This is a genomic window from Alphaproteobacteria bacterium, from assembly GCA_024244705.1.
In the GTDB taxonomy this organism is placed as follows: Bacteria; Pseudomonadota; Alphaproteobacteria; order JAAEOK01; family JAAEOK01; genus JAAEOK01.
This window is the reverse complement of sequence record JAAEOK010000064.1, coordinates 1-114454: the sequence shown is the minus strand read 5'-3', so window position 1 is coordinate 114454 and position 114454 is coordinate 1. Positions and strand designations below refer to the sequence as shown.

The following is a 114454-nucleotide window of genomic DNA, read 5'->3' as shown; positions in this document are numbered from 1 at the left end:
CTTCCGGCCGGGAGTGTATCGATTGGCAATGGCGGAATCCATCCCACGTCTCCGCGGCGCGAACATCAGGATCGCCCGGCCGCCGGGCCGGTTCGGTCGTGGTGATGAACGCTGTTGTTTCAGGGTTCCTCGTGGCGGCCGTGGCCGGGTTTCACCGTCCACCGTCAAAAGTCGCCGGGCGCCACCTGTAGGCATTTGATGCCGCTGTCGCGCCACATCTTGACCACCCGGCTGCGGTCTTCGAACACCATGTAGGGTTCGCCATGACGCTGCCGGATCGCCCGCAGGATCCCCGCCTTGACGACGGAATCCTCGCGATGATCGTCATGCCGTCGAAAGTAGATGTCGTGGTACCTGATCTCGTGCCGCTCGAGCCAGGCGATCGTGCCCGATCTTTGATCGTCGGCGCGGCCGGTAACGATGACGATATGGTTGCCGCCGTCGTCCCATAGCAGCCGGTTGAGATAGACGATTTCGTCATGCGGCAGGTCCTTCGACGATTCGGCGAAGAAGGCATCCCAGTTCTTTTTTCGCTGCTCGAGGTGATGCAGGCGGTGGTCGACATTGGCGAGCGTGCCGTCGATGTCGAAGATGATCACGCGTGGCGATGAATTCTTATGGTCGCGCATGGCTGGTTTCCGAAAATCGTTGGCTGGCCGGGCTGCTGGTCTTGCGCCTGCGACACTCTCAATCACCGCCGAAGCGAGGTCCGCGCAGGGAAACACAGACCTCGGAACGGGGACAAGCCCGATATTTGTCACCGGAGCGTGAGGAAGGGCCGGCTATGATCGAGCCCGGTTGGATGCGTCCCTGGAGGACGTGCGATGAGCGTGACGTTGACCATCGAGTATGGCAATGGGGCTCAGAAAATCTTTGCCGAACTGCCTTTCAAAGTGACCACCCTGCCGCCGCAGCCCAATGGCGCGGTTCATGTCCACGATGCCCTCCACCATGCGGCGGCCGTCGCGCCGGGCCTCGATTTCTCGATCGAGGAGCAGTGGCTCGGCGGTAACGAGGGGTCGACGAATCGCGCCGGCCTGGTGCCGCTGGCGATCACCGAGATCGATGGTGTCGGCGGACCGTGGCAGGTCACGATCAACGCGCAGCCGGTCACCCTTCAGAAGCAAATGACCGGCCTCGGCATATTTCCCGAAGACGCCGGCGCCCTCGCCGATGGCGATCGAATTACGGTCGCCGTGCACAAGTCATAAAGCGAGGCCCTCTAGAACCGTCCCACCTCCGTGCCCGCAAGATCATAACCCGCATCGCGGCCGGCGATCAGGTCGGCGGTGATCCGCGCCGAACCGCAGGCCATGGTCCAGCCGATATGACCGTGGCCGGTGTTGTACCAAAGATTGTCGTGCCGGCCGCGGCCGAGCACCGGCGGCCCGTCGGGCGTCATCGGTCGCAGGCAGGCCCAATAGTCCGGCCGCTCGTAGTCGCCCGCTTCCGGAAACAAATTCTGCGCGACGCGGCGCATGGGCGCGAAATCTCGCGGCTGGAAGCTCTGGTCATAACCGCTGAACTCGGCGGTCGCGGTGGCCCGAAAACGATCGCCGAATCGGCTGAAGGCAATCAGGCTGTGCTCGTCCAGGACCGGCACCGCGGGCGCGCCGTTGCGGCCGGCGACCGGGATCGTCATTGAATAGCCCTTGGCCGGATAGATCGGCAGCTTGACGCCAACCGTCCCGGAGACGAACGGGCTGTAGCTGCCGAGCGCCAGGACGAAGGCGTCGGCGGTCACCGGACCGGCGCTGGTCTCGGCGGCGGTCACGCGGTCGCCCTCGGCGCGGAGGCCGCTGATATCGGTATCCGCCTGAAACACCGCGCCCAGCGCCTGCGCCTGCTCCATCATCCGTTCGGTAAACAGCCGGCAGTCGCCGCTTTCATCGCTGGGACAGAAAATGGCGCCGGCGAAGCGGTCCTGGCTCGACGCCAGGACGGGTTCGATCTCGGCACATTTGGCCGGCTCGATGGTCTCCATGGCGAGCCCGTTGTCGCGCAGCAACGCCGCGTTGGCGGCCGCCGTTTCGAGGTGGGCGGCATCGCGATAGAGGTAGAGTACGCCGCGCACCGTTTCGTCGTAGGAGATGCCAAGCTCTTCGCGCAGCGCCTTCAGTTCGTGTTGGCTGTGGAGGCAAAGCCGCAACTTGACCAACGTGTTGGTCCGGTTCCTGGCGGCGGTGCAATTGGCCAGGAAGCGCAAACCCCAGGCCCACATCCGCGGATCCGCCTTGAGCCGCCAGCGTATTGCCGCGTCGTCCCGGGTCAGGGATTGCAGCAGGATTATCGGCGCCCGCGGCGATGCCCAGGCATAACAGTGGCCCGGGGCGATATAACCGGCATTGGCGAAGCTGGTCTCTTGCGCGACCGAGCCGTGGCGGTCGAGGACGACGACTTCGTGGCCGTCCTTGGCCAGGTACCAGGCGGTGGTCACGCCCATGACCCCGCCGCCGAGTATGGCGACCTTCATGGTCGTTCTACCGGCCGGCGACGACGGTGATTTCGACGAGGAACTGGGGAGCGGCGAGGAGTGTCTCGACGCAGGTCCGAGCCGGGGCATGTCCGTCCGGCACCCAGGCGTCCCAGACCTCGTTCATCGGCGCGTAATAGCGAATATCCGACAGCCAGATCGTGGCCGACAGGATCTTGGTCTTATCGGTGCCGGCCTCGCCGAGATAGGCATCGATCTTGTCGAGAATTTGCTGGGTCTGGCCGGCGGCGTCGGCCGAGGCGTCGTCGCCGACCTGCCCGGCCAGAAACACCAGATCGCCGTATTCGACGATCTGACTCATTCGCGTGGCAACCCGTTGGCGTTTGATCTCCGGCATCGGATCCTCCCGTTAGTCGTGTGGCGCCGAGCCTTTATCGCGGCTCGTCGCGTGCACCTTTGGGCGGGGTGAGCGTGATGTCAATACGGCAGGCGCGGGATCAGATTTCGTTGCGGGCGCGGATCAGGGTCCAATAACCGAACAGATTGACGGGCTGGGTTTCGATGACGTCGAGGCCGGTCTCGGCAACGAAGTCGGCGAGCGGGAAATCGGGCCGGAAGCCGAGAAATTTCGACAGCGGCGCGAGCAATGTCTCGAAACCCCGCACCAGCCAAAACTCGTTTTCGAAATGGTTGACGATAAATATGTCACCGCCCGGTTTGCAGACCCGGCGCATTTCTTCCACCATCTTCTTCGGATCCGGCACCACGGACGCGACATACATGGCGACGATCTTGTCGAAGCTGGCGTCGGGGAACGTCATCGATTGCGCGTCCATGACCGTCAGGTCGACATTGTCGATATCCTTCCGTTCGGCCCTCTTCTTCGCCTTTTCCAACATGCTGGGCGTGAGGTCGATGCCGACGACCTCGGTTTCACGCGGATAGAAGGAAAGCGAAAGTCCGGTTCCCACGCCGACCTCGAGGACGCGGTCTCCGGGCCGGCATTTCATCAATTCGACCGCCAGTTTGCGCCCGTTCTGGACGATGCCGGAAAAGACTACGTCGTAACCGGGCGCCCAGCGGTTGTACGATTTGATGATACTGGCGTTGTCCATCGCGGCGATCTCGGGGAAACATTGCGCGCTGCGCGCCGACGGCCTCCTAGAATGGGGCCGATACGGCTTGGTTGCAAGGGGGCGTCTTCGTATGGCGCACATTTTCTGGATGTGGGCAGGTGCCGGCCCGCGGTTTTTTGGCGCTCGCCAGACGGCGCAATGAACGCCACGCCACGCGTCTTCACGGCCTCTTGATCGGCCGCCGAAAAAAAATCGAAGATTCCAGTTGACGTTTTTTTTGCTTCGACTTACTTAGGGTGGCGTAGCGCCGATTTGATTGTCAGATTGCTGGGCGCTTTACAAATGCAGCTAAAGAGGCCCTCGGATTCCGCCCAGCCTCTGCTGCGGCGGATTTTTTTTGGCCTGGTCCTCCCTGACGGACCCGCGGGATTTGATAGGGCAGCTTGCACCGCGACATCAAAGCTAAAGCGCCACGGGGAGTGCTCCGTGGGCCCTTTGTTGAGTGGCAAGGAGCGTACCCGGTGCAATATTTCCCTCTCTTTCTCTCTCTCCAGGCGCGTCCGGTGGTGGTTGTCGGCGGCGGCGAACCGGCCGCCCGCAAGATCCGGCTGCTGCGTAAGGCGGACGCCTTGGTCACGGTCGTCGCCTTCGATGTCGTTGCCGAAATCGACGCGCTGGTGAATGACGGTACGGTTGCTTGGGTGCGCCGCGGCTTCGTCGCCGGTGACCTGCGGGACAAGGTTCTTGCCATCGCCGCCACCGGCCGGGAGGCGGTCGATGCGCGGGTCGGCGAAGCGGCGCAAGACGCAGGCATTCCGGTAAATGTCGTCGATCGCGCCGACCTCTCCACTTTCGTCACGCCGGCGGTCGTCGATCGCGACCCGGTCGTGGTCGCCATCGGTTCCGGTGGCGCGGCGCCGGTGCTGGCCCGTCGCCTGCGCGCCGCTATCGAGCGCCTGCTGCCGCAGCGGTTGGGCGCGCTGGCGCGTTTCGCCGAATCCTTTCGTACCGCGGTCAAGGCGACGACGACCAGCGATACCGAGCGGCGACGGTTCTGGGAATCGTTTTTCGACGGGCCGGTCGCGGCGCGGGTCCTCGACGGCGATATCGCCGGTGCCCGCGAGCAGATGCTATCGCTGATCAATCGGCCACAATCGGATAGCGGAGACGCCGGATCGGTTCACATCGTCGGCGCCGGTCCCGGCGACCCTGAGCTGCTGACGCTCAAGGCGCTGCGGTTGCTCGAAAATGCCGACGTGGTCATTTACGACAAACTCGTCGGTGCCGGCATTCTCGACCTTGTTCGGCGTGATGCGGAGCGGATCTTTGTCGGCAAGAGCAAGTCCCGCCACACCAAAACCCAGGCCGAGATCAACGACTCGATCCTGGCCCACGCCCGCGCCGGGCGCCGGGTCGTCCGGCTCAAGGGCGGCGACCCCTTCGTCTTCGGACGCGGGGGTGAGGAAGTCGCGTATTTGCACCGCCACGGCGTCACCGCCGAAGTCGTGCCCGGTATCACCGCGGCCAGCGGTTGCGCGGCGGCGACCGGTATTCCGCTCACCCATCGCGATCACGCCCAGGCTGTCACCTTGCTGACCGGTCACGTCAAGGACGGTGCGTCGGACCTCGATTGGTCGACGCTCGCCGGGCGCGGCCGGACATTGGTGATTTACATGGGCGTTTCGGCGGCGGCCCGGATTGCCGCGCGGCTGATCGAAAGCGGATTGGACGCGGCGACGCCGGTCGCCGTGATCGAGAACGGCACCTTGCCCAGTCAAAAGGTCGCCATCGGCAGGGTCAGCGAGACCGCGCGCTTGATCGTCGCCGGCGATATCACGGGACCGGCGGTGATCGTCATCGGCGACGTCGTCACCGCGGCTACTGTCGAGACGTTGCCTGAATTCGCGCGCGCCGTCGGCGCCAACTGAGGAGTTTGCCATGAGCCAACAGGTCGTTACTGCCAACCGCTTGCGCGACGGAGCGGTTGTCTATCTCGCCGAGGACGGCACCTGGACCGAAAGGATCGACGAGGCCCGCATCGCCGAGGACGCGGAGTTTGCCCAGGAGTTGCTGGCCACCGGGGAGGCCGCCCAGCGCGACGGTATCGTCGTCGAGTCCTACCTGATCAAGCTCGGCGACGGATGGCACCCGCAGGGGTGCCGCGAAACGATACGCAGCAAGGGCCCGTCGGTGCGGTTGGACCTCGGCAAGCAGGCCTACGGGAGCTAATCGCGCGATGTACCAGTACGACCGATATGACACCACCCTGGTGCGCGAACGCGTGGCCCAGTTCCGCGGCCAGGTCGCGCGCCGCCTGTGCGGCGAGCTGACGGAGGAAGAATTCCGGCCGCTCAGGCTGATGAACGGTCTTTACCTCCAACTCCACGCTTACATGCTGCGCGTCGCGATCCCCTATGGCACGCTGTCGTCCCGCCAGTTGCGGCAGTTGGCCCACATCGCGCGCAAGTACGACCGCGGGTACGGTCACTTCACCACCCGTCAGAACATCCAGTACAACTGGCCGCGGCTGGTCGACGTTCCCGACATCCTCGACGATCTCGCCGAGGTCGAGATGCACGCCATCCAGACCAGCGGCAATTGCATCCGCAACGTGACCGCCGACCAATATGCCGGCGCCGCGGCGGATGAGATCGAGGACCCGCGGGTTTATAGCGAGATCATCCGGCAGTGGTCGACCCTGCATCCGGAATTCTCGTTCCTGCCGCGCAAATTCAAGATCGCCATAACCGGCTCGCCGAACGACCGCGCCGCCGTGCGCGTTCATGACATCGGCCTCCGCATGCACCGCAACGCCGATGGCGAGGTCGGGTTCGAGGTCATCGTCGGCGGCGGCCTCGGCCGCACCCCGATGGTCGGCCCGACGATCCGCGAGTTCCTGCCCAAGCGCTACCTGCTCAGTTACCTCGAGGCGATCCTGCGCACCTATAACCAGCTCGGCCGCCGCGACAACATGTTCAAGGCACGGATCAAGATCCTGGTCGCCAGCGTCGGTGCCGAGGAATTCGCCCGCCTGGTCGAGGAGGAATGGCAGCACATGAAGGACGGTGCGCTGGCGCTGCCGGCCGACGAAATCGCCCGCATCGAGACCTTCTTCGCGCCGCCGCCGTTCGAGACGCTGGCGGCCGCGGATGCCGCGCTTGCCGCGGCGCGTCGCGCCGACGAGGCGTTCGATGATTGGAACCAGACCAATGTCGTCGCCCACCGCCAGCCCGGCTACGCCATCGTCAATCTGTCATTGAAGCCGATCGGCGGCGTGCCGGGCGATGCCAGCGACCGTCAAATGGATGCCGTCGCCGACCTCGCCGACCGTTACAGTTTCGGCGAGATTCGCGTCACCCATGAGCAAAACCTGGTGCTGGCCCATGTGCGCCAGAAGGATCTCGCCGAACTCTGGCGCGAGCTGTCGGCGATCGAGCTGGCGACCCCCAACATCGGCCAGGTCAGCGATATCATCGCCTGTCCGGGCCTCGACTATTGCAATCTTGCCAATGCCCGCTCGATTCCGGTGGCACAGGAGATCAGCGAGCGGTTTTCCGATCTCAGCCGGCAGCACGGCATCGGCGAACTCAAGATCAAGATCTCGGGTTGCATCAACGCCTGCGGCCACCATCACGTCGGCCATATCGGCATCCTCGGCGTCGATAAGAAAGGCGAGGAATTCTATCAGATCACGCTTGGCGGCAGCGCCGACCAGAATGCCTCGCTGGGGGCAATCGTGGGTCCCGCCTTTGCCGCCGATCAAGTCGGCGATGCGGTCGAAACCATCGTCGAAACCTATGTCGGCCTTCGACACAACGGCGAGCGCTTTCTCGACACCTACCGTCGGATTGGCGCGGAACCCTTCAAGGAGAAGCTCTATGCCCCTCATTAAAGGTGGAAATACTGTCGTCGATCAGTGGCGATATGTGGACGACGCCGATGACATCATTCCGCACGGCCCGGTCATCGTGTCGCTGACCCGGTGGCGGGAACAGAAGGAATCCCTGCGTGCCCGGAGCGGACCGCTCGGCATCCGGCTGGCCGCCGATGAACCGCCGGTGGAGATCGCCGACGAGCTCGATCGTTTCGATTTGGTGGCGCTCGAGTTCCCGGTTTTCCGCGACGGCCGCGCCTATTCCTACGCACGGCTGCTGCGCGAGCGCCTCGGGTTCGACGGCGAGCTGCGCGCCGTCGGCAACGTGTTGCGCGACCAGTTCCTGTTCCTCCACCGCTGTGGTTTCGATGCCTTCGAGGTGGCCGACGATCGCCACGCCGGGGCGTGGCTGCAGAGCATCTCGGAGTTTAGCGTGTGGTATCAACCGGCGACCGATTCGCGGACCCCAGTGTTGGCCCTGCGGCAGGCTCACCAAGCGGCGGCGGAATAGGAGGTCGACGCGCGATGACGGCGTTGCCAAAACCGGTCGGGTACAGCACTCCGTGTAAGGAATCATTGTCGGACCGCGCGGCAATGCTCGATGGCGACTATACCGCGATCGACGCCGGTGACGTCGTCGAGCGTGCGATCCGCCGGGACTTCGCCGGGCGGATCGCGGTCGTATCGTCATTCGGCGCCGATTCCGCCGTCCTCCTCGACCTCGTGGCACAGGTCGATCCGACGACGCCGGTCATCTTCCTCGATACCGGAAAGCTGTTCTGGGAAACCCGGAACTATCGCGACATCCTGGTTGCCCGCCTCGGTCTGACCGACGTCCGATCGGTCGAGCCGTCGTGGTATCATCTCGCCAAATACGATCCCGACGGTACCCTGCATCGCTCCGATCCGGATCTGTGCTGTCAAATCCGCAAGGTTCTGCCGCTCGACGATGCGCTGGCCGGATTCGACGCCTGGATCACCGGGCGCAAGCGGTTCCAAGGCTTTGATCGCGACCGGCTGACCATGGTCGAAGTCGAAGAGGGGCGTTTCAAGATCAACCCCCTGGCCGGATCGAGCCGGGTCGAAATCACCGCCCGCTTCGTCGAACGCGACCTTCCCTATCACCCCCTGGTCGGTCACGGCTATGCCTCGATCGGGTGCCAGCCGTGCACCGGCAGAGTGCAGGATGGCGACCCGGCGCGGTCGGGACGATGGGCGGGCAGCGCCAAGACGGAATGTGGCATCCATTGCGCGCGGTGGTTCGAACCGGCGGAGGACATCGTATGACGGCCGCCGGATATGCCGGCGACATCACGTCGCGCGAGGCTTGGGATTTGCTCGTTGCCGATGCCGATGCGGTGTTGGTCGATGTGCGTTCGGACGCCGAATGGAGTTTCGTCGGGCTGCCCAATCTCGAGCAGCTTGGCCGGTCGCCGGTCTGTGTCTCGTGGCAGACCTACCCCGACATGGCGCTGAATTCCGGCTTTACCGAAGAGTTGTCCGCCCACGGCGTATCGCCGGACAAGTCCGTGCTCCTGCTGTGTCGTTCCGGCCAGCGCTCTCGGTCGGCCGCGCAGCTGCTGACGGCGCACGGCTATGAGAAATGCTTTAATATCGCCGACGGGTTCGAGGGCCCGCCAGACGACACCTATCATCGCGGCACGATTACCGGCTGGAAGGCCTTGGGCTTGCCGTGGGTGCAAGGATGACAAAGCCATGAGCAAGAGCAGTATCCATCGTCAACGCCGCCGACGGCGGGCGACAAATCTCGTGCGTGGCGGCCTGACCCGCAGCGAATTCGGCGAGACCAGCGAGGCGCTGTTTCTTAACTCCGGTTTCGTCTACGACAGCGCGGCCGAAGCCGAGGCCCGTTTCAAGGGCGAGGCCGAGGGCTACGTCTATACCCGCTACGGGAACCCGACGGTGACCATGTTCGAGCAGCGCATGGCGTTGCTCGAAGGGGCCGAGGCCTGTTTTGGAACCGCCAGCGGGATGGCCGCGGTCTTCGCCGCGCTGATGTGCCAACTCAAAGCGGGCGATCATGTGGTCTCGTCGCGGGCCTTGTTCGGCTCCTGCTTTTTCATCGTCACCGAGCTGTTGCCGCGCTACGGCATCGAAACCACCCTTGTCGACGGGCCCGACCTCGGCCAGTGGCGCGCGGCCATGCGCCCCGGCACCAAGGCGGTGTTTTTCGAGACGCCGTCGAATCCGACCCTGGAAATCATCGACATGGGCGCGGTCATCGACCTTGCCCATGCGGTCGGCGCCTCGGTCATCGTCGACAATGTCTTCTCGACGCCGCTGCAGCAGCAGCCGCTCGAATATGGCGCCGACATCGTGGTCTATTCGGGCACCAAGCATATCGACGGCCAGGGGCGATGCCTCGGCGGCGCCATTCTTTCGACCGCCGAGTTCCGCCAGGAGACATTGTTGCCGTTCGTGCGCCATACCGGCCCGGCGCTCAGCCCGTTCAATGCGTGGGTCATGCTCAAGGGCTTGGAAACGCTCGAGCTCAGGCTCGACCGCATGTGCCGCAACGCGGCCCACCTCGCTGCCTTGCTCGAGGCCCATCCGTTCGTCTCGCGGGTCTATTATCCGGAACTTGCCAGCCACCCGCAGCACGAGTTGGCGATGGCCCAGATGGCGGCTGGCGGGTCGGTGGTCAGCTTCGACGTCAGCGGCGGTAAGGAGGAGGCGTTCGCGGTCCTCGACAGCCTCGAAATCATCGATATTTCCAACAATCTCGGCGACACCAAGAGCCTGATCACGCACCCGGCAACGACGACCCATCGGGCCATGGGCGAAGAGGGCAGGGCGCGGATCGGTGTCGGTGACGGACTGGTCCGGGTTTCGGCCGGGCTCGAGGACATCGACGATTTGGCGGAAGACCTATTGCTGGCACTCGACGCCGCCGCCAAACGTCACGCCGCCTGATCGGCCTCGTCAATCGGTTTTGTCGGCGTCAGTGCACCCGCTGTTCGGGCGCCGATTCCAGGACCGCATCGGCAAAGCCGATCTTGGCGTCCCAGTCCGCCGACTCGACGGCATCGATCAGCAATTTGCAGACATTGTGCATCAAGCGGTTGTCGAGCCGCAGTGTCGCCTCGCCGCGTTTGCGGAATTTGAACTTGAGGACAAACAGGTCGTCATCTTTGCGCGTCGCCTCAAGGCCCGTCACGAGAACCGGTTCGTCACCCAACGGCGACTCTTTACCCTCGACATGGAATTCTTTGGTGAACGACTTCTCGTCGACCATGCCTTCGTGCTGGAACGACATCATTGCCTTTTTGTGCTCCTCGTCCTCGACCTTTCGCACCTCGGGATTGGTCATCAACAATTTTTCGATCGCCGGCCACATCCCCTGCAACACGAACCGTCGCGTCAAGTGGAATTGATAGACTTTGTCATCGCGCGTACTGAAGCGAAACAGTATGCGGTCTTCGGCGGTGACGAAGGCGACGGAGATTTGGCTCAATCCGTTGGACATGATGGGCAGCAATCCTCGTGCTGTCGGTCGGGCCGACCATACGTCAATTCGCGAGGATTGAGTATCGAAGCTTCGACCGGGGCGGACGAAAAAAGGGGCCGGGCAATGCCCGGCCCCAAGTCCCTGCGTTTGGAGGGGAGGCTCCCAAGGGGACGAAGGAGCCTTCCTGGCACGGGGTCCGACCAGGGGAGAAGCCGTAACCCCGTCTATGTCGGCCAAGGGGATGAGCCGACATATCACTTATATAGGTTCGCACGCCGAACCTTAAAGTGATTGATATCACATTTCACATGATATCGTCCTCTATTATGCCAGACTATTAGGCAATTTTGTGGCAAAAATCGTCGCCGCGTTCACATCATTCGTGTTTGAAATGCTCGACCAGGCTTTCCAGGCGCTCGACGTCATGCACGATGAGTGCGCTTTTCTCTCGTGATACCAAGCCATTACGGGAAAGATCGCCAAGCACGCGGGCGACCGTTTCGCGGGTTGTGCTGACCCGGCTGGCGATATCGGCATGAATCGGCGCCGGATCGATCACGGCCTTGTTGTCGTCGTGCTTGCCATGGCGCGACAAACGGAGCAATTCGGCGTGGACCCGGTTATGCGCGCCCAGGGTGCTAAGGTCCATGATTCGGTCCGTCGCTTGCCGAATTACCTCGGCCAGCCGCTCCACGATGGCCAGCGACACGTCCGGATTGTCTTTCAGTATCTGCTTGAAAACATTGGGTGAAAGCGCCGCCACGACGGTGTCCGACAGGGCCACGACCGAGGCCGATCGCGGTTGTCCGTCGACCGCCGACAATTCGCCGAAAAAACCGCCGGCATCGAGATCATCGAAACTGACCTCGCGGCCCGAGAGGGAGAAATTCACCACCCGGACCCGCCCCTTGGTGACGAAATAGATGTCACGCGAATCGCTGTCACGGTCGATAATCTGTTCGTGCGCGGCGAAGCGGCGCCAAGTGCATTGCTTGGTGAGCTTGTCGCGGGTGACTTGGGGCAAATTTGCCAGCAGCTTGATGCCGTCCAAGTTTTCTGTGTTGTTTTTGGCCACGATATTCTTCCCATTGGCGCCACAACAGCGGCGTCACGCGTGAGCGGATTTCCAATTATCACACGATTCCTTGAAATTATCATTCTTTGGCGGTGCAACTGAGAGAATTTTGTGTCTTGCGGCGCCAAATACCGTCAACTATAGTGCGCTGCAACAATCTTGTGCGGCGCAAAATAATGGGGGATGCATCGACCATGGCACCGGAAGGCACCAGCGCAGCTAAATCGCAGCCGATTGATGACCTCCATGGTTGTTATCTCGAGGATCTTGCGGTCGGCATGACCTCGACCTTCGCGAAAACGGTGACCGAATCGGATATCATCCTGTTCGCCGGGATATCCGGTGACATCAATCCGCTGCACCTCAACCATGAATTCGCCAGCGAAACGATGTTCAAGGGCCGGATCGCCCACGGCATGCTGACCGCGAGTTTCATTTCCACGGTCCTCGGCACCAAGCTGCCCGGGCCCGGCTGCATTTACGTGCGCCAGGACCTGAACTTCAAGGCGCCGGTGCGGGCCGGCGACACGGTAACCGCCCGCGGCACCGTTACCGCCATCGATGTCAAGCGCAACCGGGTCACCCTGTGGACCGAGTGCCGCGTCGCCGATCGGGTCGTGCTCGACGGGGAATGCGTGGCGATCGTGCCATCGCGCGCCGCCTGACCGGCGCGGACGAATCGCAATTCGACGCTGAAATCCTGATCAATCCCAGGTAAATGTGTGGTCCGGCAGCGGCCGGCAGCGCTCGACTTGGGGGAACGCATCCATGCGCGTATTGCGTCACTACGAAAATGTGCCCGATTCCGCTCGCGGCAGCGTGGCGGCGATCGGCAATTTCGATGGCCTTCACCTTGGCCACCAAGCGGTGTTCGGCGCGGCGCGGAGCGTAGCGCAGGAAACCGGATCGTCGTGGTCGGTGATCAGCTTCGAGCCGCACCCCTACGACGTGTTCCATCCCGGGACCGCGACGTTTCGCCTGACTCCGTTTCGGATCAAGGTGTCGCTGCTCGACGAGCTCGGCTTGGACACCGCCTTCGTGCTGCCGTTCGACGCCGCGCTCTACCGCAAGTCGGCGACCGATTTCGTGACCGAGGTTCTGGTCGCCGGTCTCGGTATTTCGCATCTCGTCATCGGCGCGGATTTCGTCTTTGGACGCCATCGTGGCGGCGACGCCGATTTGATGGCCAAACTGGCCAGGCAAACGGGATTCGGCCTGTCCATCCTCGAAAAAATCACCGACGCCGATGCGCTGCCCTATTCCTCGACCAAGGTTCGCCAGTACCTGACCGCAGGCCAGCCGCGTCTGGCGGCGACCCAGTTGGGGCGCGCCTGGGCGATCGAGGGCCGTGTCGAGGCCGGCGACAAACGCGGCCGCACGATCGGCTTTCCGACCGCCAATATCGCGCTCGGCGAGTTTCTCGTTCCGGCCGAGGGGGTCTATGCGGTGCGGGTCGGAATCGTGGGCGAGACGGGGGTCGCCTGGCGCGATGGAGTCGCCAATGCGGGTCGCCGCCCGACGGTCGGTGGCGATGGCGTTCTGCTCGAGGTTCATCTCTTCGATTTCGACGACGATCTCTACGGCAAGTATCTGCGGGTCGCCGTCATAGATCACCTCAGGGCGGAAAAGAAATTTGACGGCATCGATCAATTGAGGGCACAAATCGCTCGCGACGCCGACCGGGCGCGCACGATATTGGCGACGGACAAGACCGCGCTCGAGATCGGTGTCACCCGGCCGCCGTCGGTCGCCGCCAAACGGATCGCCTTATGAGCACCGACTATAAATCGACGGTCTTCCTGCCGAAGACAGATTTTCCGATGCGGGCGGGGTTGCCCGAGCAGGAACCGCGTCATCTCGAGCGGTGGGCCGAGATCGACCTCTTCGGTCGCTTGCGGGCGCGATCGAAAGGGCGCGAGAAATTCATCCTCCACGACGGGCCGCCCTACGCGAACGGCCATCTGCATATCGGCCACGCGCTCAACAAGATTTTGAAGGACGTCGTAAACCGCGGACAGCAGATGCTCGGCAAGGACGCCCATTATGTCCCCGGCTGGGATTGCCATGGGCTGCCCATCGAGTGGAAGATCGAAGAGCAATACCGCGCCGACGGCAAGGACAAGGACGCCGTGCCGATTGTCGAATTTCGCCGCGAATGCCGCGACTTTGCGGAAAAGTGGATCGATATTCAACGGATCGAGTTTCAGCGCCTCGGCGTCGTCGGTGATTGGGAATCGCCGTACACGACGATGTCCTATGCGGCCGAGGCGCAGATCGTGCGCGAGATCGGCAAATTCCTGATGAACGGGAGTCTCTATCGCGGCGCCAAGCCGGTGATGTGGTCGGTGGTCGAGAAGACGGCGCTCGCCGAAGCCGAGATCGAGTATCACGATCACAAGTCGAATGCCGTCTACGCGCTGTTCCCGGTCGTCGAAGCGTCGTTCCAGGAACTCGACGGGGCGGCGATTGCGATCTGGACGACGACGCCGTGGACCATCCCGGGCAACCGGGCGATCTGCTACAACCCCGAGCTCGATTATGTCGTGATCGAGGCCACCGAGATCGCCGACGAGGGCCTGGATATGGCGGGCGACCGCTTCGCCGTCGCGACCGACCTGCTCGACGAGGTTTTGGCGGCGGGCAAGATCACTGGGCATCGTGTGCTGCGCGCCTTCAAGGGCGACGCGATCGCCGGGACCAAGTGCTGGCACCCGCTCCACGGCCAGGGCTATGAATTCGAGGTCCCGCTTCTACCGGGTGATCACGTCACCGTGGACCAGGGGACAGGGTTCGTCCACACCGCGCCCGGGCACGGTGCCGAAGACTACGAGATCGGCGTCCGTTACGGGCTCGAGATACCCTACACAGTCGGCGATGACGGCACGTTCTACGATCATGTGCCGCTGTTCGCCGGCAAGCACGTCTACAAAGTCGATGGCGACATTGCGGCCGCGTTGCGCGATACCGGGGCGCTGCTTGCATCCGGGACACTGGTCCATTCCTATCCCCATTCCTGGCGCTCGAAGGCGCCGCTTATTTTCCGCAATACGCCGCAATGGTTCATCTCGATGGAGACCAATGAGTTGCGGCGGACCGCGCTCGATGCGATCAAGCAGACGCGATGGGTGCCGGCGGCCGGCGAAAATCGCATCGCGGCGATGATCGAAACCCGCCCCGACTGGTGCATTTCCCGACAGCGTGCGTGGGGCGTTCCGATCGCGGTCTTCTTCGACAAAGAGAGCGGTGAGCCGCTGCGCGACCAGAACGTGGTCGATCGGGTGGCGGCCGCCTTCGAGGACGAAGGCGCCGATGCGTGGTTCCGTGGCGATCCTGAGCGCTTCCTCGGCAACGACTACCCGGCCGACCGCTTCGAACAGGTCATGGACATCGTCGACGTCTGGTTCGACAGCGGCTCGACCCATGCCTTCGTGCTCGAGAACAAGACTCTGCCGTCATGGGAGAACCTCGAATGGCCGGCCTCGTTGTACCTCGAGGGGTCGGACCAACATCGCGGCTGGTTCCACTCGTCCTTGCTCGAATCGTGCGGGACCCGGGGACGCGCGCCCTATGATGCCGTGCTGACCCATGGCTTCGTCCTCGACGAGCAGGGGCGAAAGATGTCCAAGTCGCTCGGCAACGTGGTCGCGCCGCAGAAGGTGGTCGACCAAAGCGGTGCCGACATCCTGCGGCTGTGGGTGGTGGCGTCGGACTATTCGGAGGATCTCCGCATCGGTCCTGAGATTCTCAAGCATCAGGTCGACATGTATCGGCGGCTGCGCAACACGTTGCGCTACATCCTCGGCAATCTGGCGGGGTTTTCGCCCAGCGAACGGCTGCCCCACTCGGAACTCCCGGAGCTTGAGCGCTACGTTCTGCACCGCATTTTCGAGCTCGATGCCGCGTTGCGGCGGAGCTGCGATGGATTCGAGTTTCACGGCTTCTATACCGCGCTGCACAACTTTTGCGCGGTCGGACTGTCCGCTTTCTATTTCGATATCCGCAAGGATTCGCTCTATTGCGATCGGCCCGACGACCCGCGGCGGCGGGCGGCGCGGACGATCCTCGATATCCTGTTCGACCACCTAACCGCTTGGCTCGCGCCGGTTCTTTGTTTCACCGCCGAAGAGGCGTGGTTGAAACGGTTTGGCGACGACGCCGAAGCGGCGGACAGCGTCCATTTGCGCGTCTTTCCCGATGTCCCGGATTCGTGGCGGGACGACGCGCTGGCGGCGAAATGGAACAAGATTCGGGCGTTGCGCCGCGTCGTCACCGGTGCGTTGGAGGTCGAGCGCGCGGAAAAGCGTATCGGCTCCAGCCTGCAAGCGGCGCCACTGGTCTATGCGCCGGCCGACCATATCGACGCGCTTGCCGGTGTCGACCTGGCGGAAATCGCGATCACCTCGGCGGCCCACCTTGAGAGCGGCGCCGGTCCCGACGATGCGTTCCGCCTCGACGACGTTCCGGGCGTGGCGGTCGTACCGGCGCGTGCCGAGGGCGACCGTTGCGGTCGTTGCTGGCGGGTGTTGCCGGAAGTCGGCAACGGAACCCGTGCCGACGACTTGTGCCATCGTTGCGACGACGCGGTTCGCGTGATCGACGCCCGGCAGGCGTCGTAGGGCCGCCGATGTATCGTACCGCTCTCGCCGCTGCCGGCCTGATCGCGGTTTTGGATCAGCTCAGCAAATGGTGGATCCTTGCGGAATTGATGGATCCGCCGCGGGTCATATCCGTCACCAGCTTTTTTGCGCTGGTTCTGGCGTGGAACCGGGGGGTCAGTTTCAGCCTGTTCAGCGGCCAGGCGTCACCCTATATTTTCGCCGGAGTGGCGGTCGCGATCGTCGTCGGTCTGCTGTTTTGGCTGCGCCGCGTCGACAATCGATGGGTGGCTGTCGGCATTGGTCTTATCATCGGCGGCGCCATCGGTAACGTCATCGATCGATTGCGATTTGGCGCGGTGGTCGATTTCCTGTATCTTCATGCTGGAAATTTTTACTGGCCGGCCTTTAACTTAGCAGATTCCGCGATTACAATCGGCGTCGGCATTCTGATCATCGATTCCTTTCTTGACCGGGGGCGGCGCAAGGGGAATCCCACAGGTGACGGACGGGAAGCATGAAGAATTTGCGATATGTCCATTCTGGTTGGGTCGTACTCATCGGCCTCGTATTGGCCGGCTGCGGCGATCTCACCAAGGCCATCGGGAGTCTCGAAGGCAACAGCGATCTTACCGGCATCAAATCGCCGCCATTGTCGTTGCCGCCGGATTACAACCTGCGGCCGCCGGATCCGGGCGGGCGCGGTTCGCCCAATCGGCAGAATGTCGATCAGGCCCGGCAATCGGTTTTCGGTATCAACGAGCCTGGCGTGGTCAATTCGGGCGCCGGCGCCGGGACCGCCCTCAACACTAACCAGCGGAGTGCGGGTGAATCGGCGCTGCTGAGCAAAGCCAACGCTTCGACCAAAGCGGACCAAGGCATTCGGAGCGAGGTCGACGAAGAAACCGAAGAGATCAAGGAATCGGAAGCCGGCTTCGTCGACAAGATCCTGAAATGGGAAGAAGACGGCGGCGAAGGTGAGAACCCGCAAGAGGAAGACGGCCTCAAATCGATCATTGCCGGCGAACAAAAGCCCGTGATCAAACGTAAAGGCGGCCTTTTCGATTAGAGCTCGCCCCGAAATCGCCTGATTCCCGAGACAAAAGAACAACCATCGACGCGTCGGCCGAGACCGGCACGGACAACCTGTCGAACGCGGCGGCCGCGGGCGGAATGTTCCGGGGCACGGCGACGTACAACGATACGAGGGACGCTCATGGTGAAGCTACTTTCGGGTGAAGGCCTGCGCGGCCGGGCGCTCGGCCTGGCGACGGCGGTGGCCGTGGCGGTCGGGTTTTCGGCTTCGGCTCAATCGGGGGTCTTCAACCCCGAGACATTCACCCTCGACAACGGCATGGAGGTGGTGGTCATACCCAACCATCGGGCTCCGGTCGTCTCGCATATGGTGTACTACCGCGTCGGTGCGGCGGATGAGCCGCCTGGAAAGTCCGGCATCGCCCATTTCCTGGAACACTTGATGTTCAAGGGAACCGACACCATACCGCCGGGCGAATTCTCCAAAATCGTCGCCCGCAACGGCGGCCGCGATAATGCCTTCACGTCGTGGGACTACACCGGCTACTTCCAGAACGTGGCCCGCGACAAGCTCGAACTGGTCATGGAAATGGAAGCCGACCGGATGACCGGTCTGATTCTGACCGAAGACGTCGTCCTGCCCGAACGCGACGTCATCCTCGAGGAACGCCATCAGGTCATCGACAACCGTCCGGCCGCGGTCCTCGGCGAACAGATGCGGGCGGCGATGTACCAGAACCATCCCTATGGCATTCCCATCATCGGATGGGAGCACGAAATTGCCGCCCTGAGCCGTGAAGATGCACTCGAATTCTATGACCGGTTCTACCGCCCGGCCAACGCGATCCTCCTGGTCGCGGGCGACATTACGGCAGCCGAGCTGAAGCCGATGGCGGAAAAATACTACGGCGCCATCCCGGCCGGGGTGGCGAACAACCGGGTACGACCGCAGGAACCGGATCATGGCGGGGCGCGGACCGTCGTGTTGGAGGACGAACGCGTTGGGCAGCCGCGGTGGACGCGTGAGTATTTGGCGCCGAGCTACGTGGTCGGCGACACGGAGCACGCCTACGCGCTTCAAGTGCTCGCCGAGGTGTTGGGGGGCGGCCCAACGAGTCGACTGTATCAGAAGCTCGTCGTCGAAAACCAATTGGTGACATCGGTCGGGGTCAGCTACGACGCGCTCAACCTTGGGCCCAGCGAATTCAACCTGTTCGCGCTGCCGCGTGAAACGGTCACATTGGACGAGGCTGCCGCTGGCTTCATGGCAGAGATCGACCGCGTTGTTGCCGAAGGCGTCGGCGCGGAAGAAGTCGAGCGCGCCAAGGATCGCCTGCAGGCGGCCGCAATTTATGCTCGCGACAGTCTGTCGGCCGGGGTTCGCGTCATCGGCACCGCCTTGACCTCGGGGCAAACGGTCGACGACGTCGAGGCGTGGCCCGATCGAATCGGCGAGGTGACGAAGGCGCAGGTCGACGCGGCGGCGCGGGCCGTCTTCGTCGATGACAATTCGGTCACCGGCATCCTCCTGCCCGCCGATGATGAAAAGGAGAGCTAGACGATGAAGATCGAACGGCTTCTCATAGGCGCACTATTCCTGTTCACCGTCGGCGTCGCCATTCCGCTGAAGGCATTGGAAGTCGAGCGCGTGGTCAGCCCCGGCGGCATCGAGGCGTGGCTGGTCAGCGATTCGTCGGTGCCGGTCATATCGATGGATGTGGCCTGGCGCGGTGGCTCGATCACCGATCCTGTGGGCAAAGAAGGCCTCGCCAAACTGGTCTCGGGGCTGTTGGACGAGGGTGCGGGTGACCTCGATTCCCAGGCTTTCCAGCGCCAGCTCGAGGATCATGCCATTTCCCTCAGTTTCGGCGTCGGTTACGACAATTTTGTTGGCGACGTGAAAACCTTGAGCGCGAACCGGGATTTGGCCTTCGACCTGTTTTCGATGGCGATCTCCGCGCCCCGCTTCGACGACGAGCCGGTCGAGCGGATCCGGCAGCAGATTCTGGTTTCACTGGCAATCGAACAGGAAAACCCGGGCCGCGTGGCGCGCAAGCGGTGGCGTGAACTGGTCTACGGCGAGCACCCCTATTCGCGCCCGGTGAACGGCACGGCCGGATCTATCGTCGCGCTGGCCAAGGACGATCTGCGCCATTTCGTCGCCGACCGCCTCGGCCGTGACAATATGCTCGTCGCGGTCGCCGGCGACATCACGGCGGAGCAGCTTGCACCGCTCCTCGATCGGACCTTTGGCGCGTTGCCGGCGCGCTCGGGCACGGTCGACATTACCTCTGCACCGGCCGGCGGCAGCGGTGACGTCGTCGTCATCCGGCGCGAGATTCCGCAAAGCGTGGCGGTCTTCGGCCACGACGCGATCGACCGCAAAGACCCCGACTATTATGCCGCCTATCTGATGGCCTATGTCCTCGGCGGCGGCGGCTTCAACGCGCGTCTCACCGAGGAGGTTCGCGAAAAACGCGGGCTTGCCTATTCGGTGGGCGCCTACCTCGACCCGAGTCGCTACGGATCGCTGGTCATGGGATCGGTCGGTACGGCGAACCAGAGACTGGCCGAATCGCTCGAATTGATACGTGCCGAATGGCGACGCATGGCTGATGGGGGCGTCACCGAACAAGAGCTCGAGGGCGCCAAGAATGCGGTTATCGGCTCATATCCGCTGCGGCTGACCAGCACCGGCGGGATTTCCGGCACCCTGATCGGAATACAGCTCGGCGAGCTCGGCATTGATTATGTCGACCGGCGCGAGTCGCTGTTGCGCGCGGTTACGGTCGCCGATATCCAACGTGTCGCCCAACGTTTTCTCGATGACGGCAAGCTGGCGGTGGTTGTCATCGGCGATCCCGCGGGCCTCCAAGGCACCATCGAGGAACAGGGGTGAAGACCGGGGGCGGCGGCCTTGCTATAACCCCCGCATGGTGTATCGACAGACCATTCAGAGCTGCTTTTCGCCAAGCTCCGGCGGCCTTTCGGACGCCTCTTACGCGCCCTTCCTCGATGCCGCCGAGATCGCCGTAGGAGATCTCCGGGCGGCGGCCGTGGCGGGGCGGATCGGTTTCCTGTCACATCTTTCGGACCAAGACGATCTGAGCGCCATCGCGGCCGTAGCCGGCGATTTGCGCGCACGCTTTCGCGAAGTCGTCATATTGGGGACCGGCGGATCGTGCCTCGGCGGCCAGGCGCTGGTGCGGTTGGCCCAGGCAGCCGACGATGTGCACGCGTCCGTCCCGCGGCTGGTCTTTGTCGATACGGTCGATCCGGATCGGCTGGTCTCGTTGCTCGCCGGGGCGGGGCTGTCGGATCGGGCGTTCGTCGCGATTTCCAAATCAGGCGCGACGACGGAGACCGTCGCGCAGTTGCTGTTGGTGATCGACGCGTTTCGCGACGACGATGCGGCGGCGGCCGGGAACCTGCCGCTCACGATCGTCACCGCGCCGGGCGATAATCCGCTGCGTCGCATCGCGGCCAGTTTCGGACTGGTCGTCCTCGATCATCCGCCCGACGTCGGCGGTCGCTTTTCCGCATTGACCGTGAGCGGCCTGTTGCCGGCCCTGATCGCCGGGCTCGACGGCGGGGCGCTGCGGCGCGGTGCGGCGCATGTGACGGACGCGCTGATGACCGATCCGCCGCGGGAATTTGCGCCTGCGCTCGGCGCCGCCGTTTCCGTGGCACTGCTCCGCCACCGGGGTTGCACACAGACCGTGCTGATGCCCTATGCCGACCGGCTGCGCCCGCTGGCCGCGTGGTGGCGGCAATTGTGGGCGGAAAGCGTAGGCAAGGACGGGCAGGGGTCGACCCCGATCGATGCCCTCGGCCCGGCCGATCAGCACAGCCAATTGCAGCTCTATCTCGACGGCCCGGCGGACAAGATGTTCACCCTATTGTCGGTCGAGGATCGGGATGCGGACCTGACGGTGCCCGAGGACCTTACCAACCAGCCGGATCTCGGTTATCTTTCCGGACGCAGCTTGAGCGACATCCTATCGGCTATGTGCCGCGCGACGACGGAAACGTTGTGCGCCCACGACCGGCCGGTGCGCGAGATTCGTATGACCCGCCTCGACGAGGCGACGATGGGTGCGCTGATGATGCATTTTATGATAGAAACCGTGATCGCCGCACATCTTTTGAATGTGGATCCCTTCGACCAACCGGCGGTCGAAGACGGCAAGCTTCGGGCACGAGCCCAATTGGCCGCAGGAGCGGGACAATGACGATACGTCTGTTGCCGTCGAATCTGGTCAACCGGATCGCCGCCGGCGAAGTCATCGAACGACCATCTTCGGTGGTCAAGGAATTGGTCGAGAACGCGATCGACGCCGGCGCCAGGCACGTCGACGTCATGATGCGCGACGGCGGCCGCAGCGAGATCGTGGTCAGCGACGACGGTGTCGGCATGGCGCCCGAGGAGCTCGAGCTCGCTGTTGAACGGCATGCGACGTCCAAGCTCCCCGATGACGATCTCGCTCATATCGCGACGCTGGGGTTCCGCGGCGAGGCGCTGCCGTCGATCGCCGCCGTCAGCCGGATGACCCTGACCAGCCGGGCGGCGGGGGCGGAATCGGCATGGCGGGTGGCGATTGAAGGCGGGGTCAAGGGGCGCGCCGAACCGGCGGCGCTGACGGTGGGCACGCGGATCGAGGTCCGCGACCTGTTCTATGCCACGCCGGCGCGGCTCAAATTCCTCAAGACCGAGCGCACCGAACTGTTTCAGGCCGTGGACGCGGTCAACCGGCTGGCCATGGCCCACCCGGATATCGCCCTCACGCTAAAGGACGGCGACACGGCGAAGATCAAGCTGCCGGTGGCGACGGGAGACCTGTTCGCCGCCCGCCTCGATCGCCTGTCGGCGGTGATGGGCCGTGATTTTCGTGACAACGCCCTGCCCATCGAGGCCGAGCGGGAAGGGTTGCGGCTCTCGGGCTTCGCCGCCGTGCCGACACTCAATCGCGGCAACGCCAGCCAGCAATATTTGTTCGTCAACGGGCGCCCGGTGCGCGACAAGCTGCTCTATGGCGCGATTCGCGGCGCCTATCAGGATTTTCTCGCCCGCGACCGCCACCCGCTGGTCGCGCTGTTCCTCGAATGCCCGCCCGACGCCGTCGACATCAACGTCCATCCGGCCAAGGCCGAGGTCCGTTTCCGCGATCCGGGGATGGTGCGCGGCTTGATCGTCGGCGCCTTGAAGCACGCCCTGGCTGCCGCCGGGCACCGTGCCTCGACGACGGTGGCCACGGCGGCGCTCGGCGCCATGCGGCCCCATGGCGGGGGCGGTCCGCTGCCGCCCATCGGCGCGGGGCGGATGCCGGCGCGCGGGCTTGCCGAAACGGCGGCGGCATTTCAGGCGGCGCCGGCCGGCCAAGGCATGCTGGCGGCGGTCGATCGCCCGACCGCCCCGCCGGGCGCCGAAACGGATCCCAACGAAGGCACCGTCGACCATCCGCTGGGCGCGGCGCGGGCGCAGATCCACGACACCTATATCGTCGCCCAGACCCGCGCCGGGATCGTCATCGTCGACCAGCATGCCGCCCATGAGCGGCTCGTCTACGAGCGCATGAAGGAAGCCTTGGCTGAAAGCGGGGTCCGGCGGCAGGGTCTGTTGATACCCGAGGTCGTCGATCTCGACGAAGCCACGGTCGATCGCTTGGTGGCGCGCGCCGAGGAATTGGCCGAGCTCGGCCTGGTGCTCGAGCGGTTCGGTCCCGGGGCCGTCGTCGTCCGCGAGGTTCCGGCCTTGCTGGGACCGACCAACGTGCCCGGCCTGGTCCGCGATCTCGCCGACGAACTGTCCGAACTCGGCGACGCCTTCAAGCTCAGGGAACGCCTCGAAGAGGTCTGCGGCACCCTGGCCTGCCACGGCTCGGTCCGCGCCGGCCGCCGCCTCAACGGCCAGGAAATGGACGCCCTGCTGCGGCAGATGGAGGCGACGCCCCATTCCGGTCAATGCAACCACGGCCGCCCGACCTACGTCGAACTCCGCCTCGACGACATCGAGAAACTGTTCGGCCGACGGTAGGTGCCCACGCGCCGGCAAGGACAATGGCGAATGCGGCACGCGGCAACCAATGATCGTTGTGGGTCGGGATGCGGATGACTCGATCCCTCCTGCGCGTCGTGACGAACGCTCTTCTCGTGGTTTGCAGCTTGATTGTCGCCCTCATCGCTATCGATCAGGCCTTGCGGGCCATCGGCTATTCGCCGCACCTCACAAGCGAGTGGCTGTTGCGTAGCCCGGCGCGGGTGCTCGACGACGAGGTCGTCGTGATCCGGTCGAATTTGCTGGACGCCGACCATTACCGTGTCACACCGGGGTCGGAAATCATCGTGACGCTGGGCGATTCATTCACCGAGGCGCCATACGTCCAACGCCGATTTCAATACCCGGAAGCGATGGTGAGTCGATTGCAGGACGCCGGTTTAGCCGTCGACGTCGTCAATATGGGTCTGTCCGATAGCGGCCCGGATCAGCATCTCAGAGTGTTTGAGAGCCGCGTGCTGCCGCAATTGCGACCCTCCATCGTCGTCTGGACCCTCTACGTCAACGATATCGGCGACAACCAGCGTTGGGCCGTCTACGACGTGGAAAACGACACCTTGGTTCCGCTGAATGGCGACGAGCATTGGATTGCCAAACGCGGACGGCTGTTCAAGTCCCTGCCGTTCGGAGGATCGGTGAAATTGAGGAGCCCGGTCATGAGACTGATCCTCAAGGCAGCGGAGACGGTTTGGCGGGAAGACCACGAGGGCGACCCCACAGGCGGCACGTTGCGGACGGCACGAAAGATCGAATTGGCAATCGCAAGACTTGAGCAATTGGCCGAACAACACGGATTCGAGACCTACTATGTCTTGATCCCGCCCCAGGCCTTCTATGTCGCATCGTCGGACCGGAACATGTGCGACTGGATGGTTCGTGACTATGCCGCACTTCGCCGTGCCATCGGTCGTCGTCCCGATCTTATCGACGCCTGGTTCGGCGGGTCGGGGTTACCGCCGGTCGACGGTTGCGGATCCGCGGACTCACGCTCCGAGGCGGTCGCGGACGATATCTTTTTCGACGACGCTGTCGATCGCAACGCGCTCGGCGACCGACACTTCAACGAGAGCGGCAACAGACTGCTGGCTGATCTGGTCGCGGCGCGAATTCTCGCCGATCGACGAGATGCACTCCTCTCACGCGGCTGTCAGGAAGATGAGCCGCGCAGCGCCGTAACGCCGGGAGTCGATGACGGTAAAGCCTGCGGGCGGGTCGAAGGCTTGCTTGGCCGCCACCTCGAGCGCAGCGATGGCGCCGGGCGCGACCCAGCCGCGATGCCTTAGGGCGATCAGGGCCGCTGCCGCGAGGTCGGTGCCATAGGGCGGGTCCATCAGGATGAGGCCGCAGGCGACCGGCGCCGGTGGCGGTTCCAAAACGTCGGCGTTAACGATCCGGGCTTGCCGTTCCGCATTCATTCCCTTGAGGTTGCGCGCGACAATCGCCCGCGCCGCCGGATCGTTGTCGATGAAGGCGATATCGGCGGCGCCTCGCGACAGCGCTTCGATGCCGAGCGCGCCGGTGCCGGCGAAGGCGTCGAGTACATGGGCGCCGGGCACTACGCCGCCGTTGTCGTCTCCCCAGCCGGCGTGGGCCAGCCGGTTGAACAGGGCTTCGCGCACGCGGTCGGCGGTCGGCCTCAACGCGCGGCCCTTGGGGGCGAGCAGGACACGGCCCCGGAAGCGGCCGGCGACGACCCTCATGTCGGCGTGAGGAACTGCTTTGCCGCCGAACCGAGCTGGTCGCGGAGGGCGCGGGGGCGCACCTCGGCGATATCACCGGGCTTCAGATTGCCAAGCTGGAACGGTCCGTAGGCGGTTCGAATGAGCCGGTTGACCGGCCAGCCGAATTGCTCGAGGACGCGGCGCACCTCGCGGTTCTTGCCTTCGCGCAGCGACAGCGTGAGCCAGGCGTTGGCGCCCTGTTGACGGTCGAGCGCGGCGGCGATGGGACCGTAGCGAACCCCGTCAATGGTCACCCCGCGGCCGAGTTTGGCCAATTGCGCCGGGTCGACCCGCCCATGGACGCGCACGCGATAGCGCCGGGTCCAGCCGGTCGACGGCAGTTCGAGATAGCGGGCCAGGGCGCCGTCGTTGGTGAGCAGGAGCACGCCCTCGGAGGTGAGATCGAGACGGCCGATCGAGACGACGCGCGGCATCGATGGCGGAAGCGCCTCGAAAACGGTCTTGCGGCCTTCGGGGTCGCGGTTGGTGGTGACCAGTCCGGCCGGCTTGTGGTAGCGCCACAGCCGCGTCGGTTCCGGCGCCGGCAGTGGTTTGCCATCGACCTCGATCCGGTTTTCCGGTCCGACGCCAAAGGCCGGCGTGGTCACGAGCACGTCGTCCACGCGGACCCGCCCGGCCGTGATCCAGGTCTCCGCTTCGCGGCGCGAGCACAAGCCGGCGCGGGCCATCGCCTTGGCCAAACGGTCGCGTTTTGGCTCGGTCATCGATCGGCGCGTCGTCGGCGCTGCGGGGAATCGCTGTGGTGCCTGATCATGGCGCGCAGTCTACGCCTGGTCCCGGCCAAGGAAAGCGGTTTCGGTTGTTCCCCGCCAATCGCCGCCGCTGCTCTTGACATGAATTATATATGTGTATATACACTAACTTATGAACACGTCGAAATCCACTCAATCTGGCCGTGAGGCTGTGAGGTGCGCCAACTTCAACCTGCGCAAGGCGAGCCGCGCCGTGACCCAGTACTACGATTCGGTGCTGCGCCCGGCCGGGCTGAAGGCGACGCAGTTCAGCTTGTTGACGGTATTGGTGGTCGAAGGTCCGCTGCCGCTGTCGGCGTTCGCCGACGCCTTGGTCATGGATCGGACGACGCTGACCCGCAACCTGCGGCCGCTGATCGACCGCGGCCTGGTTCGGGAAGTGGGTGGCACGGACCGCCGCCAGCGTATCCTCGACCTGACCGAGTCCGGGCGTCGGACGCAGGCCGAGGCACTGCCGTTGTGGCGATCGGCTCAGAAGAAGGTCGAAACCAAACTCGGCAGTGCGAGATTGGACCGTTTGATTGCAGACTTGAACGCCGCGGTCGATGTTACCCGGCGTGGCTGAGGTCCCTTTTTTTGGAAATATAAGTGTAATTACACATTCTTGAGGAGTATCGACTATGACCACCACATCACAAGATTTCGCCGCCGCGGCACCGGCAGTTCCCATCGCCGCTACCGCACCAGGTCCGATCACCTTCGTCGTGCTGACGCTGTGGCTTGCCGCCGTGTTGGTCGCGGTCGCGGCGGGCGCCTTCGCCGATGACCCCGGCGAGCTGCCGCTCGGCTTGATCGCCGGCGTCGCCCTGCCGGTCGGCGTCTTCGGCGCCGCCTACCGTTTTTCGTCCCGCTTCCGTGCCTTCGTCCTCGGACTCGACCTCGGCCTGATCACCGCGTTTCAGGCCTGGCGCGTGGTCGGCACCGGGTTTCTGTTCCTCTATGCGTGGGACGTGCTGCCCGGATTCTTCGCTTTTCCGGCCGGATTGGGCGACCTCGCGGTCGGCCTCGCGGCGCCCTTCTTCGTCGCCGCGCTTTACAATGGCGGTGCCTCACGACGGTCGTTCGTCCTGTGGAACTGGCTTGGATTGGCCGATTTCGTCGTCGCCTTCGCGACCGGGTTGTTGGTGTCGGGATCCGCGGCCGGTGTCCTCGCCGGTGAGGTTACGACCGCGCCGTTGAACCTCTTGCCCCTGGTGTTGATCCCGGGATTAGCGGTCCCGGTCTTCATCCTGATGCACGCCGTCGCGCTGCTTCAGTTGCGGCAACCGTCGGCGGCGGCGGATCCGGTGGTTGTGGCGCGTCGCGGTTAGCGCCGGTTACGCCCCACCGTCTTGACCGCATCGCGGGCTCGGGTCAGGGTGAAGAGCATGAGTGGCAGTCCCACCACCTTCATGGATCTCGCCCTGGCCGCCGCCCGCGCCGCCGCCGAACGCGGCGAAGTTCCCGTCGGCGCGGTCATCGTCGAGGCCGAGACCGGGACCATCCTCGCCCGCGACGGCAACCGCACCGAGGAGATGGGAGACCCGACGGCGCACGCCGAGATGCTGGCGATTCGCGCCGCCGCCGCCGCCGAGGGGGCGGCCCGTCTGCCCGAATGCGATCTTTATGTGACCCTCGAACCCTGCGCCATGTGCGCCGCGGCGATTTCCTTCGCCCGCCTACGCCGCCTCCATTTCGGCGCCTACGATCCCAAGGGCGGCGCGGTCGACCACGGCCCGCGGTTCTTTACCCAGCCGACCTGCCACCACAGTCCGGAAGTGGTCGGCGGCATCGACGAGACCCGCTGCGGCGACCTGCTGCGCGATTTCTTCGCGCTACGGCGCGAACTGCCGCGGTGACCGTTCCGAGCGGCAAATAGGTCGTTCCTCGGTCGCCGGTTCGCGGCGGTCACATCTCCGTGTAGCCGAGTTTGAGGCCTGGCGTTTTGCAATTGCCGGCGCCAGATAAAGGCGATGAGCCGGTTGCTAGTCTCGCTTTTCGTCATCTGCGTTGTCGCCGCGCCCGCGCGCTCCGGCGAAAGCGTGGATCTCGACGCCATGCTCAAGAAACATGTCGTCGAACGGCCTCTTATCCAGGGTCCCGCGGTCAACCGGGACCGCCTCGACGGCACCGTCGTCGTGGTCAGCTTCTTCGCCTCCTGGTGCCCGCCATGCGTGATCGAGTTCGCCCACCTGAATGAGCTGCGCGCGGACTACGACGCCGACGATGTGACCATTATCGCGATCAATTTGTTCGAGGATTGGAGCAGCTTCAAGGACGACGGCGGCCGGCTCGACCGTTTCCTCGCGCGCACCGGGCCGACATTCTCGATCGTCGCCTCGGACGACGAAACCGAGCACATTTTCGGCGGCATCGACCGCATTCCGACCGTCTTCGTGTTCGACCGCGCCGGCCGGGCGGCGCTGCACTTCATCCACGCCGCGGGGGCAACGGTGACCAATCCGGATATGACCGATCTGCGCGCCGCCATCGAGGCCGCGCTGTGATCGGTCACGGCGTCTGCCGCCCGATCGCGCGCCAGCCGATGTCGCGGCGGCAGAAACCTTGCGGCCAGTCGATCATGTCGATTGCGGCATAGGCCTGTCGCTGCGCTTCGGCGACGTCGGCGCCGAGCGCGGTGACACCGAGGACGCGGCCGCCGGCGGCCAAGATGCGGCCGTCCTTCGCCGTGGTGCCGGCGTGGAAGACGGCGACGTCGTCGCGCCCGGAAAGCCGGTCGAGGCCCCTGATCTCGCTGCCTTTGTCGTAAGCCCCCGGATAGCCCCTGGTCGCCATCACGACGCACAGCGCCGCATCCGGATACCAGCGCAGATCGAAACGATCCAAGACGCCCTCCGCGGACGCCACCAGCGCCGGCAACAGGTCGGACATCATCCGCATCATCAGCGGCTGGCATTCGGGGTCGCCGAAGCGGACGTTGAACTCCAGCACCCGGGGACCGTCGGCGGTAATCATCAGCCCGGCATAGAGCACGCCCTTGAACCGCCGCCCTTCGGCCTTCATGGCTTCGACGGTGGGGCGCATGACGCGGGCCATGATCTCGTCGGCGAGGGCATCGTCGACCACGGGCGCCGGCGAATAGGCGCCCATGCCGCCGGTATTGCGTCCGGTGTCGCCGTCGCCGACCGCCTTGTGGTCTTGCGACGACGCCAGCGGCAAGACGGTTTCGCCGTCGACCAGGGCGATAAAGCTCACCTCTTCGCCGACCAGCAATTCCTCGATGACGACTTCGTCGCCGGCGGCGCCGAACATGCGCTCGCCCATCATCTGATCGATCGCGGTCTCCGCCTCGTCGATGCTGTCGCACAGGATCACGCCCTTGCCGGTGGCGAGGCCGTCGGCCTTGACCACGATCGGTGCGCCGCGCTGGCGGACGAATGCCTTGGCCGCGCCGGCATCGGTGAATCGGCCGTAATCCGCCGTCGGGATGCCGTAATTGGCGCAGAGGTCCTTCATGAACCCCTTCGAGCCTTCGAGAATGGCGGCGTCGGCGGTCGGTCCGAAGGCGAGGATTCCCTCCGCATCGAGGCGGTCGACCAAGCCCCCGACCAACGGCGCTTCGGGACCGACGACGACGAGGTCGATGGTATTGGCCTTGGCGAAATCGACCAGCGCGTCGACATCCGCGGCGCCGATGGCGACGCATTCGGCCTCATCGGCGATGCCGGCATTGCCGGGGGCGCAATAGAGTTTGGTGCACAGCGGCGAAGCCGCCAATTTCCAGCACAACGCGTGCTCCCGTCCGCCCGAGCCGACGACCAGAACTTCCATTCCCCCACCTTATCCCCTAGCATTCGCCGAGGTCTGTTTTGTACCATAATTGGCACCGCCGATGGCCGAAAACCCGATCGATTCCGTCGCCGCCCACAATCTGCCCGAATACACGGTCAGCGAGATTTCGCGCGCCATCAAGCGCACGCTCGAGGACAGCTACGGCAATGTTCGAATCCGCGGTGAAATCTCCGGCTTCAAGCGTGCCGCCTCCGGTCACATGTATTTCGCGCTCAAGGACGAACAGGCGGTGCTCGACGCCGTCTGCTGGCGCGGCACCGCCGGACGCCTGTCCGTCACGCCCGAGGACGGGCTCGAGGTTATCGCCACCGGGCGGATATCGTCCTATCCGGGACGTTCGCGCTATCAGGTCATCGTCGAAGCGCTCGAGGTGGCGGGCGAGGGGGCGCTGCTCAAGCTGTTGGAGGACCGGCGCAAGAAGCTCGCCGCCGAAGGGCTGTTCGATGAGGCGCGCAAACAGTCGCTCCCGTTTCTGCCCGAAATCGTGGGTGTCGTCACGTCGCCGACCGGTGCCGTCATTCGTGACATCCTGCATCGTCTGGCCGACCGGTTCCCGCGCCACGTCCTGCTCTGGCCGGTGCTGGTCCAAGGCGACGGCGCGGCCGAACAGATCGCCGCTGCCATCAGCGGCTTCAACGCGCTTCCCGATGACGGTGCGGTTCGGCGGCCCGACGTGCTGATCGTCGCCCGCGGCGGCGGCAGCCTCGAGGATTTGTGGGCGTTCAACGAGGAAGTCGTGGTTCGCGCCGCCGCGGCCTCCACGATCCCATTGATCTCCGCGGTCGGCCACGAGACCGATACCACGCTGATCGATTTCGCCGCCGACCGGCGGGCGCCGACGCCGACCGCGGCGGCGGAAATTGCGGTTCCGGTGCGTGCCGAACTGAGCGCCCAAGTACTCGACGACGCCCGCCGCATGGTCGGCGCCGTGGCGCGCCTGCTCGAGGATCGCCGTCTGCGGGTCGCCGGATTGGCGCGCGGGCTGCCGCGACCCGACGTTCTGCTCGACACCGCGCGGCAAGGCCTCGACGACCGTGGCGAACGCCTCGGCCGCGCCCTATCCGGCGTGCTCGCCGACCGCGGCCATCGTCTCGAGCGCCTGCCCCAACTTGGGCACACCCTCGGCGTTCTGGTCGCGGCCAAGCGTGCCGCATTCGGCGCCGCCGCCGGGCGCCATCGCGACGGACCGTTGCGCCAGGAGATAAACCGTGGCGGGGTCCGCTTGAGCGAGCTGTCGGCGCGCGCCGATCGCGGCGCCAAGGCGGCGGTCGATGCGGGTCGCAACCGCCTCGCGGCGGCGACCGAATTGCTCAACAGCTATTCCTACCAGCGGGTGCTCGAGCGCGGCTTTGTTCTGGTCCGCGACGATACCGGCCGGCCCGTGCTGTCGGCCGCGAGCGCCAGACCGGGAATGGCGGTCGACCTCCGCTTCCACGACGGCGCCGCGCCCGCCGTGATCGCCGGCGGCCCGACCAAGCCGAGCCGCAAACGCTCGCCACGCAAAGCCGACCAGGGCTCCCTGCTGTGAAACGCCTATTTCTGATCGTCCTCGCCCTGTGGGTCGCGGTGGGCATCGCCAGGGCCGAGACGCCGCTCGGGTTGAGCGGAGCGTTCATCCAGGGCGGGCTGGTGCAGGGACAGACGGTTCCGGGAGCCCAAGTTCGGCTCGACGACGAGGCGACGGCGGTCGCCGCCGATGGCCGCTTCCTGCTCGGTTTCAGCCGCACCGCCGCGCCCGCCGCGACGCTCGAGGTTCGTCTGCCGGACGGAACCGTAATGTCGCGGTCCCTCTCGATCGCCCAACGCACCTATGGCGAGCAGCGCATCAACGGGCTGCCGAGCCGCAAGGTAACGCCCAACGACGACGATCTCAGGCGCATCCGCGACGAGCAAAAGATCATCAGCGCGGCGCGCGCGGTCTATTCGGCGACGCCGCTGTTCGACAGCGGGTTCGTGTGGCCGACGAGCGGCGTGATCACCGGGGTTTACGGCACCGCGCGCTTTCTCAACGGCGAGCCGCGCCAGCCCCATTACGGGATCGACATCGCGGCGCCCGCGGGAACACCGGTCGTGGCGCCGGCCGCCGGTATCGTCACCATGGTTCACCCGGACATGTTCTTCACCGGTAAGACGATCATCGTCGACCACGGCCGCGGGCTCAATTCGACGTTCCTCCATCTCAGCTCCATCGCCGTCGCCGAGGGCCAGGCGGTGACTCAGGGCGAACTCATCGGAGCGGTCGGCTCGACCGGCCGGTCGACCGGCCCCCATCTCGATTGGCGGGTCAATTTGTTGTCGGCGCGGCTCGATCCCGAACTCCTCGCCGGGCCAATGCCGGAGGCCGAAGCGAAAGCCGACTAGCCGGACCCCGCATGGCGGGCGCGGTCCAACAGCGCGTCGAGGCGCGCGGGGCTGTCGAAGACCAGGGAAACGGCGACCGCGCGGACCATCGGCCGCATCGCGGCGTCGAGGCGGGCATAGTCCTTTTCGGTGGTGACCGGTTCGGCGCCCAGCGCGGCGGCCTCCTCGCAAATCGCCATGATGTCCTCGGCGCTGTAGCGGTAGTGATCCGAAAACGCGCGGCGCACCGCGACATCGACGCCGATCGCGTCGAGGGTGTCGAAAAACTTGGCCGGGCGCGCGATGCCGGCGAACGCGGCCACCCGTTGGCGGCGTAGCTGGAGCGCACTTTCGTGAGGGACGATGCGCGCGCGCAGCACCGGCAGTCCGGCGCCTGAAACCGTCGCCGATGCCGTGGCGTCGCCGCCGATCAAGACCAAGGCGTCGGCTCGGGAGAGCGCTTGGGCCAACGGTTCGCGCAGGGGACCGGCGGGAAAAACCCGCCGGTTGCCGAACCCTTGATCGAGATCGATGACGACCAATGACAGGTCCTTGACCAGGGATGGGTTTTGAAAGCCGTCGTCCATGACCAAGATCTCGGCGCCGCTTTCGGCGGCGCGGGCGGCGCTGCGCCGCCTGTCCGCGCCGACCCAGGTCGGCGCCAGGCGCGCCAGCAGCAAGGCTTCATCGCCGACCGTGCGCGCGTCGTGGAGGTCGAGGTCGACCCGCAGCGGCCCCCGCGTCCGGCCGCCATAGCCGCGGATCAGAAAATGGACGCGATGGCCGCGTTCGATCAGCCGCGCGCCGACGGCCAGCGCGGTCGGCGTCTTGCCGGCGCCGCCAAGGTTGACGTTTCCGATACAGATGACCGGAATCGGTGCCCGCCAGGGCGTGGTCATCGCTCGTTTGACCGCCTCGATACCCTGGTAGAGCCATGACGCGGGCGTCGCCAGCAGGGGCACCAATCCGTCTTGCTGCCAAAACTCAGGCGCGCGCATGCCGGTCACTTTCATCGACCGCGCGGTCGAGGAGGGGGCTCAGCGCCGCGAACGTCGCCTCGAGGATTCCGGCCTCGTTTGCCGCGACATGCCTGGCGGCGGAAGCCAGGCGCCGGCGCTCCGCCGCGTCGGTCAGTAGTTCTTCGACCGCGACCGACAGCGCGTCCGCGTCCGCGACCTCGATGGCGGCCACTTCCCGGCGAAACTCTTCGGCCATGTCGTGGAAATTCGTCATCAGCGGACCATGCAGGATTGCGCAATCGAGCCGCGCCGCCTCGAGCAGGTTGTGGCCGCCTTGCGGGACCAGCGAGCCGCCAATGAAGGCGATCTCGGTCAGCCGGTAGAAAAGACCGAGTTCGCCCAGGGTGTCGGCGAGATAGATATCCGTCGCCGCGCCGATCGGCGCCGATTGCGAGCGCCTGGCCGTCCGCCAGCCGCGGCCCTCCAGCGATTGCGCGATTTCGCTGCCGCGCTCCGGATGACGCGGGACGATGACGGTCAGAAGGTCGGGTCGCGCGGGTTTGAGCCGCGCATGAACCTCGGCCACGGCCTCCTCCTCGCCGGCGTGGGTGCTGGCGGCGAGCCACAGCGGACGCGCGCCGATCCAGCCCCGCATCGTGGCGGCCGCGGCGTCGTCGACGGGCAGCGGCGGGGCCGCGGATTTGAGGTCGCCGACGCAACGCACGTCGGCCGCGCCGAGGTCGGTGAACCTATCGGCGTCGGTTATGCTGCGCGCCAGCACGAGGTCGAACGTCGCCAATGTCGGCGCGATCAGACGCGGCATCCGCTGCCATCGGCGCCATGTTCGCTCCGACATGCGGCCGCCGACCAGCGCCAGCGGCACATCGCGGGCGGCGGCGCCGAGCAGCAGATTGGGCCACAGTTCGGATTCGACGAACAGGCCGAGATCGGGGCGCCAGTGGTCGAGAAACCGGCGCACCGCGCCGGGCAGGTCGATCGGCACGAATTGGTGCCGGCAGCGGGGCGGCAAGAGGTCGGCGGCGAGACTCGCCGAGGTCGTCGTGCCGGTGGTCAATAAGACGGATATGCGCGGGTAAGTATCAATCAGCTTGGCGATCAGCGGCAAGACGTTGATGGTCTCACCGACGCTGATCGCGTGAACCCAGACCAGCGATCCGTCGGGCCGCGCCAAGCTGGCGGTGCCGAGCCTCTCTTCGAGCCGACCGGCGTCTTCCTTGCCGATGGCCGCGCGGCGGCGCAACTTGGCCTTGAACAATGGCGCGGCGGCGGCGCTAAGGCAGCGGTAGATCGATGGGGTCATCACGGCGGCGGTTCGCGACGGTGCTCGACCGCGCTCAGGCGCGGGCACGCCTTTCGAGCGGCTCCTTCGTCTCGGACACGGATTGCGCGGCTTGAAGCCGGGCATAGAGGTTGCCGCGGGCAAGCAGCTCATGATGGCTTCCGGATTCGATAATACGGCCGCCGTCGATGACATAGATGATGTCGGCGTGGATGATGGTCGACAGGCGATGGGCGACGACCAGGGTGGTGCGGCCGCGCATCAACTCAGCCAGAGCTGCCTGGATCTGGCGCTCCGACGTGGTGTCGAGGGACGAGGTTGCCTCGTCGAGCAGCAAGATGGGCGCGTTCTTGATCATGGCGCGGGCGATCGCGATCCGCTGGCGTTGTCCGCCCGAGAGCCGCTCGCCGCGGCCGCCGACCACCGTATCGTATTGATCGGGCAGGGCCGAGATGAACTCGTGGGCGCCGGCGCGCCGCGCCGCCGCGACGATCTCGGCGTCGCTCGCATCGGGGCGGCCATAGGCAATGTTGGCCCGCACCGTATCGTCGAACAGGGTGACCTCCTGGCTGACCAGCCCGATGGCGGCGCGCAGCGATTTCATAGTTACCCCGCGGACGTCCTGACCGTCGATCGTGACGGCGCCGGCGTCGATATCGTAGAACCTCGGAATGACATTGAGGACGGTCGATTTGCCGGCACCCGAGGGTCCGACCAGGGCGGCCGTCTTGCCGGCCGGGACGGTCAGCGACACGCCTTCGAGCGCGGCCTGCTCGTTGACGTAGGAGAACCTGACGTTGTCCAGTTTGATCTCACCGTGATCGACGCGTAGCGGCACCGCTCCCGGTCGGTCGACGATCGTCGGCTCGACATCCATCAGGTCGAAAACGCGTTGCGTGGCGGCCAACCCGTTCTGCAGCAGGAGATTGACCTGCGTCAGCCGCCGGCTCGGGCCAAGGCACAGCATCAAGGCGGCCAGGAATGAAAAGAACTCGCCACCGGTCATGGCGCCGGCGATGACCTGATAGCCGCCATACGTGACGACGCAGGCGATGGCGACGCCGAAGATCAGTTCGATAAACGGATTGATGATCGCCCGGGTTTTTTCCTGTTTCATTTGGAGGCGATAGATTTCGCCGATATCGGCGGCCGCGCGCCGCGTCTCGATTTCTTCCATGGCATAGGATTTTACGTTGCGGGCGCCGCGAAACGCCTCGTCGAAAAGAGTCATCAGGGCAGCCCGCTTTTCGTGGGTCGCGCGCGACAATCGGCGCATGCGCTGGCCCAATCGGACGACCACGTAGATCACGATGGGGATGCCGACGACCGCGAACAAGGCCAGCTGCCAATCCTGATAGAACATCAAGACGACCAGGCCGAATGCAGTGAAGAAGTCCCTGCCGGCAGCGACGAAGGTCCCCGCCAGCGCCGCCTTGATGGCGTCGGTATCGCCGGAAATGCGTGACATCAGATGGCCGGTCGACACGCTCTGAAAGAGCGCCAGGTCGGCGCGCATGAGGTGTCCGAAAAGCTTGGATCGGATGTCCCGAATGATCGCATTCGAGACCTGGGCCATTAGCATCGTTTGGCCATAGACGCCGATTCCGCGCATGATCCCGATCGCGATCAAGGCGCCGGCGATCGGCAGGACGAAGGTGCTGTCCTGGCGATCGAAGATGCGATCGAGCATCGGCTCGATCATCTTGGCCAGGAGGATCGTCGCGCCGGAGGCCATCAGCATGCATACGATGGCGACCAGGATCGGCCGCAAGCGGCGGCGTATGTAATCGCGGTAGAGCCGCGATAGCAGCACTCGGGTCGGCGCATCGAGCGCCACCGGACTGAGATAGTCGATTTGCAAGCTCTGCGGAGTCCTCTAAAACCCAGGATTAAGCCCGGTGACCGCCGGAATCCGTGATGCCGGAAAATATCACGCGTTCGGGTGGGGGGCCAGAACCGACATCGAAGGCCGGCGCCAGGAGTTTGTTGTCAAAGATCGGCGGCACGACGGCGCAAGGCCTCGACCAGCGCGCTGCCGCCGGCGATGATGCCCGGGTGGCGCGCGCCCACGCTATTGTAGTGGAGGGGCGCGCCGTCCGGCTCGATCACGCTGCCGCCGCCTTCGCGGACCAATACGTCGCCCGCGGCGATATCCCAATCGCGCTTCGGCCACCGGCTGATCGTGGCGTCGACGAGGCCGGCGGCGACTCGCGCCAGCTTGAGCGCCACCGAGCTGATGGCGCTGACCTCGCACTCGGCGAGGGCAATATCCCAGCGCCGCTTTTTCGTTTCGCTGCGGCTGGTGAGGATGCGCGCGCCGCCAATCTGTGTCTGCGCGGACACCGAAATCGGGCTACCGTTAAGACGGGCGCCGCCGTCCTCGATCGCCTCGTAGAATTCGTCGGTCGATGGGCTGTAGACGATTCCAATGACCGGCCTGTTTCCCGCCAACAGCGCTGCGGATACGGAAAATTCGCGACGTCCGCCAAGAAAGGCGCGGGTGCCGTCGATCGGGTCGATGACCCAGACGCGGTCTGCGTCCAGCCGTCCCGCCTCGTCGGCGCTCTCCTCCGACAGCCAGCCATAGGCCGGACGCGCGGCGCGGAGCACGGCTTCGAGGTGATCGTTGACTTCGATGTCGGCTTCGCTGACCGGGTCGTTCGGACCCTTCTCCCAACTTCGAATATTGCCGCCGAAATGGCCCATGGCGATGGCACCCGCCGCGCGCACGGCCGCCGTGAGCAGATCCAAATCGTCTTGGTAGGGGTGGGGTCCCGACATGAGCGGAGAATAGGTGTCGAGTGGCGGATATGCCAGCGGGCTAAGCCATCGGCACCAGATTGCGGAGAAATTGGTCGCTCGATGCGGTTCCCGAGTGGCGCCACGTAGAATAGTCGAATGGTTATTGTTGGTGCCCTAAGAACGTCCTCTTTATCCTTGCGCGGATCATGGAAGCATCGTCGCCACTCGGACCAGTACACGTGAAACCGCGACGCGATCTCTGCATCATCCACAATCCGACCGCGGGACGGCGGCGGACACGATTCTATGATGCCGTCGCCGCCGCGCTCGAGGAGCGTGGATGCCGCCTCACGGTGCGCGAGACCAGCGGGCCGGAGAGCGCCACGGAATTGGCGCGTGCCGCCGCCGCCGAGCCCTTCGAGGCGGTCGTCGCCGCCGGCGGGGACGGGACCATCAACGAGGTGGTCAATGGGCTCGCCGGCGCCCCGATGCCGCTTGGCCTGATTCCGCTCGGTACCGCGAACGTCTTGGCCGCCGAGATCGGACTACCCCGTCGGCCCGAATCGGTGGCGGCGGCGCTCATCGAGGGCGCGTTGCGTTCTGCCTATATCGGGCGCGCCAACGGCCGCGCCTTCGCCATGATGGCCGAAGTGGGTTTCAACGCCCATGTCGTCCACGGCATCGACCTCGGCCTGAAGCGGTGGATCGGCAAGGCCGCCTATGGTTGGAGCGCGATCACGGTCTTCGTCCGCGGTGGCGGCGGTCTCTATGAGATCGACATCGACGGCCGGCCGTTCCGGGCGGCCGCCGTGGTCATCGCCAACGGGCGCTACTACGGCGGGCGCTTCGTCTTCGCCCCCGACGCGCGCCTCGGTAATGCCAGTTTCGAGGTCTGCCTGGTCGAGCGGCCGGGGCGCTGGAACATGCTGCGCTACGGCGCCGGGCTGCTGCTCGGGTTCTTACCCAGGCTCGCCGGCTATCGCATCGTGACCGGCAGGCGTGTCGTCGTGCGCGGCCCGGCCGGCGATCCGGTCCAGTGCGACGGCGACGATGCGACCACCCTGCCGCTGACGGTGACCCTGGACCCGACGCCGTTGTCGCTGATCGTGCCGAAGGGTTGAGGATTCACGCGCCGGCGACGGTCATGCCGTCGACGCGCACGGTCGGCGCGTTGGTGCCGCGGCGGAACTCGAGGTCGCTGGCCGGGGCCATGTTGAAGAACATGTCCTTGAGGTTGCCGGCGATGGTGACCTCGCTGACCGGATAGGCGATCTCGCCGTTCTCGACCCAGTGGCCGGACGCGCCGCGGCTGTAATCGCCGGTCACCATGTTGATGCCGAAACCGATCAGCTCGCGGACCAGGAACCCGGTCCCCATCGCCCGGATCAGCTCTTCGGGGCCGGTCTCCCCGGCCTCCAGATAAAGGTTGGTCGACGCCGGGCCCGGCGGTGCCGAGGTGCCGCGCGCGGCATGACCCGTGGTTTCCAGGCCGAGCTGCCGTGCCGAGCGCAGATCGAGCACCCAGGTGGTGAGGTGCCCGTCGGCGACGATTTCGCGCCGGCGGTTGGCCACCCCTTCGCCGTCGAAGGGCTTGGAGGCCAAGCCGCGCCGGCGGTGCGGATCGTCGATCACCATGAGCCCCGCACCGAGAACCTGCTCGCCGAGCCGGTCCTTGAGGAAACTGGTCCCGCGCGCCACCGCGGCGCCGTTGATCGCACTGCCGAGGTGGCCGATCAGACTGCCGGCGACGCGTTGCTCGAACACGATCGGCACGCGCGCGGTCGATGGCTTGCGCGCGCCAAGCCGGGCCAGGGTGCGCTCGGCGGCACGGCGGCCGATCTCCGCCGCATCGTCCAAATCGTCGGCGTAGACCGCGGTGTCGTAGTCGTAGTCGCGTTCCATCGCCGTGCCTTGGCCGGCCAGCGGCACGACGCTGACGCTGTGGCGCGAGACGTCGTAACCGTCCATGAAGCCGTTGCTCGCCGCCAGCAGCACCGACGTCCGGCTCCAGTCCGATTCGGCGCCTTCGGAATTGGTAATGCCGGGCACCGCCAACGCCGCCTCCTCGGCCGCCCTGGCGCGCTCGATCAAAGCTTCGGGCGTCGGCTCGTCATCGGCGGAGAGGTCGAGGTCGGGGAGGTCCGTCGCCAGCTGGTCTGGATCGGCGATCCCGGCGAATTCGTCCTCTGGCACCGCGCGCGCCATCGCCAGCGCGCGTTCGGTCAACTCATCGAGGCTGTCCGCCGATAGGTCGGTCGTCGATACGATGGCCTGGCGATGGCCGACGAAAACGCGGAGCCCCAAATCCTGGCCCTCCGACCGTTCGAGCTTGTCGATCTTGCCCATCCGCTGGGCATGGGAAATCGCCACACCGTCGACCAGCAACGCGTCGGCGGCGTCGGCGCCGAGCGTCCGCGCCTTGGTCAGCAGGTCGTCGAGGAGTCCACGTTTGATGTCTGGGCTGGCGGCGGATGTCGGCATGTCGGTGAGGCTCCCTGATACGGTGGGCCGCGACGCGATTTCTCGTAGTGACCCGTCGTTGCCGGCTCAGATGTCGGGGCTTCCCGCCGCTCCGTCAACCCTTTTGTCGCCGGCGGGCGCGCCGCGATTCTCCGCTCGTCAAACCGCGCCGCTGGTCTAAACTGGGGCATGGTCCCTGTCGTGGGGCGGGTCGGCCATTCACGCGACCCGCGCCGTCGACAGGTGAATCGGCGCGGCGGGTAATCGCCGTGCGCATTTGGCTCGCGCGTCTCGATCGGTTCGGCGTGGGCCGCCGCGAAGGAGGTCGAGCATGTTCCGGAAGATTCTGGTCGGCGTCGACGGTTCCGATTCCGCTTTGAAGGCGGTTTCGATCGCTGCCGGCCTAAGCAAGGATCACGATGCCGAATTGGTTCTCGTGCACGTCGTACAGCTTTCGGCCATCGCCGATCAGGTCCTGAAGATTAGTGCAACCGAGCATCTGAAAGAGAACCCGAAGAGCATCATGGAAAAACTGAGCCAAACGGTCCTCGATCAAGCCCGGAACCAGGCCCTCGAGGCGGGCGCGCAGGAAGGCAAGATGACGACGCTGACGACCGATGGCGACCAGGCAAGGCAACTGATCCAAACCGCCAAGCGCCAGAAGGCCGACCTGATCGTCCTGGGCACGCGTGGCCGGGGGCGGCTGGAAGGCCTGCTCCTCGGTAGCGTGTCGCAAAAGGTCATTGCCCTCGCCCCGTGTCCTTGCCTGGTCACGCAGTGAGTCCGTCTGCCGATGAGACTCTAGGACCGGGCAACGCGCTCGAGGTAGCGGTCGGGGAACTCGATCCGCAACTGCACCCACAACGGCAAGTGATCCGACATCTCGTTGCGGCGGAAGGTGGTCCGGTAGTAGCGGCGCGGATCGGCGCGCGTGGCGATGCCGCGCTCGCCTTCATAGGTTTCCTGCTGATCGTCGCGATAGACCGTGTCGTAGATCTTTAGGACGCCGGCCTCCGGCGTGGCGATGTGAGCCTCCGGCGCGAACAGATACCCGATATGGTCGTAGAACCGGTCTTCCACGCCGGCGCCGGTATCGGGCAGGCCCCGATCTTCGTGGGGAAAGCTGAAGCCGTGGTCGATCAGCGCGCGGTAGACCGCGCTGTCGGTGTCGAAGATATTGAAATCGCCGAGCAGGATGAGGTGCGGCGCCCACGTCTTACCGCTCTCGAGGCGCTCCTTGAGGAAGCGGCCGAGGGCGTCGGCCTCTTGCACTCGCCGCGGGTTCTCGCGGTCGCCGGGCCCCCAGTGCAGATGGACGGTCGCGACCATGAACTCGAACCAACTGCATTTGAAACCGGTCACGAACGGCGTGCGGTCGAACTGCCAGTTGGGCGTGTCGTCGCCGTTCTCGCCCTCGATCGGCGGCAGCACCAACTCGCCGGCGAGACCGCCGAAACGGACCTTGCGCGAATCATAAAGAAAGGCGAGCCGCTCGTCGTTCCCCGAATCGCCTTCGGTGACGTCGGACAGGATATAGTGCCACCACGGGCCGAGCAGCTCGACGATGCGCTTGAAGTCGGTCAGGTCGGCGCGCACCTCCTGGATTGCGACGACGTCGAACCGCGACAGGATCTCGGCGATGTACCACAGGCTCTCGTCGAGCCGGTCGTAATGGCCCAGCCACTTGATGTTCCACGTCGCCACCAGCAGCGATTCGAAAACCGTCTTGGGCGGCACCTCTTCGTCGAGGCGGGCGCGGAGCCGGATCAGATTGTCGGCGACCCGCGCCTTGTTAGCGCGGACCTGCTCGGGTGCATTTTCGAAGTCGTACCAAAAGGCCATGGGTTTGCTCCCGACCCGCGTGCGGATCGTTGGTTCGGAGACCCCAACCCCGGCCGGCGCGCAGTCCGCGCCGACATCGCTGTTCCAATCCTACCACAGGCCGGCCGCCTTGTGCGTCGCCGATCAAGTGACCCGACGTCGCGCTAACTCCAGATCCGCTTGCCGCTGCCGGGCAGGCCGAGGTCGGTCCACATGGCATCGACCTTGTCGATGATGTCGTCCGACATGCGGATCCGCGTGCCCCAGTCGCGCTTGGTCTCGGGCGGCCACTTGTCGGTGGCGTCGAGGCCGATCTTGGAGCCGAGCCCCGATTCGGGCGCGGCGAAGTCGAGGTAGTCGATCGGCGTGTTCTCGACCAATGTGATGTCGCGTGCCGGGTCCATCCGCGTCGTGATCGCCCATATCACGTCCTTCCAGTCGCGCGCGTCGATGTCGTCATCGACCACGATCACCCACTTGGTGTACATGAACTGGCGCAGGTACGACCACACCCCCATCATCACCCGCTTGGCGTGGCCCGGGTAAGCCTTCTTCATCGACACCACGGCGATGCGGTAGGAACAGCCCTCGGGCGGCAGCCAAAAGTCGACGATTTCGGGGAATTGCTGGCGCAGCAGCGGGACGAACACTTCGTTGAGCGCCTCGCCCAGCACCGACGGCTCGTCGGGCGGCCGCCCGGTGAAGGTCGAGAGGTAGATCGGCTCGCGCCGCCGGGTGATCGCGCTGATCGTGAACACGGGAAAACGCTCGACCGCGTTGTAGTAGCCGGTGTGGTCGCCGTAGGGCCCCTCGTCGCCGTACTCGGTCAGCGAGACATGGCCTTCGAGGACGATTTCGGCCTGCGCCGGCACCTTGAGCGGCACCGTCTTGCAGTCGACCAAGTCGACCTTACGCCCGCGCAGCAGGCCGGCGAACTGGTACTCGGAAAGGGTGTCGGGGACCGGCGTGACGGCGGCCAGGATGGTTCCCGGGTCGGCGCCGATGACGACGGCGGCGGGCAGCGGTTCGGGTTTCTCCGCCTTCCACCGGGCGTGGTGCTGGGCACCGCCGCGATGGCGCAGCCAGCGCATCAGCGTCGTGTTCCGTCCCGTCACCTGCATGCGATAGATGCCGAGGTTGAAATCGTCCTCGCGCCGATCGCCCGGGCCCTTGGTGACGACCAGCGGCCAGGTGATCAACGGCGCCGGCTCGCCCGGCCAGCAGGTCTGCACCGGCAATTGGGCGAGATCGACGTCGTCGCCGGTCAGCACCACCTCGTGGCAGGGGGCGTCGCCCGTGGTCTTGGGCTTCATCGTCATCACGGTCTTCAACAGCGGCAGCATCTCGACCGCCTCGCGCCAGCCGCCGGGCGGCTCGGGCTGGCGCAGGAAGGCGAGGGTCTCGCCGACCTCGCGCAATTGGCCGGGCACGCGGTCCATGCCCCAGGCGACCCGCTCGACGGTGCCGAACAGATTGACCAGCACCGGCATTTGCGCCGGCGCGCCGTCGCCATCGACCGGGTTTTCGAACAGCACCGCCGGCCCGCCCTCGGCGAGCAGCCGGGTCTGGATCTCGGTCATTTCGAGCACGGTCGACACCGGGTGGGCGACTCGGACCAGGCGTCCCTCGCGGTCGAGCCGGTCGATGAAATCTCTGAGCGATGCGTACGGCATGGCGGCACATTAGCGATGGGTCGCGGTCCGGCCAACGGCAAATGAAGTAAAGAAAATCGCAAATGTGCGGCCGGTTCGGCCGAACGCGGCGGGAACGATTCGGCGTCAGCCGGTCAACCGCGCCGCCAGCCAGCGGCGAAAACGCCGCCACGGTCCGACCCGGACCGGCGGCAGTCGCTCACCGATGTCCCGCCGAGATGCGTTTTCTTCGAGTTCGTGCTGGGTGACCACCATCTCGGCGCAGCGGCAGCCTTCGCCAAGCGCGGCCTTTTCGAGGTAGAATTTTTCGAAGCTGTTTCGGGGCATGGCTTTTTTCGTCCCACTCGATCGGCAAGGCGGCTGTTCAGCGACTGTGCCGCCGCATGCGCTGACGCCTTCGCCGACCCTCGTCGCAGCCGGCCAGCGTCACAGAGGCAGCCCGCCGTCGATCTTCGGCACCTTGCCGCCGGCCTCCTTGACCGCGCGACGATAGGCCTTCTCCGAGGTGAACGGCCAGTGCTTGCCGAGATGCTTTTTCTTCGCCTTCTTGATGCCGCCGCCATGGGGCAGCACGCGCACCCAGCCGCCGTCGCGGGCGATCACCGGTATCGGCCGGTCCCAGCGCGAGAACACGCGGCGCATGGTCGCGGTCCAGTCGCGCATGACGTCGAATTCTTCCGGGTCCTTGCGGAACACCGCCTCGTAGGCGGCGACGAACTCGTCGACGAATTTGCGGTCGACCTTGGCCAGGTTCGAAATCACCCAGCAGCGGTCCTCGAAGGTCCAATAGACCGCCAGGCCGACGAATTCCCGTTCCTTGGTGATGTACGGGAAAAACGGAAAGGTGCGGCACGACAGGCTGCGATTCTCGCGTTCGCAACTGCGCGCGCCCTTGCATTCGATAGCCAGGCAGCTCTTGGCGAGACCGTCGACGATCTCGCGGCCGGCGGCGTCAGTGGGCACGAAGCGGTGCCACAGATCGGTGCGCTTCTTGAGCAGCTTCCATTCCGCCTTGTTGACCACCGGCACCGCATTGTCGGCGGTACAGCAGACCGGTTCGCCGTCGTTCAAAGGGGCGCACATCCGGCCACAGTCGAAGCGCAACACGGGCGCTTCGAAATTGCGGTAGATCTTGGCGTAGTCGGCTTTTTTAACGGCCATCGCACCGGTCTCTCTGGTCGGGTGCCATAACGACGCGGTGAACGGCTATCCGTCAAGCTCCGATTTGGCGATGCGCGTTCGCAATGCGTGTCGGGGTGGGCGGCCGCAACCGCGACTTCACGAAGCGCGCTTGCGGGTGACGGTGCCGGCGCGGGCATGCAGCGCCGTCACCAAGCGGGATTCAGGGCCGCCGTCGTCCGATAGCGCACTGGCGGCGTCATAGAGAGCGCGGCAAAATTCCGGCGAATCCCAGCGGTTGTTCTCGGGCACCTCGGGTCCGATGACCGCCCGGGTGAGACGCGTACCGAGGCGCAGACGCAGCCAGGGCAGACGCGCCCGCCGCCACGGTTCCGCCTGGTCGGGGAGAACCGCGAAATAGGAAGTGAACAGGGCATCGATAACGCCGCTCTCATACGGCTTGCCGGTCATCAGGAGCCCGCACAGGGCGTTCCAGATTTGGGCGACGCGAATCGTATCGAGGTCAATCCAAATCGGTTTTCGGTCGATTCGGGCAATGAAATTTCGTGCCGTCGGATCGGTCTGGCAGAGCGCCCACGGGCCAGCAATCTCGGCGTCCCGGAACACCGCGATGTCGGCGCGCATCCGATCCCTGAGATCGTCAGGAAATTCCGCAACCTGCGCCAGTTTCTGTTCGAGGATGTCTTGAACCGGGGGATGGGCGACCAGGGAGGATCCGTTGAACGACGAAACCGGCGACCGATGCAGGTGTGCCATTTCCGTGCCGATGGTCGCCGCCAGCGCCTTACTTCCGGCGCGGTCCCGCCACAAGGTGCCGGCGCAGGCCTTGTCCGCGATGATAAAATAGGTTTGGCCGTGATGGCGCAGGAAGCCGCAGCCGAGGCGCTCGGCGACGCCGATGCCGGTCGCCTGCAAGACGTTGTGGGCATGGAGATTGGCCCGCGCGAGATAGAACCGTGACGGCACATAGACCCGGAAGAAGAAGCCGTCGCCGTTATCGAGCCGGGCCTCCATCGCCCGGTAGCGCGGCTTGAGGACACGCCCAACCAACGCCTCCTCGATGCCCCGCCTGGCACGCCGCGGCATGCCATAGCGGGCGATCGCCGACGCCATCATTGGCAACGGCACCGCCGTATGCGCGAGCGAATGCAACACCCTCATGCGGAGTTCCCCAACCCCATTGCCGTTTTTTCGGCTTGCCCGAGTGTAGCCGAATCGTATCGGAAGGGCACCCTTCGCGCGCCGGTGGCGGCGGCGCTGGTTGTCTCCGTCCGGGGGTGACGCTAAATGAATGCCGGTAACAATCAGCCGAGGCGGCGAGATGGGCCGAACAGGCGCGCGATCGGGGAACGGTTTCCCGGAGATCGAAAGGCGATGACCATGGTTCCGCCGGACCGGGCCGGCCGGCTGGCGCGGGCGATGGCCTATCCCTTTGCGATCCCGCCCGGATCCTTCGTTTTCCGCGATGGCGCGGCGACATCCTTGGATTTCGCGGACCTGCCGTCGCTGACCCGCGGCCGCATGCCCGTGATCGCCTGCGGATCCAACCAGTCGCCGGATCAATTGGCCCGCAAATATGCGGGCCGTGGCGACGTGTTTCCCGTATTGCGGGCCCGGCTGCGCGATTTCGACGCCGTCTATTCGGCCCATATCACCACCTACGGCTCGGTCGCCTCGACCCTGCAACATATTCCGGGGACGACCGTTGCCCTATCGGTGCTGTGGCTCGACGGCGACCAACTGGCGCTGATGCACACCACCGAGGCGCCGGGCGAGAACTATGCCTATACGCGGTTGGAAGGGGTGCGGATCGAGGTCGACGGCGGCGGCGTTCTTGAAACCGCCTGGGCCTATACCAGCCTGCACGGCTGCCTCAACCACGACGGCGATATGGTGCCGCTCGCCGCCATGCCGGCCGAGAACAGGTCGCGACCGGCGCTCGAGCAGCAAGAAATGCTTGGCGCGGTGCACCGGCGATTGGCGCCGGAGATCGCGTTCGAGGACTTCGTCCTCGAAAATATCGGCGATCGCCATATCCGGCGTCGGCGCATCGGCGCGTTGCGGGCCGACGCGGCGCCCTTCGGCTGGGCCCGGGCCTTCCACGAGATCTGATCTCGCGCCTTTGTTCGCGGCGCCGACGGGGATAGAATAGCGGCGGAGGTCTAGCCCCATGCTGCCGCCCTTTGGTTCCGCTAAAGCAACTCGCAACAGCGCGCCGGACGACCGGCGCCGCGTGATGGATGCGGCGGAGATCCTGTGCGTGCGCGAGGTCGACCTGTTCCGGCTCGCCTGGTTCAAATGGCACGGCGCGCGTGGCGACGACCGGGCCATCGAGCGCGCCTTCGTCCGCTACATGTTCCATGGCGTGGTGCCGCCATGGGTGCGCCATTTCGCTCGCGCGGTCGTCGCCGACGCCGAACGCGGACGCCTGCAACCGCAGCCCCACGGCGTCATCCAGCGCCGGCCCGAGCCGGCCACGCCGTGGCCGGGCGCGGTCTATGTCGCCATCGTCATGGCGGTGACGGTGCTGTTCGTCCTGGTGCTGAGCGTGACACCGGGAAGTGGCGACGACGCGCAATCGATGGTGTGCGGCGGCGGCGAGGGGCTGCGCTTCTATGCCCAATTCGCCTATGCCTTTTCCGGCCGCCCGCCGCCCGATTGCGTTTGACCGGGTAAGGTCCTAATACCAAGGCTCGATGATAGGAACCCATCTCACCGCGGGGATTTTGTCCGCTCACCAGGCGCGGGTCGCGCCGTGGTGCCGATCCACCACAAGCGGCCCGCAACGCCGTGAGCGGACCAAAGGCCGCGGCCTTCGGTGGGGCAAATCGGCCCCCCGGGTGCGTTGCGGCGCTCGCCCGATGTCTCGGCATCGCGCTTCGCACCGCGCCTGCCCGGATGACCCGATTTGCACCCATGAGATGTGTCCCTATCATCGAGCCTTGGTATAGCTATCGGCGGCCATGGCCAAGCTGCCCGACATCCCGTCGCCTTGTATCGCGGTCTGTACCCTCGACCCGGTGACCGGGTATTGCCGCGGTTGCATGCGGACGGCCCACGAGATCGGCCGCTGGCCGGTCGCCGAAAACGAAGAACGCCTGGCGATCGTCGAGCAGCTCAAGGCACGCCGCCGCGCTGCCGGCCGGACCAGCGCCGCGGACAGCCGACCGCGCCGCCGCCGCCGCGATCACATTGTCAGCTGACCGGCGATAATGGCGGCGAGGACGATCAGCCCGGCGTCGCGATTGCTGCGGAACGTGGCGAGGCAGACGGCCGGATCGTCGATGTCGACAGACGCCGCCTGCCGCATCATGTGAAGCGCCGCCGCCAGCCATAAAGGCCAGAACGCCCAGCCCAGTCCCGCCAACACGGCGGCCGCCGCGATCAAGGCGGCGGCGGCGATGTAAAAGCCGAACAACCACGGACGTGTCGCCGCGCCGAGCTTCAGCGCCGTCGATTTGACGCCGATCAGGGCGTCGTCATCCTTGTCCTGGTGGGCATAGATGGTGTCGTAGCCGAGGGTCCAGAAAATGCCGGCGACATAGAGCACCACCGGCGCCGCGCCGAGACCGCCCTGAACCGCCGCCCAGCCCATGAGGGCGCCCCAGTTGAAGGCCAGGCCGAGGAATATCTGGGGCCAGTAGGTGACCCGCTTCATCAGCGGATAGGTGAAGACCAGCACCAGCGACGCGATGCCCAGCCCGATCGCATAGCCGTCGAGCTGCAGCAGGATGATCAGGCCGGCCACCAGTTGCGCGCCGAGGAACAACACCGCGCGGCGGACGCTGACATCTCCACTTGGAATCGGCCGGGTTCGGGTGCGCGCCACGCGGCCGTCGAAATCGCGGTCGACGATGTCGTTGAAGGTGCAACCGGCGCCGCGCATGATCACCGCGCCAATGCCGAACAAAAGGATCAGCCAAAAGTCCGGCCATGTGCCGGTGCGCGCCAGTGAAATTCCCCACCAGCACGGCAGCAGCAACAGCCAGGTGCCGATCGGCCGGTCGAGCCGCATCAGGCGCAGATAAGGACGGGCCGGGCGCGGGACCCAGCGGTCGATCCAGCCGTCTTCGGCGATGTCGGTCTGTGCTCGTGGAGTCGATTGCGCCATCGTCGCCGGTAATTTCTTGGTCGGCCCGGCCGCTGCGTGCTTGACCCGGCAACGACGCGAGGCAAGATCGGTCTCGGAAAGACTGCGCCACGCGACGGCGCTTGGCAAGGGCGAGCGGAGGGACCATGGCCGGCGACAATCGATATCAAAGGCTCCATGTCGACGACGACCTCGGCGATGGTGCCGCCATCGTCCTCGATGCCGGCCAGACCCACTATTTGAAAGACGTCATGCGGCAACAGGCGGGCGATTCGGTTCACCTGTTCAACGGCCGCGACGGCGAGTGGCGCGCGCGGATCGAGGGACACGGCAAGCGCGGCACGACGGCGACCGTCGAACGCCGCGTCCGCACCCAGGAAAGTGAGCCCGATTTGTGGCTGGTGTTCGCGCCGGTCAAAGGCGGGCGTGTCGAAAACATGGTGGAAAAGGCGACCGAGCTTGGCGTCTCCCGGCTGCTGCCGGTGGTCACACAACGCACGGTCGTGACCCGGATCAACCAGCGCCGGCTGCGGGTGCGGACGATCGAAGCGGCCGAGCAATGCGGTCGGCTGACGGTTCCGGTGATTTCGGCCCTACAACCGCTCGTCGATGTAGTGCGGGATTGGCCCGATGGACGGCGGTTGCTGTGGTGCGACGAGAGCGGTGGCGGCGATCCCATCGCCGCCGCTCTGGCCGCCGCCGGTCCGGGCCCGTGGGCGGTCATGACCGGGCCGGAGGGCGGCTATGCGTCGTCGGAGCTTGACGCCTTGCGAAAACTGCCGTTTGTTACGGCGGTCAGCTTAGGGGGACGCATCTTGAGGGCCGATACGGCGGCGATCGCGGCGCTGGCTTGCCTGCAGGCGGTGGCGGGAGATTGGCGCCAAACCTCGCCGTCTTTCGTCAGCTGAACCGCGCCATCCACATCAACGAACTCTGCCCATGTCCGGTCCTCCACAATTCAAAGGCGAGCCGATCGGCGGCAAGGCCGATCTCGTCGAATACCTCGAACAGGGGCGCAAGACGCCGGACCAATGGCGCATCGGCACCGAACACGAGAAATTCGCCTTCCGCTGGTCCGACTATCGTCCGCTGCCCTATGACGGGCCCGACGGCATCTGCGCGGTTCTTCAGGGGCTCGAACAATTCGGCTGGGACGGGGTCTATGAAGGCGAGACGCTGATCGGATTGACCAAGGGCGGCGCCTCGGTCAGCCTCGAGCCGGGCGGTCAACTCGAATTGTCCGGCGCACCGGTCGAGACCATTCATCAGACCTGCGACGAGGTCAACGTCCACCTCACCGAGGTCAAGGCGGTGACCGAGGAACTCGGTGTCGGTTTGATCGGGCTCGGCTTCAATCCGAAATGGCGGCGCGAGGACATCCCGTGGATGCCGAAAGGGCGCTACAAGATCATGCGCGCCTACATGCCGACGCGCGGCTCGCTCGGCCTCGACATGATGCTGCGGACCTGCACCGTCCAGGTCAATCTCGACTTCTCGTCGGAAGCCGACATGGTCAAGAAGTTCCGCGTCAGCCTGGCGCTGCAACCGGTGGCGACGGCGCTGTTCGCCAACTCCCCTTTCACCGAGGGCAAGCCCAACGGCTTCGTCAGCTATCGCAGCCATATCTGGACCGATACCGATCCCGACCGTTCCGGCATCCTGCCTTGGGTGTTCGAGGACGGCATGGGCTTCGAACGCTATGTCGATTATGCCCTCGACGTGCCGATGTATTTCGTCTACCGCGACGGCACCTATATCGACGCCAGCGGCCAGTCGTTCCGTGATTTTATGGCCGGTAAACTGGCCGCCTGCCCAGGCGAGGTTCCGAGCGCCGGCGATTGGAACGACCACCTGACCACGATCTTCCCCGAGGTCCGGCTCAAGCGGTTCCTCGAAATGCGCGGTACCGACGGCGGTCCGTGGCGTAGCCTGTGCGCCTTGCCCGCGCTGTGGGTCGGGCTGCTCTACGACCAGGGGGCGCTGGACGCCGCCTGGGATTTGGTCAAGGACTGGTCGATGGAGGAATACGCCGCGCTCCGCGACGACGTGCCGAAGAGCGGTTTCGCGACGCCGTTCCGCGACGGCACGGTGCGCGACCTGTCGCTCGAAGTGCTTGCCATCGCCCGCCAAGGCCTGCGCCACCGTGCGGTGCCAGACCGTATCGGCCACAACGAGGAGGGCTTCCTCGCCACGCTGCAGGAAAACGCGGACAGCGGAATGACGCCCGCCGACTACCTGCTCGACGACTACCACCAGCGCTGGAACGGCGACATCGACCGCATCTATGCCGAATGCGCGTATTAGACGGTTGGCGTTCTGACCCCCGAGCTCAGAATCCGATCGCGTCGAGCAGTAGAGCCGACTGGCGCTGCCAGGATAATTCGGCCAATGTCGCGGCACCACGCCCGGCGCGGCGCCGGGCCTCGTCACGGTCGCTGTAGATAGCGTCGAGCGCTTCCACAATCTGATCGACCGAAGATTCGCCCCAGTGTTCGACATTGCCTTGCGAGGGGCACCACGGCACCGAGCCCTTGTCGGTCAACACATAACAATTGTCGTCGCCGATCAGATCCAGATGCCCGGTGTTCGCCGACAGGATCGTCGGCACGCCGCAGGCCATCGCTTCCATGGCGACAAGGTTGGTACCGCCTTCGCAGCGGTTGGGAAAGACGGCCGCGTCCATGCCCTGCAGAATCTGGGGCATTTCCTTGTTGGCGACCATGCCGATATTGTCGAAGGATCCCGAGGGCAGGCCATTATCGACCAGCCACCGCGCGATCTCGTCCTTGGTGTTGCTGTTGATTTCCGGCGGCCGCGTCACCAGCCCGCCGTGTTCGATCAGTGCGCTCCAGCGCGGGTAGAGATTGTCCCAGCAGAAGCAGAGCTTCGCATCTGGGTGCCGCGCATGGAAGGCGCGGAAGGCGGCGATGACGATGTCCTGCCCCTTGCGGTATTCCAGCTTGCCGCCGGAGAACACCCGGAACGGACCGGGCTCGTTGCTCATTTCGGGCCGCGGTCGAAAGCGCGCGTGGTCGATCCCTTGCAATATGACCCGGACGTTATCCAGACCTTCCGCGCGCAGCCAGTCACCGACCCAGGTCGATCCCGCGACGATGGTATCGAAAGACCGCGCACGCACGCGCCCTTCGTCGCTCAGAATGTTGTGTTCCTGGAATGTGACTGCGTGGTTGGCCGTGGTCGAGCGAGGCGTGAGGGAGACGAAATCATGGTTGGCTGCGGCGATGATGGGGAAGCTGACCTTGGCGGTCTCGGAATGGCCCCTGATATTGGTAAGAACCTGACCGGTGGCCGCGTGAATCGTGGCGAGTACCTGGCGTTGCTCATCGGCCAGATCGTTGATGGAGCGGCTCGGTTGTACCAGAAAACACGGCATCGCCCGGCCCGCCTTGAACGCTTCGTAGGCGAAATTGACGCCGAAGATCCCCCACCCGGATACCGTCGACGGCTGCCATCCGATGCCGAGAAGTTCCACGCTCAGCAATCCATCGGTTGGGTGGAGAGAGCTACGCTGCTTCGGTGCCGCCGACGGTCATTGCGTCGAGCAACAGGGTCGGCTGGCCGACGCCCACCGGGACGCCTTGGCCATCCTTGCCGCAGGTGCCGACGCCCGGATCGAGAGCCATGTCGTTGCCGACCATGCTGATCTTGGTCAAGGCGTCGGGCCCATTGCCGACCAGCGTCGCGCCCTTGACCGGCGCGCCGATCCGCCCATCCTCGATGAGATAGGCCTCGGCCGCCGAGAACACGAATTTGCCCGATGTGATATCGACCGAGCCGCCGCCGAAATTGACCGCATAGAGGCCGCGGTCGACGGCGCCGATGATCTCGTCCGGCGCATGATTGCCGGCCAGCATATAGGTATTGGTCATACGCGGCATCGGGTGGTGGGCGTGGCTCTCGCGGCGGCCGTTGCCGGTCGGCGCCATGCCCATTAGCCGCGCGTTCTGCCGGTCCTGCATGAATCCGACGAGGATGCCGTCCTCGATCAATGTCGTATTCTGCGTTGGCGTGCCTTCGTCGTCGACGGTGAGCGAGCCGCGCCGGTCGGCGAGGGTGCCGTCATCGACCACGGTCACCCCGGGCGACGCGATACGCTCGCCGAGCAGCCCGGCGAAGGCCGAAGTCTTCTTGCGGTTGAAATCGCCCTCGAGGCCGTGGCCGATCGCCTCGTGCAACAGGATGCCGGGCCAGCCGGGGCCGAGCACGACCGGCATTTCGCCGGCCGGCGCCGCAACCGATTCGAGGTTGACCAACGCCCGCCGCAACGCCTCGTCGGCCTGCTCCCGCCAGTTCTCCGGCTGCAGCCATTCGTCGTAAAGCGCGCGGCCGCCGGCGCCATGGCTGCCCGATTCCATGCGCCCGTCATTCTCGGCGATAACGGTCACGTTGAGCCGCACCAGCGGGCGGATGTCGCCGACGCCGGCGCCGTCGGCGCGGAGGATTCGGACCGCCTGCCACTGGCCCGACAGCGAGACCGAAACCTGACGCACCCGCTGGTCCCGGTCACGGAGGTGGCGGTCGATATCGGCCAACAGCTTGACCTTGTCTTCGAACGGCACCCCTTCCAACGGGTTGGCGTCGATGTAGAGGGTCTGGTTGGTCCCCGGCGGTGGTGCCGCCATCGCCCCCGAACGGCCGCTGCGCACCGCACGCACGGTGTCGGCGGCGCGTCGGATCGCCGCCTCCGACAGCTCCGAGGCGTGGGCATAGCCGATGGCTTCGCCGTCGACGGCACGCAAACCGAAGCCCTGGCTGGTGTCGAAGCCGGCGGATTTCAGCTTGCCGTCGTCGAAAACCAGGCTCTCCGACTGGCAGTATTCGAGGAACAATTCGCCGTCGTCGCATCCGGTCAGCGCATCGTCGACGATCCTCTCGACGCGATCGGGGTCGAGATCGGTGCGCTCGAAGAACAGGGCGTCGGTTGCGGTCATGGCATCACTCTCTTCTCGACTGGTTCGAATCTTGGCGTCGCGGATAGGGATCAAATATGGCATCGCCGCGGCCGAAACGCCACGGCCGCGCCCGGTTTTCTGCGACATCGTGTCGCACGGCCCACGGATCGATTTTTTTTCGTTTGGAATCAAAGGAATAGGGTGGCGGAATTGGGTCGCGCCTACAGCCGCCGCGGGGTGCGGGCGCCATGGCGTTGAGGGTCAATGAATTGGTGGTGTAAGGTCCGCCCGCTGCGGCACTGACGCCTGTCGATGCCGCCGTTTCGACATCCAAGCCGACAATTGGGGCAAACGATATGGCATTCAGCAAGATCGGCGTCGTTCTCAAGGGGATGGCGGTAGCCGTTGCGGCGCTCGTTCTCGGCGCCGCCGGGGGGGAACCGGTACCGTGGCAAATCAACCTTCAACCGGCGGCGACGCCGGTCATGGAGGACATCCGCAGCTTCAATTTCCTGATATCAATCATCATCGTATTGATTTCGGCGTTCGTGTTGGCGCTGCTGGCGTGGACGGTTTACAGCTTCCATCACAAACGCAACCCGATCCCGTCGAAGACCACCCACAACGCGCTGGTCGAGGTCATCTGGACGGTGGTGCCGATCTTGATCCTGGTGCTGATCGTCGTTCCCTCGTTCAAGCTCCTATACAAAGAGGACGTGATCCCGGATCCGGAGATGACGATCAAGGCGATCGGCCACCAATGGTACTGGACCTACGAATATCCGGACCACGGGGGCATCGAATTCGATTCGTTCATGGTCCCCGACGACGAGTTGCTGCCGGACCAACCGCGGCTGTTGGCCACCGACACCAATATCGTCTTGCCCGTCGATACGATCGTCCGGATTCTCGTGACCGCCGACGATGTCATTCACTCCTGGACCATTCCGGCCTTCGGTTCGAAGATCGACGCGGTTCCGGGCCGGATCAACGAGACCTGGGTCAATATCCAGCGCGAGGGCCTCTACTACGGCCAGTGCTCGGAGCTGTGCGGGGTCAATCACGGCTTCATGCCGATCGCCGTCGAAGCGGTATCGAAAGACGCGTTCGAGAAATGGGTCGCCGAGCAACAGGCGGCCGCGGCGCCACCGGCCGGCGCCAACCAAATCGCCGGCGCGACAGCGCCGAGCATCGACTGAGTTAGGAGAATACGCGATGAGCGACGGCGACACGGCAGCGGTCCACGACCATCACGAGCACCCCGACCATCCGACGGGATGGCGTAGGTTCGTCTATTCGACGAACCACAAGGACATCGGCACGATGTATTTGGTCTTCGCCGTCGTCTTCGGCATCGTCGGTGCGCTCATGTCGATCATCATGCGCATCGAGCTGGCCGCGCCCGGCGATGGCATCCTCGGCGACGACTATCACTTTTTCAACGTTCTGGTCACCGGCCACGGCCTGATCATGGTGTTCTTCATGATCATGCCGGCGATGATCGGCGGTTTCGGCAACTGGATCGTGCCGATCATGATCGGCGCTCCGGACATGGCCTTCCCGCGCATGAACAACATCAGTTTCTGGCTGCTGATTCCGTCCGCCCTGTTGCTCGTCGGTTCGTTCACGGTAGCCAGCGGCGCCGGTACCGGGTGGACGGTCTATCCGCCGCTATCGGCTCAGATCGGTCATCCCGATGCCGCGGTCGACATGGCGATCCTCAGCCTTCACCTGGCCGGCGCGTCGTCGATCCTGGGCGCGATCAATTTCATCACGACGATCTTCAACATGCGCGCGCCCGGCATGACCTTGTTCAAGATGCCGCTGTTCGTGTGGTCGATCCTGATCACCGCGTGGCTGCTGCTGTTGTCGCTGCCGGTCCTCGCCGGCGGCATCACCATGCTGTTGACCGACCGCAATTTTGGCACCGCATTCTTCGAGCCCGCAGGCGGCGGCGATCCGCTCCTGTTCCAGCACCTGTTCTGGTTCTTCGGCCATCCGGAAGTCTACATCCTGATCCTGCCCGGCTTCGGCATCATCTCGCAGGTCGTGTCGACCTTCGCGCGCAAGCCCGTGTTCGGCTATCTCGGCATGGTCTACGCGATGATCGCGATCGGTTTCATCGGTTTCATCGTCTGGGCCCACCACATGTATACGGCCGGCCTCGACGTCGATACCAAGGCCTATTTCACCGCGGCGACGATGATCATCGCGGTGCCGACGGGAATCAAGATCTTCAGCTGGATCGCCACTATGTGGGGCGGCTCGCTTCATTTCCGGGTGCCGATGATGTGGGCGATCGGCTTCATCTTTGTGTTCACGGCCGGCGGCGTGACCGGGGTCGTGCTGTCCAATGCGGGGCTCGATACCGCGCTCCACGACACCTATTTCGTGGTCGCCCATTTCCACTATGTGCTGTCGATCGGTGCGGTGTTCGCCATCTTTGCCGGCTTCTATTACTGGCTGCCCAAGATGTGCGGCCGAATGTATCCGAGCGCGATCGCCCGACTCCACTTCTGGGTCACCTTCATCGGCGTCAATGTGACCTTCTTCCCGATGCATTTCGTCGGCGTCGCCGGGATGCCGCGTCGCGTTCCCGACTACCCCGACGCTTACGCCGGGTGGAACATGATCGCGTCGCTCGGATCCTACCTCACGGGCGTCGGGATGCTGATCTTCGTCTATCTGTTGTGGCGGACCTTCACCGCCGGCGAACGGGTCGGCGCCAATCCGTGGGGTGAGGGCGCGACCACACTCGAATGGACGGTGAGCTCGCCGCCGCCGTTCCATACCTTCGAGGAACTGCCGCAGATCAAGTAGGCGGCGGATGGCGGATCGACAGCGGAACGGCCGATGACGATGAGCGGTACATCGCTAGAAACGCGCATCCCGGCACCGGTGTATGACACTGCGGCGCCGGCATCGGCGCGCGACTTCGTCGAACTGATGAAACCGCGGGTGATGTCGCTGGTGGTGTTTACCGCATTCTGCGGCATGATGCTGGCGCCGGGGACGCTCCACCCGGTGCTGGCGCTGGTCGCGATCCTGTGCATCGCCGCCGCGGCGGGCGCGTCCGGGGCGATCAACATGTGGTACGACCGCGACATCGACGCGCTGATGGAGCGCACTCGCGGGCGGCCGATTCCGACCGCCCGGGTGGCGCCGACGACGGCGTTGGAGTTCGGCTGTTTCCTGGCCCTCGGCGCGGTCGCCATCATGGGGCTCGCGGTCAATTGGACGGCGGCCGCCCTGTTGGCGCTGACCATCGCCTTCTATGTCTTCGTTTATACGATTTGGTTGAAACGCCGGACGCCGCACAACATCGTCATCGGCGGCGCGGCGGGCGCGTTTCCGCCAATGGTCGGGTGGGCCGCCGTCGGCGGCGACGTCACCTTGGCGAGCATCGCGCTGTTCGCCATCATATTCATGTGGACACCGCCCCACTTCTGGGCGCTGTCGCTCTATCGGCGCGGCGACTACGAGCGGGCCGGGGTGCCGATGTTGCCGGTCGTCGCCGGCGAGGCCGAGACCCGGCGCCAGATCCTGATCTATACCATCTGCCTGGTGCCGGTGACGCTTGCGCCGACCCTGCTGGGCGCGACCGGCTGGACCTATTTCGCCGGCGCGGCGGTGCTCGGCGCCCTGTTCATGGTCTGCGCCATCCGGGTTTGGCGCGATCCGGTCGAACGCACGGCGCGACTGATGTTCGGTTATTCGATCCTGTATCTCTTCCTGTTGTTCCTGTTGATGCTGGCCGACCGAGCGCCGGCTTCGGGAGCGTGATGTGGCGGGCCGCCAACTCAGCGCGCAGCACCGTCGCAACCGTGGCCGCAACCTGGCTTTGCTCGCCGTCCTCGGCGGGCTCGTCGTGCTGTTCTACGTCGTCACCCTGGTTCGGATGGGGGGCGGTTGAGATGAACGCGGCGGCGAACCCGAGACGACGCCACGCGATCACGGTGGCGGGCCTGGCGATGGTGATCATGGCGATGGGCGGGTTGGTCTACGCCTCGGTACCGCTCTACCAATGGTTCTGCCAGGCCACCGGCTATGGCGGCACGACCAATACGGCGGTGGAAGCACCGGCGGTAATCGGCGAGCGCGAGATGATTGTGCGCTTCAACGCCGACGTCAATTCCCGCTTGCCGTGGGAGTTCGAGCCCAGCCAGCGCGAGGTCGTGGTGCGTCTCGGCGAGCAGACATTGGCCTTTTATCAGGCCCGGAACACCGGCGAAGAGGCGATCGTCGGCACCGCGACATTCAATGTGACGCCCCAGAAGGCGGGCTATTATTTCACCAAGATCGAGTGCTTTTGCTTCACCGAGCAGCGCTTGGCGCCGGGCGAAAGCCTGGAAATGCCGGTCTCGTTCTTTATCGATCCCGATCTGGCGGCCGACCCCAATCTCGATGACGTGACCTCGATTACGCTCTCTTATACCTTTTTCCGCGATCTCGAAGACAAGCCCGATGCGACGGCGGAGCAGGCCGCGTGGACGACGGCTGAGGAACGCCTCGCGGCGGCGCAATGAGCATGACAATGGACCGGGCCGCAAACCGCCCAAACCAGGGGAAAGTACGATGACTGACAGCCACGCCCACGAGCAAAAGCACCCCTACCACCTGGTCGATCCGAGCCCGTGGCCGGCGGTCGGCGCGGTCGCCGCCTTCATCCTCGCCGTCGGCGCCATCTGGTATATGCATGGCGGCCATTGGTCGGTCATGGCGATCGGCTTGCTCATGATCCTGGCGACGATGTGGATGTGGTGGCGCGACGTGATTCGCGAGGCCATGGTCGAGGGCCACCATACGCCGGTCGTTCAGCTCGGCTTGCGCTATGGCATGGCGTTGTTCATCGCCTCCGAGGTGATGTTCTTTGTCGCCTTCTTCTGGGCCTTCTTCAACGCCAGCCTGTTCCCGACCGAGGCGACCGGCGGTGTGTGGCCGCCGGAAAGCATCGAGGCGGTATTCAATCCGTGGGATCTGCCGTTCATGAACACCTTGATCCTGCTGACCTCGGGCTGCACCGTGACCTGGGCTCACCATGCGCTGCGCGAGGGCAATCGCCAGGGCCTGATCTACGGCCTCGGTCTGACGGTCGTGCTCGGTATCCTGTTCACCTGTGTCCAGGCCTACGAATACACCCACGCGCCGTTCGGCTTCACCGAGGGCATCTATCCGTCGGCGTTCTTCATGGCGACCGGCTTTCACGGCTTCCACGTCATCATCGGCACGACCTTCTTGATCGTCTGTTTCTTCCGCGCCGTGAAGGGCCATTTCAAGCCCGATCACCATTTCGGCTTCGAGGCGGCGGCCTGGTACTGGCATTTCGTCGACGTGGTGTGGATCTTCCTGTTCGTCTGCGTCTATGTCTGGGGCAGCGGCGACACCCCGTTCCACAATTGACCGGGCACGGATGACAGAGCCGTACTATCCGGCCATTTCCCCGCTCACCGCCGGTCTCGGCTGCCGCTGCCCGCGCTGCGGCCGCGGGCGGCTCTATAGCGGTTATCTGACCGTCGCCGAGACCTGCGCGGAATGCGGGCTCGACCTTCGCGCCCATGACAGCGGTGACGGCCCGGCGGTCTTTATCATCCTCATCCTCGGCTTTGTCGTGGTTTTCCTGGCGATCATGGTCGAAGTATTCTTCACACCGCCCTATTGGGTCCACGTCGTTTTGTGGCCGCCAATCGTGATCGGCCTGTCGCTGCTCATGCTGCGGCCGCTCAAGGCGATGCTGATCGCCCTGCAATTCAAGCACGATCTGCTCGCGTCGCATGACTGACACAGGATCGGGCGAACGGACGTTTCGCTGCGGCCGTTGGCGGCTGCCGCTGTGGGCGACGGTGTTCGCCGGCGGCGCGATCGTCGCCATGCTCGCCCTCTCACTGTGGCAGGTCGAGCGGCTTGAATGGAAGGATTCGGTGATCGCGGAGCGCAAGGCCGCATTGAAGGCGCGGCCAATACCGCTGCCGAGTGTGATCGAGGCCGCCGAGGATTGGGATTTCCGGCGGGTAACGGCAACCGGTGTCTTCGACCATGACCGGGAAACCTATCTCGGCGCCCGCTCGCTGAACGGCAATCTGGGCTACCACGTGCTGACGCCGCTGCGCCGTTCCGACGGCACCGACGTCATCGTCGACCGCGGCTGGATACCGCTCCGTTCGCATGACCGCGCCAACCGGCCCGGGTCCCTGACCGCCGGCGAGATTACGGTGGCAGGGGTCGCCCGCACGACCGGAAAACGCGGCTGGCTGACGCCGGAAGACAGCCCTGAAGAGGAATTCTGGTTCGTCGTCGATATCGACGCCATTGGCCGCCACCTCGAACTCAAAAATGTCGTCCCGGTTTATATCGAAGCCGGCAGGTCCCAGAGCGTCGAACTACCGATCGGCGGCCAGACGAGGTGGGAACTGCCCAACGACCATCTGCAATACGCCATCACCTGGTTCTGTCTGGCGGTTGCGTTGGCTGTCATTTACGTCGTCTATGTCCGCCGGCTCAACGCTCCATGACTGCATACGAGGGGCTCGAGACGCGGTTTCGCCGGCTCGCGATCCTCGGTGACGCGATCGGCGTCCTGCACTGGGACGCATCGGTCATCATGCCGCCCGGGGGCGCCGAAACCCGCGGCGAGCAGATGGCGACCCTGCGCGTGATCCATCACGAACTGATGACCGATCCGGCGCTCGCCGACCTGCTTGATGCCGCCGAATCCGAGGCCGCGGGTCTCGATCCCTGGCAGGCCGCCAATCTGCGCGAGATGCGGCGCCAGTGGATCCACGCCAATGCGCTCGATGCGGACCTGGTGGCGGCGTTCAGCAAGATCTGCTCGACCGGTGACATGGTGTGGCGCGAGGCCCGGCCCAAGGCCGATTTCGCCACCGTGCGGCCGTACCTGGAAGAGATGCTGGCGCGGGTGCGCGAAATCGCTGCCCGCAAGGCGGAGGCGCTCGGCACCACCCCCTACGATGCGCTTCTCGACGAATTCGAGCCCGCCGGCCGGGCCGTCGAGATCGATCGCGTGTTCGAGGATGTCGCCGCCTTCCTGCCCGATTTGATCGATCGCGTGCTGGTCCGCCAAACCGCGCAGCCAGCGGTCGCCGCCTTTGCCGCCGGTATCGCCGAAGATCGCCAGCGCGAGCTCGGCCACAGCATAATGGCGGTTCTTGGCTTCGATTTCGAACACGGGCGGCTCGATACCAGCGCCCATCCCTTTTCCGGCGGTGCGCCCGACGACCTCCGCATCACCACCCGTTACAGCGACCGCGACTTCACCGAAACGCTGATGGCGGTCATTCACGAGACCGGGCATGCACTCTACGAATATCAGTTGCCGCAAGAATGGCGCTATCAGCCGGTCGGCCAGTCGCGGGGCATGGCGCTGCACGAAAGCCAGTCGCTGCTGATGGAAATGCAAGCCTGCCGGTCGCGCGAGTTCGTCACCTTCGCCGCGCCGCTGATGCGGGAAAAGCTGGGCGGCAACGGCGGCGATTGGTCGGAGGACAACATCTACCGGCACTACACCCGGGTCGAACGCAGTTTTATCCGCGTCGAGGCCGACGAGGTGACCTATCCGGCCCATGTCATCCTGCGCTATCGCCTCGAGCGGGCGATGATCGCCGACGAGCTGGCCGTCGCCGACCTTCCGGCAGCCTGGAACGACGGCATGGAATCGTTACTCGGCATTCGCCCCGCCAATGACCGTGACGGGTGCCTTCAGGATCTGCACTGGTACGACGGCGCGTGGGGCTATTTCCCGACCTACACGCTCGGCGCGATGATCGCGGCCCAGCTCTTCGCTGCCGCCGAAGCGGCCGACCCGGACATTCGTCCCGGCATCGCCAAGGGCGATTTCCGTCCGCTGTTGTCGTGGTTGCGCACCAACGTGCACGGACATGGGTCGCGCCTGTCGACCGCAGAAGTCGTCGTCGCGGCCACCGGGCGGCCGCTCGATCCGGCCTGTTTTCGCCGCCACCTCGAGACCCGGTACCTCGACGCATAGTGCTTTGGATGGGGCGCGGCATTCGATGATCACGTGCGGTCGATGCGATTGGCCAATCGTGCACCATCCCGTCCCGGCGGGCCCGATACCGACGCGCGTCTTGCGGTTTCGGGGGGCGAAGTTTTAGTCTGAGCGGCGCAAAAAGAGAGTGTCCGGTTTTGCACTATGTAAGCACCCGCGGGGCGGCCGCGGCCCTCGAATTCGACGATGTGTTGCTCGCCGGCTTGGCGTCCGACGGCGGCCTCTATGTACCAGCGGAATGGCCGCGGCTTTCCGCCGACGCGTTCCGCGCGCTCGACGGCCTGCCCTACGCCGAGGCGGCGGTCCGCGTGATGACGCCCTTTGTCGGCGGGCGTATCCCGCCGCGCAGTTTCCATGACATGGTCGCCGAGACCTATGCCCGGTTCGACTCCCCCGAGGTCGCGCCGCTTCGCCGGGTCGACGACGATCTGTGGATGCTGGAGCTGTTCCAGGGCCCGACCCTGGCATTCAAGGATTATGCGCTGCAATTGGTCGGACGGTTGTTCGACCATGTGCTCGAGGTTCATGGCGAGCGTGTAACGGTTGTCGGCGCGACCTCCGGCGATACCGGTTCGGCGGCCATAGAGGCGTGCCGCGACCGCGATCGGATCGAGATTTTCATGCTCCACCCCAAGGGTCGCGTGTCCGAGGTGCAGCGCCGGCAGATGACCACGGTGGCGTCGGCCAATGTGCACAATATCGAAATCGAGGGGACGTTCGACGACTGCCAGGACTTGGTCAAGGCGATGTTCAACGACACCGCCTTTCGCCGCGACGTCCGCATCACCGCGGTGAACTCGATAAACTGGGCGCGGGTGATGGCGCAGATCGTCTATTACGTCTATGCGGCGCTCCGGGTCGGCGGTCCCGACCGGCCGGTATCCTTCGCCGTGCCGACCGGCAACTTTGGCAACGTCTTCGCCGGCTATGCGGCCGCCCGCATGGGTTTGCCGATCGGCCGCCTTGCCATCGGATCGAATCGCAACGATATACTAACCCGCTATTTCAATAGCGGCCGAATGGAGATGCGGGAAGTTGTGCCGACTCTGAGCCCGAGCATGGACATTCAGGTGTCGAGCAATTTCGAGCGCCTGGTTTTCGAGCTCTACGGCCGCGACGGCGCTGCGGTGGCCGAGGCAATGACCGCGATGCGCGCAACCGGGGTTCTCGACATGGGCGATGCGCGGTGGCGGGCCGCGCGCGAGCTTTTTGTTGCCCATCGGCTCGACGACGACGAAACCAAATCGGTGATGCGAGGCCATTACGAGGAGACCGGACAATTGATCGACCCACATACCGCCGTCGGTTTGGCTGCGGCGCGCGCCATCCGCGACCAAGGCGATGTCCCGGTCGTTGCCCTGGCGACCGCGCACCCGGCCAAATTTCCCGATGCCGTCGAGGCGGCGACGGGTATACGTCCGGCTTTGCCGGCCCATCTCAGCGATCTCCTTGAACGGCAGGAGCGGGTCACGTCGCTGGCCAACGACCTCGCCGCCGTCGAGGGCTATGTCCGCGGCCATACCATGCTCGACGGTGCCGCATGACGATCCGTATCACCACGCTCGACAATGGCCTGCGTGTCGTCAGCGACACCGCTGATCACGTTGAAACCGCATCCGTCGGATTGTGGCTCGGCGCCGGCGCCCGGCAAGAGGAGCCCGCGAATAACGGTGTCGCCCACCTCATCGAACACATGCTGTTCAAAGGCACGGCGCGGCGGTCGGCGCTCGACATCGCGGAGGAAATCGAGGCCGTCGGCGGCCATATCAATGCCTACACGACGCGCGAGAACACGGCCTACCACGCCAAAGTTCTGAAAGCCGACCTCTCGTTGGCGGTGGATATCCTCGCCGACATGGTGATGAACCCAGCTCTCGACTTTGATGAGTTGGAGCGCGAGCGCGCGGTGGTCCTGCAGGAGATCGGTCAGGCCCAGGACACACCCGACGACATTATCTTCGACCATATGCAGGGCGCGGCGTTTCCCGGACAAGCGTTGGGGCGGCCTGTTCTCGGCGATACCGAGACCGTGTGCACCATGGCCCGCGAGAACTTGTTCGATTTCATGGCCGACCATTACCACACCGGGCGGGCGGTATTTTCCGCCGCCGGCAAGGTCGATCACGATCGCGTCGTCGAATTGGTCGCCGAGGGTTTTGGCGACATGCCGCGGGGGACGGCGGCGACGCCATCGGCGGGGCGGTATGGCGGTGGCGAATCCCGGACCGACCAGGATCTCGAGCAGGCCCATGTGCTGTTCGGCTTTGGCGCGTTGTCGCTCCACGACGAGGACCTGCCGGCGTTGTCGTTGTTCTCGACGATGCTCGGCGGCGGCATGTCGTCGCGCCTGTTTCAGGAGGTGCGGGAGAAGCGAGGTTTGGCCTATTCGATCTTTTCGATGACGGCGGCATACGCCGATACCGGCCTGTTTCGGATCTATGCCGGCACCGGCGGGCACCAGATCGAAGAGTTGGTGCCGGTTATCTGCGATCAGGTCGCCGGTCTGGCCGGCGACCTGCGCGAGGCCGAACTCGATCGCGCCAAGGCCCAGCTCAAGGCCCAGTTGCTGATGGGGCTCGAAAGCATGGATGCCCGCGGCGAAATACACGCGCTCCATCTGTTGCGCTATGGCCGCGTTCTGACCGAAGAGGAACTGGTCGCCCGCATCGAAGCGGTCGACGAGACGGCCATAGAGCGCGTGGCGGCACGCTTGCTCGAAAGCCCGCCGTCGGTTGCCGCGCTGGGTCCAATAGGTGGGCTCCAATCCTATGAGAATATTCGCGCGAGGCTGGCGGCGTGATTGGTTTCCTGCGCAGCGCCACCGGCCTTTCGGGTGGCGTGCACCTCGACGGCGATGGGGTCTATCTGCGCCATCCGCGCGATTCCGATTGGTCCGCCTGGGCCGAGGTTCGCGCCGAATCGCGGGATTTCTTGCAGCCGTGGGAGCCGACCTGGCCGCGCGATGCACTGACCCGCAGCGCCTATCGGCTGAGGCTGCGTCAGTTCGAGGCGGAACGACGCGAGGGAACCGGCCATGCGTTCTTCATCTTTCGGCGCGATGACGAGGCGCTGGTCGGCGGCATCACCCTATCCAATATTCGCCGCGGCGTGGCTCAGGCGGGCACCATCGGTTACTGGATCAGCCGCCGCCACGCGCGCCGGGGGTATATGACGGCGGCGCTGCATTGCCTCGCGAAATACGCCTTCGGACAGCTCAACCTGCACCGGATCGAGGCCGCCTGTCAGCCCGACAACGGGGCGAGCCGCGAGTTGCTGCGGAAATTCGATTTCGACGAGGAGGGTCGGGCGCGCCTCTATTTGTTGATCAACGGGAGTTGGAGCGATCACCTGTTGTTCGGTCTGGTGCGCGAAGACTATCTCGCCCGCCGGCGTTAGCCGGGGTTCTTTTCTTAACTCGTATGGCCTGTGAAACCGTCTTCCTGGGCCGCAAAAAAGAGCGGCCATGCCGAAACATGACCGCTCTGCGTTGGCTTCGACTGGAATGCAGTGGACTGGATATGCATCCCAGCGAGGGTTGGAAGATTCTTTGTGATGGCTTTTGAATCTGCCGGTTGAAAGTCTATCGCCGTTGCCAACCGGATACAGCTGTTCAAATGGATAGGTTACCTACCTAAACGGATAGGTTGTGCGGCCGGATTGCTCGGATCGCGTGTTCAATCGCTCGACCGCGCCTACCGGGTGTCGGCGACGGTCGCCGGCGCGGTCATCGCACGGAACCACCAGGCCGCGACCAGGCCCCACACCGCGTTGAAGAAAAATACGAAAACCGGCGTCAGGGCGCCGAGGCCGAAGCCGCCGACACCCGCCTGCGTCTTGATCGGCAAGACGATCAACAAGAGCGCCAATGAGGGCGCGATGCTGAACACGAGCCCGCGCAACGGCCAATTCGCGCGGAGAAACGGCAGCACGAGAAGGAACCCCCAAATTCCGCCCCAAACCAGTCGCTGGTAGAACCATTGCGGCGACAGGGTCGGCGAAATCCGTACCCCGAGAGCGCCGGTAATGCCGAGCTCGCCAAAGGCCCAAGCCGTCAGCGAATTGGCCAGCGCTCCAAGCGCGCCGGCGGCGAAAGCGATCGTCAGATCGCGGGGCAATCTGTCCATGACGACGAGGTCCGTAAATTTGAGGTCGATCGGGGCTCAGGCGTGGCCCGGCTCGCCGGCCAGCATCGAGGGGTCGATGCCGAGGGCGGCGACCGCACGCAGCCACTTGGCCTCGAGATCGGTGGCGAAGACCAGTTCCGGGTCGGCGCTCGAGTGCAGCCAGCCATTGGCCTGTATCTCCGTTTCCAGCTGGCCGGGCCCCCATCCGGCATAGCCGAGTGCCAACAGGCTCCGATCCGGACCGTTGCCGAGGGCGATATCGCGCAGGATATCGATCGATGCCGTCACCGCGAAAGTGTCGTCGACGGTGAGCGTCCCGCCCTGATCGTAGTCCGCCGAATGGAGAACGAAACCGCGGCCGGTCTCGACAGGGCCGCCGAAATGGACCCGGATCTCCTTGTCGGCCGGCGGCGGATCGACCCCGACTTGCTTGAGCAATTCGGAAAAACTTAAGGAATCCAGCTCCTTGTTAACGACAAGCCCCATCGCGCCTTCGGCGTTGTGGGCGCACATATAGATCACCGCGCGGGAAAACCGAGGATCTTCCATCGTCGGCATGGCAATCAGCAAATGCCCTGGCAGGTACCCGCCGCTATCGGATTCTGGTATCATCGGATTTGTGCTTCGCGCCTTATCCAATTCCGTCGCTTACACGTTAAATTGACTTTTAAAGTCATACAATCGACCTAATTGGATATTTTGTTGATTTCGTGACGACGTTATTCGGCCGGACGATGTGGGTTGCGGTAAATCTTGTGCGAGTGCCCTTGCTCGCGGCGCTGGCGGTGGTTGGCGCGGCGGCGGTGGCGCATGGCCAAAGCTCGTCCATGGCCGCGGCCTCGCCCTGGGTCACGACGGATCAGACGGAGGTCCGGCTGGTCGCGGCGACGACGGCCACCGGAGAGACGGACACCGTTCAACTCGGACTTCAATTCAAGCTCATTCCCAACTGGAAGGTGTATTGGCGTAATCCGGGCGCGGCCGGGTTCCCACCGTCTATCGACTGGGCCGGTTCCGACAACCTTGCCGATTCGGTGATGCGGTGGCCGGCGCCGAAGCGGTTCAGCGTCCTCGGCCTCGATACCCTCGGTTACAAGGACGAGGTGGTGTTCCCGATCTCGGTGGCGCTGCAGCGGCCGGGCGACCCGCTGACCATCGCCGCACGGGTCAATTACCTGACCTGCGACGAGATCTGCGTGCCCTACGAGGCCGATCTCGCGCTGAGCCTGCCCTCCGGTTCCGCGTTCCCGACCCCCTACGCCCAGCTTCTCGATCGTTTCGCGGCGCAGGTCCCGGGCGATGGCGCGGCGGTCGGCATGGCGGTCAATGAAGCCACCATCGTCGGGCACGGTGGCGCGCAGTTGCTGCGAGTTGCCGCCAGCGCCGACCCGCCGTTCTCGGAACCCGACCTCTATGTCGAGGCGCCCGATCGCTTCGAATTCGGCGCTCCGACGTTGACCTTTGCGGACGACCGGCGGGAGGCGGTCTTCGAGATCGATGTCAGCACCATTGGCAAGGACAGCGCCGATCTGGCCGGTAAGGACATCACCCTGACCGTGGTCGACGGGTCTCGCGCCATGGAGGTGCCGGTTCCGGCCGTTACCGGCACCGACGGCGGACCGACGCTGGGGACCCTGTTGGGTATTCTCGGTCTCGCTTTGGCCGGTGGCCTGATTCTCAATCTGATGCCCTGCGTCCTGCCGGTGCTGTCGCTCAAGCTTCTGTCGGTGGTCAAGCACGGCGGTGGCGCCCCCGGCGACGTGCGTGCCGGGTTCCTGGCGACGGCTGCCGGGATCGTGTTCTCGTTCCTGGTCATCGGGGTCGCGCTGATCGTGGTCAAATCGGCCGGCATGGCGGTCGGCTGGGGAATTCAATTCCAGCAACCGGTGTTCCTCGCCGTGATGACTTTGATCCTGACCCTGTTCGCGGCCAATCTGTGGGGCCTATTCGAAATCCGCCTTCCTGGCGGCATTTCCGATCGATTCAGCACCCCCGGCCACGACACCTCGCTGCGCGGCCACTTCCTCACCGGCGCGTTCGCCACTCTGCTCGCGACCCCGTGTTCGGCGCCGTTCCTCGGCTCCGCCGTGGGCTTCGCCCTGTCGCGCGGGGCCATTGAAATCATTGCCGTCTTCCTCGTTCTCGGCCTCGGCCTGGCTATTCCCTACCTGGCGGTAGCGACGTTCCCGGCCCTGGCAACACGACTGCCGCGGCCGGGACCGTGGATGGCTGTGCTTCGCCGCATCCTCGGTGCGGCGCTGGCCGGGACCGGGCTGTGGTTGCTCTCGGTGCTGGCGGCGCAAGTCGGCGCGTCGGCGGCCGTCGCCACCCTGGCCGCCATGGTTGCGATCGTCGCCCTGCTGTGGCTTGGCCGTCGCCTCGTGCCGCCGGCCGGCGCCGTGGCCTGGGTCTTGGCACTGGTGGTTGCCGGTCTAGCGGTTGCCGGCCCGGCGATCATCCGCGACCGGCCAATCCCGGCCACCGCCGCCAGCGGCGAGCCGTCGGCATGGACGCCGTTTGCCGCCGGCCGGATCAGCGATCTGGTGCGCGACGGCAAGGTGGTGTTCGTCGATGTCACCGCGGATTGGTGTCTGACCTGCAAGGTAAACAAGAGCTTCGTTCTCGACACCGAACCGGTGGCCGGCGAACTCGGCTCCGCCGATGTCGTCGCCATGCTCGCCGATTGGACCCGCCCGGACGACGCCATCGCCGACTATCTCGCCCGCTTCGGCCGTTACGGTATTCCGTTCAACGCGGTCTATGGACCGGGCGCGCCGCGCGGCCTGCCGCTGCCGGAATTGCTGACCTCCGACGCGGTCATGAACGCACTGCGCCGGGCCCGCGCCGGCGGCTAGACTCGTCGCACCGGAAAGCCTATCTATGCGGTTTACCGGCGGGCCGCGGGCGATGTGGCGGCCTCTTCACAACCCGGCAGATTTCTTGCCTGTGGAGGACACGAACTATGACGATTCAAGTTGGCGATAGGATTCCAGAGGCGACGTTGCGGATGATGACCGATGACGGCATCGTCGAGATGTCGACCGGCGACGTCTTCGGCGGCAAGAAGGTCGCATTCTTTGGCGTTCCGGGCGCGTTCACGCCGACCTGCTCGGCCAAGCATCTTCCCGGCTTCGTCCGGCAGGCCGACGCGCTCAAGGGCAAGGGCGTCGACGCGATTGCCTGCCTGGCGTGGAACGATCCTTTCGTCATGGGCGCCTGGGGCACGGCGCAAAGCGTCGGCGACAAGGTCATGATGCTGGCCGACGGCAACGGCGAACTGACCACCGCGATGGGGCTCGCGTTCGATGCCAGCGGCCACGGCCTTGGCAAGCGCAACCGGCGTTTCTCGATGGTTGTCGACGACGGCGTCGTCTCCGCTTTGAACTTGGAGGATGGCGGCGCGTTCGAGGTCAGCAGCGCCGAGCACCTTCTCAAGCAGCTCTAATCGGCATCGCCTGAACGTTTCTCGATGGCCGCTCGGGCGAGCGTGTCGGCGCGCTCGTTCTCCGGGTGGCCGTCATGGCCGCGGACCCAGTGCCATTGCACCTTGTGGCGGCCGAGCGCGGCCAGCAGGCGTTCCCATAATTCGCGGTTCTTGACCGGTTTCTTGGCCGCCGTCTTCCAACCGCGCGCCTGCCAGTCCTTGATCCACACCGTGATGCCGTCTTTGACATAGGTGCTATCGGTGTGGACCCGTACCGTCATCGGCCGTTTCAGCGCCTCGAGGGCGGCGATCGCGGCCATCAACTCCATGCGGTTGTTCGTGGTATCGGGCGACGAACCGGATAGTTCGCGGCGATGGCCACGATAGTCGAGAACCGCCGCCCAGCCGCCGGGGCCAGGATTGCCGCTGCAGGCGCCATCCGTATAGATGTCGACGATTGTGTCTTCAGGCGAGGCCATAAGCGCCGGGGCCGGTGATGCCTTGGTGGAAGTGGAGTATCTTGAGGTATTCGCGCGGATCCTTGGGCCGTACGAACGCCCCTTCCGGGTGGTGCAGCCAGTCATAGAGGCGGGTCAGCAGGAATCGCATCGCGCTGCCCTGCGCCAGCAGCGGCAGGGCCGATAGCTCGGCCTCGGCCAGGGGCCGGGTCCGTCGGTAGGCCGACAGCATCTGGCGCGCCTTGGTGATGTTGAAACTGCCGTCGGTCTCGAAACACCAGGCATTGAGGCAGGTCGCCAGGTCATAGGCGAAGAAGTCGTTGCAGGCGAAGTAGAAATCGATCAGCCCCGATAAATTGTCTTCGAGGAAGAAGACGTTGTCGGGGAACAGGTCGGCGTGGATGACGCCGGCCGGCAGATCGGTGGGCCAGTTCGTTTCGAGCTTCACCAGCTCGGCGGCAAGGAATTCGCGTAGTCCGGGTTCGACCTCGTCGGCGCGCGCCGCGCATTGGTCATAGATCGGCCGCCAGCCCGAGACCGAAAGGTTGTTGGCGCGCCGCACCGGATAGGATTGTCCGGCGAGATGGAACGCCGCCAGCGCATCTCCCAGCAGCTGGCAATGCCGCGGCATGATGCGCCGCGGCCACATGCCGTGGAGAAAGGAAATTATCGCCGCCGGGCGATCGCAGAGCTCTCTCAGCGCCTCGCCGTCGCGGCCATGTATCGGGGTCGGACAGGCGATGCCCTGATCCGCCAAATGTTCCATCAGGCCGAGAAAGAAGGGCAAATCGCAACGGGCGACGCGTTTCTCGTAGAGGGTCAGGATATAGGTGCCGACATCGGTCTGGAGCAGATAGTTCGTGTTCTCGACGCCTTCCGCGATTCCCTTGTAGGAAATCACCCGCCCGACATCGTACTGGGCGATGAATGATTCCAGGTCCTCATCGGAGACTTCGGTGTAGACGGCCATCGAAACGCGGCATCCAGCGGCTGCGGTGGGCAGCACTTAACAGATCGCGCATGCCTCTGACAACTCTGGCCATTCTATGATTCAACGCCGACCCCGAGCCCTTGTGCATAATGCGACCGTCACCTAGAGTGCGGCCGACCCCGGAACCGCGGTTGCGGCCGATTTGACGAGGCAAAGAGGCGATCGATGACGGAACCCGTTTCCCCCCAGAAGGAGCCTTATCCCGCCACGGTCGAGGCCGGCAAGAAATACGCCTGGTGCGCCTGCGGCCTCAGCAGCACCCAGCCGTTCTGCGATGGTTCGCACAAGGTCACCGACCTGACGCCGGTCGTCTTTACCGCGGAAAAGGATGGCGAGGTGTATCTGTGCGGCTGCAAGCATACGGCCAACAAGCCCTTCTGCGACGGAACCCACGGCAGGCTGTAGTTCGATCGATGAATTGTTCTGGATATAAGGCGTCGGTGAAACGGTGGCGGATGCCCGCCGCGCTGCTGGCGACGGCCCTGGTGTTGGCGTCCTGCATCGAACCCACCAGTACCTGTCCGCGTCCCCTGGTCCTCGACCGGACCGGCGAATTGGTGCGCTTCGCGCCGGGCGGGCCGGCCAACGTCAGCAATCTCGACTACCAGGCCAAGATGAAAGTCACCGGTCTTCAGTGCGGCTATGTCGACGACCTGCTGACCGAACTCGAGGTCAACATGGACCTCGATATTACGGCGCGGCGCGGCGCGGCGAACAAGACCGGTGTGGCGGAGTTCGCGTATTTCATCGCCATCACCGATGTCCGCGGAACCGTGCTCAGCAAGGAAGTCTTCGAGGTCGAAATGGATCTCGGGTCGGTCGGCGAGCCGGTTACCGAGAGCGAAGGCATCTGGCAGAAATATCAGTTCCTCAAGGGCCAGAGCGGCGGCGCCTATCGCATCTGGGCCGGGTTTCAGATGAGCGAGCACGACCTCGCCGTCAGCCGGGACCTGCGGCCGGACTAGCCTGCCTGCCGGTGATCACGGCGGCATCCGTGCCGCGGCGCTTCTTCGACGATCGTGAGGCGGTGGCAGCGCATCATGCGCGCCAGCGCTCGGCGCCGGCCCACAAGCCCAGCCCGGCGGCGACAACGAGGGCCAGGGCCGCGGCGATGATCGGGCTCGCGCCGAGGTAGCCGGTGGTCAGGACAAGCAGGGCGAGGCCGCCGGCAAGCACGGCGATTGTGCCGTATCTCGACAGCGGCAATCGGCGGCCGGCAAGCGCGACGATGCCAATCCACAGCATGATCACGCCGACGGCGCTCAGCGCGATGGCGACCTTGTTGGTATTCTCGGAAACATAGCGAATCGAGAACGCCGCCGGCTCGGGCGACTGGCTGGCATAAAGCTTCTCGAAGGCAAACTGGATGCCGCGGGTCGGCACCGTGATCCTGAGCGGTTGCCCCATCTCCGTCTGATAGGCGTCGGCCGCCCGCGCCAAGATGACGCCGCCGGCGGCGCTCGGGTTGACCGGTACGCCGCCGACGACCAGATCCATCGTGCTGTCGGGGGTCAGATAGGCGGGACCGTCGGGGAGGAAGACGTCCCAGCGGCTATGGGTGACGACCATGTCGGGCCGCGGCAGCACGCTCGAGACTGTGCCGATATGGCGAATCGGATCGGCCGGGGTCGCGTAGACGAGGTCGATTGGAAATCCCTTGGCGGAGTTGATCAGTTTGACGAGGACGGCCGACCCGTCGCCGTTGGTGCCGCCGCCGGCATAGGCCGGCTTCTCGGCTTTGTCGTCGACGAAGACCGACCAGATTTCGGAATTCGGCGGCAGGTCGAGACGCAGAAACTGGCGCCGGCTGTTGCGCACGATGAGCCGCGCCGTCGTCACCGCCAGCCCGTCGCGGGTCAAGAGGGATCGGTAGTCGGCCCGCTCTATGGCGGCGACCTGCACATCGATTTCATTGTGCCGGGTGATCCTCAGCGCGAGGCGGAATGGCGGCCTGGCGTTGACGTAGCGAAAGGCGAGCAGGATCGGATTGGTCGTCTTGAGCACCAATTGCTGCGGCAATTCGTTGATGTCCAGGTTCGACAGCCGTTCGACCGCGGCGGTGCTGACCTCGACCGCGGTCAGCGCCTCGACGGCGATGCGGCCGTGCTCGACTTCGGCGCCGACGACCGAAATGGTCGGGACGGTCGATTCGCCGGCGCCGGCATCCATGATTTTCTCGTAGGCCACCTCGACGCGGAACTGCCCCTCCATTTCGCGGGTGAACTCCAACTCGATGGCCTGGCCGCCATCGACCTCGCGGACCAGGTGCGTCCTGAGCGATGGGCCGGACACCGCCAGCACATTGACGCTCTGCGGCGCGCTCAGGCGGAGATCGACGATGGTGCCGGATTTGATGTCGATCTCGACCGTCGCTGAGCCCTTCATGGTGACGTCGCCCAGCGAGATCAGGGTGTCGACCTGGGCGTTGAACCTGCCTTGCTTGCGCTCCGGCGCCGCCGCGGCGACGACCAGCGTGGGCGTCGGATCGATATATTTGAACGTATGGGCGACTGTCATCGCGATCTGGTTGCGGATGAAGGCCGGCAACTGGTTCTCGCCGACCTTCGACAGCCCGTCGTCGGATTCCGGCCGCAGCGTGAGTTCGGGCCCGGACAGCAGCGCGACCATGCCGCGTTGGCGCTGGACGCTGTCGGCGCTGAGCAAGGGAACAACGATGGAGGCGAGCGCCTCCGCATCCGAACCGAGCAGGCGCTCATAGGCAATCGCAAGCACGTATTCGCCGCTTACCGGGCGTTCGAGGAAGACGCTGACCTTCTTGCGGCCCGCTTCCTCCCCCAGCGCCACCGCCCAGTCCGAGACCCCGCCCGATGGCGAGGCGATGCGGTTGACCTGGGCATCGTTCGGGATTTCCAGTTCGAGCCGATTGGTCTCGCCATGGGTGATTTCGTAGACGATCGTGCCCGCGGCGTGCAGGACGCCCTCTTCGGCGTGGATGGCGTGATAGATGCTGGCATTCGCCCGCACCTGGCCGCGCAGGTTTTGCGGCACCGCCTCGGTCCAGGTGAAGACCACGCTGTCGCTCATCGGGATGAATGCCGTCGCGGTCGTCGTGTCTTCGCCTTCGACCGTCACCACGTCGGCACCCGGGGCCACGCGCACCTCTTTCCGTCCCGGCAGCACGAGCTCGAACCGGGAAACCGGAATACGAGGAATTCGTAAGCGGGCCTGCGGCGGGCCGGTGTCGCCGACGACGGGCACCTGAAACGCGACCTCGACTTGATGCTTCCCCGGTCCCTCGACCAGGGTCGCGAAGTTTCCGTCCTCATCGAGCACGGTCGCGGTCTCGCCGTCGATCCGCAGGTCGTTGATGGTAACGCTGTTCGGAATGACCGGCAGGGTGATCCGTTCGTCGCCGAAGATTTCGACCTCGAACCGGCCGCTCCAGACCACGGCCATATCGCGCAGCACGCCGCTGTAATCGGCACGGCTGATGGCGAACGCACGGCCGCTTGGGGCGCGCCACGAGACCAGGATCGAGGATGTCGCCGGCACCGCCGCGGTCACCCGCGTGGCTCCGGCAACGTCGCTGCGCTGCAGCTCCGCCGACGGCACCACCGCGACGTCGCCGGCGGTGTCTGGCAAGGTCGCGCTGAAAGTCGTCGCCGCCGCGCGGGGCACGGCCAGGGACAGGACATAGCCGCCGGCGTAGCTGCGGGCGTCGACGCCATAGGTCAGTTCCATCGTGACAGTGCCGGCGCGGTCCGTGCTCCAGGCGATCCCGTCGGGGGCATCCACGAGCTGCGCCGGACCGCCATCGACGACGGCCCGCGTGAGCGCCGCGCCGTGGGGCAGGATGGGCACCAGGGTCCATTCGTCCTCGAAGGTTTCGATCGCGACGGTGACGGTGACGGTGGCGGTGAAACGGTCTTCGCGGTCGGCCACGTCGACGACGACGTTCGACCGACCGATGGCGTAGGCGGCGGGAGCGCGGCGCGGTTCCCGGGCCAGCCGTTCGATCATCGCCGTGTAATCGGCCAACGGTACCCGGACCTCACCCGTCGACCGCGGGCCGAGTTCCTCGGCGGTGGCCGGTGAAACCAGAATCAAGGCAAGCAGAAAGAGCAGACGTCGCATGGTTCGGAGCCTTTCGACAGTACGGGTCGGTAATTAGCGGGCCGCGACCTGGAGCTTGCGGAAGGCCGCGTAGCGCAGGGATTCGGCTAGGTGGTGACGGTGAACCGTATCGGCCATGGCGGATGAGCCGAGGACCGCCAGATACGTCCCGAGCATGGCCTCGTCGGCGGCCAGGTCGGGGTCGCCCGACCAGCCGACGACGGCGAGCCGCAGCCCGGCGACCAGATCGCGCAGGTCGGCCAGCCGCGCGATCGCCCGCGGCAAATCGCCGAGATCCCGGCCGGTTTCGCGCAGCCCTCGGGCAATTTCCCAGGCGACCAAGTTCTTGAGGACATTGCGCTCCAACAAGCCGTCCGCCCGCTGGCCGCCGCCGATTGCGAGGCTGGCGCGCGTGATCCCGTTGCGCAAACCGATCACGTCCTTATAGCGCACCGTCACCTCGGCGACCGGTCCGGGCCCGTCGGCAACCACGTCGAGCAGGACGACATGGGAATCGCCGGCAAAGAAGTTCGGGATCACGATTTGGATGCCCTCCTCGTCGTCGCCGCGATCGGCTTCGATGCCGAGGTTGCGGGCCAGCCGCTGGTCGATCGCCTGTTCGGCCTCGCGTACGCGTTCGGCGTGCGGCTCGCCGAGCGGCCGCGAGCCCAAGACGTCGATCAGCCTGACCCCCGCGGCGAGCCGAATGCGAAGCCGGACCGCGCGCGCCACGGCGCCGCTCGCGGCGTGCAATTCGCGGTCGACGAGCGCCATCGCCTCGGCCGGTGAGGCCAGAATCCGCCGGCTGCCCTGGCCGGCCGCGACCAGGCGGTCGATATTCGCCAGCTCCGCCTGCGTTCCCAGGCTCACCACGCTCAACGGCACACCGCCGATCGCATTGCGGTGGGCGAGCCGTTCCAGCATGTCGATGTCGTCATCGAGCGAGTCGCCGGTGACCAGCAGCACCAGGCTCGAGCCGAGGATGGCGTTGGGATCGTCGCCCTGGCGCACGCCGTCCGCGGCCCGCGCTACCGCGTCCAGTAATTCGACATTCTGACCACCGCCTGCCGCATCGCTGTCGAATAACCGGTCGAGGGTGATCTGCAAGGGGCCGTGCTTGAACTGATCGGGTGCGATCAACCGGCCGCCGGACGGCCCGGCGACGGTCAGCGAAAAGCGGTCACCGGGCTGGTCCATGCGCTCGAGCGCCGTCATCAGGGCGCGGATCCGGGTCGCCATGTCGCCGTCGGCACCGGACAGCAGATCGAGGACGACGCCGATGTTCATCGCCGGCCGGTGCCCGCCCTGGCGCTCGGCGCCCTTGAGGCCAACCTGGATGCGCAGCCGGGTCTCGCCCTCGATGGCGGCGGTGTCGGCGTCGAGATACACCGCCAGCGCCGCATCACGCGGGGCGTCGAACGGCTGCTCGATGGGATGCACCGCCTGTTCGAGTCGAACGTCGGAGCCCAGCGCCGCGCGGTTCCACGCCGCCAGCCGAGCCTGCAGCAGGCGCATCTCGGGATCGCCCGGGATATAGGTGTTGGCCCAATAGCCGGTTGGCTCCTGGAAGGTCAGGCCATCGAGCGCGCGGTAGGATGTGAGGAAATCATCCGCCGGTTGCCGCGTCCGATCCGAAGTGGAAAGGATGTCGACGGCGCGCCGCTTGTTCTCTTCCGATTGGACGAGGCCGCCGAGCGGTGCGTTCGCGTTACCCGATAGACCTCCCGCCACGCCGGCGTCACCGGCGATCACGGGATCTGCATCCGGCACGTTTTCCGCCCGGCCCTTGTCGAGCGATTTGGTCGCTGCCTTCTTCTCGTCGGCGGGCCCGGTAACCGAGCCGGCGCCGGCGGCAAAGACGTCGTCCCCGGGCGTGTCGTAGAGTTCGCTGCCGAACTCGGACGCCGACCGGCTCTCCTGCTTGCTTGCCTGGGCGGGGGGAGCGGCCGGCGCGCCGTGATACCGGCGGTCGCCTTTCGCCTTGCCCACCGGCGCCGAGGTCTCGGGGACCAGTCCACGTTCGAGTGTGGCCACGACATCCTTCTCGCCACCACCGCGACGATTTTCCTTGGCGAAATCGTCGGAGGAATCGGCGTCGCGCCGTTGGTTCTTGAGTTGGGCGATGATCTCCGATTCGGCGAGCAACGATTGGCCTGCCGCTCGCGACCGCAGGTCGCCGAACAGGCCCTCGTTCCCGGCCAACTCGGCGATCTCGAATTCTTCGTTCTCGCTACCGGCGACATTCTCCCGCTGGCCCGTCACCCGCGAGGATTCATCGATCGCGCCGGCAATCTCCAGGTCGGAACGCGGCGGCTCGGCCGCGCTTTGCGACTCCGCCGGCGGCTGCGGTCGGTAAAGCCCGGTTGCGACCTGCTCCTCGCTCGCGCCCAGCCCACCACCGGCGTCGGCGTATTCTCGGTCGGCCGCTCGATACGGCGCCGTCGATTCCATGATGTTGAGGGTCAGGGCCACACTCGCCGCGATGACCACGGCGGCGGCCAGGCCGCCGGCAACGTAACGACCGCGCCCGCCGCTCCACGTCGTGTCGCTTTCAGCGCCTGCCGTCCGCCGCACCGCCTCCAGGGTCGCGGCGACCAGCTCGTCCGGCGCGTCGGGGCAGGAAAGGTCGTTCAATTCCGCCTCGAGACGCTTCAGCTCGGCGGCGAACCGGGTGCAGTCGTGACAGGTTTCGAGGTGGTGCCGGATTTCGATATCCATTTCGGCAATGGCGGCCCCGTCCTCCGCCAGCCTCTGTCGAACAAGGTCACAGCGCTTCATCGGTATCTCCATGGCACCCGTCCGTTGCCTCGCGTTCGGCTCGGCCGGCGGCCAGCGCGAGGCGGGCGCGGCGCAGGTGCGTCTTGACGGTGTTGAGCGGCAGGTGCAATGCCTCGGCGATCTCTTGCTGGGGCAGGCCGATGACGGTGGCGAGCAGCAGCACCTCGCGTTGCGCCGGCGGCAGGGCGAGCAGCGCCTGTTCGAGCCACGCCAGCGTTTCGCGCGCTTCGGCGACTTGTTCCGGGCCCGGGTTGGGATCCGTCGTTTCCGGCGGGTCGCCGCCGGTCACGGCGACCAGATGGGCCGGCCGGCTGCGAAAATGATTGCGCACCGTATTGGCCACGATGGTGAACAGCCACGGTTTCAGGGGTCGCGCCGGATCGTAGGACTTGGCCGCCGCATGGACCTTGAGGAAGATGCTCTGGAAGATATCCTCGCGATCCGCCGCCGCCACGCCGCTCCGCACCAGATAGCCGAAAACCGGCCGCCGATAGGCTTCGAGGAGGGCGGGGAACGCGCCGGTGTCACCGCGGCAATGGCGGCTCAGCCAAGTTCGCGATTCGAGATCAATCACCTGCCGCCGCCGCTCTTCGATTGAGGGATCGTTCGATTGTACAGCCACCAGCCCGATCATGCGTTGAGAAGAAGAAATTCCGCTCATGACTCAACGGTACACAGATGGCGAAAAAAAGTTTCAGACGGCAGCGCGAATACCGCTCCCGCGGCCGACGTTCGAGAATTAATCTCAGATCTGCCGGCGATCGGGTTATGGTCCGAAAGCTTATCGGTCGACGACCATGCGATCGGTCATCCAAAGTCGAGCATAGACGATGGGCGATCGGTTCCGGCGTGGTATAATGCGGCCAGGTTAGCGTGGAAGACGAGTTTGCAAATGTCTCATTCCGACATAGTGCCGGGCAAAGATACCGTCGCCCCACTCGAGGGCACGGCGGCGGTGGGGTGGCTCAAAGCGGGGTGGAAAGACCTGTGGACGAACCCGCTCCCAAGCCTGGTCTACGGAGTAATAGTCTTTGCCGTCAGCTGGGCGCTCATCCTGGGCCTCATCCTTCTTGATCTGAGCGCCTATCTCTTTCCGGCCCTGGCCGGGTTCCTGGTCATCGGGCCAATCCTGGCGATTGGCCTCTACGAAAAAAGCCGCCGTATCGAGAACCAAGAACCGGTGACGCTGTCCTCGATGCTGTTCTTCCACGCGCGGTCGACAACGCAAATCCTCCTGGCCGGCGTTCTGCTTTGTTTGCTCGTCATGCTTTGGATCCGGGCGGCGGTAATCCTCTATGCCCTTTTCTTTGGCCTGAGGCCGTTCGACGGGCTCGATCAGATCTTGCCGTTCATCTTTGGCACACCGGAAGGATGGGCTTTGTTCATAGTCGGATCGGCGGTCGGCGGGCTGTTTGCCGCCTTCGCCTTCTCGATCAGCGTCTTTGGCATTCCGATGCTCTACGATCGAAAGACCGATGCCTTTACGGCGATGGCCGTCAGCATGAACACGGTGTGGCACCAACTCCGGATCTTGCTGCCGTGGGGCGCCATTGTGGTCGCGCTCGGAGTCTTGACCCTGCTCTCGGGATTGGTGCTGATTATCATCGTATTCCCTCTCTTGGGCCATGCGACTTGGCATGCCTATCGGGAAACCTGCGACACCTCCCGGCTGGATTGACTTTTCAGGTCCTGGGCCGGCCCGATCCGCAGGCCGCTACGTGTTCTTATTGGTATTCCGGGGCAGTGGCCGGTCGTCGTCGGTCAATATTCGATTGGCGGCGCCGTCGAGGTCGTCGTATTGGCCGTCTTTCAGGCTCCACAGGAAGGCGCACAGGGCGACCCCGCCGAGTACGATCGAAATGGGGATGAGGTAAAGAAGGGCGTTCATCAGCAGGCTTTCTTGGCCGGCTGCAGCGTCTGCGCGGCACCGTCGCGGTCAACCTTTACGGCTTCGTCGGCGCAATCCGGCGCGCTCGAAACGGCGACGTAGAGGAGATGGGCATTGGCGCCGAGGATGAGCGCGAGGATCAACAACGCGCCTCCGACAACCCAGAACCGAACGGGCAGGTTTACCCGTCTGTTCATGACACTACTGATTCAGGCTATCGACGTAGAGCGACAGCACCCTGAGCTGGACCGGGCTGAGACGTCCGCTCCAGTGCGGCATATGCCCCTGTCGGCCACGAAATAGGCTCTCGTAGATGGTTTCGCGGTCGCCGCCGTATATCCAGTAGCCGTCGGTGAGATCGGGTGCGCCGAATTCGATTCCGCCGCGGGCATCCTCGCCGTGACAGCTCGCGCAGTTGTCGGCGAAGAGCACTTCGCCCTGCGCCACGGTATCGCCGTCCGCCTCTTCCAAACCGGACAGGTGCTGAACGTAGGTGGCAAGCAATCGGATTTCGTCGCGTTCGAGCATCTCATCCCTGCCAAAGGCCGGCATTTGCCCGAATCGGGTCTCGTCATGGCCGGAGTTGATGCCGACGCGGAGGGTTTCGTGGATGTCTTCCGGCGTGCCGCCCCACAGCCACGCCCCGTCGGTCAGGTCCGGAAATCCAGGACCGCCCCTTCCATCCCGGCCATGGCAGACGGCGCAGTTGTCGATGAACAGGCTTTCTCCGGTTTCGATCGCGACGGTACGGGCTTCCGGATCGGCCGCCAATTCGCCGAAGTCCATTGCGGCAATCCGATCCGACCATTCCGCGCGGCGTAGATCCGCGTCGGCCAATTGGCCCCGAACGTAATCGCGTTGTGAGAACCCCATCAGCCCGGATGTGTAGGAGTTGACCAGCGGCCACGCCGGGAGAAGCACCCACATCACGAGAGCGACGATGAAAACAACGGCATAACAGGCGAAGACGATCCGCGGGATCGGCGTGTCCAGCTCCTTTATGCCGCTCCATTCATGGCCCGTCGTATGGATCCCGGTATGGGGGTCGCGTTCGCCTACCGACATGGTTTGTCCTCGTCGTCCAGGATCTGATTGGCCGCGCGATCAAACGTCTTCTTGTTCGATGGCCACAGGACGTAGACCAGGACCGCAATCGAAAACGCGATGAAGTAGAACAGGCCCCACGACTTGGCGAAATAGGCGAGCGAATCATAAGAGAAATCGATCATCGCTCAGTTCGCGCCCATGTTCGCACTCTGGGTGCTCTCGAAATCGACCAAGGTTCCCAGCATTTGCAGGTAGGCGACGAGGGCGTCCATCTCGGAAACCTTGGCGCCATCGCCACCGAAATCGCGGACTGCGACCCGGTCTCCATACCTTTCGATGACGCCGTCCGCAGCCTCGCTGTCGGGATCGGCCTGACCGCGCGCATCGGCCGCCGCCGCCGCGATTTGCTCATCGGTATAGGGCACGCCCACGGCGCGTAGCGCCTCGAGGTGCAGGTTCAAGTCATCGGTGCGCAGCGGGGTGCCGGCGAGAAACCTGTAATTCGGCATGTTAGATTGCGGCACCACGTCACGGGAACGCGTGAGGTGGGCGACATGCCAGGCGTCGGAATACTTGCCGCCGACGCGGGCGAGATCGGGTCCGGTTCGCTTCGAGCCCCACAGCATCGGATGGTCGTATTGCGATTCGGCGGCGAGGCTGTAGTGGCCGTAGCGTTCGACTTCGTCGCGCAAGGTGCGAATCATCTGCGAGTGACAGGCGTAGCATCCCTCGCGGATGTAGATGTTTCGGCCAGCGAGTTCGAGCGGCGTGTAGGGCCGGATGCCCTCGACATCCTCGACGGTCTTGTCGATCGTGAACAGCGGGGCAATCTCAACAATTCCGCCGATGGACGCGACGACAATGATCATCAGGACCAAAGCCAGGGAATGGCGCTCGACACTCTTGTGTTTGTCCAGCATGCCCGATCTCACTCCGCCGGCTGCGAGGTCGGGAGCGGCTGGTCGCCGGCCTTGGTTTCCGGGCCGATCGTCGAGATGGTCTTGTATATGTTGTAGAACGCAACCACGCCGCCAGCGAGGAAGAACAACCCACCGATCGCACGGGCCACGTAGTAGGGGTGCATGGCTTCCAGCGAATCGAGGAACGAATACTCCAATGTGCCGAACTCGTTATAGGTGCGCCACATGAGGCCCTGGATGATCCCAGAATTCCACATCGCGATGACGTAGATGACGGTGCCGATGAGGGCGAACCAGAAATGCACCTCGACGAGGCGATTGGAATACATGCCGGGCCGTTTCCACAGCCACGGCACCAACGTGTAGATCGCACCAAAGGTTATGAACGCGACCCAGCCGAGCGCGCCGGCATGCACATGACCGACGGTCCAGTCGGTATAGTGGGACAGCGAATTCACCGGCCGGATCGCCATGAACGAGCCCTCGAAAGTGGACAGGCCGTAGAAGGCCGCCGCAACCATCATGAACCGCAGCGCCGCGTCGTCCCGTACTCGACGCCAGGCCCCGTTGAGGGTCAGCAGGGCATTCGCCGCGGAGGCCCAAGACGGCACCAGCAACATGATGGAAAAGGACATGCCGAGGGTCTGAACCCAGTCAGGCAGCGCCGTGTAATGGAGGTGGTGTGAGCCGGCCCACATATAGAGAAACGTGATTCCCCAAAAGCTCACGATCGACATGCGGTAGGAATAGATCGGCCGCTGCGCCTTGACCGGCAGGAAGTAGTACATCATGCCCAGGAATCCGGCGGTCAGGAAGAACGCGACGGCATTGTGCCCGTACCACCACTGGGTCATCGCATCCTGAACTCCGGCGAATAGGGAATAGCTCTTGGCATGGCCCAGAGAAACGGGAATTGCCAGGTTGTTGACGATGTGCAGCATCGCCACCACAAGTATGAAGGCGAGGTAGTACCAATTCGCGACATAGATGTGCGGTTCCGACCGCCGCGCGAGCGTTCTCAGGTAGAGGACGAAATAGACGACCCAGACGACGGTCAGCAGGATATCGGCATACCATTCCGGCTCCGCGTATTCCTTGGATTGGGTAATGCCCATCAGGTAGCCGGTGGCCGCCAGGATGCAAAACAGGTTGTATCCGGCGAAAACAATCCACGGACTGAGTGAATCGGGCAGTCGGGCCCGCGACGTGCGCTGCACGACGTGGAGCGAGGTCGCGATGAGCGCGTTGCCGCCGAAGCCGAAAATCACCGCCGACGTATGGACCGGCCGAAGTCGTCCGAAATTGCTCCAGGACTGGTCCAGATTGAAGTCCGGATAGGCCAATGACCAGGCCACCCAGTCGCCGACAAAAAACCCGATCACCGCCCAGATCATGGCAATCACGATGCCGACACGCGTCGGGGCGTCGTAATATTCTAGATTGCGGCCTTCGAGGCGATCGACAGAGGGACCATGATCCACGCACCCGGCTATGACCACGAAAGTGGCGATCAGGCCAAAGACCAGGATAATCCAGCCGTGCACGCCGAGCAGGGTATTCTGTCCGGCGAATGCGATAAGCAGGCCTAGCAATGCCACGATTACGGCCAGGACGAGTCCCAGATAGAGTTCGTTTTTGGTCAGTTCGTTCAGCATGGCTATTCCAAGAGGTCGACCGTCATGGCCCGGTGAATTATTTGACAGCTAGCAATCATAAAACACAACCGTACACTGGCAAACGCAGATGCTGTGGCGCCGAATGCGCAGACATTGTGATCACCGGTCCTATGGCGACAAGACCACCCCCGCCAACGCAGAAGCGCGATGACCCCGAAAACCGGGCATTCATCCTTGAAGACGGTGACAATGCCCTTGACCGAGATCGTTTTTCTGGCTGATCGGCAGAGATTGGACGAAACGCGATGGACGCGCAGGCACTGAGCCGGGAGGAGATCGTCGCGCGCAGCCGTCCCCTTGGTCACGGCCGATATCAACTGGACATCAGTGCGCCGACGATCCGAGCGTAGATGTCGAATTGCGTGTCCTGGTGCGGTGCCTCGCCGTCGCCGGTTTCGCCGCTGCCAACATCATGCTGCTCTCGGTCGCCGTTCTCGGCTTTGCCACCCCCTGATCGCCGCGACAGCGATGTCGGCTTCGTCGATCATCGTGACCCCGAACGCGCTGCGCCTTCGCGGTTCGGCGCCCGCCGCCCCGGTACCGGGTTGACATTCCGCGGCCACCCGCTAGGCTCCTGGCGCGCGCCCAAGAGCGCGCTGCAAAGACCGATGACCCTTGCGGGAGAGGGTGGCTCGAGGACATTCGGGCCGACGCCGAAGGAGCAACCGCCCCGGAAACTCTCAGGCAAAATGGACCGCAGGGCGAGGCGACTCTGGAAAGCAGGCGTCGGCGTGTTGCGCGGTGGCGCCTCACCGAAGGGGTAAGCCACAGGGCCACCACGGCGGCCCGGTGAATCTCTCAGGTTACGGGACAGAGGGGGCGGACCGTCGGCTGACGCCGGCGCCCGTTGACCCGAAGGGAGACCGCCCGTGGCCGAACCGACCGAATCCCTCAACCGGACACCGCTTTACGACCTTCACGTCGAGCTCGGCGGCAAGATGGTTCCGTTTGCCGGCTACGAGATGCCGGTTCAGTACCCGAGCGGCATTCTCGCCGAGCATCTGCACACCCGATCCCAGGCCGGGCTGTTCGACGTCTCCCACATGGGCCAGGTCCGGCTCGACGGCGATAACCCGGCGGCGGCGCTGGAGACGTTGGTAACCAACGACCTGCAGCGGTTGGGGAACGGCGAAATCTGTTACAACCTGTTTACCAACGATGCCGGCGGCATTCTCGACGACCTCATGGTGACCCAGGCCGGCGACTACCTGTTTGTCGTCGTCAACGCCGCGTGCAAGGAGGCGGATGTTGCCCACATGCAGGCCGGCCTGCCGTCCGGCACCGCTTTGCAGGTGCTCGGCGATCGTGCGTTGCTGGCGCTTCAGGGCCCGGCAGCGGCGGCGGTTCTGCAGCGCCACGCCGCCGGGTCGGATTCACTCCGGTTCATGCAATCGGCGGAAATGCCGGTCGCCGGCATTGCCTGCCGCGTCAGCCGGTCCGGGTATACCGGCGAGGACGGCTTCGAGGTTTCGGTTCCCGCCGATGCGGCGGAGGCGCTGGGCCGGCGCCTCCTGGCCGAGGACGAGGTGGCGCCGATTGGGCTCGGTGCCCGCGATTCGTTGCGCCTCGAGGCGGGCCTCTGTCTCTATGGCCACGATATCGACGAAACCACGACCCCGGTCGAGGCTCGCCTGGTCTGGGCGATCGGCAAACGCCGGCGCGTCGAGGGTGGCTTTCCAGGTGCCGAAATCATTCTCCGGCAGATCGAAAACGGGGTCGACCGCCGCCGGGTCGGGTTGCGCCCGGAGGGTCGGGCGCCGGCGCGCGAAGGGACGGAAATAACCGATTCCGATGGTGCCCCGATCGGACATATTACCAGCGGCGGTTTTGGACCGACGGTCGGCGGCCCGGTCGCGATGGGCTATGTCGCGACCGCGCATTCCGACCCCGAGTCGGCGGTCAACCTGTTGGTCCGCGGTGCGCCGCGCCCGGCAACGGTGGTCAAAATGCCGTTCGTCGCGGCGAACTATTATCGAGGTTAACGAAAGGGAGGCTTGATATGAGCGAAGTACGCTACTCGGAGGAACATGAGTGGATCAGCGTCGACGGCGATGTCGGCACGATCGGCATCACCGACTATGCCCAGCAACAACTCGGCGACGTCGTTTATGTCGAGCTGCCGGAGGTCGGCCGCACCGTCGAAAAAGACGGCGACATGGCGACCATCGAATCGGTCAAGGCGGCGAGCGAAATCTTTGCGCCGGTCAGCGGAGAGGTGGTCAAGGTCAACAGTGCGCTCGACGACGATCCGGCGACGGTCAACAGCGACGCCGAAGGACAGGGCTGGATGGTCAAACTGCGCATCGCCGACGCCGGCCAACTCGAGGGGCTGATGGATGCCGCGGCCTACAAGAAATTCGTCGAGGGCCTGGACTGATGCGTTTCTTGCCGCAAACCGGCGCCTATCGGGCACGGGTCGACTGAGGGGACGGACATGGGTTTCAAACTTACCGAATACATGGCCTATGACTTCGCGAATCGGCGACACATCGGGCCGTCGCCGCAAGAAATGGCCGATATGCTGACGGTGATCGGCTACAAAACGCTCGACCAGCTGATCGATGACACGGTGCCTTCGGCGATTCGCCAGGACGAACGCCTGGACTGGGGACCGGCGATGACCGAGCGCGACGCGCTGTTCCATATGCGCGAGGTCGCCGAAAAGAACAAGGTCCTGACCTCGCTGATCGGCCAGGGATATTACGGGACGACGACGCCGCCGGTCATACTGCGCAACATTTTTGAGAATCCAGCCTGGTACACGGCCTATACGCCCTATCAGCCAGAGATTTCACAGGGCCGGCTCGAGGCCTTGTTGAATTTCCAGACCATGGTTTCGGACCTGACCGGACTCGAGATTGCAAATGCGTCGCTTTTGGACGAGTCGACGGCGGCGGCCGAGGCAATGACGATGGCCCGGCGCAGCTCGAAATCGGCAAGCAATGCCATCTTTGTCGACGAAAACTGCCATCCCCAGAACATCGCCGTTGTTCAAACCCGCGCCAAGCCGCTGGGAATCGAGGTGATTGTCGGCCAGCCCGACAATTTGCAGGCGGATGCGGTATTTGGCGCGATCTTCCAGTATCCGGGCACGTACGGCCATGTGCGCGATTTTACTGATTTGATCACTCAACTGCACGGGGCCAAGGCGCTGGCCATTATGGTGGCGGATCCGTTGGCGTTGGCGTTGCTCAAATCACCGGGCGAAATGGGTGCCGATATTGCCGTCGGCTCGACCCAGCGCTTCGGTGTTCCCATCGGTTATGGCGGCCCCCATGCAGCCTACATGGCGTCGAAAGATGCGTTCAAACGCTCGATGCCGGGCCGAATTATTGGTGTGACGATCGACAGCCGGGGCAAGAAGGCCTACCGCCTCGCCCTGCAGACCCGCGAACAGCATATCCGACGCGAGAAAGCCAATTCCAATGTGTGCACGGCGCAGGCGTTGCTGGCGGTAATGGCATCGATGTATGCCGTTTATCACGGCCCGGACGGGATCAAGGCGATCGCCCAGTCGGTGCATCGTAAGACGGCGCGACTCGCCAAAGGATTGGAGAGCCTGGGCTACAAAGTCGATCCGGAGGTGTTTTTCGACACCATCACGGTGGATGTCGGCGCGCTTCAGGGCGTGATCATGAATGCCGCCGTCGCCAACGGTGTCAACCTGCGCAAGATCGGCACAACGCGCGTCGGCATTAGCCTCGATGAAAAGACCCGCCCGGAGACGCTCGAGGGCGTCTGGCGAGCTTTTGGTGGCGACATGAAGGACGACAGCGAGACCAATCGCGAGTATCGGCTGCCGGAAGCGAATCTTCGTCACAGCGCCTACCTCACTCATCCGATCTTCCACCTCAACCGGGCCGAGGCGGAAATCACCCGCTACATGCGCCGTTTGGCCGATCGCGATCTGGCGCTTGACCGGGCGATGATCCCGCTCGGCTCATGCACGATGAAACTGAACGCGACGATCGAGATGTTGCCGGTCACGTGGCCGGAATTTGCCGACTTGCACCCGTTCGTGCCGGCCGATCAGGCGCAAGGCTATGCCGAGATGATCGCCGACCTGAACGACAAGCTCTGTCAGATCACCGGCTACGATGCCATTTCACAGCAACCCAATTCGGGCGCCCAGGGCGAATATGCCGGCCTCCTGACCATCCGCGCCTATCATGAGTCGCGGGGCGAAGGGCACCGCAACATCTGCCTGATCCCGACCTCGGCCCATGGCACCAACCCGGCCTCGGCCCATATGGCGGGATGGGAAGTCGTACCCGTAAAATCGGCCGAAAACGGAGATATCAACCTCGAGGATTTTCGCGAGAAAGCGAGGGAACATAGCGCTGAACTGGCCGCCTGCATGATCACCTACCCGTCCACCCACGGCGTCTTCGAGGAGGGCGTCACCGAGGTCTGCGATATCACCCATGAACATGGCGGCCAGGTCTATATCGATGGGGCCAACATGAACGCCATGGTCGGTTTGGCGCGTCCCGGCAGTATTGGCGGTGACGTCAGCCATCTCAACCTTCACAAGACGTTCTGCATCCCGCACGGGGGCGGCGGTCCCGGCATGGGGCCGATCGGCGTCAAGAAACACCTGGTGCCGTTCCTTCCCGGTCATCCGGAAACCGGTGGCGATATTGGTCCGGTCTCGGCGGCGCCGTTCGGATCGGCGTCGATCCTGCCGGTCAGTTGGGCCTATTGTCTGCTGATGGGGGGCGCCGGACTTACCCAGGCCACGAAGGTCGCCATCCTGAACGCCAACTACATCGCCGCAAGGCTCAAGGACGATTACGACGTGCTCTTTACATCGGCTAAGGGCCGGGTGGCTCATGAGTGTATTCTCGACACCAGACCGCTGCAGGAAAGCGCCAACGTCACCGTCGACGACGTCGCCAAGCGGCTGATGGATAACGGTTTTCATGCGCCGACCATGAGCTGGCCGGTAGCCGGTACGTTGATGGTCGAGCCGACCGAGAGCGAGCCCAGGGCCGAGATCGATCGCTTCTGTGTGGCCATGCATTCGATTCGCGAAGAAGCCCGCGATATCGAAGAGAAGCGAATCGACCCGGACAACAACCCGCTGAAGAACGCGCCGCACACCGTCGGGGATCTGATTGGCGATTGGGACCGGCCCTATAGCCGTGAGCAGGCGTGCTACCCGCCGGGCGCGTTTAGGGTCGATAAGTACTGGCCGCCGGTCAACCGCGTCGACAACGCCTATGGCGACAGGCACCTGGTCTGCACTTGCCCGCCGATGGATGCCTATGAGGATGCCGCCGAATAAGCATCCGGGGGCGGGCATGGCCCACAAGCGCGGTACCAAGGTGTTGACGGTCCGCCCCGGCGTCGGTGGCGGGATCAGCCGCTCGGTTTAGCGCCGCCCGGCCGATGCGCGCTCCGCGACTGGCTAATTCATCGGCCGCGGCATCGGCATAAGTCGCCCCGGCGCCGCGCCAGGCCCGATATCAGTGGAGTTTTTCGTCGATCTGCTTGATCGATTGGTCGATCAGCATGGCCGCCGCCACGCCGCCGGCGCGCTCGGTCAGCAGGCGCCGCGTCGCCGCCACCGCGAGGTCGACGGCGAGCCCGCGCACCTCCGCGGTGGCCTGGGCTTCGGCCTGGGCGATGCGATCGAGCGCCTGCTGCTCGCGCCGCGCGAGCAGGGCTTCGAGATCGGCGATCGCCTGCTCCTTCAGCCGGCCCGCCTCGCTGCGTGCATGGCGCAGGATCTCTTCCGCTTCCTGCGCCGCATTCCGCTGTTTGCGCTTGTAACTCGCCAGCAGGGCCTGCGCTTCCTCGCGCAGGCGGGTCGCTTCGTCGATGTTGTTGCGGATGGTCTCGGCGCGTTCGTCGAGGGCGGTGACGAGCGTCCGGCTCAACGGCCGCCAGGCCAAGACGACGAAGATGACGAAGGCGACGCCGACCCAGAAGCTGGTATCGTGAAGCAACGCGTCCATCAGCTGTGGCTTCCCTGCACCGCGTCGACCGCCGCCTCGGCGTCGGCGCTCTCGACCTCGCCGTCGATCAGCCGCTTGGTCGCCTCCTGCGCCACTTCGACCGCGACCTGGCGGATATTGTCGACCGCCTCCTTGCGGGCGCTGTCGATGCGGGCCTCGGCCTCACCGGTGGTGGCGGCGATCTTGGCCGCCAGCTCTTCCTGGCGGCGCGCCGCCTCGGCGGCCATCTCGTCCTTGGTCTGGCGGACGAGAGCATGCGCCTTGGCCCGGGTCTCGGTCATCGCCGCCTCGTGGGCGGCGAGCACCTTCTCGGCTTCGGCCCTGAGCTGTTCGGCCTTTTCCAGGTCGCCGCTGATGCGCCGCTGACGCTCTTCGAGCACGCTCGAAATCCGCGGCAACGCGACGCGCGACAGAATCACATAGAGCAGGCCGATCGTGATCACGAGCCAGATCAACTGGCTGGGGAACGAGGCGGCGTCGAGTTGGGGCATGGACGCGGTCCTTCGAATGCCGCGCCGCGAGCCGAAGCCCGTCGGCGCGCCCGATCCTTAGGTGAACAGGATCAGGAACGAAATCAGCAGGGCGTAGAGTGCCACCGCCTCGACCAGGGCGAAGCCCAGCATGCCGAGCGGGAACACCTGCGGCCGGGCCGACGGGTTGCGCGCGATAGACTGGATGAGCGAAGCGAAAATGCTCCCAATACCGGCGCCCACGCCGGACAGACCGATCACGGCAAGGCCCGCGCCAATCATTTTTGCGGCATCAAGTTCCATTTCCTCAGTCCCCTTTCTTAAGGCTCAGAATGTGAATGGTCCCGCGACCCTAATGGAGGTGAATCGCGTCGTTGAGATAGAGGCAGGTCAGTACTGTAAAGACGTAGGCCTGCAGGAATGCGACAAGCAGTTCGAACGCGATCAACAGTATATCCATCACGATCGGCGCCAATCCGCCGATGCCGAAGGTCGCCGCGCCCAACGGTACGACGAAACCGGCGAAGACCTTGAGCATGGTGTGGCCGGCCATCATGTTGGCGAACAGCCGGATCGACAGGCTGACCGGCCGCGACAGGTACGAGATGATCTCGATCGGCACCATCAGCGGCAACATCAACTTCGGCACGCCCGACGGCACGAAGAACGAAAAAAAGTGAAGCCCGTGGCGGAACAGCCCGACCATGGTGACGCCGAAGAACACGGCCAACGCCAGCGCCGCGGTGACGATGATGTGGCTGGTGTAGGTAAAGCTGTACGGCAGCAGCCCGAACATGTTGCCGAACAGGATGAACATGAACAGCGTGAATATGACCGGGAAAAAGCGGCGTCCCTCGCTGCCGACATTGTCGCGGATCATGTTGGCGACGAATTCGTAGCTCAACTCGGCCATCGATTGCAGCCGGCCGGGCACCAGCGCGCGGCTCTGGACGCCATAGGTCAGGAATACCGAGATGGTAATCAGCGAGGCGACCATGAACAGCGCGGAATTGGTAAACGAAAGGTCCAACCCGGCGATCTCGATCGACACGATGGGCTGAATTTCGAACTGATAGAGGGGACCGTGTGCTGCCGCCGCTTGGTCGGCGCCCGCCCCGGTTTCCGCGCTCGCCATGCCTAACTCCCGTCGTAGCCCGATTTCGGGCCTTCACTGTCATCCCCGGCGTCGCGGTAACCGACCGCCGATCCCAAACGGTTCATGGCGCGATAGACGTTGGAAACTCCGGCGCCCATGCCCAAGAACAGAAAAACGACCATCAACCAGGGCGCCGTGCCCAGCCACTGGTCGAGCAGCCATCCGATCCCCGCACCGACGGCCAGCGAAGCGACCAGTTCGACTCCGATCCGCGCCGCCATGCCGAGCCCGCTGAACGGGGCTTCTTCCGCCGCCGTTGCCGCGGGTTCCGCACCATCCTGACGTTCGCGCGCGGCCTTGAGCCGAGCTCCGAGATCGTCGAGGGACGGGGGAGCCTTGCGTTCCGTCATGATGTCACCCGGAACCATTAATGCCGCATGCGGCGCAGGCGAAAAGCGGGCGCACCTTACGGTTTGCCCCATACCCTGTCAAGCACGCGCGGGGGCCCGTTTTGCCCTGCGACACTTTGGCCGAACTACGCGGAATCCCGCAGTTCCTCGGCGGTTTGGAGATCGACCGAGACGAGCTGCGAGATGCCCTGTTCGGGCATCGTCACGCCGTACAGCCGGTCCATGCGTGCCATCGTCATGCGATGGTGGGTGACGATCAGGAACCGAGTCGCCGAGCTCTCGGCGATGTCCGCCAACAGCTTGCAGAAACGGTCGACGTTGGCGTCGTCGAGGGGGGCGTCGACCTCGTCGAGGACGCAGATCGGTGCCGGGTTGGTCAGAAACACCGAAAACAGGAGGGCGAGGGCGGTGAGCGCCTGCTCGCCGCCGGACAGCAGCGACAGGATCTGCAGTTTCTTACCGGGTGGGCTGGCGAAGATCTCCAGCCCGGCGTCGAGCGGGTCGTCGGACTCGATGAGCCGGATATACGCATGCCCGCCGCCAAACAGGCGGACGAACAATTCTTCGAAGTGGGTGTTGACCTCTTTGAAAGATTCCAGCAAGCGCGCCCGGCCTTCGCGGTTGAGTTCGTTGATGCCCTGGCGGAGCCGCGCTATGGCGTCGATCAAATCGCCGCGCTCCTGGTCGAGGGACGCAATCTGCTCTCCCAGTTCCTTGACTTCCTGTTCGGCGCGCAGATTCACCGGACCGATATTGTCGCGCTCGCGGAGCAAGCGTTCGAGGCGGGTCTCGACGGTGCCCGGTTCGGGCAATTGATCGCCCGGCTCATGGCCGGCCACCGCCAGCGCCTGGTCGGGAGCGCAGTCGAGCCGTTCCTTCATGCGGTCGCGAATGGCGTCACGCGATTGCTCGATTTGCGCGACCGCGCCCTCCGACCGCGCCCGTTCCTCGCGCGCGTCGGCAAGCGCCGCCTCGGCTTCGCGCAGGGCCTTGGCGATGGCATTGAGCACGTTTTCCGCGGCGACCAAAGCGTCAGCCGCTTCCTTGCGCGTGATCTCGGAGCGGTCGATTTCGGCGAGCAGGGCGCGCCGTTTTTCGTCGATCTCGGCGGGCGCCGCTTCGAGTTGACTGATTTCGGTCCGGGTCGCGTCGCGCCGCTCGGCGAGCGTTCGCATTTGTTGGCGTGCATTCTCGGTGCGCTGCTGCCATGAGCGAAGGTCATCGCCGATCGCGTCGAGGCGCGCGCCGCGGGCCTCGGCTTCGCTCAGCAGACGGTCGTGGCGGCTGCGCCGTTCGATGAGATCCAATCGCGCCGCGCCCAGGCGTTCGCGCAGGCCTTGCTGTTGGCGTCGTTTTTCCTCGAGATCCAGGCCATCGGCAACCGCGTCCCGGGCTGCCGCGAGTTCCGCCTCGGCCTCGTTCAGATCGGCCGCGACCTGTTCCCCGGCCTGATCGAGCGCGGCAAGGCGCGACGCGCTTTCGGCGTTCTCACGGACCAACCTCGCTTGGCTGTCCCGGGCCGCCGCCAGCGCGGCGAAAGCCTGGCGCAACGATTGCCGCGCAGTGGCCTCGGACGCGGCGGCGTCGGCGGCGGCGGCGCGCGCCGTCTCAAAGTGTTCCCGCGCGGTTGCCGCGGTATCGTTGGCTGCGGTCAAATCGCTTCGGACCTCGGCCAGACGGTTGCGCTGGCCGAGGCGGGTCGCCGCGGCGGTGTCGGCGCCGGCGGTCACGGTAAACCCGTCCCACCGCCACAATTCGCCCGCGCGACTGACCAGCCGCTGTCCGATAGCCAGGTCGCCGCCGAGCCGGAGCCCGGTCGCGCGGTCGGGTACGACGCCGATCTGCGCCAGACGGCGCTCGAGGGTGCGCGGTCCGCGGACGAATTTGGACAGGGGCTCGGCGCCGTCGGGCAGCGGCGGCGCGCCGGTAATCGGCGGCAGATCGCGCCAATGGATCGGCGCGGCGCTGTCATCGGAGGCCGTCAGGTCGTCGCCCAACGCGGCGCCCAGTGCGTCTTCGTATCCGGCGTCGACGGCCACCGAATCGATGATCGGGGCCCAGGATTCGGGGCGGCCTTCGGCGAGCAATTCGGCCAAGGCGCGCTCCTCGGCCCGCAGACCGGCCAGTGTTTCTTCGGCCTGCTGTGCCGTCTCGCGCGCTGTCATTTCGCCGTCTTGCGCCTCGGTCCGCGCGGTCTCGACCGATTCCGCCTCGGATTGGCGATCGCCCAGAGCCGCGGCTGCCGTCGCCACCGCGTCCTCGGCGGCGGCAATTTGGTCCGCCGTTTCGGTGTGTGACGCACTGGCGGCCCGTTCTTCGTTGACCCGTTCGCCGCGTTCGCGGAGCCGGGCGATCCGTTCCTCGATCTCCGCGATGCGCCGTTGGGCTGCCGTGCGACGGGCTTCTTCGGTGAGGATCGACTGGGTCAGGGCGCTCATCTCGCCGTCGAGGCCATCGACCTCCGATTCGGCGGCAGCGACCGCCTCCTCGGCGGCGCGGGTTTCGGCCTCCTGGTTGTCCTGACCGGCGGTGAGAGCGTCCCGTTCCTCGCTCAGTCGTTTTTCGGCCGCCTCGGCATCGGCCGACAAGGCGAGTTCGCGGGTGATGTCCTGGGCGATCTGTTCGAGCCGGGCATCGGCATCGGCCTTGGCCAGGCGCAGCCGCTCGCGCTCCGCATCGATCGCCTCTCGTGCCGCCGTCAAGCGGTGCAACGCGGCGGCCGCCTCGGCCTCGCTCTGGCGCAGCGCCGGCAGTTTGTCCGCGGCCTCGGCGTGTTCCGTGGTCTGGCGGGTCGCTTGCCCGGCAAGCTCGCCGACCTTGGCGGTGACCGCGTTGAGCGATGCCTGCGTCGTCGCCAGCTCCTGGCTCGCCGTCTGCCACCTCAAATAGAGGACGATTGCCTCCGCCTTGCGGATATGTTCGCCGATATTGCGGTAGCGGGCGGCCTGCCGCGCCTGGCGCTTGAGCGCCTTGAGCTGTCCGTCGAGGGCCGCCAGGACGTCGTCGAGGCGTTCCAGATTGCCCTCGGCCGCGCGCAGCCGCAGCTCGGCCTCGTGGCGCCGCGAATGGAGCCCGCTGATGCCCGCCGCTTCCTCCAGCAGGATTCGCCGGTCGGCCGGCTTGGCATTGATCAATGCGCCCACCCGTCCCTGGCTGACCATGGCGCCGGAACGGGCGCCGGTGGCGAGGTCGGCGAACAGAAGCTGAACATCGCGGGCCCGCACGTCCTTGCCGTTGACCCGGTAGACTGACCCCGATTCGCGTTCGATGCGGCGCGAAATTTCAAGAATGTCGCTGTCGTTGAAGGACGACGGCGCCGTGCGATCGCCGTTGTCGAGGACGAGCATGACCTCGGCGATGTTGCGCGACGGGCGTTCGGTGGTGCCACCGAATATGATGTCGTCCATGCCGCCACCGCGCATTTTCTTGGCCGAGGTTTCCCCCATGACCCAGCGCAGCGCCTCGACCAGATTCGATTTGCCGCAACCGTTCGGTCCGACGACGCCCGACAGTCCCGGTTCGATCGTCAGTTCGGTGGGATCGACAAAGGACTTGAAGCCGCTAAGCCTGAGTGCGCTGAATTGCAAAGGCGGGATCTGCTGATTTGGTGGTGATAGGTACCCTCGTCACTCGGCCATTGGCGCCATCACCTTGTCGAATTCCTCGAACGGCTGGGCGCCGATGACCTTGGTGCCATTTATAATGAAAGTCGGCGTCGAGGAAACATCGAATTCGCGTTCGCCTTCCTGGCGCCGCGCCAGAATACCGTCGAGCAATGCCTCGTTGGCCATGCAAGCGTCGAAATCTTCAGCGCTCAGGCCAGCGAGTCGACCGATGCCCGCCAACGCCTGCATCGGATCGGCGGCGCGCGACCACTGCGACTGACTGGAGAACAGCACTTCGAGGGTGGCGAAGTAACGGTCGTCACCGGTGCAGCGCGCCAACATGGCGGCGCGCAGGCCAACGGCATCGAAGGGAAAATCGCGGAAGACGAACTTCGCCTTACCGGGCTCGATATAGTTCTTCTTGATCTCCTTCCAGGCGTTTTCGTGGAATGACGCGCAGTGGGGGCAGGTCAGCGATTCATAGGCGATAATCTCGATCGGCGCGTCGGCGTTGCCGAGGACTTTGTCAGCCAAGGCGTCCTCGGTCGAAACCGGTTCGGCGCGTGCCGCTCCGAATGCGATCGTCGAGAGAATAAGAATTCCAAGTGCCAGGGCTGTATTGCGCAAATCGGCCTCCTTCATTGCATCCACTAAAGCCGCCGCAAGGCGGTGTTTGACGCCAACCTAACCCGGTCGCCGGGCCCCTTGATAGTCACGTTTTCTTGTCTTCTTTATGGCTGCGGCGGACCGCTTGGCCAAGTCGTTCCAGGGCGGTGCGCAAGTCATCGTCGCGAACCGGCACGTCGACCGCTGGACCCGGTTCATGGGTTCCGTCCACTGACCTTGTCTTCGATTGCGGCGGTTGCGGCACCGGGCCCTGCCGAAGCACGAGGCGGGACACCGCGCGATAGCCGAAATAGGTGTTGATGCGGTCGATGATCTGGGGTTCGAGATGTTGGAACTCGGTTGCCCAGCCGCCACCGACCCGAATATGCAAAGTGCCGCCGCCGCCGCGCTCGGGCTGGTAGCGTTGCGGAATCGACTGCGCCGCCAGCTGCGGGCCCATGATCTCTCGCCATTTCGACACCACCTGCGCCGAGGCCAGCCCGCGGCGGCGCAGAATCGGTCGGGTCACCCGGGACAGCGGACCGGCAAGGCTGCGGGGACCGTAAGCACGATTGGGCGTGGTCATCAAATCGGCGTACCTCTCATTGCGCGAACATATTAGCATGGCGGCGCCGTGAAACAGCCTCCGCAATCCACCGGCCTCGCCGTATCTCTGCTCGCTTGGTACGACCGCGCGCGGCGCGACCTGCCGTGGCGCGCGGCGCCGGGATCGTCGTCGGACCCCTATCGCGTGTGGCTCAGCGAGATCATGCTGCAGCAGACGACGGTGGCTACCGTCGCGCCCTACTACCGCGCATTTCTCGACCGATGGCCGCGTGTGCAGGATCTGGCGGCGGCCACCCTCGACGACGTCCTTCATGCCTGGCAGGGGCTCGGTTACTACGCCCGGGCGCGGAACATGCATGCCTGCGCCCGCGTCGTCGCGGCCGAGCATGGCGGCCGGTTCCCCGCTAGCGAAGCGGAATTGCGCGCGCTGCCGGGAATCGGTCCCTACACCGCGGCGGCCATTGCGGCGATCGCCTTCAACCGGCCGGCCACGCCGGTCGACGGCAATGTCGAACGGGTGATGGCACGCCTCTACGCGGTTGAGCAGGCTTTGCCCGGCGCCAAGCCGGAGCTGCGCCGCCGCGCCGCCCGGTTGACCCCGCAACGGCGTCCTGGCGATTACGCCCAGGCGGTCATGGATCTCGGCGCGACGATATGCACGCCGCGTAATCCGGATTGCGGCGTATGCCCATGGCGCGGTGCCTGCCGTGCGCTCGCCGACGGCCGAACCGGCGAGTTGCCGCGGCGGGCGGCTTCGGGAGCAAGGCCGCTGCGCCGCGGGATCGCGTTCTGGGCCTGGCGGCGCGACGGGTCCATCCTGCTGCGCCGCCGACCCGAGCGGGGATTGCTCGGCGGCATGATGGAGGTCCCGTCGACGGCATGGCGCAGTGCCCCGTGGACTATCGGCGAAGCGACCGCCGAGGCGCCGGTCACGGCGGACTGGCAGGCCTTGCCCGGGATCGTGCGCCATACCTTTACCCATTTCCATCTCGAACTCGAAGTTGCCGCCGGCCAGTGCGACGGGCGGTCAAAACAAAGGGGCGCCGAGGGAGAATGGGTCGCCCTCGACGCCCTGACCGGGTATGCGCTGCCGACGGTCATGAAAAAGGTCGTCGGCCACGCCGCGGCCGCGCTGGATCAGAACCAATAACGCCCGGACCGCAGGTCGACATAAACCCATTGCGGCTGCCACGGCTTGCGTCGGCCGTCGTAGCGATTGTTCCACCACCCGTTCTGCTGACCGTTCTGCCACCAATTCTGCTGACCGTACTGCCAACCGTTTTGGTTGCCGTTCTGCCACCGGTTCTGCCGATAGTCTCGCGGCTGATTGTTGTTGTAGTAGGTGGCCGGATGGCGCACCGGCCGGCCGTTGCGGACGGCCCATTTGCGAAACCGCCGGCTGCCAAGGTCGTGTCGCCCGTAGCGGTTGACGTAGCGCTGGAACCGATCGTAGGGCACCGCGTAGACGGTGGCGCGATGGTTGCGGCGGTCCTGTCGATATTGCTGGGTGCGCGGCGTTCCCCCGTAATAGGGGTTTGACTGATAGATGCGTTGGTCGCGGTCGACCCGTTCTGCCACCGCATTCTGCGGCACGGCCGTGATCGCGGCCAACGAGATACCCAGGGCGGCTGCCATTAGCTTGAGAGTGGTCATCGCTCGATCTCCTCTTTTCGCGCTAAATCGTTCATGATGGGTGGACTATGACCGGGCTTGGCTGAATCGAGCCTGAGCCCGATGTTCATGCGGTATTCAGGTGCGCGGGGATAAATCGGGGGCCATGACCTTCCTGGTACGCATAGCGATGGTGGTGGCGGTATTGACGGCACTCGCCGCCGCCGCCGCCGCGGCGAGCGATCACGACGACGCGCGAAACGCGGTTCAGGCCGGCCGCGCGCTGCCGCTCGGTGCCATCGTCGGCCAGGTCGGGCGGAGCTATCCGGGCCGCCTGCTCGACGCCGACATGCGTAAGGGAAAGGGCGATAGCTTGGTTTATGTCCTGCGTTGGCTGACGCCCGAGGGCAATGTTCTCAACATGACCGTCGACGCGGCCTCGGGTCGTGTCCTTGGCGTCAAGGGGAAGCATTGATGCGTGTTCTTGTCGTCGAGGATCAGCCCGAGCTGGCCGATGTGCTGCGTGAATCGCTGGCCGAGGCGGGCTATGCCGTCGATGTGGCGATGGACGGCGAGGAAGGTCATTTTCTCGGCGACACCGAACCCTATGACGCGGTCGTCCTGGACCTCGGCCTGCCGCTGATGGACGGGCTTTCGGTGCTGCGGCAGTGGCGCAGCGACGGCCGCATGATGCCGGTTCTCATCCTTACCGCCCGAGACCGCTGGCGCGAGAAGGTCGAGGGCATCGATGCCGGCGCCGACGACTACGTCGCCAAGCCGTTCCAGATGGAAGAGGTGCTGGCGCGGGTGCGCGCGCTGATCCGCCGCGCCGCCGGCCACGCGGCAGCCGAACTGAATTGCGGCCCGGTTGCCGTCGATACGCGCAGCGGTCGGGTCACTCTCGATGGCCAGCCGGTCAAGCTGACCGCCCAGGAGTTCAAGGTGCTGAGCTATCTCATCCACCACCTCAACAAGGTGGTCTCGCGGACCGAGCTGACCGAGCACATCTACGACCAGGACTTCGACCGCGATTCGAACACCATCGAGGTCTTTATCGGCCGCCTGCGCAAGAAGCTGGGCGCCGACGTGATCACCACCGAACGCGGCCTGGGCTATCGCATGAGCGCGCCCGCGCATGAGGATTAGGTCCCTTTCGCTGCGGCTGGTGATCGGTGCCGCGGCCTCGGTCCTGGTCGCCTTGGCGATCGCCGCCGTGCTGCTGAGCGTGCTGTTCCGCATTTACGTCGAGCGCGGCCTCGAGGCGCGGCTGAACGCGCAGCTCGACGGCCTGATCACGGTCACCGAGATCGGCGCCGATGGCCAGCCCCATCCCCTCAGTCTGCTGGCCGAACCGCGGTTCCGCCAACCGCTTTCGGGCTGGTACTGGCAGATCACCCCGGCCAGCGGCAGCGAGGCGCCGGTGCGCTCGCGTTCGCTGTGGGACAGTGTGCTGACGTTCCCGCCGTCGATCGCCGCCGGCCGCGAAGTATTCCAAGAATTGGCCGGCCCGGCGGATCAAGACCTGTTCGCCGCCTCGCGGCTGATCACCCTGCCCGGATCCGAGGGCGCCTACGTCTTCACCGTCGCCGCCGACCGCGCCGAGATCGAAGCCGAGACCCGGCCTTTCACCCTGACTCTGGTGCTGTCGCTGGCGACCCTCGGTCTGGTCCTGATCGCGGCGATCTTCGTCCAGGTCCGCTACGGGCTCGGTCCGCTGAAGCAGATTCCGAAATCGCTGGCCGATATCCGCTCCGGCCGGGCCGACCGCCTGAGCGGCGAGTTTCCGACCGAAGTCGAGCCCTTGGCGGTAGAAATCAACGCCCTTATCGACCACAGCGACAAGGTCGTCGATCGCGCCCGCACCCATGTCGGCAATCTCGCCCATGCCTTGAAGACGCCATTGACCGTGCTGCACGGCGAAGCGGAGCGGGCACAAGGCGGGCTCGCCGATGTCGTCACCCGCCACAGCGCGATCATGACCCGCCAGATCGATCACTACCTGGCGCGGGCGCGCATCGCCGCCCGCCGCAAGACCCTGGGCGCCCGCGCCGAGGTTCTACCGGTGGCCGAGGATTTACGCCGCACCCTGGCGCGCATCCACGAGGACCGCGGCATCGACATCGCCATCGACGGGCGGGCGGTGGCGTTTCGCGGCGATCGGGAAGACCTCGAGGAAATGGTCGGCAACCTGCTCGACAATGCCTGCAAGTGGGCCCGGCATCGGGTCCTGACCACGGTGCGCCGGCGCAACGGCGACGTCGTGATCCGGGTCGATGACGACGGCCCCGGGCTCAAGGAAGAAGACCGCGCCGTCGCTTTGACCCGCGGCAAACGCTTCGACGAGAGCAAGTCGGGCTCGGGCCTGGGGCTCGCCATCGTATCCGATCTGGTTTCCGTCTATGGCGGCGCCATCGAGCTCGGCGGTTCCGACCTTGGCGGCCTATCGGTGACATTGGTCCTGCCCGCGGCGGAAGCTTAGGCGACGCCAAATTGCCCGGCGGCGGACCGAGTTTTCGAATCGCGACGGGTATTTAGGGCACAATATCTTGGGTCTCAGCCGCCTCGGACCACAATATTTTTTGCCCAAAACGCAAAATAGGGGATTCCCTTGCGCCGACGAATGTGATTCAACGTCTGTGGGGCACATGGAGGGAGCCCGCATGGGCAAATCCGATATGACGCGACCGCCGGGCACGGAAACGGCGCGCCGGCACGGGCGAAACCTGCAACCATCGCGGGTCGGCGGTGCATATCGTGCCGACCGGTGCCACAAATTTGATACCGATTTTTCATATGCCACTAGGATATAAGCAATTATGCTCGGGAACTACCTTAACTACCGCGCCGGGTCGTCCGATCCGCGCTCCGATCGAGGGCGATAATGGCCGCGGTTGAACTGGCCCGAAATCAGGACTCCGAGGCCCCGTTCCGGATCCGCGGCACCACGGTCAATCTGGTGACCCTGCAGATCAATCAGGCCGAGCCCGCGATCATCATCGAGGAATTGGGCCGCCTGCTCAAACAGGCACCGGCATTCCTGCGCAACGCGCCGATCATCATCGGCCTGGATTCGATCACCGCCGAAGCCAAGGACGTGGATTTTCCCGGCCTGATCGGCGGGCTGCGCGGACTGGACCTGTTCCCGATCGGCGTCACCGGTGGCCGCGTATCGGTGCGCGAGGCGGCGGCGGCGGCCGGATTGCCGATCATGCCCAAAGGTTCGATGCGGGGCGGAGATCTCGGCTCGCCGGAGCCGGCGCCGGTAACGTCCGATCCGCCGCCTGCCGAAGACCCGACCGCCGAAGCGGTCGCCGAGAGGCAACCGCCGGAGTTGCCGATGGACGAGCCCGCGACGGCTGCCGAAGCGGTGCCTGCGGACGCGCCGACGGTGGCAGACGCGTCGGCGGCCGACGTATCGCACGCGGCGCCCGCCGTCCTGATCACGACCCCGGTACGGGCGGGACGCCAGATCTATGCCAACAAGGGCGCCGACTTGATCGTCACGGCGACGGTCAATGCCGGCGCGGAGATCTTCGCCGACGGCAATATCCATATTTACGGCGCCCTGCGCGGCCGCGCGATCGCGGGTGCCGGGGGTTACGAAGGCGCGCGCATATTTGCTCAGGAATTCGATCCCGAGCTGGTCGCGATCGCCGGGCTCTATCGGGTGCGCGAGGACCTCGACCCCGGCCTCATCGGCAAGGGCATCCAGCTGCGGCTGGATGGCGAGGGACTTCGCTTCGACGCGTTGGGTCCGGCGCCATGACGGCGCGGCGGCAGAACGGGATTGTTAAGGTGTACGGCGGCGGCGCACGCCGTGTCGTGCAACAGTTGGTGCGGATGACATGGAGGTTCGGCACATGGCGAAAGTAATCGTGGTGACATCAGGCAAGGGAGGCGTCGGCAAGACTACGACCAGCGCGTCGCTTGCGACCGGTCTGGCCCAGAGTGGGGCCAAGACGGTGGTCATTGATTTCGATGTCGGCCTGCGCAACCTCGACCTGATCATGGGTTGCGAACGGCGCGTTGTTTTCGATTTCGTCAACGTCATCCAGGGCGAGGCAAAGCTTCACCAGGCTCTGATCCGCGACAAGCGGGTCGACAATTTGTCCTTGCTGCCGGCGTCCCAGACCCGCGACAAGGACGCATTGACCCGGGAAGGCGTCGGCGAGGTACTCGAGGCGTTGAGCGACGATTTCGAATATATCGTCTGTGACAGTCCGGCCGGAATCGAGAAGGGTGCGCTGCTCGCGCTCTACTTTGCCGACCACGCCATCATCGTCACCAACCCGGAAATCTCCAGCGTACGCGATTCCGACCGCATCCTCGGCATCCTCGCCAGCCGCTCGAAACGGGCCGAGGACGGCCGCACGCCGGTCGAAGAGAACCTCCTCCTGACCCGCTACGACGCCGCCCGCGTTGCCAGCGGCGAGATGCTGAAGATCGAGGACATAAAGGAAATCCTGGCGATTCCCTTGCTCGGTGTGATCCCGGAAAACGAGGATGTGCTGACCTCGTCGAACACCGGCACGCCGATCATCCTCAACGAAAATTCGAAGGCCGGCCAAGCCTATCGCGATGCGGTCTCCCGCTTCCTCGGCGAGCAAATTGAGCACCGCTTCCTCGAACCGGAGCGAAGGGGCCTGTTCCGGCGCTTGATCGGAGGTACGGCATGAACATCCTCGAATTTCTTCTGGCCGGCCGCCGCGCCCGGCCGACCGCGGCGTTAGCCAAGGACCGCCTGCAGATCGTATTGGCGCACGAGCGGGTCAGCCGCAACGGCGAGGATTTCCTGCCCCGCCTGCAGCGCGAGATCCTGACCGTGGTCGGCCGCTATGTCGAAATCGAACCGGAGAAAGCCATCGTGCGCATCGACCGGGCCGCCGATATCGCGACCCTCGAAATCGAAATCGAGCTGCCCGGGCCGGTCGAGGCGATGGTGTAGGGCCAACCGAGCGTCAGCCCATGACCTCCCAGAGGCGGCGCTCCGCATCGAGTTGCGCCTTCTCCTCGCCGTAGAAGTCGCGTCGCGAAACGACGCCGAGCACTTGCCCGCGCTCGACCACCGGAAGGTGGCGATAGCTGCCGTCCTCCATCATCTCGAGCGCCTTCAGGACCGGATCGTCGGGGCCGATCGTGTCGGGATGCTCGGTCATCACGGCGGCGAGCGCGGTGGCCGCCGGATCCAAGGCCGCCGCGACGACCCGATTGATGACGTCGCGCTCGGTCACGATGCCGACCAATTTGACCTCAACAATCACCAGAACGCTGCCGCAATTGCCCTGCTTCATCGCCATGGCGGCGTCGCGCACGGTCGCCTCCGGGGCCAGCGCGACGAGGTCCCGGCGGCGAAACGCGTCCCTGATCTTCCGGGTCATGACCTGTTCCTCCGCAATGGCGCCGCAGCCGCGTGCGAGGATCCGACGGGGTCGGCACGGGACCGTGCACAACACCCGTGGCCGCCGCCAACCGTAACGATTACGGCCGGTCTTGTCCCGTGACCAAACGAGGCGGCGCTAAAACGCGTCCGGCACGAAGGTCTGATCGCTCATCGGCGGGCGGACGTAGTCGCCGGCATCCTGCCGCGGCGGCAACTTTATCGGCTCCGGCGTCAGGTCCTCATAGCGGATGACGCCGAGCAGGTGCCTGATGCAGTTGAGCCGCGCCCGCTTCTTGACGTCGGCGTCGACCACATACCACGGCGCCTGCTTGATATCCGTATGGGCGAACATGTTGTCCTTGGCCTTCGAATATTCGAGCCAGCGCTTGCGCGATTCCAAATCCATCGGTGACAGCTTCCATCGCTTGACCGGGTTTTCGAGACGGGCCTGGAAACGGCGCTCCTGTTCCTGGTCGCTGACCGAGAACCAGTATTTGATCAGGATGATGCCCGACCGCACCAGCATGCGCTCGAATTCGGGGCAGGTGCGCAGGAACTCCTGGTAATCGTCGTCGGTGCAGAAACCCATGACCCGTTCGACCCCGGCCCGGTTGTACCAGGAGCGGTCGAACAGCACCATTTCGCCTGCCGCCGGCAGGTGTGGCACGTAACGCTGAAAGTACCATTGCGTCTTTTCGCGTTCGGTCGGGGTGCCGAGCGCGACGACGCGGCAAACCCGCGGGTTCAAGCTCTCGGTGATGCGCTTGATCACCCCACCCTTGCCGGCGGCGTCGCGGCCCTCGAAGATGGCGACGACTTTCAGCCCCTCGTGGACGATCCACTCCTGAAGCTTGATCAGCTCGACATGGAGGTTGGCCAGCTCTGCCTCGTATACGCTGTTCTTGATCTTGCGCGCCGAGGAATTGGTCGTCTCGACCGCGCGTGGGGCGGTGGCGGTGGCTGTCTCGCCGCCGCCGGCGGCCGTATCCTTCCGGGCCGCAACCGCTGTCTTCTTTTTCGTCAAGTCTCCCTCCCTGTTCAGCTTGTCAGACCCTATCTTGACCGGATTCGGTGGCCCACCGCAATATCGTTATTGGGATCGCGCCGCCTTCCGGCGCGCCGCCGCCGTGGCTAATAGCGGATCTTCCACTCGCCGGTTGCGATCCGACAGCGGTCGATGGCGACACCGCGATAGTCCGAATGGCCGGCGACCAGGACGCGGTGCTCGATCTTGCGGCACGGCAGGCCGCGCCACTCGTAGATTTCCGTGAGCACGGCCGTGCCCTGGTCGCCATTGGCCGGATTCTCCCACACTTCGGTCGTCCCGACCTCGGGCGCCGCGGCGGCGTAGAGCGCATCTTCGGCCGACAGGATCAGGTTGAGATCGTCGCTCGGCAGCGCATCGATCGGCGGCGAAATGGTAATTCTTTGCGCCATCGCCGTCGTCGCCGCGGCGGCGAACATGACCGCGGCGATGGCGACGATAATCGGTCTTCTGTTCATCGGGCTTCTCCAACCAACTTCGTCCGGCGCCGGGCCAGCACCAATGCGCTCACCGGGCATACAGCCGCCGTCGGCGTCTTGCCCACGCCGCCGATTGCCGCCGGAGCGGCGGGATCCCGCGTCGGCCGGCGAATGTGCCGGAGGCCGTGCAGGTTCCGCCTCATCGCGCATGATAGCAGAAAACACCGCAGCGGTCGTGCCTGGGCCACCGCTGCGCCGAAACCTTGCCGCGACGGCAATGCGTAGCGGGGCTTTTGCCCTAATGAAGCTCGGAGCGGAGCTGTTGGCGGAGAATGTCGATCGGGATCATTTACGCGTTCGCTTTGAGTCTACGAGAGAGCATCAATGCGTTGTCTCGGCAATGCGGCGGGTCTTCGCGGCCAAGGTTTCCACGCGTGGGGCCATGTCGTGAGAAAATTGTCGTATACGTCGGTCGCAAGACAATATTGTCGATGACGTAGTGTGTTACAGCCAATAGACTTGTATGTAGGGGTAGGATTGCGTCTCCACTTGGGAGGAGCCGGCATCGGCAAATTGAGCGCTGGTAACGGCTTTGTAAGGCGATCGATAGCCAAGAGAAAGTTCGGCGACTAAAGGCGATTATTGCTGGCGATCTCGCCGGCTATAGTCGGCTGATCGAACGCGACGAACTCGGCACGCTTAAGCGCTTGGCTTGGCTTAAGAATGAGGTCATTCAGGAACAGATCGACGCATTCGGCGGCTCTGTGCAGTGGTCCGGCGGGGATTCCATGCTCGGTCTCTTTGACAGCGTGGTGGATGCGGTCGAGTGCGCTTGCCGCATACAGTCGGCTTTGGCGACCGAAAATTCCGCGGTCGCGGACGGCAGTGCAGTTCGCATGAGAATTGGCATCAACTTTGGCGACATTATCCTCGATGGTGACGACGTTGCCGGCGAGAGCGTCAATCTCGCCGCGCGCTTGGAGGGGCTGTGTGAGCCGGGTGGGTTGGCCCTCTCGGGGTCGGCCTATCGCGAAGTCCACAACAAAGTGCTCTTGCCGTATGAAGAAATGGGTCAACGATGGCTAAAGAACATTGCCGAGCCCGTACGAGTTTATCGCGTACGACCAACGGACATAGATCGCCGGATCCGACCCAAGAGTAGAGGGCCAATGCGATTGTGGCGGGTCTGGCGCCGGCGCGTCCTTCGACCATGGGTACCCGTCACGGCCTCCGCGGTTGTCGTTGCGGCCGTCCTTGTCTTCGCCTTTGGCCAGCAGATCGTGCCTGGGTTACTTGGTTCGCCAAACGCACAAGCTGACGAGGCCATCGCGGTCTTACCGTTCGAGAATCTAAGCGGAGATGCCGACCAAGATCATATTGCCCGCGGCATCGCAACCGATCTCATTGTCGACCTATCCCAGATCGAGTCTGCATCGGTCGTCGCTCGAAGCTCATCCTTTCGCTATCAACAAAGACCCGTCGATCTCGAGGAAGTGACTCGCCTTCTCGGCGCAAGGTATGTCGTGGAGGGAACGGTTTTTCGGCGGGCCGACGATATTCGGGTGAACGTTTCCTTGAATGACGCGTCTACCGGACGGCAATTGTGGGCTGCGCGGTTTGACGGCAGCACGTCGCAGCTATTCGCGTTTCAGCACGAAATTACAAACAAGGTTCTCGAGGCGGTCGAAATCAAGCTCGGTGGTCGCACACGGCCGCGATCGACGTCGGTTTCCGATTTTGCGTTAAGAAATCTGTTCTTCAGAGCGCGTGAGGCCTATTTCATCGACCAACCGGACCAACTCGCTCTTGCAAAACGCCTGTTCGAAGAAACCCTTCGATTGGACCCGAATTTCACCGTTGCCTATGCCTATTTGGCCGCAATTTACTGGGCGGGTTTCGATCGCGACTGGTCCAATGCCCTTGGTTTGGGTACTCAACAGACGCTCAATTTAGCGCTGCAAAACCTCGAGCAATCGTTGAAAGCTCCGATTGCACTAACATATCAAGTGCAATCGCGCGTACTGGCTTGGGAGGGTGATTTCGAGAAGTCTCTCGAGGCAGCCAAAGAGGCTGAAAGCTTAGATCCTAATGATCCGGTCGGTCGACTTACCATGGCGATTGCTCTGATCTATGCCGGGAATCCGAAAGAGGCGCTCAATTATCTGGACGAGGCAAGCAAGGTCGATCCGTTGAACCGCGCAGACTATCTCTTCTGGATAGGATTGGCAGACTATATTCTCGAGAACTATGAAAACGCGAGACGGGCGTTACGCATGTCGCTCGAGCTAAATCGAGAAGATGATTGGACACACCTTCTGCTAGCGGCGACGCTCGGTCAACTTGGAGAGGTTGGCCAGGCCCAGCACGAAGCTGAAATCGTTCAGGACATGAGACGACAGTCCGGCGAGGCCGCTTACACCTTGCGCGATGTGCAATACTGGTCCTTCAGCAATGAATCGGATAATGTCCGCCTTTGTGAAGGGTTGGCGAAAGCCGGATTATCTGGGACATGCAACTAAGACGTCGAAGGGAATGGCACAGTGCGCTCGGGCGCGGTGTGCTCTTTTCAGTCGTTATGCTGATGATCGGCTCTCCTAGTTGGGCCGGCGAAGTCCTCGAGCGGATTAAGAACAGCAACACACTCGTCGTCGCAGTCAATGAGGACTATGCGCCACAATCGTTCCAGGATGTGGACGGAGAGTGGCAGGGATTTGATGTCGATGTTGCCCGCGAAATCGCCGACCGATTAGGGGTCGGTGCCGAATTCAAAGCGCCTCCGTGGGAGTTGGTAGTGTCGGGAATGTGGCGCGGTCGATGGGAAATCGCGGTGAATTCAATGATGCCGACGGTTGATCGTATGCAATGGCTCGATTTTCCAACCGCCTACTATTTTTCCCCGGTAAGAGTAGCGGTCCGTGTGGATGAAACTCGTTACGAGGATGTCGCGGACTTGAACGCGGGCGCAGCGCCAAAAAAAGAAGGCAAATCGATCGTCGGCGTGTGCCGCGATTGTAGTTACGAATATTTCATTACCAACAGTCTGTCGATTCCAAAAAAGTTCTCGGTCAAAGGCGATGTTGCACTGAATGTTGAGGCGAGAACGTTCCCCAACGAGTGGGCAGCCGGCGAGGCACTCGGTCGATCGGACAGCAGCGAAATCGACGCCGTGATCGCTGCCGAACCGACGCTGCAGGCGATGATCGAAGATGCAATTCCACTGCGTTTGCTGACAGGCGTGGTCTTCTATGAGCCGCTCGCCGTCGCGACCGAGAAGGGAGACCCCGAGCTTACCGAAGAGCTCAAAAGGATCGTCGACGAGATGCGCGCGGATCGAACACTTTCCCGCTTGTCGGAAAAATGGTTCGGCAAAGACTATAGCCGACCAATGGCACCCCAAACATAATGATCTTTGAACAAGACCTCGACATACCCGTCGCTCCCATCGACCACCGGATCTTCAACCACCTGGAGCAGCACCTCCGGCCGCTGCTCGGCAACGATGCGCATCCACTTCGTTTCGTCGTAGCAAGTTGCTCGAATAGCAATTTTCGCTGCGAGGTTGGGGCAGCGGCGTTAGGCCAACTTGGTATCGAGCGGAAACCTTGCTCGATTTTTGAATTCGTGCGGCGGCGGCGGCGCGGTGCGAATAGATTCGTGACCGTGTTCCTGGTGCCGACCGGAATCGGTGCCCGGATCGGTGGACATTCGGGCGATGCAACACCGACGGCTCAGCTTTTGGCAAGCGCGAGCGACATTTTGATCACTCATCCCAATGTATTGAATGCCGCCGATATCAATGAAATGACGGCGAACATGCTGTACGTCGAGGGCAGCGTCGTCACACGGCTCCTCATGGGTACCGTCGGTTTGGCCAGGGTTCGGGCGAACCGCGTACTCGCTGTCATCGGTCCCCACAAGGACCAGGTCTTCGTCGAGAGCGCGGTCAATGTCTGCAATGCAGCACGCGCATCCGCGGGCATCAATGTCGTTAGAGCGATATTGCTGCAGGAGTCGCTGGAGATGGTTCCCGACTACAGCGCTTCGGGACGCGCGGTGGGTTCGATCGCGGGCTTCGACCATCTTCACGCCGCGATCGAACCTCACCTCGGCACTTTCGACGCCATCGGCATCTCCACGAAGGTCGCCGTGTCGAGCGAACTCCACGATCGCTATTTTCATGAATTGGAGGTGATCAATCCCTATGGCGGCGTTGAGGCCATGCTGACCCATACGATCTCGAGCCTTTACGACCTACCCTCGGCCCATGCGCCGATGTATGAGGACTGGGATCGATGGAACGAGAGCGCAGGAATCATGGATCCGCGTGTCGCCGCGGAAGGGATCTCGGTGCCATTCTTCTTTTCGGTGCTCAAGGGCCTGAGTCGCAGTCCGCGCATCGTATCCCTCGATGCAAGTGAATCGGCGCGGACCGACGCCCTGACCGCCGCCGATATCGACTGCCTGGTCTTGCCGGAAGGCTGCCTGGGCCTCCCCGTGATGGCGGCGGTCGCCCAGGACATACCCATTATCTTTGTCCGGGACGAAACGAATCTGGCCAAGAATGATCCTGACCTACTGACAGCATCAGGCGCGACCGTCCACCTTGCCGACACTTACCTGGAAGCGGCGGGAATGATCTGCGCCATGCGCGGCGGCGTGACCTTGGACGCACGGCCGGTTCCTCTTGCATAAGATTTGCACAACAAATCGGTCTTTTTGTTGTCCGAGGTAAGCCGCTGACCGTGGAGTACGAAGCGCGCGTTGGGCGAACTACGGCCGTAAGACTCTAATGACCTTTCTCATCGACGCGTTCGTTCGCTGGAAGTCCTTGATGTACGAGCCAAGGGTTTCTTTGGCAATGCTGCCCGGGGTATCATCGGGCGCATCTTTCAATCCCAATCGAGTGATTTTGGCGAGCCCAAGCAGTCCCATCAGGACGTCTCTTTCGATCCTCGCCTCGTTTAGTACCGCTGGAGCATAGCCGCCCTCTAGACTGACGAGCCACGTTTCAGCCTGGATTTTTAACTCTTCGAGCCGGTCCTCCCAAGTTTCGAACCATTCCGCAACCGACGGAAACGCTGCTTGTTGCTTCCTTTGTGTGGCGCTAGCCTTGCAGTCCTGAAGAAAAAGGATCTCGTTGCGTAATGCATCGATTAGTTCATCGATATCCCTGAACGGAGATTTCGCGACGAATTCCCAATCGGTTTCCGTATTTTCTCCGTTGGCCATTTTGTGTGCCCCCATTTGCGATTTCGCGGATAGGCGAAATCATAGCATAAAATTGCATATTTACGAATTTCAATCAGAGAATATTCGCTTGGTCCGCATGCAATCCCAAGGCAGCCGACTGATATCTTGAAGCTGTCTTGGCGCCAAGAATTGGCTCTCGTGGCCATCGGCCCGTTGCGATGCAATATCAAGACAAGGATCTAAGGCCGACTGCGAATTTCGCCTATGGAACGTCGCCCGGAGGGCGCCCTAGTGAAGCTCGGAGCGGAGCTGTTGGCGGAGGATGTCGATCGGGATCAGGTCGCCCTTGATGTCGAGGTGCCAGAAGGTCCAGCCGTTGCATGCCGGCGCGCCCTGGACCTCGGCACCGACGCGGTGGATCGAGCCGTGGGCGCGGTCGGAGATCAGCGAGCCGTCGGCGCGGACCCGCGCCATCCAGCGTCGCCGCTGGTCGCATAGCACGGTGCCGGGTTCGATCAAGCCGCGCTCGACCAGCCAGCCGAACGGGATGCGCGGCTGCTGCCGCTTGGGCGGCGTTTCGAGCAGTTCGCCTTCGGCCATCGGCGTGACCCCGGCGAGCCGCGTGGTGGCGTGGCGGGCATATTCGGGATCGCGCTCGAAGCCGAGATAGTGACGGCCCAGTTTGCGCGCCACCGCGCCGGTGGTGCCGGTGCCGAAGAACGGATCGACGACCAGGTCGCCGGGGCGGGTCGAGGCCAGGATCACCCGGTGCAGCAGCGCCTCGGGCTTTTGCGTCGGATGGATCTTGGTGCCTTCGTCGTCACGCAGCCGTTCGCTGCCGCCGCAGATCGGCAGCATCCAATCGCTGCGCATTTGCAGATCGTCGTTGAGCGCCTTCATGGCGTCGTAGTTGAAGGTGTAGCGGCTGTCGCGGCTGCGCGCCGCCCAGATCAGCGTCTCATGGGCGTTGGTGAAGCGCTTGCCGCGGAAATTGGGCATCGGGTTGTTCTTGCGCCACACGACGTCGTTGAGGATCCAGAAGCCGAGGTCCTGGAGCATGGCGCCGACGCGATAGATGTTGTGGTAGGAGCCGATCACCCACAGCGTGCCGTCGGGCTTGAGCACCCGCCGCGCCGCGGTCAGCCAGGCCCGGGAGAAGCTGTCATAGGTCGCCAGGGTGGCGAACTTGTCCCAATCCTCCTCGACACCGTCGACCCGGGTATTGTTGGGCCGATGCAGGTCGCCGCTGAGCTGGAGGTTATAGGGCGGGTCGGCGAACATCATGTCGGCGCCGCCTTCGGGCAGCGCCTTCATGCCGGCGATGCAGTCGCCGACATGGATCCGATCGACCTTGATGGGCTTGTCCCCCGCCATAGCCGCGGAGCATGAGTCATCGGATTCCGCAGGTCAATAAGTTTTTTTAGTCAATCGCTTATGAGAGAAAGCTGACTTATCGGTGAAAAACTCCGCCGGTGATGCGGGGTAACGCCGTGTTTGTCGATGGCGGCGCGGTGCTGGGCCGTCCCGTAGCCGGCATTGCGCTCCCAGCCGTAGCCGGGATAGACGGCGGCCAGCCGGGCCATCAGGCGGTCGCGGGTGACCTTGGCGACGACCGAGGCGGCGGCGATCGATAGGCAGGCGGCGTCGCCGCGGACGACGGTCCTGACCGCGCACGGCACGGCGGGTGCACGATTGCCGTCGACCAGCGCCAGATCGGGCCGCACTTCGAGCGCGGCGAGGGCGCGCGCCATCGCCAGCAGGCTCGCCTGCAGGATGTTGAGGCGGTCGATTTCGGCCACGCTGGCGGCGCCGAGACCGATCCGCGCCGCCGCCCGCAGCCGCCCGTCGAGGATCCGCCGGCGACGGCCGGAGAGCGCCTTCGAATCGTCGAGCCCGGCGAGTTCGCCGAGGCGCTCCGGATCGAGCACGACGGCGGCGGCCACCACCGGCCCGGCGAGCGGGCCGCGGCCGACCTCGTCGATGCCGGCGACGATGCCGCCATGGGCCGCTTCGAGATGATAGTCAGGCATCGCCGGGCGGTGCCGCCGGCGCCGCCGGGGGCGTCGCTTGGCCGGCGGCCTTGGCGCGCCGCTTGGCCCGCCGCCGCTTGGCATGGAGATAGCGCGCGGCACGCGCCCGCCGCCGCAGCCGCGCCCCGGCCTTGGTCATGCTGCGGGTTTCGCGCCCGGCGAGCAGCAGGATGAGAAAGCGGATCGAAGTGATGCTCCGCATCGCCACCCTTTGCAGACGCCGCGAGCCTTCGAGCCAGATCGGCGAGATGGCCAGCGACAGCACGGTGACCGAGACCACCAGCTTGTGGATGGCGTCGTCGATGACCCCGGCGCTGAGCCCGGTCTGGGCGAGCAGGAACGAGAACTCGCCGATCTGGGCCAGTGCCATGCTGGCCAGAAAAGCGCGCGGCCAGGATTGCCGGAACAGGCGCAGGATGCCGATGTTGAGCGCGGTCTTGAACACCGACACGAAAAACCACAGGAACAGCACGAACCAGATGTTGGCCCAGATATAGGACGGGTCCATGAGCAGGCCGATGGAGACGAAGAAGATCATCAGCAGCACGCTCTGGATCGGCTCGACCGTGTCCATCATCGCCCGCCGCTCGGTGGTGTTGCCGATGAACAGCCCGGCGAGGAAGGCACCGTAGGCGGGCGACAGGCCGAACGCGCCGGAGAGCGCGGCGCCGCCGAAGCAATAGGCGAGCCCGGCGATGGCGGTCAGCTCCAAATTTCCGGCGGCGCTCTTGACGAACGGCAGGTTGACGCGCCGGCGGCGGCTCAAGAAGACGATCAGCCCGGCCAGCAGGGCGATCGAGAACACGATCTTGAGGACTGCCCAGGCATCCAAGGCGCCATCGCCGCCCATGCTCTGGACGATCAGCATCATCGGCACCACGGCGAGGTCCTGGGCGATCAGGATGCCGACCGTGACCCGCCCGACCCGGGTTCGTAGCTCGCCGATCGCCTCGAGGATCTTGATCGACACCGCGGTGCTGCTGATGGCGACGACGAAGCCGAGCAGGATGGCGGTGCCGAGCGCCAGCCCGAAGACGAAATGGAACAGCAACATGACGCCGAGGCTGAGCGCAATCTGCAGCAGTGCCGTGCCGACCGCGGTGATCCAGACCAGCTTGAAGGCGCGCAGACTGAGTTCCATGCCGATGACGAACAGCAGCAACAGGACGCCGAGCTCGGCAAGGATCGAGATTTGCTCGCGGTCGGTCACCAGCGCCACCCCCGACGGCCCGAGGACGACGCCGGCGAGGATGTAGCCGACGACGGCGGGCTGGCGGAACCGGGTCAGCAGCAGGCCGCAGAGCAGCGCCACCAGGGCGACCGCGGCGAGGCCGGTCAGTTCGTTGTGGGCGGCGGCGGCGAGCTGTTCCTGCACCGCTTCGCCGAGCTCGCTGCTGACCGCCTCGGAGAGGGTGCTGGTAACGGTTTCGGCCAAGCCGCTATCGGCCGCGCCGTGTGGTGTCTGGTCCGCCATGGCGCGATCTTATCACCGCGCCGTCGAATGTGATTCGCGATATCGCCGAGCGCCGTCGATTTCGGTGGAAAATTACCTTCGGGCGGAGACCTCTGCTTGCCCGCCGTACGCCGGGCACTGAGCGGAGGGCGTGCAGCATCTTCCCCTCACCCGGCTCCGGCTAGGCGCGGCTCAATGCCACGCCGAGCCTCCGCATCCCTCTCCCCCAATTGGCGAGGGATATTGCGAAGGCCGCGTCAGCACTCCCTCGCCCCCGTGAGGGGGAGAGGGGTGGGGTGAGGGGCCGCTACAGCAGGTCGAGTTGCCGCTTGTCGGCCGCCGGCGGCTTGAAATGGGTGGTGTCCAGATTGCGGTCGTTGCGGTCGAGGCCGAGGCGCCGGCAGGCGGCCGCGAAACGCCGCGCCACAAGGTCGGCGACCGGCCCGCTGCCGGTCATGCGCTGGCCCCAGCTGTCCTTGTAGAGCGCGCCGCCGCGGGTCTGGCGGATCAGGCTGAGCACGCGGTCGGCGCGGTCGGGGTAGTGTTCGCGCAGCCAATCGGTGAACAGGTCTTTGATCTCGAGCGGCAGCCGCAGCAGGATATAGCCCGCCGCACCGGCGCCGGCGTCGCGGGCGGCTTCGAGGATCGCCTCGAGCTCGATGTCGTTGAGCGCCGGGATCATCGGCGCCGCCATGACCCCGGTCGGGATGCCGGCGGCGGCCAACCCGCGCAGGGTGTCGAGGCGCCGCCCCGGGGCCGCCGCTCGCGGTTCCATCAGCCGCGCCAGCTTGCGGTCGAGGGTGGTGATCGAAACGAACACCTTGACCAGGTTGCGTTCCGCCATCGCTACCAGCAGGTCGCGGTCGCGCAGCACCAGGGCCGACTTGGTGACGATCGACAGTGGGTGGTTGTGGGCCGACAGCACGTCGAGGATGCCGCGGGTGATCTCGGCCCGTTTCTCGATCGGTTGATAGGGGTCGGTGTTGGTGCCCATGGCGATCGGGCGGCAGCGGTAACCGGGTTTGGCGAGCTCGCGCTCGAGCAGCGCCGGCGCTTCCGGCTTGACGAAGATCCGGCTTTCGAAATCGAGCCCCGGCGAGTAACCGAGCCAGGCATGGGTCGGGCGCGCGAAGCAATAGACACAGCCGTGTTCGCAACCGCGATAGGGGTTGATCGAGCGGTCGAAGGGGACGTCCGGCGACCGATTGCGGGCGATGATGGTGCGGCTCTTGTCGAGGATGATTTCAGTGCGCAGGGGCGGCGGATCGGCGTCGAGAGAGCCCCAGCCGTCGTCGGCCAAGACTCGCCGCTCGCGTTCGTAGCGCCCGCTATCGTTGCTGGTCGCGCCGCGTCCTTTGCGGGCCAGCGATCTTCCTCCGTCGGCCATGGTGTCACGGTAAACCAGTGGTTCGAACAAAACAAGAACATTGACGCCGAAACGAAGCTCTCCGGGGGTCTTGTTGCAGATCTGCAACAGTTCGATCGTAAAATGATGCGCCTGGGATGTATTCGTTGAAATTGGTGTGGAAATTTCGGCGCCGTCGTGGAAAAGTGGAAAAAATGCCGCGTCGCCAATGCGCGGAAAGGAGACGCCCACCCGAATTTCCTGCGTTGTGGACGGGTGTGCGAGAGAAGCGAATGATGTCGTGCCCCACGGCCAAGGGCGCGACCTATGCACAAGGGGAGTTGCCACATGGCACGCATTGACGACGCCGAGCTAACCACCCTCTCATCGATCCCGAGCAAGATTTCGAGCGCCCGCCCGGCGGCCTCGCTGAAGACCACGTTGCTGGTCGGCGCGGCGACGGTTGCGGTGGCGGCGCGGCGACGGTGGCGGTGGCGGCGCAGCTGCCGGTGGACGAGGCGGCTGCGCAGGACAAGTGGGGACCGTGGATT

At 64.7% G+C, this 114454-nt stretch carries 111 protein-coding genes and 2 riboswitches; of the genes, 60 read left to right on the top strand and 51 right to left on the bottom strand.

Features of this window, described 5'->3' with window-relative positions; genetic code table 11:
- Positions 1-164: 164 nt before the first annotated feature.
- A complete protein-coding gene (locus GY791_11595) occupies positions 165-629 on the bottom strand; it encodes a polynucleotide kinase (protein MCP4329069.1) in 465 nt (154 codons plus the stop codon).
- A gap of 195 nt (positions 630-824) precedes the next feature.
- Here GY791_11595 and GY791_11590 point away from each other — a divergent pair, with 195 nt between their 5' ends.
- Entirely contained in the window at positions 825-1211 is a 387-nt protein-coding gene (locus GY791_11590; GenBank protein MCP4329068.1) for a hypothetical protein, read from the top strand.
- An 11-nt stretch (positions 1212-1222) separates the two neighbouring features.
- Here the strand turns inward: GY791_11590 and GY791_11585 are convergent, their stop codons facing one another.
- The 3 genes from GY791_11585 to GY791_11575 form a co-directional block, all read right to left on the bottom strand.
- Complete coding sequence (locus tag GY791_11585) at positions 1223-2473, bottom strand: D-amino acid dehydrogenase (protein ID MCP4329067.1); 1251 nt, start codon at positions 2471-2473, stop codon at positions 1223-1225.
- A gap of 7 nt (positions 2474-2480) precedes the next feature.
- On the bottom strand, positions 2481-2831 hold the full coding sequence (locus GY791_11580; protein ID MCP4329066.1) for a RidA family protein: 351 nt from the start codon (positions 2829-2831) through the stop codon (positions 2481-2483).
- 100 nt (positions 2832-2931) lie between these two features.
- A complete protein-coding gene (locus GY791_11575) occupies positions 2932-3549 on the bottom strand; it encodes a methyltransferase domain-containing protein (GenBank protein MCP4329065.1) in 618 nt (205 codons plus the stop codon).
- A gap of 482 nt (positions 3550-4031) precedes the next feature.
- On the opposite strand from GY791_11575, the gene cobA reads away from it, so the two are divergent.
- Genes cobA through metZ form a run of 7 tightly spaced genes read left to right on the top strand, consistent with a single transcriptional unit; the run spans position 4032 to position 10318 of the window.
- Positions 4032-5438, top strand: coding sequence for a uroporphyrinogen-III C-methyltransferase (gene cobA, locus GY791_11570; GenBank protein MCP4329064.1), 1407 nt, complete (start codon positions 4032-4034; stop codon positions 5436-5438).
- 10 nt (positions 5439-5448) lie between these two features.
- Positions 5449-5739, top strand: a complete 291-nt coding sequence (locus GY791_11565; protein MCP4329063.1) for a DUF2849 domain-containing protein — start codon at positions 5449-5451, stop codon at positions 5737-5739.
- 7 nt (positions 5740-5746) lie between these two features.
- Entirely contained in the window at positions 5747-7402 is a 1656-nt protein-coding gene (locus GY791_11560) for a nitrite/sulfite reductase (protein MCP4329062.1), read from the top strand.
- A complete protein-coding gene (locus tag GY791_11555; GenBank protein ID MCP4329061.1) occupies positions 7389-7895 on the top strand; it encodes a DUF934 domain-containing protein in 507 nt (168 codons plus the stop codon). Before GY791_11560 ends, GY791_11555 begins: the two co-directional genes overlap by 14 nt.
- Positions 7896-7909: 14 nt before the next feature.
- Entirely contained in the window at positions 7910-8671 is a 762-nt protein-coding gene (locus tag GY791_11550) for a phosphoadenylyl-sulfate reductase (protein ID MCP4329060.1), read from the top strand.
- On the top strand, positions 8668-9093 hold the full coding sequence (locus GY791_11545) for a rhodanese-like domain-containing protein (GenBank protein ID MCP4329059.1): 426 nt from the start codon (positions 8668-8670) through the stop codon (positions 9091-9093). The genes GY791_11550 and GY791_11545 overlap by 4 nt, the downstream gene beginning before the upstream one ends.
- Positions 9094-9100: 7 nt before the next feature.
- Positions 9101-10318, top strand: a complete 1218-nt coding sequence (gene metZ, locus GY791_11540) for an O-succinylhomoserine sulfhydrylase (GenBank protein ID MCP4329058.1) — start codon at positions 9101-9103, stop codon at positions 10316-10318.
- 28 nt (positions 10319-10346) lie between these two features.
- On the opposite strand, the gene GY791_11535 is transcribed toward metZ, so the two are convergent.
- Both GY791_11535 and GY791_11530 read right to left on the bottom strand, forming a co-directional pair.
- Complete coding sequence (locus GY791_11535) at positions 10347-10871, bottom strand: hypothetical protein (protein ID MCP4329057.1); 525 nt, start codon at positions 10869-10871, stop codon at positions 10347-10349.
- A 358-nt stretch (positions 10872-11229) separates the two neighbouring features.
- The gene (locus tag GY791_11530) at positions 11230-11928 is read right to left on the bottom strand and encodes a Crp/Fnr family transcriptional regulator (GenBank protein MCP4329056.1); all 699 of its coding nucleotides are present in this window, start codon (positions 11926-11928) and stop codon (positions 11230-11232) included.
- 194 nt (positions 11929-12122) lie between these two features.
- Here GY791_11530 and GY791_11525 point away from each other — a divergent pair, with 194 nt between their 5' ends.
- The 9 genes from GY791_11525 (at position 12123) to mutL (ending at position 23592) form a co-directional block, all read left to right on the top strand.
- Positions 12123-12593 carry a MaoC family dehydratase gene (locus GY791_11525; GenBank protein MCP4329055.1) on the top strand — a complete coding sequence of 157 codons (471 nt, stop codon included), beginning with the start codon at positions 12123-12125 and terminating at the stop codon, positions 12591-12593.
- Between the two features lie 103 nt (positions 12594-12696).
- Complete coding sequence (locus tag GY791_11520) at positions 12697-13701, top strand: bifunctional riboflavin kinase/FAD synthetase (protein ID MCP4329054.1); 1005 nt, start codon at positions 12697-12699, stop codon at positions 13699-13701.
- On the top strand, positions 13698-16544 hold the full coding sequence (locus GY791_11515; protein MCP4329053.1) for an isoleucine--tRNA ligase: 2847 nt from the start codon (positions 13698-13700) through the stop codon (positions 16542-16544). Before GY791_11520 ends, GY791_11515 begins: the two co-directional genes overlap by 4 nt.
- 8 nt (positions 16545-16552) lie before the next feature.
- Positions 16553-17044 carry a signal peptidase II gene (lspA, locus tag GY791_11510; GenBank protein MCP4329052.1) on the top strand — a complete coding sequence of 164 codons (492 nt, stop codon included), beginning with the start codon at positions 16553-16555 and terminating at the stop codon, positions 17042-17044.
- Positions 17041-17592, top strand: a complete 552-nt coding sequence (locus GY791_11505; GenBank protein ID MCP4329051.1) for a DUF3035 domain-containing protein — start codon at positions 17041-17043, stop codon at positions 17590-17592. The genes lspA and GY791_11505 overlap by 4 nt, the downstream gene beginning before the upstream one ends.
- A 147-nt stretch (positions 17593-17739) precedes the next feature.
- Positions 17740-19116 carry an insulinase family protein gene (locus GY791_11500; GenBank protein MCP4329050.1) on the top strand — a complete coding sequence of 459 codons (1377 nt, stop codon included), beginning with the start codon at positions 17740-17742 and terminating at the stop codon, positions 19114-19116.
- Positions 19117-19119: 3 nt separating this feature from the next.
- Positions 19120-20457 carry an insulinase family protein gene (locus tag GY791_11495; protein ID MCP4329049.1) on the top strand — a complete coding sequence of 446 codons (1338 nt, stop codon included), beginning with the start codon at positions 19120-19122 and terminating at the stop codon, positions 20455-20457.
- Positions 20458-20491: 34 nt separating this feature from the next.
- A complete protein-coding gene (locus GY791_11490) occupies positions 20492-21790 on the top strand; it encodes a glucose-6-phosphate isomerase (GenBank protein MCP4329048.1) in 1299 nt (432 codons plus the stop codon).
- Complete coding sequence (mutL, locus tag GY791_11485; GenBank protein MCP4329047.1) at positions 21787-23592, top strand: DNA mismatch repair endonuclease MutL; 1806 nt, start codon at positions 21787-21789, stop codon at positions 23590-23592. The genes GY791_11490 and mutL overlap by 4 nt, the downstream gene beginning before the upstream one ends.
- A 1157-nt stretch (positions 23593-24749) precedes the next feature.
- Here mutL and rsmD read toward each other — a convergent pair.
- Both rsmD and GY791_11475 read right to left on the bottom strand, forming a co-directional pair.
- A complete protein-coding gene (rsmD, locus tag GY791_11480) occupies positions 24750-25313 on the bottom strand; it encodes a 16S rRNA (guanine(966)-N(2))-methyltransferase RsmD (protein ID MCP4329046.1) in 564 nt (187 codons plus the stop codon).
- The gene (locus tag GY791_11475) at positions 25310-26059 is read right to left on the bottom strand and encodes an rRNA pseudouridine synthase (protein ID MCP4329045.1); all 750 of its coding nucleotides are present in this window, start codon (positions 26057-26059) and stop codon (positions 25310-25312) included. The genes rsmD and GY791_11475 overlap by 4 nt, the downstream gene beginning before the upstream one ends.
- Positions 26060-26258: 199 nt before the next feature.
- Here GY791_11475 and GY791_11470 point away from each other — a divergent pair, with 199 nt between their 5' ends.
- The 4 genes from GY791_11470 (at position 26259) to GY791_11455 (ending at position 28593) form a co-directional block, all read left to right on the top strand.
- Positions 26259-26672, top strand: coding sequence for a winged helix-turn-helix transcriptional regulator (locus GY791_11470; protein ID MCP4329044.1), 414 nt, complete (start codon positions 26259-26261; stop codon positions 26670-26672).
- Positions 26673-26727: 55 nt separating this feature from the next.
- Complete coding sequence (locus GY791_11465) at positions 26728-27417, top strand: hypothetical protein (protein MCP4329043.1); 690 nt, start codon at positions 26728-26730, stop codon at positions 27415-27417.
- 81 nt (positions 27418-27498) lie between these two features.
- Positions 27499-27945 carry a nucleoside deaminase gene (locus GY791_11460; GenBank protein ID MCP4329042.1) on the top strand — a complete coding sequence of 149 codons (447 nt, stop codon included), beginning with the start codon at positions 27499-27501 and terminating at the stop codon, positions 27943-27945.
- Between the two features lie 114 nt (positions 27946-28059).
- Positions 28060-28593: a TlpA family protein disulfide reductase gene (locus GY791_11455; protein MCP4329041.1), complete on the top strand. Its 534-nt coding sequence runs from the start codon at positions 28060-28062 to the stop codon at positions 28591-28593.
- A gap of 4 nt (positions 28594-28597) precedes the next feature.
- Here the strand turns inward: GY791_11455 and purD are convergent, their stop codons facing one another.
- On the bottom strand, positions 28598-29878 hold the full coding sequence (gene purD, locus GY791_11450) for a phosphoribosylamine--glycine ligase (GenBank protein ID MCP4329040.1): 1281 nt from the start codon (positions 29876-29878) through the stop codon (positions 28598-28600).
- Between the two features lie 61 nt (positions 29879-29939).
- Between purD and GY791_11445 the strand changes: the two genes are divergently transcribed.
- Both GY791_11445 and GY791_11440 read left to right on the top strand, forming a co-directional pair.
- A complete protein-coding gene (locus tag GY791_11445; GenBank protein ID MCP4329039.1) occupies positions 29940-31427 on the top strand; it encodes an exodeoxyribonuclease VII large subunit in 1488 nt (495 codons plus the stop codon).
- A complete protein-coding gene (locus tag GY791_11440) occupies positions 31424-32260 on the top strand; it encodes a M23 family metallopeptidase (protein ID MCP4329038.1) in 837 nt (278 codons plus the stop codon). Before GY791_11445 ends, GY791_11440 begins: the two co-directional genes overlap by 4 nt.
- Here the strand turns inward: GY791_11440 and GY791_11435 are convergent.
- The 4 genes from GY791_11435 to GY791_11420 all read right to left on the bottom strand — a co-directional run bounded on the left by GY791_11435 (position 32257) and on the right by GY791_11420 (position 37279).
- Positions 32257-33237: a tetraacyldisaccharide 4'-kinase gene (locus GY791_11435; GenBank protein MCP4329037.1), complete on the bottom strand. Its 981-nt coding sequence runs from the start codon at positions 33235-33237 to the stop codon at positions 32257-32259. The two genes, GY791_11440 and GY791_11435, sit on opposite strands and share 4 nt — an antisense overlap.
- Entirely contained in the window at positions 33224-34519 is a 1296-nt protein-coding gene (locus GY791_11430) for a 3-deoxy-D-manno-octulosonic acid transferase (protein MCP4329036.1), read from the bottom strand. Before GY791_11430 ends, GY791_11435 begins: the two co-directional genes overlap by 14 nt.
- A 34-nt stretch (positions 34520-34553) precedes the next feature.
- The gene (locus GY791_11425; GenBank protein MCP4329035.1) at positions 34554-36239 is read right to left on the bottom strand and encodes an ABC transporter ATP-binding protein; all 1686 of its coding nucleotides are present in this window, start codon (positions 36237-36239) and stop codon (positions 34554-34556) included.
- 248 nt (positions 36240-36487) lie between these two features.
- Positions 36488-37279, bottom strand: coding sequence for a 3'(2'),5'-bisphosphate nucleotidase CysQ (locus tag GY791_11420; GenBank protein ID MCP4329034.1), 792 nt, complete (start codon positions 37277-37279; stop codon positions 36488-36490).
- A gap of 200 nt (positions 37280-37479) precedes the next feature.
- Here GY791_11420 and GY791_11415 point away from each other — a divergent pair, with 200 nt between their 5' ends.
- Positions 37480-38361 carry a diacylglycerol kinase family lipid kinase gene (locus GY791_11415; GenBank protein MCP4329033.1) on the top strand — a complete coding sequence of 294 codons (882 nt, stop codon included), beginning with the start codon at positions 37480-37482 and terminating at the stop codon, positions 38359-38361.
- 4 nt (positions 38362-38365) lie between these two features.
- Here the strand turns inward: GY791_11415 and GY791_11410 are convergent, their stop codons facing one another.
- On the bottom strand, positions 38366-39721 hold the full coding sequence (locus GY791_11410) for a TldD/PmbA family protein (GenBank protein ID MCP4329032.1): 1356 nt from the start codon (positions 39719-39721) through the stop codon (positions 38366-38368).
- 310 nt (positions 39722-40031) lie between these two features.
- On the opposite strand from GY791_11410, the gene GY791_11405 reads away from it, so the two are divergent.
- Positions 40032-40481 carry a universal stress protein gene (locus GY791_11405; protein MCP4329031.1) on the top strand — a complete coding sequence of 150 codons (450 nt, stop codon included), beginning with the start codon at positions 40032-40034 and terminating at the stop codon, positions 40479-40481.
- A gap of 20 nt (positions 40482-40501) precedes the next feature.
- On the opposite strand, the gene GY791_11400 is transcribed toward GY791_11405, so the two are convergent.
- The 5 genes from GY791_11400 to GY791_11380 form a co-directional block, all read right to left on the bottom strand.
- Positions 40502-41542, bottom strand: a complete 1041-nt coding sequence (locus GY791_11400; GenBank protein ID MCP4329030.1) for an endonuclease/exonuclease/phosphatase family protein — start codon at positions 41540-41542, stop codon at positions 40502-40504.
- A gap of 143 nt (positions 41543-41685) precedes the next feature.
- On the bottom strand, positions 41686-43194 hold the full coding sequence (locus GY791_11395; protein ID MCP4329029.1) for a UbiD family decarboxylase: 1509 nt from the start codon (positions 43192-43194) through the stop codon (positions 41686-41688).
- 105 nt (positions 43195-43299) lie between these two features.
- Positions 43300-43500, bottom strand: a complete 201-nt coding sequence (locus GY791_11390) for a hypothetical protein (protein ID MCP4329028.1) — start codon at positions 43498-43500, stop codon at positions 43300-43302.
- 99 nt (positions 43501-43599) lie between these two features.
- A complete protein-coding gene (locus tag GY791_11385) occupies positions 43600-44334 on the bottom strand; it encodes a hypothetical protein (protein MCP4329027.1) in 735 nt (244 codons plus the stop codon).
- A gap of 117 nt (positions 44335-44451) precedes the next feature.
- Entirely contained in the window at positions 44452-45474 is a 1023-nt protein-coding gene (locus GY791_11380) for a hypothetical protein (GenBank protein MCP4329026.1), read from the bottom strand.
- Positions 45475-45687: 213 nt separating this feature from the next.
- Here GY791_11380 and GY791_11375 point away from each other — a divergent pair, with 213 nt between their 5' ends.
- From GY791_11375 to GY791_11365, 3 genes are all read left to right on the top strand, one after another.
- Complete coding sequence (locus GY791_11375) at positions 45688-46425, top strand: hypothetical protein (GenBank protein MCP4329025.1); 738 nt, start codon at positions 45688-45690, stop codon at positions 46423-46425.
- A 58-nt stretch (positions 46426-46483) separates the two neighbouring features.
- Complete coding sequence (locus GY791_11370; GenBank protein ID MCP4329024.1) at positions 46484-46981, top strand: hypothetical protein; 498 nt, start codon at positions 46484-46486, stop codon at positions 46979-46981.
- 295 nt (positions 46982-47276) lie between these two features.
- Positions 47277-47516, top strand: coding sequence for a DUF1289 domain-containing protein (locus GY791_11365; GenBank protein ID MCP4329023.1), 240 nt, complete (start codon positions 47277-47279; stop codon positions 47514-47516).
- On the opposite strand, the gene GY791_11360 is transcribed toward GY791_11365, so the two are convergent.
- On the bottom strand, positions 47501-48424 hold the full coding sequence (locus tag GY791_11360; GenBank protein MCP4329022.1) for a 4-hydroxybenzoate octaprenyltransferase: 924 nt from the start codon (positions 48422-48424) through the stop codon (positions 47501-47503). The two genes, GY791_11365 and GY791_11360, sit on opposite strands and share 16 nt — an antisense overlap.
- 125 nt (positions 48425-48549) lie before the next feature.
- On the opposite strand from GY791_11360, the gene GY791_11355 reads away from it, so the two are divergent.
- Both GY791_11355 and GY791_11350 read left to right on the top strand, forming a co-directional pair.
- Positions 48550-49311 (top strand): 16S rRNA (uracil(1498)-N(3))-methyltransferase, encoded by a 762-nt coding sequence (locus tag GY791_11355; GenBank protein ID MCP4329021.1) that lies wholly within the window; start codon positions 48550-48552, stop codon positions 49309-49311.
- A gap of 31 nt (positions 49312-49342) precedes the next feature.
- Positions 49343-50707 (top strand): glutamate--cysteine ligase, encoded by a 1365-nt coding sequence (locus GY791_11350; GenBank protein MCP4329020.1) that lies wholly within the window; start codon positions 49343-49345, stop codon positions 50705-50707.
- Positions 50708-50732: 25 nt separating this feature from the next.
- On the opposite strand, the gene GY791_11345 is transcribed toward GY791_11350, so the two are convergent.
- Together GY791_11345 and tldD are read right to left on the bottom strand one after the other, a co-directional pair.
- Complete coding sequence (locus tag GY791_11345) at positions 50733-51896, bottom strand: glycosyltransferase family 4 protein (protein ID MCP4329019.1); 1164 nt, start codon at positions 51894-51896, stop codon at positions 50733-50735.
- A gap of 31 nt (positions 51897-51927) precedes the next feature.
- Positions 51928-53355 (bottom strand): metalloprotease TldD, encoded by a 1428-nt coding sequence (gene tldD, locus GY791_11340; GenBank protein MCP4329018.1) that lies wholly within the window; start codon positions 53353-53355, stop codon positions 51928-51930.
- Positions 53356-53708: 353 nt separating this feature from the next.
- Between tldD and coxB the strand changes: the two genes are divergently transcribed.
- From coxB to GY791_11285, 11 genes are all read left to right on the top strand, one after another.
- On the top strand, positions 53709-54515 hold the full coding sequence (coxB, locus tag GY791_11335) for a cytochrome c oxidase subunit II (GenBank protein ID MCP4329017.1): 807 nt from the start codon (positions 53709-53711) through the stop codon (positions 54513-54515).
- A 16-nt stretch (positions 54516-54531) separates the two neighbouring features.
- Positions 54532-56136: a cytochrome c oxidase subunit I gene (gene ctaD / locus GY791_11330; GenBank protein MCP4329016.1), complete on the top strand. Its 1605-nt coding sequence runs from the start codon at positions 54532-54534 to the stop codon at positions 56134-56136.
- A 39-nt stretch (positions 56137-56175) separates the two neighbouring features.
- Positions 56176-57099 carry a protoheme IX farnesyltransferase gene (locus GY791_11325; GenBank protein ID MCP4329015.1) on the top strand — a complete coding sequence of 308 codons (924 nt, stop codon included), beginning with the start codon at positions 56176-56178 and terminating at the stop codon, positions 57097-57099.
- A gap of 131 nt (positions 57100-57230) precedes the next feature.
- Positions 57231-57842, top strand: coding sequence for a cytochrome c oxidase assembly protein (locus tag GY791_11320; GenBank protein ID MCP4329014.1), 612 nt, complete (start codon positions 57231-57233; stop codon positions 57840-57842).
- Positions 57843-57891: 49 nt separating this feature from the next.
- Positions 57892-58716, top strand: coding sequence for a cytochrome c oxidase subunit 3 (locus GY791_11315; protein ID MCP4329013.1), 825 nt, complete (start codon positions 57892-57894; stop codon positions 58714-58716).
- A gap of 10 nt (positions 58717-58726) precedes the next feature.
- Positions 58727-59095, top strand: a complete 369-nt coding sequence (locus tag GY791_11310) for a DUF983 domain-containing protein (GenBank protein MCP4329012.1) — start codon at positions 58727-58729, stop codon at positions 59093-59095.
- Positions 59088-59825: an SURF1 family protein gene (locus GY791_11305; GenBank protein MCP4329011.1), complete on the top strand. Its 738-nt coding sequence runs from the start codon at positions 59088-59090 to the stop codon at positions 59823-59825. Before GY791_11310 ends, GY791_11305 begins: the two co-directional genes overlap by 8 nt.
- Positions 59822-61315, top strand: a complete 1494-nt coding sequence (locus tag GY791_11300) for a carboxypeptidase M32 (protein MCP4329010.1) — start codon at positions 59822-59824, stop codon at positions 61313-61315. The genes GY791_11305 and GY791_11300 overlap by 4 nt, the downstream gene beginning before the upstream one ends.
- A gap of 158 nt (positions 61316-61473) precedes the next feature.
- Positions 61474-62880: a threonine synthase gene (locus tag GY791_11295; protein ID MCP4329009.1), complete on the top strand. Its 1407-nt coding sequence runs from the start codon at positions 61474-61476 to the stop codon at positions 62878-62880.
- Positions 62877-64136 (top strand): insulinase family protein, encoded by a 1260-nt coding sequence (locus GY791_11290; protein MCP4329008.1) that lies wholly within the window; start codon positions 62877-62879, stop codon positions 64134-64136. Before GY791_11295 ends, GY791_11290 begins: the two co-directional genes overlap by 4 nt.
- Entirely contained in the window at positions 64136-64732 is a 597-nt protein-coding gene (locus GY791_11285; protein ID MCP4329007.1) for a GNAT family N-acetyltransferase, read from the top strand. The genes GY791_11290 and GY791_11285 overlap by 1 nt, the downstream gene beginning before the upstream one ends.
- A 296-nt stretch (positions 64733-65028) precedes the next feature.
- On the opposite strand, the gene GY791_11280 is transcribed toward GY791_11285, so the two are convergent.
- Positions 65029-65460 carry a hypothetical protein gene (locus tag GY791_11280; protein ID MCP4329006.1) on the bottom strand — a complete coding sequence of 144 codons (432 nt, stop codon included), beginning with the start codon at positions 65458-65460 and terminating at the stop codon, positions 65029-65031.
- Positions 65461-65496: 36 nt separating this feature from the next.
- Positions 65497-66072, bottom strand: a complete 576-nt coding sequence (locus tag GY791_11275; protein MCP4329005.1) for a YqgE/AlgH family protein — start codon at positions 66070-66072, stop codon at positions 65497-65499.
- Positions 66073-66194: 122 nt separating this feature from the next.
- On the opposite strand from GY791_11275, the gene GY791_11270 reads away from it, so the two are divergent.
- Positions 66195-68315 carry a hypothetical protein gene (locus tag GY791_11270; protein ID MCP4329004.1) on the top strand — a complete coding sequence of 707 codons (2121 nt, stop codon included), beginning with the start codon at positions 66195-66197 and terminating at the stop codon, positions 68313-68315.
- 107 nt (positions 68316-68422) lie between these two features.
- Positions 68423-68905, top strand: coding sequence for a peroxiredoxin (locus GY791_11265; protein ID MCP4329003.1), 483 nt, complete (start codon positions 68423-68425; stop codon positions 68903-68905).
- On the opposite strand, the gene rnhA is transcribed toward GY791_11265, so the two are convergent.
- Positions 68902-69363, bottom strand: a complete 462-nt coding sequence (rnhA, locus tag GY791_11260) for a ribonuclease HI (GenBank protein ID MCP4329002.1) — start codon at positions 69361-69363, stop codon at positions 68902-68904. The two genes, GY791_11265 and rnhA, sit on opposite strands and share 4 nt — an antisense overlap.
- The gene (locus GY791_11255; GenBank protein MCP4329001.1) at positions 69350-70312 is read right to left on the bottom strand and encodes a homoserine kinase; all 963 of its coding nucleotides are present in this window, start codon (positions 70310-70312) and stop codon (positions 69350-69352) included. Before GY791_11255 ends, rnhA begins: the two co-directional genes overlap by 14 nt.
- Before the next feature lie 186 nt (positions 70313-70498).
- Here GY791_11255 and GY791_11250 point away from each other — a divergent pair, with 186 nt between their 5' ends.
- Both GY791_11250 and GY791_11245 read left to right on the top strand, forming a co-directional pair.
- Positions 70499-70738 (top strand): CDGSH iron-sulfur domain-containing protein, encoded by a 240-nt coding sequence (locus tag GY791_11250; protein ID MCP4329000.1) that lies wholly within the window; start codon positions 70499-70501, stop codon positions 70736-70738.
- 35 nt (positions 70739-70773) lie between these two features.
- Complete coding sequence (locus tag GY791_11245; protein MCP4328999.1) at positions 70774-71298, top strand: hypothetical protein; 525 nt, start codon at positions 70774-70776, stop codon at positions 71296-71298.
- Between the two features lie 73 nt (positions 71299-71371).
- Here GY791_11245 and GY791_11240 read toward each other — a convergent pair whose 3' ends face one another.
- From GY791_11240 to GY791_11230, 3 genes are read right to left on the bottom strand one after another with little or no spacing between them, the layout of a single operon-like run.
- Positions 71372-74428 (bottom strand): hypothetical protein, encoded by a 3057-nt coding sequence (locus tag GY791_11240; GenBank protein MCP4328998.1) that lies wholly within the window; start codon positions 74426-74428, stop codon positions 71372-71374.
- A 33-nt stretch (positions 74429-74461) separates the two neighbouring features.
- Entirely contained in the window at positions 74462-77185 is a 2724-nt protein-coding gene (locus GY791_11235; GenBank protein MCP4328997.1) for a hypothetical protein, read from the bottom strand.
- The gene (locus GY791_11230; protein ID MCP4328996.1) at positions 77172-77759 is read right to left on the bottom strand and encodes an RNA polymerase sigma factor; all 588 of its coding nucleotides are present in this window, start codon (positions 77757-77759) and stop codon (positions 77172-77174) included. The genes GY791_11235 and GY791_11230 overlap by 14 nt, the downstream gene beginning before the upstream one ends.
- A 318-nt stretch (positions 77760-78077) precedes the next feature.
- Between GY791_11230 and GY791_11225 the strand changes: the two genes are divergently transcribed.
- Entirely contained in the window at positions 78078-78863 is a 786-nt protein-coding gene (locus GY791_11225) for a DUF2189 domain-containing protein (protein MCP4328995.1), read from the top strand.
- 36 nt (positions 78864-78899) lie between these two features.
- On the opposite strand, the gene ccoS is transcribed toward GY791_11225, so the two are convergent.
- The 5 genes from ccoS to ccoN all read right to left on the bottom strand — a co-directional run bounded on the left by ccoS (position 78900) and on the right by ccoN (position 82695).
- The gene (gene ccoS, locus GY791_11220; protein MCP4328994.1) at positions 78900-79073 is read right to left on the bottom strand and encodes a cbb3-type cytochrome oxidase assembly protein CcoS; all 174 of its coding nucleotides are present in this window, start codon (positions 79071-79073) and stop codon (positions 78900-78902) included.
- Positions 79074-79274: 201 nt separating this feature from the next.
- Complete coding sequence (ccoP, locus tag GY791_11215; protein MCP4328993.1) at positions 79275-80138, bottom strand: cytochrome-c oxidase, cbb3-type subunit III; 864 nt, start codon at positions 80136-80138, stop codon at positions 79275-79277.
- Positions 80129-80299 (bottom strand): cbb3-type cytochrome c oxidase subunit 3, encoded by a 171-nt coding sequence (locus tag GY791_11210; GenBank protein MCP4328992.1) that lies wholly within the window; start codon positions 80297-80299, stop codon positions 80129-80131. The genes ccoP and GY791_11210 overlap by 10 nt, the downstream gene beginning before the upstream one ends.
- A 6-nt stretch (positions 80300-80305) precedes the next feature.
- A complete protein-coding gene (ccoO, locus tag GY791_11205; protein ID MCP4328991.1) occupies positions 80306-81040 on the bottom strand; it encodes a cytochrome-c oxidase, cbb3-type subunit II in 735 nt (244 codons plus the stop codon).
- A gap of 8 nt (positions 81041-81048) precedes the next feature.
- Positions 81049-82695: a cytochrome-c oxidase, cbb3-type subunit I gene (gene ccoN, locus GY791_11200; GenBank protein ID MCP4328990.1), complete on the bottom strand. Its 1647-nt coding sequence runs from the start codon at positions 82693-82695 to the stop codon at positions 81049-81051.
- Between the two features lie 629 nt (positions 82696-83324).
- Positions 83325-83423, top strand: a riboswitch (glycine riboswitch).
- A 3-nt stretch (positions 83424-83426) separates the two neighbouring features.
- Positions 83427-83532: riboswitch (glycine riboswitch) on the top strand.
- A gap of 53 nt (positions 83533-83585) precedes the next feature.
- On the opposite strand from ccoN, the gene gcvT reads away from it, so the two are divergent.
- From gcvT to gcvP, 3 genes are read left to right on the top strand one after another with little or no spacing between them, the layout of a single operon-like run.
- On the top strand, positions 83586-84698 hold the full coding sequence (gene gcvT / locus GY791_11195; GenBank protein MCP4328989.1) for a glycine cleavage system aminomethyltransferase GcvT: 1113 nt from the start codon (positions 83586-83588) through the stop codon (positions 84696-84698).
- Positions 84699-84715: 17 nt separating this feature from the next.
- Positions 84716-85093, top strand: a complete 378-nt coding sequence (gcvH, locus tag GY791_11190; GenBank protein MCP4328988.1) for a glycine cleavage system protein GcvH — start codon at positions 84716-84718, stop codon at positions 85091-85093.
- 57 nt (positions 85094-85150) lie between these two features.
- A complete protein-coding gene (gene gcvP, locus GY791_11185) occupies positions 85151-88003 on the top strand; it encodes an aminomethyl-transferring glycine dehydrogenase (protein ID MCP4328987.1) in 2853 nt (950 codons plus the stop codon).
- 181 nt (positions 88004-88184) lie between these two features.
- Here gcvP and GY791_11180 read toward each other — a convergent pair whose 3' ends face one another.
- The 8 genes from GY791_11180 to GY791_11145 all read right to left on the bottom strand — a co-directional run bounded on the left by GY791_11180 (position 88185) and on the right by GY791_11145 (position 95449).
- Positions 88185-88667: a F0F1 ATP synthase subunit B gene (locus GY791_11180; protein ID MCP4328986.1), complete on the bottom strand. Its 483-nt coding sequence runs from the start codon at positions 88665-88667 to the stop codon at positions 88185-88187.
- Positions 88668-88675: 8 nt separating this feature from the next.
- Positions 88676-89167 carry a F0F1 ATP synthase subunit B' gene (locus GY791_11175; GenBank protein ID MCP4328985.1) on the bottom strand — a complete coding sequence of 164 codons (492 nt, stop codon included), beginning with the start codon at positions 89165-89167 and terminating at the stop codon, positions 88676-88678.
- A gap of 57 nt (positions 89168-89224) precedes the next feature.
- On the bottom strand, positions 89225-89449 hold the full coding sequence (locus tag GY791_11170; protein MCP4328984.1) for a F0F1 ATP synthase subunit C: 225 nt from the start codon (positions 89447-89449) through the stop codon (positions 89225-89227).
- A 49-nt stretch (positions 89450-89498) separates the two neighbouring features.
- Positions 89499-90281, bottom strand: coding sequence for a F0F1 ATP synthase subunit A (locus GY791_11165; GenBank protein MCP4328983.1), 783 nt, complete (start codon positions 90279-90281; stop codon positions 89499-89501).
- Positions 90282-90283: 2 nt separating this feature from the next.
- The gene (locus GY791_11160) at positions 90284-90652 is read right to left on the bottom strand and encodes an AtpZ/AtpI family protein (GenBank protein MCP4328982.1); all 369 of its coding nucleotides are present in this window, start codon (positions 90650-90652) and stop codon (positions 90284-90286) included.
- A 125-nt stretch (positions 90653-90777) separates the two neighbouring features.
- Complete coding sequence (locus tag GY791_11155) at positions 90778-94239, bottom strand: AAA family ATPase (GenBank protein MCP4328981.1); 3462 nt, start codon at positions 94237-94239, stop codon at positions 90778-90780.
- A 39-nt stretch (positions 94240-94278) separates the two neighbouring features.
- The gene (locus GY791_11150; GenBank protein ID MCP4328980.1) at positions 94279-94899 is read right to left on the bottom strand and encodes a DsbA family protein; all 621 of its coding nucleotides are present in this window, start codon (positions 94897-94899) and stop codon (positions 94279-94281) included.
- 70 nt (positions 94900-94969) lie between these two features.
- The gene (locus GY791_11145) at positions 94970-95449 is read right to left on the bottom strand and encodes a DUF721 domain-containing protein (protein ID MCP4328979.1); all 480 of its coding nucleotides are present in this window, start codon (positions 95447-95449) and stop codon (positions 94970-94972) included.
- Between the two features lie 48 nt (positions 95450-95497).
- On the opposite strand from GY791_11145, the gene mutY reads away from it, so the two are divergent.
- On the top strand, positions 95498-96580 hold the full coding sequence (gene mutY, locus GY791_11140; GenBank protein MCP4328978.1) for an A/G-specific adenine glycosylase: 1083 nt from the start codon (positions 95498-95500) through the stop codon (positions 96578-96580).
- Here the strand turns inward: mutY and GY791_11135 are convergent.
- Positions 96568-97083: a hypothetical protein gene (locus GY791_11135; GenBank protein MCP4328977.1), complete on the bottom strand. Its 516-nt coding sequence runs from the start codon at positions 97081-97083 to the stop codon at positions 96568-96570. The two genes, mutY and GY791_11135, sit on opposite strands and share 13 nt — an antisense overlap.
- A 124-nt stretch (positions 97084-97207) precedes the next feature.
- Here GY791_11135 and GY791_11130 point away from each other — a divergent pair, with 124 nt between their 5' ends.
- The 6 genes from GY791_11130 (at position 97208) to minE (ending at position 101986) form a co-directional block, all read left to right on the top strand.
- Positions 97208-97516 (top strand): hypothetical protein, encoded by a 309-nt coding sequence (locus GY791_11130; GenBank protein MCP4328976.1) that lies wholly within the window; start codon positions 97208-97210, stop codon positions 97514-97516.
- Positions 97516-98187, top strand: a complete 672-nt coding sequence (locus GY791_11125; protein ID MCP4328975.1) for a response regulator transcription factor — start codon at positions 97516-97518, stop codon at positions 98185-98187. Before GY791_11130 ends, GY791_11125 begins: the two co-directional genes overlap by 1 nt.
- Entirely contained in the window at positions 98177-99520 is a 1344-nt protein-coding gene (locus GY791_11120) for a HAMP domain-containing histidine kinase (GenBank protein MCP4328974.1), read from the top strand. Before GY791_11125 ends, GY791_11120 begins: the two co-directional genes overlap by 11 nt.
- A 402-nt stretch (positions 99521-99922) precedes the next feature.
- Positions 99923-100807: a septum site-determining protein MinC gene (minC, locus tag GY791_11115; GenBank protein MCP4328973.1), complete on the top strand. Its 885-nt coding sequence runs from the start codon at positions 99923-99925 to the stop codon at positions 100805-100807.
- A gap of 94 nt (positions 100808-100901) precedes the next feature.
- Positions 100902-101717 (top strand): septum site-determining protein MinD, encoded by an 816-nt coding sequence (minD, locus tag GY791_11110; protein ID MCP4328972.1) that lies wholly within the window; start codon positions 100902-100904, stop codon positions 101715-101717.
- The gene (gene minE, locus GY791_11105) at positions 101714-101986 is read left to right on the top strand and encodes a cell division topological specificity factor MinE (protein MCP4328971.1); all 273 of its coding nucleotides are present in this window, start codon (positions 101714-101716) and stop codon (positions 101984-101986) included. The genes minD and minE overlap by 4 nt, the downstream gene beginning before the upstream one ends.
- Before the next feature lie 13 nt (positions 101987-101999).
- Here minE and GY791_11100 read toward each other — a convergent pair whose 3' ends face one another.
- The 3 genes from GY791_11100 to GY791_11090 form a co-directional block, all read right to left on the bottom strand.
- Positions 102000-102419, bottom strand: coding sequence for a CBS domain-containing protein (locus GY791_11100; protein ID MCP4328970.1), 420 nt, complete (start codon positions 102417-102419; stop codon positions 102000-102002).
- Positions 102420-102557: 138 nt separating this feature from the next.
- Positions 102558-103478: a polyphosphate kinase 2 gene (ppk2, locus tag GY791_11095; protein MCP4328969.1), complete on the bottom strand. Its 921-nt coding sequence runs from the start codon at positions 103476-103478 to the stop codon at positions 102558-102560.
- Between the two features lie 74 nt (positions 103479-103552).
- A complete protein-coding gene (locus GY791_11090) occupies positions 103553-103924 on the bottom strand; it encodes a hypothetical protein (GenBank protein ID MCP4328968.1) in 372 nt (123 codons plus the stop codon).
- A gap of 668 nt (positions 103925-104592) precedes the next feature.
- On the opposite strand from GY791_11090, the gene GY791_11085 reads away from it, so the two are divergent.
- The 3 genes from GY791_11085 to GY791_11075 all read left to right on the top strand — a co-directional run bounded on the left by GY791_11085 (position 104593) and on the right by GY791_11075 (position 108577).
- On the top strand, positions 104593-106404 hold the full coding sequence (locus GY791_11085; protein MCP4328967.1) for a tetratricopeptide repeat protein: 1812 nt from the start codon (positions 104593-104595) through the stop codon (positions 106402-106404).
- Positions 106395-107288 (top strand): transporter substrate-binding domain-containing protein, encoded by an 894-nt coding sequence (locus tag GY791_11080; GenBank protein ID MCP4328966.1) that lies wholly within the window; start codon positions 106395-106397, stop codon positions 107286-107288. The genes GY791_11085 and GY791_11080 overlap by 10 nt, the downstream gene beginning before the upstream one ends.
- Before the next feature lie 251 nt (positions 107289-107539).
- Positions 107540-108577 carry a DUF3326 domain-containing protein gene (locus GY791_11075; protein MCP4328965.1) on the top strand — a complete coding sequence of 346 codons (1038 nt, stop codon included), beginning with the start codon at positions 107540-107542 and terminating at the stop codon, positions 108575-108577.
- Positions 108578-108655: 78 nt separating this feature from the next.
- Here GY791_11075 and GY791_11070 read toward each other — a convergent pair whose 3' ends face one another.
- The 5 genes from GY791_11070 to GY791_11050 all read right to left on the bottom strand — a co-directional run bounded on the left by GY791_11070 (position 108656) and on the right by GY791_11050 (position 113945).
- Positions 108656-109114, bottom strand: coding sequence for a hypothetical protein (locus GY791_11070; GenBank protein ID MCP4328964.1), 459 nt, complete (start codon positions 109112-109114; stop codon positions 108656-108658).
- 249 nt (positions 109115-109363) lie between these two features.
- Positions 109364-110449, bottom strand: a complete 1086-nt coding sequence (locus tag GY791_11065; GenBank protein ID MCP4328963.1) for a site-specific DNA-methyltransferase — start codon at positions 110447-110449, stop codon at positions 109364-109366.
- A gap of 50 nt (positions 110450-110499) precedes the next feature.
- A complete protein-coding gene (locus GY791_11060; GenBank protein MCP4328962.1) occupies positions 110500-111105 on the bottom strand; it encodes a ribonuclease HII in 606 nt (201 codons plus the stop codon).
- Positions 111098-112579 carry a cation/H(+) antiporter gene (locus GY791_11055; GenBank protein MCP4328961.1) on the bottom strand — a complete coding sequence of 494 codons (1482 nt, stop codon included), beginning with the start codon at positions 112577-112579 and terminating at the stop codon, positions 111098-111100. Before GY791_11055 ends, GY791_11060 begins: the two co-directional genes overlap by 8 nt.
- Positions 112580-112865: 286 nt before the next feature.
- Positions 112866-113945, bottom strand: a complete 1080-nt coding sequence (locus GY791_11050) for a PA0069 family radical SAM protein (GenBank protein ID MCP4328960.1) — start codon at positions 113943-113945, stop codon at positions 112866-112868.
- 306 nt (positions 113946-114251) lie between these two features.
- Between GY791_11050 and GY791_11045 the strand changes: the two genes are divergently transcribed.
- On the top strand, positions 114252-114454 hold a 203-nt coding region (locus tag GY791_11045), incomplete at its 3' end, for a hypothetical protein (protein ID MCP4328959.1).

Bases quoted from the DNA above. Each gene is read 5' to 3' on its own strand.
- GY791_11055 (MCP4328961.1), bottom strand. From the start codon at position 112,579: ATGGCGGACCAGACACCACACGGCGCGGCCGATAGCGGCTTGGCCGAA.
- GY791_11170 (MCP4328984.1), bottom strand. From the start codon at position 89,449: ATGGAACTTGATGCCGCAAAAATGATTGGCGCGGGCCTTGCCGTGATC.
- GY791_11550 (MCP4329060.1), top strand. From the start codon at position 7,910: ATGACGGCGTTGCCAAAACCGGTCGGGTACAGCACTCCGTGTAAGGAA.
- GY791_11135 (MCP4328977.1), bottom strand. From the start codon at position 97,083: ATGACCACTCTCAAGCTAATGGCAGCCGCCCTGGGTATCTCGTTGGCC.
- ccoN (MCP4328990.1), bottom strand. From the start codon at position 82,695: ATGCTGAACGAACTGACCAAAAACGAACTCTATCTGGGACTCGTCCTG.
- minE (MCP4328971.1), top strand. From the start codon at position 101,714: ATGAACATCCTCGAATTTCTTCTGGCCGGCCGCCGCGCCCGGCCGACC.
- GY791_11270 (MCP4329004.1), top strand. From the start codon at position 66,195: ATGTGGGTTGCGGTAAATCTTGTGCGAGTGCCCTTGCTCGCGGCGCTG.
- GY791_11065 (MCP4328963.1), bottom strand. From the start codon at position 110,449: ATGGCGGGGGACAAGCCCATCAAGGTCGATCGGATCCATGTCGGCGAC.
- GY791_11305 (MCP4329011.1), top strand. From the start codon at position 59,088: ATGACTGACACAGGATCGGGCGAACGGACGTTTCGCTGCGGCCGTTGG.
- GY791_11240 (MCP4328998.1), bottom strand. From the start codon at position 74,428: ATGCGACGTCTGCTCTTTCTGCTTGCCTTGATTCTGGTTTCACCGGCC.
- ctaD (MCP4329016.1), top strand. From the start codon at position 54,532: ATGAGCGACGGCGACACGGCAGCGGTCCACGACCATCACGAGCACCCC.
- GY791_11505 (MCP4329051.1), top strand. From the start codon at position 17,041: ATGAAGAATTTGCGATATGTCCATTCTGGTTGGGTCGTACTCATCGGC.
- GY791_11150 (MCP4328980.1), bottom strand. From the start codon at position 94,899: ATGAAGGAGGCCGATTTGCGCAATACAGCCCTGGCACTTGGAATTCTT.
- GY791_11325 (MCP4329015.1), top strand. From the start codon at position 56,176: ATGAGCGGTACATCGCTAGAAACGCGCATCCCGGCACCGGTGTATGAC.
- GY791_11355 (MCP4329021.1), top strand. From the start codon at position 48,550: ATGGCCGGCGACAATCGATATCAAAGGCTCCATGTCGACGACGACCTC.
- GY791_11125 (MCP4328975.1), top strand. From the start codon at position 97,516: ATGCGTGTTCTTGTCGTCGAGGATCAGCCCGAGCTGGCCGATGTGCTG.
- GY791_11425 (MCP4329035.1), bottom strand. From the start codon at position 36,239: ATGCTGATGGCCTCCGGCGCGACGATCCTCCTGGCCAAGATGATCGAG.
- GY791_11500 (MCP4329050.1), top strand. From the start codon at position 17,740: ATGGTGAAGCTACTTTCGGGTGAAGGCCTGCGCGGCCGGGCGCTCGGC.
- GY791_11525 (MCP4329055.1), top strand. From the start codon at position 12,123: ATGGCACCGGAAGGCACCAGCGCAGCTAAATCGCAGCCGATTGATGAC.
- ccoO (MCP4328991.1), bottom strand. From the start codon at position 81,040: ATGCTGGACAAACACAAGAGTGTCGAGCGCCATTCCCTGGCTTTGGTC.
- minC (MCP4328973.1), top strand. From the start codon at position 99,923: ATGGCCGCGGTTGAACTGGCCCGAAATCAGGACTCCGAGGCCCCGTTC.
- GY791_11520 (MCP4329054.1), top strand. From the start codon at position 12,697: ATGCGCGTATTGCGTCACTACGAAAATGTGCCCGATTCCGCTCGCGGC.
- GY791_11595 (MCP4329069.1), bottom strand. From the start codon at position 629: ATGCGCGACCATAAGAATTCATCGCCACGCGTGATCATCTTCGACATC.
- tldD (MCP4329018.1), bottom strand. From the start codon at position 53,355: ATGACCGCAACCGACGCCCTGTTCTTCGAGCGCACCGATCTCGACCCC.
- GY791_11255 (MCP4329001.1), bottom strand. From the start codon at position 70,312: ATGGCCGTCTACACCGAAGTCTCCGATGAGGACCTGGAATCATTCATC.
- GY791_11420 (MCP4329034.1), bottom strand. From the start codon at position 37,279: ATGTCGGGACCCCACCCCTACCAAGACGATTTGGATCTGCTCACGGCG.
- GY791_11100 (MCP4328970.1), bottom strand. From the start codon at position 102,419: ATGACCCGGAAGATCAGGGACGCGTTTCGCCGCCGGGACCTCGTCGCG.
- GY791_11465 (MCP4329043.1), top strand. From the start codon at position 26,728: ATGACCACCACATCACAAGATTTCGCCGCCGCGGCACCGGCAGTTCCC.
- GY791_11515 (MCP4329053.1), top strand. From the start codon at position 13,698: ATGAGCACCGACTATAAATCGACGGTCTTCCTGCCGAAGACAGATTTT.
- GY791_11460 (MCP4329042.1), top strand. From the start codon at position 27,499: ATGGATCTCGCCCTGGCCGCCGCCCGCGCCGCCGCCGAACGCGGCGAA.
- gcvH (MCP4328988.1), top strand. From the start codon at position 84,716: ATGAGCGAAGTACGCTACTCGGAGGAACATGAGTGGATCAGCGTCGAC.
- minD (MCP4328972.1), top strand. From the start codon at position 100,902: ATGGCGAAAGTAATCGTGGTGACATCAGGCAAGGGAGGCGTCGGCAAG.
- rsmD (MCP4329046.1), bottom strand. From the start codon at position 25,313: ATGAGGGTCGTCGCCGGCCGCTTCCGGGGCCGTGTCCTGCTCGCCCCC.
- GY791_11445 (MCP4329039.1), top strand. From the start codon at position 29,940: ATGGCCGAAAACCCGATCGATTCCGTCGCCGCCCACAATCTGCCCGAA.
- rnhA (MCP4329002.1), bottom strand. From the start codon at position 69,363: ATGGCCTCGCCTGAAGACACAATCGTCGACATCTATACGGATGGCGCC.
- GY791_11435 (MCP4329037.1), bottom strand. From the start codon at position 33,237: ATGCGCGCGCCTGAGTTTTGGCAGCAAGACGGATTGGTGCCCCTGCTG.
- GY791_11225 (MCP4328995.1), top strand. From the start codon at position 78,078: ATGTCTCATTCCGACATAGTGCCGGGCAAAGATACCGTCGCCCCACTC.
- GY791_11455 (MCP4329041.1), top strand. From the start codon at position 28,060: ATGAGCCGGTTGCTAGTCTCGCTTTTCGTCATCTGCGTTGTCGCCGCG.
- purD (MCP4329040.1), bottom strand. From the start codon at position 29,878: ATGGAAGTTCTGGTCGTCGGCTCGGGCGGACGGGAGCACGCGTTGTGC.
- GY791_11375 (MCP4329025.1), top strand. From the start codon at position 45,688: ATGACCATGGTTCCGCCGGACCGGGCCGGCCGGCTGGCGCGGGCGATG.
- ccoP (MCP4328993.1), bottom strand. From the start codon at position 80,138: ATGTCGGTAGGCGAACGCGACCCCCATACCGGGATCCATACGACGGGC.
- GY791_11590 (MCP4329068.1), top strand. From the start codon at position 825: ATGAGCGTGACGTTGACCATCGAGTATGGCAATGGGGCTCAGAAAATC.
- GY791_11235 (MCP4328997.1), bottom strand. From the start codon at position 77,185: ATGAAGCGCTGTGACCTTGTTCGACAGAGGCTGGCGGAGGACGGGGCC.
- lspA (MCP4329052.1), top strand. From the start codon at position 16,553: ATGTATCGTACCGCTCTCGCCGCTGCCGGCCTGATCGCGGTTTTGGAT.
- GY791_11050 (MCP4328960.1), bottom strand. From the start codon at position 113,945: ATGGCCGACGGAGGAAGATCGCTGGCCCGCAAAGGACGCGGCGCGACC.
- GY791_11080 (MCP4328966.1), top strand. From the start codon at position 106,395: ATGCAACTAAGACGTCGAAGGGAATGGCACAGTGCGCTCGGGCGCGGT.
- GY791_11120 (MCP4328974.1), top strand. From the start codon at position 98,177: ATGAGGATTAGGTCCCTTTCGCTGCGGCTGGTGATCGGTGCCGCGGCC.
- GY791_11495 (MCP4329049.1), top strand. From the start codon at position 19,120: ATGAAGATCGAACGGCTTCTCATAGGCGCACTATTCCTGTTCACCGTC.
- GY791_11490 (MCP4329048.1), top strand. From the start codon at position 20,492: ATGGTGTATCGACAGACCATTCAGAGCTGCTTTTCGCCAAGCTCCGGC.
- GY791_11130 (MCP4328976.1), top strand. From the start codon at position 97,208: ATGACCTTCCTGGTACGCATAGCGATGGTGGTGGCGGTATTGACGGCA.
- GY791_11250 (MCP4329000.1), top strand. From the start codon at position 70,499: ATGACGGAACCCGTTTCCCCCCAGAAGGAGCCTTATCCCGCCACGGTC.
- GY791_11555 (MCP4329061.1), top strand. From the start codon at position 7,389: ATGCCCCTCATTAAAGGTGGAAATACTGTCGTCGATCAGTGGCGATAT.
- GY791_11385 (MCP4329027.1), bottom strand. From the start codon at position 44,334: ATGGCCGTTAAAAAAGCCGACTACGCCAAGATCTACCGCAATTTCGAA.
- GY791_11310 (MCP4329012.1), top strand. From the start codon at position 58,727: ATGACAGAGCCGTACTATCCGGCCATTTCCCCGCTCACCGCCGGTCTC.
- GY791_11280 (MCP4329006.1), bottom strand. From the start codon at position 65,460: ATGGACAGATTGCCCCGCGATCTGACGATCGCTTTCGCCGCCGGCGCG.
- GY791_11390 (MCP4329028.1), bottom strand. From the start codon at position 43,500: ATGCCCCGAAACAGCTTCGAAAAATTCTACCTCGAAAAGGCCGCGCTT.
- GY791_11430 (MCP4329036.1), bottom strand. From the start codon at position 34,519: ATGACCCCATCGATCTACCGCTGCCTTAGCGCCGCCGCCGCGCCATTG.
- GY791_11575 (MCP4329065.1), bottom strand. From the start codon at position 3,549: ATGGACAACGCCAGTATCATCAAATCGTACAACCGCTGGGCGCCCGGT.
- GY791_11585 (MCP4329067.1), bottom strand. From the start codon at position 2,473: ATGAAGGTCGCCATACTCGGCGGCGGGGTCATGGGCGTGACCACCGCC.
- GY791_11060 (MCP4328962.1), bottom strand. From the start codon at position 111,105: ATGCCTGACTATCATCTCGAAGCGGCCCATGGCGGCATCGTCGCCGGC.
- GY791_11400 (MCP4329030.1), bottom strand. From the start codon at position 41,542: ATGGCCTTTTGGTACGACTTCGAAAATGCACCCGAGCAGGTCCGCGCT.
- GY791_11475 (MCP4329045.1), bottom strand. From the start codon at position 26,059: ATGACCGAGCCAAAACGCGACCGTTTGGCCAAGGCGATGGCCCGCGCC.
- GY791_11370 (MCP4329024.1), top strand. From the start codon at position 46,484: ATGCTGCCGCCCTTTGGTTCCGCTAAAGCAACTCGCAACAGCGCGCCG.
- GY791_11380 (MCP4329026.1), bottom strand. From the start codon at position 45,474: ATGAGGGTGTTGCATTCGCTCGCGCATACGGCGGTGCCGTTGCCAATG.
- GY791_11300 (MCP4329010.1), top strand. From the start codon at position 59,822: ATGACTGCATACGAGGGGCTCGAGACGCGGTTTCGCCGGCTCGCGATC.
- GY791_11580 (MCP4329066.1), bottom strand. From the start codon at position 2,831: ATGCCGGAGATCAAACGCCAACGGGTTGCCACGCGAATGAGTCAGATC.
- GY791_11560 (MCP4329062.1), top strand. From the start codon at position 5,747: ATGTACCAGTACGACCGATATGACACCACCCTGGTGCGCGAACGCGTG.
- mutL (MCP4329047.1), top strand. From the start codon at position 21,787: ATGACGATACGTCTGTTGCCGTCGAATCTGGTCAACCGGATCGCCGCC.
- GY791_11315 (MCP4329013.1), top strand. From the start codon at position 57,892: ATGACTGACAGCCACGCCCACGAGCAAAAGCACCCCTACCACCTGGTC.
- GY791_11360 (MCP4329022.1), bottom strand. From the start codon at position 48,424: ATGGCGCAATCGACTCCACGAGCACAGACCGACATCGCCGAAGACGGC.
- GY791_11145 (MCP4328979.1), bottom strand. From the start codon at position 95,449: ATGACCACGCCCAATCGTGCTTACGGTCCCCGCAGCCTTGCCGGTCCG.
- GY791_11320 (MCP4329014.1), top strand. From the start codon at position 57,231: ATGAACGCGGCGGCGAACCCGAGACGACGCCACGCGATCACGGTGGCG.
- GY791_11175 (MCP4328985.1), bottom strand. From the start codon at position 89,167: ATGCCCCAACTCGACGCCGCCTCGTTCCCCAGCCAGTTGATCTGGCTC.
- GY791_11160 (MCP4328982.1), bottom strand. From the start codon at position 90,652: ATGACGGAACGCAAGGCTCCCCCGTCCCTCGACGATCTCGGAGCTCGG.
- GY791_11275 (MCP4329005.1), bottom strand. From the start codon at position 66,072: ATGATACCAGAATCCGATAGCGGCGGGTACCTGCCAGGGCATTTGCTG.
- metZ (MCP4329058.1), top strand. From the start codon at position 9,101: ATGAGCAAGAGCAGTATCCATCGTCAACGCCGCCGACGGCGGGCGACA.
- GY791_11165 (MCP4328983.1), bottom strand. From the start codon at position 90,281: ATGGCGAGCGCGGAAACCGGGGCGGGCGCCGACCAAGCGGCGGCAGCA.
- GY791_11090 (MCP4328968.1), bottom strand. From the start codon at position 103,924: ATGAACAGAAGACCGATTATCGTCGCCATCGCCGCGGTCATGTTCGCC.
- GY791_11265 (MCP4329003.1), top strand. From the start codon at position 68,423: ATGACGATTCAAGTTGGCGATAGGATTCCAGAGGCGACGTTGCGGATG.
- GY791_11535 (MCP4329057.1), bottom strand. From the start codon at position 10,871: ATGTCCAACGGATTGAGCCAAATCTCCGTCGCCTTCGTCACCGCCGAA.
- gcvP (MCP4328987.1), top strand. From the start codon at position 85,151: ATGGGTTTCAAACTTACCGAATACATGGCCTATGACTTCGCGAATCGG.
- GY791_11290 (MCP4329008.1), top strand. From the start codon at position 62,877: ATGACGATCCGTATCACCACGCTCGACAATGGCCTGCGTGTCGTCAGC.
- GY791_11405 (MCP4329031.1), top strand. From the start codon at position 40,032: ATGTTCCGGAAGATTCTGGTCGGCGTCGACGGTTCCGATTCCGCTTTG.
- coxB (MCP4329017.1), top strand. From the start codon at position 53,709: ATGGCGGTAGCCGTTGCGGCGCTCGTTCTCGGCGCCGCCGGGGGGGAA.
- GY791_11350 (MCP4329020.1), top strand. From the start codon at position 49,343: ATGTCCGGTCCTCCACAATTCAAAGGCGAGCCGATCGGCGGCAAGGCC.
- GY791_11070 (MCP4328964.1), bottom strand. From the start codon at position 109,114: ATGGCCAACGGAGAAAATACGGAAACCGATTGGGAATTCGTCGCGAAA.
- GY791_11365 (MCP4329023.1), top strand. From the start codon at position 47,277: ATGGCCAAGCTGCCCGACATCCCGTCGCCTTGTATCGCGGTCTGTACC.
- GY791_11410 (MCP4329032.1), bottom strand. From the start codon at position 39,721: ATGCCGACATCCGCCGCCAGCCCAGACATCAAACGTGGACTCCTCGAC.
- GY791_11545 (MCP4329059.1), top strand. From the start codon at position 8,668: ATGACGGCCGCCGGATATGCCGGCGACATCACGTCGCGCGAGGCTTGG.
- ccoS (MCP4328994.1), bottom strand. From the start codon at position 79,073: ATGAACGCCCTTCTTTACCTCATCCCCATTTCGATCGTACTCGGCGGG.
- GY791_11395 (MCP4329029.1), bottom strand. From the start codon at position 43,194: ATGCCGTACGCATCGCTCAGAGATTTCATCGACCGGCTCGACCGCGAG.
- GY791_11565 (MCP4329063.1), top strand. From the start codon at position 5,449: ATGAGCCAACAGGTCGTTACTGCCAACCGCTTGCGCGACGGAGCGGTT.